Annotated in this window: 110 protein-coding genes (2 of these 110 only partly in view); 61 read left to right on the forward strand and 49 right to left on the reverse strand. The window is 62.3% G+C overall.

The window, feature by feature from the left end; all coding sequences use genetic code 11:
• The 5 genes from MJ639_RS01935 to MJ639_RS01955 all read left to right on the forward strand — a co-directional run.
• Positions 1-667 carry the 3' end of an acetyl/propionyl/methylcrotonyl-CoA carboxylase subunit alpha gene (locus tag MJ639_RS01935; protein ID WP_243368250.1) on the forward strand. The gene continues 1,313 nt to the left of window position 1, outside the view, so the window shows 667 of its 1,980 coding nt (coding positions 1,314-1,980); its start codon lies beyond the left edge, outside the window; its stop codon occupies positions 665-667.
• Positions 668-722: 55 nt separating this feature from the next.
• Positions 723-1,160 (forward strand): DUF1489 family protein, encoded by a 438-nt coding sequence (locus MJ639_RS01940; protein ID WP_243368252.1) that lies wholly within the window; start codon positions 723-725, stop codon positions 1,158-1,160.
• Between the two features lie 20 nt (positions 1,161-1,180).
• Positions 1,181-1,435, forward strand: coding sequence for a hypothetical protein (locus MJ639_RS01945; protein WP_243368254.1), 255 nt, complete (start codon positions 1,181-1,183; stop codon positions 1,433-1,435).
• A gap of 80 nt (positions 1,436-1,515) precedes the next feature.
• Positions 1,516-1,872: a hypothetical protein gene (locus tag MJ639_RS01950; protein ID WP_243368256.1), complete on the forward strand. Its 357-nt coding sequence runs from the start codon at positions 1,516-1,518 to the stop codon at positions 1,870-1,872.
• Positions 1,873-2,000: 128 nt separating this feature from the next.
• Positions 2,001-2,711, forward strand: coding sequence for a DnaJ domain-containing protein (locus MJ639_RS01955; protein ID WP_243368258.1), 711 nt, complete (start codon positions 2,001-2,003; stop codon positions 2,709-2,711).
• Positions 2,712-2,801: 90 nt separating this feature from the next.
• Here the strand turns inward: MJ639_RS01955 and MJ639_RS01960 are convergent, their stop codons facing one another.
• On the reverse strand, positions 2,802-4,433 hold the full coding sequence (locus MJ639_RS01960; RefSeq protein WP_243368260.1) for an SPOR domain-containing protein: 1,632 nt from the start codon (positions 4,431-4,433) through the stop codon (positions 2,802-2,804).
• A gap of 254 nt (positions 4,434-4,687) precedes the next feature.
• Here MJ639_RS01960 and MJ639_RS01965 point away from each other — a divergent pair, with 254 nt between their 5' ends.
• From MJ639_RS01965 to MJ639_RS01985, 5 genes are all read left to right on the forward strand, one after another.
• Entirely contained in the window at positions 4,688-5,023 is a 336-nt protein-coding gene (locus MJ639_RS01965; RefSeq protein ID WP_243368262.1) for a phasin family protein, read from the forward strand.
• 271 nt (positions 5,024-5,294) lie between these two features.
• The gene (gene clpS / locus MJ639_RS01970; protein WP_243369006.1) at positions 5,295-5,687 is read left to right on the forward strand and encodes an ATP-dependent Clp protease adapter ClpS; all 393 of its coding nucleotides are present in this window, start codon (positions 5,295-5,297) and stop codon (positions 5,685-5,687) included.
• Positions 5,688-5,718: 31 nt separating this feature from the next.
• Complete coding sequence (gene clpA / locus MJ639_RS01975; protein ID WP_243368264.1) at positions 5,719-8,178, forward strand: ATP-dependent Clp protease ATP-binding subunit ClpA; 2,460 nt, start codon at positions 5,719-5,721, stop codon at positions 8,176-8,178.
• Positions 8,175-8,471, forward strand: a complete 297-nt coding sequence (locus MJ639_RS01980) for a hypothetical protein (RefSeq protein WP_243368266.1) — start codon at positions 8,175-8,177, stop codon at positions 8,469-8,471. Before clpA ends, MJ639_RS01980 begins: the two co-directional genes overlap by 4 nt.
• Positions 8,472-8,607: 136 nt before the next feature.
• Positions 8,608-9,168, forward strand: a complete 561-nt coding sequence (locus tag MJ639_RS01985; protein ID WP_243368268.1) for an NADPH-dependent FMN reductase — start codon at positions 8,608-8,610, stop codon at positions 9,166-9,168.
• 20 nt (positions 9,169-9,188) lie between these two features.
• Here MJ639_RS01985 and MJ639_RS01990 read toward each other — a convergent pair whose 3' ends face one another.
• From MJ639_RS01990 to MJ639_RS02005, 4 genes are all read right to left on the reverse strand, one after another.
• Complete coding sequence (locus MJ639_RS01990) at positions 9,189-11,474, reverse strand: HWE histidine kinase domain-containing protein (RefSeq protein WP_243368270.1); 2,286 nt, start codon at positions 11,472-11,474, stop codon at positions 9,189-9,191.
• A gap of 206 nt (positions 11,475-11,680) precedes the next feature.
• A complete protein-coding gene (locus MJ639_RS01995) occupies positions 11,681-12,856 on the reverse strand; it encodes a GNAT family N-acetyltransferase (RefSeq protein WP_243368272.1) in 1,176 nt (391 codons plus the stop codon).
• Between the two features lie 62 nt (positions 12,857-12,918).
• Positions 12,919-13,671 (reverse strand): glycerophosphodiester phosphodiesterase family protein, encoded by a 753-nt coding sequence (locus tag MJ639_RS02000; RefSeq protein WP_243368274.1) that lies wholly within the window; start codon positions 13,669-13,671, stop codon positions 12,919-12,921.
• Positions 13,668-14,138: a RidA family protein gene (locus tag MJ639_RS02005; protein ID WP_243368276.1), complete on the reverse strand. Its 471-nt coding sequence runs from the start codon at positions 14,136-14,138 to the stop codon at positions 13,668-13,670. Before MJ639_RS02005 ends, MJ639_RS02000 begins: the two co-directional genes overlap by 4 nt.
• Before the next feature lie 183 nt (positions 14,139-14,321).
• Here MJ639_RS02005 and MJ639_RS02010 point away from each other — a divergent pair, with 183 nt between their 5' ends.
• Positions 14,322-15,155: a cell envelope integrity EipB family protein gene (locus MJ639_RS02010; protein ID WP_243368278.1), complete on the forward strand. Its 834-nt coding sequence runs from the start codon at positions 14,322-14,324 to the stop codon at positions 15,153-15,155.
• Here MJ639_RS02010 and MJ639_RS02015 read toward each other — a convergent pair.
• Together MJ639_RS02015 and MJ639_RS02020 are read right to left on the reverse strand one after the other, a co-directional pair.
• A complete protein-coding gene (locus tag MJ639_RS02015) occupies positions 15,146-16,423 on the reverse strand; it encodes a DNA polymerase IV (protein WP_243368279.1) in 1,278 nt (425 codons plus the stop codon). The genes MJ639_RS02010 and MJ639_RS02015 overlap by 10 nt on opposite strands.
• Before the next feature lie 15 nt (positions 16,424-16,438).
• Positions 16,439-16,729 carry a DUF3572 domain-containing protein gene (locus MJ639_RS02020; protein ID WP_341482612.1) on the reverse strand — a complete coding sequence of 97 codons (291 nt, stop codon included), beginning with the start codon at positions 16,727-16,729 and terminating at the stop codon, positions 16,439-16,441.
• A gap of 99 nt (positions 16,730-16,828) precedes the next feature.
• On the opposite strand from MJ639_RS02020, the gene MJ639_RS02025 reads away from it, so the two are divergent.
• Positions 16,829-17,212 (forward strand): response regulator, encoded by a 384-nt coding sequence (locus MJ639_RS02025; protein ID WP_243368281.1) that lies wholly within the window; start codon positions 16,829-16,831, stop codon positions 17,210-17,212.
• Positions 17,213-17,745: 533 nt separating this feature from the next.
• On the forward strand, positions 17,746-19,587 hold the full coding sequence (locus MJ639_RS02030; RefSeq protein ID WP_243368283.1) for an adenine deaminase: 1,842 nt from the start codon (positions 17,746-17,748) through the stop codon (positions 19,585-19,587).
• Between the two features lie 4 nt (positions 19,588-19,591).
• Here MJ639_RS02030 and MJ639_RS02035 read toward each other — a convergent pair whose 3' ends face one another.
• The 3 genes from MJ639_RS02035 to MJ639_RS02045 all read right to left on the reverse strand — a co-directional run bounded on the left by MJ639_RS02035 (position 19,592) and on the right by MJ639_RS02045 (position 21,389).
• Positions 19,592-20,710 carry an FUSC family protein gene (locus tag MJ639_RS02035; RefSeq protein WP_243368285.1) on the reverse strand — a complete coding sequence of 373 codons (1,119 nt, stop codon included), beginning with the start codon at positions 20,708-20,710 and terminating at the stop codon, positions 19,592-19,594.
• 54 nt (positions 20,711-20,764) lie between these two features.
• Entirely contained in the window at positions 20,765-20,944 is a 180-nt protein-coding gene (locus tag MJ639_RS02040) for a hypothetical protein (RefSeq protein ID WP_243368287.1), read from the reverse strand.
• 70 nt (positions 20,945-21,014) lie between these two features.
• Entirely contained in the window at positions 21,015-21,389 is a 375-nt protein-coding gene (locus tag MJ639_RS02045) for an SPW repeat protein (RefSeq protein WP_243368289.1), read from the reverse strand.
• 83 nt (positions 21,390-21,472) lie between these two features.
• On the opposite strand from MJ639_RS02045, the gene MJ639_RS02050 reads away from it, so the two are divergent.
• The 3 genes from MJ639_RS02050 to MJ639_RS02060 all read left to right on the forward strand — a co-directional run bounded on the left by MJ639_RS02050 (position 21,473) and on the right by MJ639_RS02060 (position 23,405).
• On the forward strand, positions 21,473-21,724 hold the full coding sequence (locus tag MJ639_RS02050; protein WP_243368291.1) for a hypothetical protein: 252 nt from the start codon (positions 21,473-21,475) through the stop codon (positions 21,722-21,724).
• A gap of 217 nt (positions 21,725-21,941) precedes the next feature.
• Entirely contained in the window at positions 21,942-22,577 is a 636-nt protein-coding gene (locus MJ639_RS02055; RefSeq protein WP_243368293.1) for an SGNH/GDSL hydrolase family protein, read from the forward strand.
• 219 nt (positions 22,578-22,796) lie between these two features.
• Positions 22,797-23,405, forward strand: a complete 609-nt coding sequence (locus MJ639_RS02060) for a hypothetical protein (RefSeq protein ID WP_243368295.1) — start codon at positions 22,797-22,799, stop codon at positions 23,403-23,405.
• Between the two features lie 79 nt (positions 23,406-23,484).
• Here the strand turns inward: MJ639_RS02060 and rpmG are convergent, their stop codons facing one another.
• The 5 genes from rpmG to parE all read right to left on the reverse strand — a co-directional run bounded on the left by rpmG (position 23,485) and on the right by parE (position 29,821).
• Positions 23,485-23,652, reverse strand: a complete 168-nt coding sequence (gene rpmG, locus MJ639_RS02065; protein ID WP_243368296.1) for a 50S ribosomal protein L33 — start codon at positions 23,650-23,652, stop codon at positions 23,485-23,487.
• A 185-nt stretch (positions 23,653-23,837) separates the two neighbouring features.
• The gene (locus tag MJ639_RS02070; protein ID WP_243369008.1) at positions 23,838-24,563 is read right to left on the reverse strand and encodes an NUDIX hydrolase; all 726 of its coding nucleotides are present in this window, start codon (positions 24,561-24,563) and stop codon (positions 23,838-23,840) included.
• Positions 24,535-25,020 carry a DUF983 domain-containing protein gene (locus tag MJ639_RS02075; RefSeq protein WP_243368297.1) on the reverse strand — a complete coding sequence of 162 codons (486 nt, stop codon included), beginning with the start codon at positions 25,018-25,020 and terminating at the stop codon, positions 24,535-24,537. Before MJ639_RS02075 ends, MJ639_RS02070 begins: the two co-directional genes overlap by 29 nt.
• 12 nt (positions 25,021-25,032) lie before the next feature.
• Positions 25,033-27,360: a ribonuclease R gene (rnr, locus tag MJ639_RS02080; protein WP_243368298.1), complete on the reverse strand. Its 2,328-nt coding sequence runs from the start codon at positions 27,358-27,360 to the stop codon at positions 25,033-25,035.
• Positions 27,361-27,760: 400 nt separating this feature from the next.
• Positions 27,761-29,821: a DNA topoisomerase IV subunit B gene (gene parE, locus MJ639_RS02085; protein WP_243368299.1), complete on the reverse strand. Its 2,061-nt coding sequence runs from the start codon at positions 29,819-29,821 to the stop codon at positions 27,761-27,763.
• Positions 29,822-30,068: 247 nt separating this feature from the next.
• On the opposite strand from parE, the gene MJ639_RS02090 reads away from it, so the two are divergent.
• On the forward strand, positions 30,069-30,254 hold the full coding sequence (locus tag MJ639_RS02090; protein ID WP_243368301.1) for a hypothetical protein: 186 nt from the start codon (positions 30,069-30,071) through the stop codon (positions 30,252-30,254).
• On the opposite strand, the gene MJ639_RS02095 is transcribed toward MJ639_RS02090, so the two are convergent.
• The 3 genes from MJ639_RS02095 to MJ639_RS02105 form a co-directional block, all read right to left on the reverse strand.
• Positions 30,251-30,739 (reverse strand): MgtC/SapB family protein, encoded by a 489-nt coding sequence (locus tag MJ639_RS02095; RefSeq protein ID WP_243368302.1) that lies wholly within the window; start codon positions 30,737-30,739, stop codon positions 30,251-30,253. The genes MJ639_RS02090 and MJ639_RS02095 overlap by 4 nt on opposite strands.
• A 13-nt stretch (positions 30,740-30,752) precedes the next feature.
• Positions 30,753-33,467 (reverse strand): type I DNA topoisomerase, encoded by a 2,715-nt coding sequence (topA, locus tag MJ639_RS02100; RefSeq protein ID WP_243368304.1) that lies wholly within the window; start codon positions 33,465-33,467, stop codon positions 30,753-30,755.
• A 137-nt stretch (positions 33,468-33,604) separates the two neighbouring features.
• The gene (locus tag MJ639_RS02105) at positions 33,605-35,239 is read right to left on the reverse strand and encodes an acyl-CoA dehydrogenase family protein (RefSeq protein ID WP_243368306.1); all 1,635 of its coding nucleotides are present in this window, start codon (positions 35,237-35,239) and stop codon (positions 33,605-33,607) included.
• A gap of 134 nt (positions 35,240-35,373) precedes the next feature.
• Here MJ639_RS02105 and MJ639_RS02110 point away from each other — a divergent pair, with 134 nt between their 5' ends.
• The 6 genes from MJ639_RS02110 (at position 35,374) to dprA (ending at position 40,494) form a co-directional block, all read left to right on the forward strand.
• Complete coding sequence (locus MJ639_RS02110) at positions 35,374-36,099, forward strand: Crp/Fnr family transcriptional regulator (RefSeq protein WP_243368308.1); 726 nt, start codon at positions 35,374-35,376, stop codon at positions 36,097-36,099.
• Between the two features lie 93 nt (positions 36,100-36,192).
• The gene (locus MJ639_RS02115; RefSeq protein WP_243368310.1) at positions 36,193-37,140 is read left to right on the forward strand and encodes an aspartate carbamoyltransferase catalytic subunit; all 948 of its coding nucleotides are present in this window, start codon (positions 36,193-36,195) and stop codon (positions 37,138-37,140) included.
• A gap of 3 nt (positions 37,141-37,143) precedes the next feature.
• Positions 37,144-37,392 (forward strand): hypothetical protein, encoded by a 249-nt coding sequence (locus MJ639_RS02120; RefSeq protein ID WP_243368312.1) that lies wholly within the window; start codon positions 37,144-37,146, stop codon positions 37,390-37,392.
• 4 nt (positions 37,393-37,396) lie between these two features.
• Positions 37,397-38,686, forward strand: coding sequence for a dihydroorotase (locus MJ639_RS02125; RefSeq protein ID WP_243368314.1), 1,290 nt, complete (start codon positions 37,397-37,399; stop codon positions 38,684-38,686).
• 16 nt (positions 38,687-38,702) lie between these two features.
• Positions 38,703-39,305: a glycerol-3-phosphate 1-O-acyltransferase PlsY gene (gene plsY / locus MJ639_RS02130; RefSeq protein WP_243368316.1), complete on the forward strand. Its 603-nt coding sequence runs from the start codon at positions 38,703-38,705 to the stop codon at positions 39,303-39,305.
• A gap of 4 nt (positions 39,306-39,309) precedes the next feature.
• Positions 39,310-40,494: a DNA-processing protein DprA gene (gene dprA, locus MJ639_RS02135; protein WP_243368318.1), complete on the forward strand. Its 1,185-nt coding sequence runs from the start codon at positions 39,310-39,312 to the stop codon at positions 40,492-40,494.
• A gap of 13 nt (positions 40,495-40,507) precedes the next feature.
• Here the strand turns inward: dprA and MJ639_RS02140 are convergent, their stop codons facing one another.
• Positions 40,508-40,756, reverse strand: coding sequence for a hypothetical protein (locus MJ639_RS02140; protein ID WP_243368320.1), 249 nt, complete (start codon positions 40,754-40,756; stop codon positions 40,508-40,510).
• 106 nt (positions 40,757-40,862) lie between these two features.
• Positions 40,863-41,789 carry an AEC family transporter gene (locus tag MJ639_RS02145; RefSeq protein WP_243368322.1) on the reverse strand — a complete coding sequence of 309 codons (927 nt, stop codon included), beginning with the start codon at positions 41,787-41,789 and terminating at the stop codon, positions 40,863-40,865.
• Between the two features lie 148 nt (positions 41,790-41,937).
• On the opposite strand from MJ639_RS02145, the gene arfB reads away from it, so the two are divergent.
• Positions 41,938-42,360 carry an alternative ribosome rescue aminoacyl-tRNA hydrolase ArfB gene (arfB, locus tag MJ639_RS02150; protein WP_243368324.1) on the forward strand — a complete coding sequence of 141 codons (423 nt, stop codon included), beginning with the start codon at positions 41,938-41,940 and terminating at the stop codon, positions 42,358-42,360.
• A 3-nt stretch (positions 42,361-42,363) separates the two neighbouring features.
• Here the strand turns inward: arfB and MJ639_RS02155 are convergent, their stop codons facing one another.
• Entirely contained in the window at positions 42,364-43,404 is a 1,041-nt protein-coding gene (locus tag MJ639_RS02155; protein WP_279306469.1) for a lysine-2,3-aminomutase-like protein, read from the reverse strand.
• Positions 43,401-44,453 carry an EF-P lysine aminoacylase EpmA gene (gene epmA, locus MJ639_RS02160; protein ID WP_243369010.1) on the reverse strand — a complete coding sequence of 351 codons (1,053 nt, stop codon included), beginning with the start codon at positions 44,451-44,453 and terminating at the stop codon, positions 43,401-43,403. The genes MJ639_RS02155 and epmA overlap by 4 nt, the downstream gene beginning before the upstream one ends.
• Before the next feature lie 152 nt (positions 44,454-44,605).
• On the opposite strand from epmA, the gene efp reads away from it, so the two are divergent.
• From efp to MJ639_RS02185, 5 genes are all read left to right on the forward strand, one after another.
• Complete coding sequence (gene efp / locus MJ639_RS02165) at positions 44,606-45,172, forward strand: elongation factor P (RefSeq protein ID WP_243368326.1); 567 nt, start codon at positions 44,606-44,608, stop codon at positions 45,170-45,172.
• A 120-nt stretch (positions 45,173-45,292) separates the two neighbouring features.
• Entirely contained in the window at positions 45,293-46,477 is a 1,185-nt protein-coding gene (locus MJ639_RS02170; protein ID WP_243368328.1) for an aminotransferase, read from the forward strand.
• Positions 46,478-46,694: 217 nt separating this feature from the next.
• Positions 46,695-47,711, forward strand: a complete 1,017-nt coding sequence (locus MJ639_RS02175; RefSeq protein ID WP_243368330.1) for a Ppx/GppA phosphatase family protein — start codon at positions 46,695-46,697, stop codon at positions 47,709-47,711.
• A complete protein-coding gene (locus MJ639_RS02180; protein ID WP_243368331.1) occupies positions 47,708-48,403 on the forward strand; it encodes an RlmE family RNA methyltransferase in 696 nt (231 codons plus the stop codon). Before MJ639_RS02175 ends, MJ639_RS02180 begins: the two co-directional genes overlap by 4 nt.
• Positions 48,404-48,448: 45 nt before the next feature.
• Positions 48,449-49,417, forward strand: coding sequence for a Gfo/Idh/MocA family protein (locus MJ639_RS02185; RefSeq protein WP_243368333.1), 969 nt, complete (start codon positions 48,449-48,451; stop codon positions 49,415-49,417).
• A gap of 89 nt (positions 49,418-49,506) precedes the next feature.
• Here the strand turns inward: MJ639_RS02185 and MJ639_RS02190 are convergent, their stop codons facing one another.
• The 3 genes from MJ639_RS02190 to MJ639_RS02200 all read right to left on the reverse strand — a co-directional run bounded on the left by MJ639_RS02190 (position 49,507) and on the right by MJ639_RS02200 (position 52,694).
• Positions 49,507-50,364, reverse strand: a complete 858-nt coding sequence (locus tag MJ639_RS02190) for a dienelactone hydrolase family protein (protein ID WP_243368335.1) — start codon at positions 50,362-50,364, stop codon at positions 49,507-49,509.
• Positions 50,365-50,403: 39 nt separating this feature from the next.
• Positions 50,404-51,861, reverse strand: coding sequence for an MDR family MFS transporter (locus MJ639_RS02195; RefSeq protein WP_243368337.1), 1,458 nt, complete (start codon positions 51,859-51,861; stop codon positions 50,404-50,406).
• Between the two features lie 71 nt (positions 51,862-51,932).
• A complete protein-coding gene (locus MJ639_RS02200; RefSeq protein ID WP_243368339.1) occupies positions 51,933-52,694 on the reverse strand; it encodes a tetratricopeptide repeat protein in 762 nt (253 codons plus the stop codon).
• Between the two features lie 359 nt (positions 52,695-53,053).
• Here MJ639_RS02200 and guaB point away from each other — a divergent pair, with 359 nt between their 5' ends.
• Both guaB and MJ639_RS02210 read left to right on the forward strand, forming a co-directional pair.
• The gene (gene guaB / locus MJ639_RS02205) at positions 53,054-54,547 is read left to right on the forward strand and encodes an IMP dehydrogenase (RefSeq protein WP_243368341.1); all 1,494 of its coding nucleotides are present in this window, start codon (positions 53,054-53,056) and stop codon (positions 54,545-54,547) included.
• Between the two features lie 21 nt (positions 54,548-54,568).
• A complete protein-coding gene (locus MJ639_RS02210; RefSeq protein ID WP_243368343.1) occupies positions 54,569-55,000 on the forward strand; it encodes an MAPEG family protein in 432 nt (143 codons plus the stop codon).
• A 39-nt stretch (positions 55,001-55,039) separates the two neighbouring features.
• Here the strand turns inward: MJ639_RS02210 and MJ639_RS02215 are convergent, their stop codons facing one another.
• Positions 55,040-55,183 carry a hypothetical protein gene (locus MJ639_RS02215; RefSeq protein WP_243368345.1) on the reverse strand — a complete coding sequence of 48 codons (144 nt, stop codon included), beginning with the start codon at positions 55,181-55,183 and terminating at the stop codon, positions 55,040-55,042.
• Between the two features lie 121 nt (positions 55,184-55,304).
• On the opposite strand from MJ639_RS02215, the gene MJ639_RS02220 reads away from it, so the two are divergent.
• The 5 genes from MJ639_RS02220 (at position 55,305) to MJ639_RS02240 (ending at position 60,139) form a co-directional block, all read left to right on the forward strand.
• Positions 55,305-56,600 (forward strand): RsmB/NOP family class I SAM-dependent RNA methyltransferase, encoded by a 1,296-nt coding sequence (locus tag MJ639_RS02220; protein ID WP_243368347.1) that lies wholly within the window; start codon positions 55,305-55,307, stop codon positions 56,598-56,600.
• 27 nt (positions 56,601-56,627) lie between these two features.
• Complete coding sequence (locus tag MJ639_RS02225; protein ID WP_243368349.1) at positions 56,628-56,942, forward strand: NIPSNAP family protein; 315 nt, start codon at positions 56,628-56,630, stop codon at positions 56,940-56,942.
• Between the two features lie 492 nt (positions 56,943-57,434).
• A complete protein-coding gene (gene guaA / locus MJ639_RS02230; RefSeq protein WP_243368351.1) occupies positions 57,435-58,991 on the forward strand; it encodes a glutamine-hydrolyzing GMP synthase in 1,557 nt (518 codons plus the stop codon).
• 3 nt (positions 58,992-58,994) lie between these two features.
• Positions 58,995-59,342: an ArsC family reductase gene (locus tag MJ639_RS02235; RefSeq protein WP_243368353.1), complete on the forward strand. Its 348-nt coding sequence runs from the start codon at positions 58,995-58,997 to the stop codon at positions 59,340-59,342.
• 59 nt (positions 59,343-59,401) lie between these two features.
• Entirely contained in the window at positions 59,402-60,139 is a 738-nt protein-coding gene (locus tag MJ639_RS02240) for a hypothetical protein (protein ID WP_243368355.1), read from the forward strand.
• Positions 60,140-60,210: 71 nt separating this feature from the next.
• Here the strand turns inward: MJ639_RS02240 and MJ639_RS02245 are convergent, their stop codons facing one another.
• Both MJ639_RS02245 and MJ639_RS02250 read right to left on the reverse strand, forming a co-directional pair.
• Positions 60,211-62,100 carry a TRAP transporter large permease gene (locus tag MJ639_RS02245; RefSeq protein ID WP_243368357.1) on the reverse strand — a complete coding sequence of 630 codons (1,890 nt, stop codon included), beginning with the start codon at positions 62,098-62,100 and terminating at the stop codon, positions 60,211-60,213.
• A 35-nt stretch (positions 62,101-62,135) separates the two neighbouring features.
• A complete protein-coding gene (locus MJ639_RS02250; protein ID WP_243368359.1) occupies positions 62,136-62,750 on the reverse strand; it encodes a TRAP transporter small permease subunit in 615 nt (204 codons plus the stop codon).
• Between the two features lie 304 nt (positions 62,751-63,054).
• Between MJ639_RS02250 and MJ639_RS02255 the strand changes: the two genes are divergently transcribed.
• The 3 genes from MJ639_RS02255 to der all read left to right on the forward strand — a co-directional run bounded on the left by MJ639_RS02255 (position 63,055) and on the right by der (position 65,802).
• A complete protein-coding gene (locus MJ639_RS02255; RefSeq protein ID WP_243368361.1) occupies positions 63,055-63,645 on the forward strand; it encodes an NnrU family protein in 591 nt (196 codons plus the stop codon).
• Between the two features lie 115 nt (positions 63,646-63,760).
• On the forward strand, positions 63,761-64,438 hold the full coding sequence (locus tag MJ639_RS02260) for a tetratricopeptide repeat protein (RefSeq protein WP_243368363.1): 678 nt from the start codon (positions 63,761-63,763) through the stop codon (positions 64,436-64,438).
• Positions 64,439-64,455: 17 nt separating this feature from the next.
• Entirely contained in the window at positions 64,456-65,802 is a 1,347-nt protein-coding gene (gene der, locus MJ639_RS02265) for a ribosome biogenesis GTPase Der (protein WP_243368365.1), read from the forward strand.
• A 67-nt stretch (positions 65,803-65,869) separates the two neighbouring features.
• Here the strand turns inward: der and MJ639_RS02270 are convergent, their stop codons facing one another.
• From MJ639_RS02270 to MJ639_RS02335, 14 genes are all read right to left on the reverse strand, one after another.
• Complete coding sequence (locus MJ639_RS02270) at positions 65,870-68,509, reverse strand: DEAD/DEAH box helicase (RefSeq protein ID WP_243368367.1); 2,640 nt, start codon at positions 68,507-68,509, stop codon at positions 65,870-65,872.
• Positions 68,510-68,513: 4 nt separating this feature from the next.
• The gene (locus MJ639_RS02275; protein ID WP_243368369.1) at positions 68,514-70,070 is read right to left on the reverse strand and encodes a site-specific DNA-methyltransferase; all 1,557 of its coding nucleotides are present in this window, start codon (positions 70,068-70,070) and stop codon (positions 68,514-68,516) included.
• Between the two features lie 504 nt (positions 70,071-70,574).
• Positions 70,575-71,318, reverse strand: coding sequence for an SDR family NAD(P)-dependent oxidoreductase (locus MJ639_RS02280; protein ID WP_243368371.1), 744 nt, complete (start codon positions 71,316-71,318; stop codon positions 70,575-70,577).
• 9 nt (positions 71,319-71,327) lie between these two features.
• Positions 71,328-72,815: an amidophosphoribosyltransferase gene (gene purF, locus MJ639_RS02285; RefSeq protein WP_243369011.1), complete on the reverse strand. Its 1,488-nt coding sequence runs from the start codon at positions 72,813-72,815 to the stop codon at positions 71,328-71,330.
• A 227-nt stretch (positions 72,816-73,042) separates the two neighbouring features.
• Entirely contained in the window at positions 73,043-73,663 is a 621-nt protein-coding gene (locus MJ639_RS02290; protein WP_243368373.1) for a CvpA family protein, read from the reverse strand.
• Between the two features lie 192 nt (positions 73,664-73,855).
• Positions 73,856-75,034, reverse strand: coding sequence for a hypothetical protein (locus MJ639_RS02295; RefSeq protein WP_243368375.1), 1,179 nt, complete (start codon positions 75,032-75,034; stop codon positions 73,856-73,858).
• 139 nt (positions 75,035-75,173) lie between these two features.
• The gene (gene radA, locus MJ639_RS02300) at positions 75,174-76,574 is read right to left on the reverse strand and encodes a DNA repair protein RadA (RefSeq protein ID WP_243368377.1); all 1,401 of its coding nucleotides are present in this window, start codon (positions 76,572-76,574) and stop codon (positions 75,174-75,176) included.
• Positions 76,574-77,689 carry an alanine racemase gene (gene alr / locus MJ639_RS02305; RefSeq protein WP_243369012.1) on the reverse strand — a complete coding sequence of 372 codons (1,116 nt, stop codon included), beginning with the start codon at positions 77,687-77,689 and terminating at the stop codon, positions 76,574-76,576. Before alr ends, radA begins: the two co-directional genes overlap by 1 nt.
• Positions 77,690-77,733: 44 nt before the next feature.
• Positions 77,734-79,227 carry a replicative DNA helicase gene (locus MJ639_RS02310; RefSeq protein ID WP_243368379.1) on the reverse strand — a complete coding sequence of 498 codons (1,494 nt, stop codon included), beginning with the start codon at positions 79,225-79,227 and terminating at the stop codon, positions 77,734-77,736.
• A 271-nt stretch (positions 79,228-79,498) separates the two neighbouring features.
• Complete coding sequence (gene rplI, locus MJ639_RS02315; protein WP_243368381.1) at positions 79,499-80,062, reverse strand: 50S ribosomal protein L9; 564 nt, start codon at positions 80,060-80,062, stop codon at positions 79,499-79,501.
• Positions 80,063-80,087: 25 nt separating this feature from the next.
• Positions 80,088-81,044 (reverse strand): DUF2232 domain-containing protein, encoded by a 957-nt coding sequence (locus tag MJ639_RS02320; protein ID WP_243368383.1) that lies wholly within the window; start codon positions 81,042-81,044, stop codon positions 80,088-80,090.
• A gap of 124 nt (positions 81,045-81,168) precedes the next feature.
• Positions 81,169-81,429, reverse strand: a complete 261-nt coding sequence (rpsR, locus tag MJ639_RS02325; protein ID WP_239352517.1) for a 30S ribosomal protein S18 — start codon at positions 81,427-81,429, stop codon at positions 81,169-81,171.
• Positions 81,430-81,431: 2 nt separating this feature from the next.
• Complete coding sequence (gene rpsF, locus MJ639_RS02330; protein ID WP_243368385.1) at positions 81,432-81,836, reverse strand: 30S ribosomal protein S6; 405 nt, start codon at positions 81,834-81,836, stop codon at positions 81,432-81,434.
• Between the two features lie 254 nt (positions 81,837-82,090).
• Positions 82,091-82,336 (reverse strand): hypothetical protein, encoded by a 246-nt coding sequence (locus tag MJ639_RS02335; RefSeq protein ID WP_243368387.1) that lies wholly within the window; start codon positions 82,334-82,336, stop codon positions 82,091-82,093.
• Between the two features lie 812 nt (positions 82,337-83,148).
• On the opposite strand from MJ639_RS02335, the gene MJ639_RS02340 reads away from it, so the two are divergent.
• From MJ639_RS02340 to era, 5 genes are all read left to right on the forward strand, one after another.
• Positions 83,149-83,907: a pyridoxine 5'-phosphate synthase gene (locus MJ639_RS02340; RefSeq protein WP_243368389.1), complete on the forward strand. Its 759-nt coding sequence runs from the start codon at positions 83,149-83,151 to the stop codon at positions 83,905-83,907.
• Positions 83,904-84,335: a holo-ACP synthase gene (gene acpS, locus MJ639_RS02345; RefSeq protein ID WP_243368391.1), complete on the forward strand. Its 432-nt coding sequence runs from the start codon at positions 83,904-83,906 to the stop codon at positions 84,333-84,335. The genes MJ639_RS02340 and acpS overlap by 4 nt, the downstream gene beginning before the upstream one ends.
• A 182-nt stretch (positions 84,336-84,517) precedes the next feature.
• Positions 84,518-85,276, forward strand: a complete 759-nt coding sequence (lepB, locus tag MJ639_RS02350) for a signal peptidase I (protein WP_243369013.1) — start codon at positions 84,518-84,520, stop codon at positions 85,274-85,276.
• A 3-nt stretch (positions 85,277-85,279) separates the two neighbouring features.
• The gene (gene rnc, locus MJ639_RS02355) at positions 85,280-85,990 is read left to right on the forward strand and encodes a ribonuclease III (protein WP_423790739.1); all 711 of its coding nucleotides are present in this window, start codon (positions 85,280-85,282) and stop codon (positions 85,988-85,990) included.
• A complete protein-coding gene (gene era / locus MJ639_RS02360; RefSeq protein WP_243368393.1) occupies positions 85,977-86,891 on the forward strand; it encodes a GTPase Era in 915 nt (304 codons plus the stop codon). Before rnc ends, era begins: the two co-directional genes overlap by 14 nt.
• Before the next feature lie 3 nt (positions 86,892-86,894).
• On the opposite strand, the gene MJ639_RS02365 is transcribed toward era, so the two are convergent.
• Both MJ639_RS02365 and MJ639_RS17795 read right to left on the reverse strand, forming a co-directional pair.
• Entirely contained in the window at positions 86,895-88,643 is a 1,749-nt protein-coding gene (locus MJ639_RS02365) for a methyl-accepting chemotaxis protein (RefSeq protein WP_243368395.1), read from the reverse strand.
• Between the two features lie 137 nt (positions 88,644-88,780).
• Complete coding sequence (locus tag MJ639_RS17795) at positions 88,781-90,556, reverse strand: OmpA family protein (protein ID WP_279306471.1); 1,776 nt, start codon at positions 90,554-90,556, stop codon at positions 88,781-88,783.
• Positions 90,557-90,744: 188 nt separating this feature from the next.
• On the opposite strand from MJ639_RS17795, the gene recO reads away from it, so the two are divergent.
• The 5 genes from recO (at position 90,745) to MJ639_RS02395 (ending at position 94,704) form a co-directional block, all read left to right on the forward strand.
• Complete coding sequence (recO, locus tag MJ639_RS02380) at positions 90,745-91,476, forward strand: DNA repair protein RecO (protein WP_243368397.1); 732 nt, start codon at positions 90,745-90,747, stop codon at positions 91,474-91,476.
• Between the two features lie 67 nt (positions 91,477-91,543).
• Positions 91,544-93,790 (forward strand): DNA topoisomerase IV subunit A, encoded by a 2,247-nt coding sequence (gene parC / locus MJ639_RS02385; RefSeq protein WP_243368399.1) that lies wholly within the window; start codon positions 91,544-91,546, stop codon positions 93,788-93,790.
• Complete coding sequence (locus MJ639_RS17920; protein WP_480212883.1) at positions 93,791-93,904, forward strand: thioredoxin domain-containing protein; 114 nt, start codon at positions 93,791-93,793, stop codon at positions 93,902-93,904. It abuts the gene before it with no gap.
• Positions 93,901-94,404, forward strand: coding sequence for a glutathione S-transferase family protein (locus tag MJ639_RS02390; RefSeq protein ID WP_243368401.1), 504 nt, complete (start codon positions 93,901-93,903; stop codon positions 94,402-94,404). The genes MJ639_RS17920 and MJ639_RS02390 overlap by 4 nt, the downstream gene beginning before the upstream one ends.
• Positions 94,405-94,422: 18 nt before the next feature.
• Positions 94,423-94,704, forward strand: a complete 282-nt coding sequence (locus tag MJ639_RS02395; RefSeq protein ID WP_243368403.1) for a hypothetical protein — start codon at positions 94,423-94,425, stop codon at positions 94,702-94,704.
• 5 nt (positions 94,705-94,709) lie between these two features.
• On the opposite strand, the gene MJ639_RS02400 is transcribed toward MJ639_RS02395, so the two are convergent.
• From MJ639_RS02400 to hemB, 5 genes are all read right to left on the reverse strand, one after another.
• Positions 94,710-95,456, reverse strand: a complete 747-nt coding sequence (locus MJ639_RS02400) for an arginyltransferase (RefSeq protein WP_243368405.1) — start codon at positions 95,454-95,456, stop codon at positions 94,710-94,712.
• A gap of 102 nt (positions 95,457-95,558) precedes the next feature.
• A complete protein-coding gene (locus tag MJ639_RS02405; protein ID WP_243368407.1) occupies positions 95,559-96,044 on the reverse strand; it encodes an RDD family protein in 486 nt (161 codons plus the stop codon).
• Between the two features lie 12 nt (positions 96,045-96,056).
• The gene (locus MJ639_RS02410) at positions 96,057-97,301 is read right to left on the reverse strand and encodes a threonine ammonia-lyase (RefSeq protein ID WP_243369016.1); all 1,245 of its coding nucleotides are present in this window, start codon (positions 97,299-97,301) and stop codon (positions 96,057-96,059) included.
• Between the two features lie 27 nt (positions 97,302-97,328).
• A complete protein-coding gene (locus tag MJ639_RS02415; RefSeq protein ID WP_243368409.1) occupies positions 97,329-98,684 on the reverse strand; it encodes a branched-chain amino acid ABC transporter permease in 1,356 nt (451 codons plus the stop codon).
• 21 nt (positions 98,685-98,705) lie between these two features.
• On the reverse strand, positions 98,706-99,746 hold the full coding sequence (hemB, locus tag MJ639_RS02420) for a porphobilinogen synthase (RefSeq protein ID WP_243368411.1): 1,041 nt from the start codon (positions 99,744-99,746) through the stop codon (positions 98,706-98,708).
• A gap of 193 nt (positions 99,747-99,939) precedes the next feature.
• On the opposite strand from hemB, the gene MJ639_RS02425 reads away from it, so the two are divergent.
• The 12 genes from MJ639_RS02425 to MJ639_RS02480 all read left to right on the forward strand — a co-directional run.
• A complete protein-coding gene (locus MJ639_RS02425) occupies positions 99,940-100,992 on the forward strand; it encodes an enoyl-CoA hydratase/isomerase family protein (RefSeq protein ID WP_243368413.1) in 1,053 nt (350 codons plus the stop codon).
• Complete coding sequence (locus tag MJ639_RS02430; protein WP_243368415.1) at positions 100,992-101,450, forward strand: DUF6163 family protein; 459 nt, start codon at positions 100,992-100,994, stop codon at positions 101,448-101,450. The genes MJ639_RS02425 and MJ639_RS02430 overlap by 1 nt, the downstream gene beginning before the upstream one ends.
• 288 nt (positions 101,451-101,738) lie before the next feature.
• On the forward strand, positions 101,739-102,998 hold the full coding sequence (locus MJ639_RS02435) for a L,D-transpeptidase family protein (protein ID WP_423790740.1): 1,260 nt from the start codon (positions 101,739-101,741) through the stop codon (positions 102,996-102,998).
• Between the two features lie 174 nt (positions 102,999-103,172).
• Complete coding sequence (gene glyA / locus MJ639_RS02440) at positions 103,173-104,474, forward strand: serine hydroxymethyltransferase (protein ID WP_243368417.1); 1,302 nt, start codon at positions 103,173-103,175, stop codon at positions 104,472-104,474.
• A 32-nt stretch (positions 104,475-104,506) separates the two neighbouring features.
• Positions 104,507-105,004, forward strand: coding sequence for a transcriptional regulator NrdR (nrdR, locus tag MJ639_RS02445; RefSeq protein WP_243368420.1), 498 nt, complete (start codon positions 104,507-104,509; stop codon positions 105,002-105,004).
• On the forward strand, positions 105,004-106,119 hold the full coding sequence (gene ribD, locus MJ639_RS02450; RefSeq protein WP_243368422.1) for a bifunctional diaminohydroxyphosphoribosylaminopyrimidine deaminase/5-amino-6-(5-phosphoribosylamino)uracil reductase RibD: 1,116 nt from the start codon (positions 105,004-105,006) through the stop codon (positions 106,117-106,119). Before nrdR ends, ribD begins: the two co-directional genes overlap by 1 nt.
• Complete coding sequence (locus tag MJ639_RS02455; protein WP_243368424.1) at positions 106,119-106,754, forward strand: riboflavin synthase; 636 nt, start codon at positions 106,119-106,121, stop codon at positions 106,752-106,754. The genes ribD and MJ639_RS02455 overlap by 1 nt, the downstream gene beginning before the upstream one ends.
• A gap of 170 nt (positions 106,755-106,924) precedes the next feature.
• Positions 106,925-107,413: a 6,7-dimethyl-8-ribityllumazine synthase gene (gene ribH, locus MJ639_RS02460; protein WP_243368426.1), complete on the forward strand. Its 489-nt coding sequence runs from the start codon at positions 106,925-106,927 to the stop codon at positions 107,411-107,413.
• Positions 107,414-107,418: 5 nt separating this feature from the next.
• Complete coding sequence (nusB, locus tag MJ639_RS02465; protein ID WP_243368428.1) at positions 107,419-107,901, forward strand: transcription antitermination factor NusB; 483 nt, start codon at positions 107,419-107,421, stop codon at positions 107,899-107,901.
• Between the two features lie 4 nt (positions 107,902-107,905).
• Complete coding sequence (gene thiL, locus MJ639_RS02470; RefSeq protein ID WP_243368430.1) at positions 107,906-108,895, forward strand: thiamine-phosphate kinase; 990 nt, start codon at positions 107,906-107,908, stop codon at positions 108,893-108,895.
• On the forward strand, positions 108,870-110,075 hold the full coding sequence (locus MJ639_RS02475; RefSeq protein WP_243368432.1) for an MFS transporter: 1,206 nt from the start codon (positions 108,870-108,872) through the stop codon (positions 110,073-110,075). The genes thiL and MJ639_RS02475 overlap by 26 nt, the downstream gene beginning before the upstream one ends.
• Before the next feature lie 156 nt (positions 110,076-110,231).
• On the forward strand, positions 110,232-112,223 hold the 5' portion of the coding sequence (locus tag MJ639_RS02480; RefSeq protein ID WP_243368434.1) for a sodium-translocating pyrophosphatase. 135 nt of this gene lie beyond the right edge of the window; the window shows 1,992 of its 2,127 coding nt (coding positions 1-1,992); the start codon lies at positions 110,232-110,234; its stop codon lies beyond the right edge, outside the window.

The raw sequence follows: 112,223 nt of genomic DNA on the forward strand, positions 1-112,223 counted from the left end.
AGGGCACTTCGATACGGGGTTCATCGATCGCAATATCGAGGCCCTCGGCGTCGGCCCGCAACCGCTTGATGAAGTGTCAGTCTCGTTCGGCGCCGCTGCCTTGATCTCGCGAAAGATCGATCAGCTTCGCATGTCCGAGCATCTGAAGAACGACGAGCCTTCATCGCCCTGGTCTGAGCCGGATGGCTTCCAGCTGCTCGGAACGCGCAGCGTCGGCATGCCGCTTCTCGTGGACGGCGAGCGCGTCGATGCACGCGAGGTCTTTAGCGCCGAGCATCGCGGCGTCAGCACGGTTGCCGTGGGCGAGAGCGATCCTTGGGCCGATGAGCAGATCGACCAGGAAATCGATGCCCCGCATGGTGTCTACATCCTCAGGAATGGACGTCAGACCCTCGTGCAGTCTTTCGATCCCTTCGATGTCGATCTCGAACATATGGACGAAGGCGGCTCGGTGAAGGCACCGATGCACGGCAAGCTCGTGGCCGTGTTCGTGCAGGCGGGCGACAAGGTCGAGAAGGGGCAGCGGCTCGCCATCGTCGAGGCGATGAAGATGGAGCACGTGCTCGTGGCGCCTGCTGATGGTGAGGTAGCGGAGATCGCCGCCGAGCCGGGTGCTCAGGTGGCTGAAGGCGCGCGTCTCATTGTGCTGAAGGCCGAAGAGGAATAGAGGTGCGGCAGAGCGCCGGATTTTCCATCCGGCGCGCCCATGGTTCAAAGCTCACATGGCCCTTCATCTCATCAAGCTCTGCGTCGGCTGCGACTCCATCACCGATCTCGAAGAATGGATCGAGGAGAACCGTGCGCATCATCAGCGACTTGGGCGCGATTATGAGCAGACGCATACCACACGCATGGTGCCCAAGCGCGTGGAAGAGCTTCTCGATGGCGGAGCACTCTATTGGGTGATCAAAGGTCAGGTGGCGGCGCGTCAGAAACTGCTTGATGTGCGCCCGTTCACCGATGCGGACGGAATTGGACGCTGCCGCCTCGTGCTTGAGCCCAAGGTGATCCCCGTGGAGCCTCGTCCCTACAGGCCTTTTCAGGGTTGGCGCTATCTCGCTGCAAAGGACGCGCCCCGCGATATCGACGGCAAGGGCGGCGATCTTGCCAAGATGCCTGAGGACATGCGACGAGAACTGGCTGAACTCGGCTTGCTTTAACTTATGTGAATCGGGAGCGCATGATGAAGCATCTCATCATCCTCGCATCGTCCTTCTTCGTGCTGGCGGGACCAGCCCTTGCGGAAGATTGCCGCATCCCTGATCCCAAGCCGGGCCAAGCGATCAAGGTGCCTGATGCGTGCAAGGAAGCCGTGCGCCCCAAAGAGCGGAATGTGCAGGCTTCCAAGACCAAACCTGGCGAGATTGATCTCGGTCACGGCACGACCCTGAGCATTGGTGGGCGTGTGCGGGGTGAAATGGGCTGGAAGCGTTAGACTTTTTAGCTGGGGATCGTCTTGGAACTCCGCTGCCTGGATTCGCATTGGCCTTGCAGTTCAGTTGAGTGGAGGTTCCGATGCTCCTGTCTGCATCCGAAGGCCGGCACTGGCGCTATGAAGTGTGTGAGCACGAGGACGGTTATCTCGTCCAGATGCGCGATCTGACCACGGGGGACCTGGACGATGAGTTCTCCACGATCTTTCGGACATTGCCCGTTGCGTTCGCTTATGCCGAGATGTCGGCTGCTTACGAACGCTATGCCGCCTGTGAACTCGAGCATGTCCAGGACGAGCAGATTGAGTTCGATGTGGAAGCGACAGAGCGTCATTTCATCGATCTGAGCGACCGCCTCCACGATTCCGGCATCAACGGCGTCGTGATCCAGGCTTGGGAGCGCGAAAGCCAGCGGGGCCAGGCACGGCTTCTCCACTGATCGCCTCAGGCTTCCTATGAGTTTTGCAAGCCGGTTCCTCTCAGGAGGGGCCGGCTTTTTCGCATTCGAGGGCACCATGATTTACAACTGCCTCATCCCGGCCCACATCTTGGGGTGGGGATGAACACATGATGCTGCTTTATGGAATCGCTGCCGCTGCCCTGGTCTGGTGGCTGCTCAAAGTCTTCGCCCGCTCCGACACGAAAGCGGTTGCCAAGGCCGTGAAGATTGTTGCGGGCATTTCGGCGCTCGGCGCGGCTGTTGTGCTCGGCGCCAAGGGACAGATCCTCACGGCTCTTCTGGTCGGCGGCCTCGGCGCCTGGGCGCTCGGCTGGGGCGGCTTGCCGCTTCCGGGCTCCTTGGGAGGCTTTCAGAAGACTGCCGGACGCTATTCGCGGATCCGGTCGGCAATGATCGAGATGGAGATCGACCACGCCACCGGCGTGATCGAGGGCAGCGTTCTTGCGGGCACCTTTGCAGGCCGCCGCCTGTCGAGCCTTGCTCCGGATAACCTGCGCCGCCTCTATGACGAGTGCAGCGCGCTCGATCCGGAGGGTTTGCCCCTTCTAGAGGCTTATCTTGACCGCCGGTTTTCCGGTTGGCGTGAAGACGCTCACGGAGACCGAGACACGCGGACGCGCACTCATGCGCAGTCGGGCGTAATGACGAAAGATGAAGCCTACCAGATCCTGGGGCTTAAGCCGGGCGCGAGCCTCGACGAGATCAGACATGCGCATCGCACGCTGATCAAGAAGCTCCATCCCGACCAGGGAGGGTCTGCGTATCTCGCTACTCGCGTAAACCAGGCGAGAGAAGTCCTGCTGAGCCGACATCGCTGATACTCCACGCGCGATCCGGGTACTAACTGCGACGGAGCGAACACAAAGCACCGTCGCGGATGATGAAAGCAGTCAGAGATTAAAACTTCGTCAGCCGCGAGAAGCGAAGCAGGCGACGCCGCCCTTTTTCAGCTGCTTGCAGGCCTGCTCCGCATCGCCGGATTCCTTGAAGCCGGAGAAGCGGGCGCGGTAGAGCGTGCCGCCATTGGACGCGACCTTCTCGGTATAGGGAGAGGCCTTACCCAGAGCCTTGCCGAAGCGGCTGCGGGCAGCGGCGAGCATGTCCTTCGCCTTGTCCTCATCATCGGTCGCACCGAGCTGGATCACCCAGCCGCTGACGGTTTTCTTGGGCTCGGGAGCTTCGGTCTTGGGAAGCTCGGCCTTCAGCGATGCAACCTTCACCGGCTCGGCCTGAGCGGCGGGAGCAGGCGTCTTGGTCTCGATCTTCGCCTGAAGGGCGGCTTTCTGGTTGTCCGAGATCTGGGCAGGCTGCGCCTGGAGGGCGGCATAGGCCTGCGCATTCAGCGGCAGCGGCTCGGGGCCTTTCTGCCAACGGATGGACGAGGTGGAAGACGGGGTTGTGGTGGAGCTCGCTCCCGCAGCGGAGGCGACGACCGGACGCAGGGTGTTCAGGTCGAGGGGCTTGCGGGGCGCAGGTTGGGCATTCGTGGTCGCGGCAGCCTGCGCTACGGGAACTTCAGGCGTTGCGGAGGCCACCTTCACAGGGGCCTGTGCGACAGGTGCCGTCTCGGCAACCGCTTCGACTGGACGCTTCACGGGAACAGGGGCAGGAGCAGCCTCCGCGACCTGCGTCGTTTGAGCGCCGCGTTCGACGACAGGAGGCGCGACGCGGGCACCGGCATAGGCACGCGGCAGGTGATCCTCGATCAGGCCCGCCATCTTCTGGTCACGGGAGGCGCCGGAGCGTCCGCCGAGAACCACGGCGACGATGCTGCGCGTCTCGGTGTTGACCGAGGTCAGCAGGTTGAAGCCGGACAGGCGGGTATAGCCGGTCTTGATGCCGTCCACGCCATGCACCTTGCCCAGCAGCCGGTTATGACCACGGATGGTGCGCTGTCCGTACTGGAACGAGCGAGTGTCGAAATAGGCAAAGTATTTCGGGAAGCGGTCCTGGATCGCGCGCCCGAGGATCGATAGGTCGCGGGCCGTGGTGATGTTCGGCGGATCGTGAGGCAGGCCGTGCGGATTGTGGAACTCGGAGGAGTTCATGCCCAGTTCCCGGGCCTTGCGCGTCATCATGCGTGCAAAGGCGTCCTCGGAGCCGGCAATGTTCTCGGCTACCACGACGGACACGTCGTTGGCTGAGAGGGTCACCATGGCCTTGATCGCGTCTTCGACATCGATCGTCGAGCCGGGGCGCAAACCAAGCTTGGTCGGCGGCTGACTCGCGGCATATTCGGAGACAGCCAGCTGGGTGTTCAGGTTCATGCGTCCCCGCTCCATCTGCTCGAACAACAGATAGAGGCTCATCACTTTTGTGATGGAGGCGGGGATGCGGGGTTCGTCGATATTGTCGCCCTGCAGGACCTTGCCGGTCTTGGCATCGACGACGATGGAAGCTGTGGGAGGGCTATAGCCGCCGCCCTTGGAGCTGACCTTGCGCCGCGCCGCCTCTGCGGGAGAGGAGAAGGCAATGGCAGCTGAAGTAACAATACCAATGAAAGTCCAAGCAGTTCGGCGTCCAACCCAAACCGAATTCATGCTGAAAAATCCCTGTCGATTTTAGTCTCAAACCTCCGCGACCGGTTCTCCAAAAGGAGATTGTTGCCGGCGCAACACATACCTCGACGGTAAGAGGGTGCGGTTACGGGGGCGTTAACAGGGATGGTTATCGATGCACGGTTGATTGTGCGCTGCACAAAAAGACTTGACATATTTTGTGCGCTGCACATAATTCATTCCGTACTATTTCCCGGCACTTGGTGCCATTAAACGCCTTATTGTCGAGGTTCACAATGATTCAGCCGTTTGCAAACTTGCAAAAGCTTGGCCAGGAAAATCTGAATGCCACCATCAAGGCGGCAGGTGCCTTCTCCAGCAACGCTCAGGCGATCGCCAACGAATCCGCCGAGTTTGCGCGCAAGACGTTCGAGCACAACACGGCCACTGTCGAGAAGCTGATCGGTGCTCAGACCTTCGAAAAGGCAGTCGAGGTCCAGACGGCCTATGCCAAGGGCGCCTACGAGAACCTCGTCGCCCAGTCGAGCAAGATGGGCGCGCTCTACACGGCGCTCGCTACTGAGGCCTTCAAGCCTTTCGAGGGCCTTCTGTCCAAGACCCTCAAGGCCTAAAGCCAGGTCTGACCCGTCTAGACGGTTTTTGAGTGGAACGCCCGGTCGCAAGGCCGGGCGTTTCGCATTTTGCGGGCTCATGAAGCTTGGCGGGGACGACCTCACGGGAGAGTGAGAAGATGTCGCGCTTCTCAGGGCTGATATGCGCCCCCATCTGGTTGATCTAGCGAACCGAATGGAGCGACTATAGATATGACTCATGCGCTGGAGCCGAAGCGGAAAGGCGGGCTACAGGGCAGGGGCCAATAAGAAGGGGGTCGGTCGAAACATCATGCTGCGGTTAGCTCAGGACACTTTGGTCCGGTTGAGGCGGTCTCCACTCTCCGCAGCCGGCGGATCACAGCCCCCTGGTGGCGATGACGACGGCCGCTCGAACACGGCTATCATCACGAAAACCAAGCCGCGGACGAAACGGCCGAACCTTTACCGCGTTCTTCTTTTGAACGACGATTATACCCCGATGGAGTTTGTGGTTCACGTGCTGGAGCGTTTCTTCAATAAGAACCGTGAGGATGCGACCCGGATCATGCTTCATGTGCATCAGAACGGCGTCGGGGAATGTGGAGTTTTTACCTACGAAATTGCGGAGACCAAGGTGACGCAGGTGATGGATTTCGCCCGCAAGCACCAGCACCCTCTGCAATGCGTGATGGAAAAGAATTAGCCGAGAGACCCGTCTCATAAAGGACAAGCCGTTGCCGAGCTTTTCTCGCAGTCTTGAACAAGCCCTTCACCGAGCCCTCGCTCTCGCAGGCGAGCGGCGACACGAATATGCAACCCTCGAACATCTCCTCCTCGCCCTGATCGACGACCAGGATGCGGCCGCCGTCATGCGCGCCTGCAATGTCGATCTGGAAATCCTGCGCCGAAACCTGGTCGATTACGTTGACAGCGAGCTCGCCAACCTTGTCGCGGACGGACGCCAGGACTCGAAGCCCACGGCCGGCTTCCAGCGCGTGATCCAGCGCGCGGTGATCCATGTGCAATCCTCGGGCCGCGACGAAGTGACTGGCGCGAACGTGCTGGTCGCCATCTTCGCCGAGCGTGAGAGCCATGCCGCCTACTTCCTGCAAGAGCAGGATATGACCCGCTACGACGCCGTGAACTATATCAGCCACGGCATCGCCAAGCGTCCGGGCCTCACCGAGAGCCGTTCTCCGCGCGGTGCGGAGGAGGAAGCCCCCAACGAGCGTCCGACCCAGGATGAATCCGATACCCGCGCCAAGAAGAAGGGCGACGCGCTCGAGGCTTACTGCGTCAACCTGAACAAGAAGGCCAAGGAAGGTAAGATCGATCCGCTGATCGGCCGCGAGGCCGAGGTGCAGCGCACGATCCAGGTCCTATGCCGCCGCCAGAAGAACAACCCGCTCCTCGTCGGCGAGCCCGGCGTCGGCAAGACCGCCATCGCGGAAGGCCTTGCCCGCAAGATCGTGCAGGGCGAAGTGCCGGAAATTCTCAAAGGTGCCACCGTCTTCTCCCTCGATATGGGCACGCTGCTCGCCGGCACCCGCTATCGCGGCGACTTCGAAGAGCGCCTGAAACAGGTGATGAAGGAGATCGAGCAGCACCCGAACGCGATTATGTTCATCGACGAGATCCACACGGTGATCGGCGCCGGTGCGACTTCGGGTGGCGCGATGGATGCCTCGAACCTGCTCAAGCCAGCATTGGCTCAGGGCACGCTTCGCTGCATCGGCTCCACGACCTACAAGGAATACCGCCAGTATTTCGAGAAGGATCGTGCTCTCGTCCGTCGCTTCCAGAAGATCGACGTGAACGAGCCGTCGCTGCCGGATGCCATCGAGATCGTGAAGGGCCTGAAGCCTTACTTCGAAGACTTCCACAAGCTCAAATACACCAACGAGGCCATCAAGGCCGCGGTGGAGCTGTCGGCTCGCTATATCAACGACCGCAAGCTGCCGGACAAGGCGATCGACGTGATCGACGAAACCGGCGCGTCGCAGATGCTCCTGCCCGAAGGCCGTCGCAAGAAGACCATCGGCATCAAGGAGATCGAGGCCACCATCGCCACCATGGCCCGCATCCCGCCCAAGACCGTGTCGAAGGATGACGCTGAGGTTCTTGCGAACCTGCGCGAGACCCTGAAGCGCGTGGTCTACGGTCAGGACAAGGCCATCGAGGCGCTGTCCTCTGCCATCAAGCTCGCCCGCGCGGGCCTGCGCGATGCGGAGAAGCCCATCGGCTCCTATCTCTTCGCCGGCCCGACCGGTGTGGGTAAGACGGAAGTCGCCAAGCAGCTCGCGGCCTCGCTCGGTGTCGAGCTTCTGCGCTTCGACATGTCGGAATATATGGAGCGTCACACGGTCAGCCGTTTGATCGGCGCGCCTCCCGGCTATGTGGGCTTCGACCAGGGCGGTCTGCTGACCGACGGCGTCGACCAACACCCGCATTGCGTGCTTCTGCTCGACGAAATCGAGAAGGCGCATCCGGATCTGTTCAACATCCTGCTCCAGGTCATGGATCACGGGAAGCTGACGGATCACAACGGCAAGCAGGTCGATTTCCGCAACGTGATCATCATCATGACCACGAATGCGGGCGCCGCCGACATGGCCCGCCAGGCCTATGGCTTCACCCGCTCCAAGCGTGAGGGTGACGATACGGAGGCGATCAACAAGCTGTTCACGCCGGAGTTCCGCAACCGTCTCGATGCGATCATTTCCTTCGGTCATCTGCCGAAGGAGGTTGTGCAGAAGGTCGTCGACAAGTTCGTTGCGCAGCTCGACATGCAGCTTGCGGAGCGCAACGTGTCCATCGAGCTCACTGACGAGGCCCGCGATTGGCTCGTCGAGCACGGCTACGACGAAGCCATGGGCGCCCGCCCGATGGGCCGTCTGATCCAGTCCACCATCAAGACGCCGCTGGCGGACGAGGTGCTGTTCGGACGCCTGAAGGGCGGCGGCGCGGTCAAGGTGATCGTCAACACGGATGAAATCGGCTTGCAGAGCCTCGGCTTTGAATATGTCGAAGGCCCGGTCAGGCCGAAGGCTGAAAAGGTCGTGACGACGGCCAAGAAGAAGCCCAAGGCGAAGTCGGGCTCCAAGGCGAAAAAGTCCGTGAAACCGAAAGGGTCCGGTGGTAATGGGGGCGGAGGTATCCGCACTGTTCCCAAGGTTCCACTGGTTAGAGCATGACGACTGAGTTGCACGAGGCCCCCCTCCGGGCCGAACGGATCATCGAGCCTCCGCCGAAGCCGGAGCCCAAGGAGCCCAGGCAGAAGCGCGAGCCCGCGCCGAAGCTCTCCTGGCGCGAAAAGCGCGAGCGGCGTCGGCGTCGGCGAGTCTGGTTCGAGGAAATCCTCGGTTGGGTCTTGGTGCCGGCCATCATCTTCGGCTGCTACTGGCTGCTGAATGTGGGCCTCGCTGCAATGGGTTCGTCACCTCAGGCCTTGATCGATGGTTTCAAGACCATCGCCGACGCCCTCTGACGGGAACGAGCCTTCAGTCTTTCGAAAGCCGCATCGGGCGACCGGTGCGGCTTTTGCTTTTGAAAGCGGCTTGGAGGCTGGTCCGCTTTCGCTCAGAATGCTTCGGCTTGAATCGTGAGATGATGGAGAGGCCAGCGTGACCAAGGTGATCGGCATTTCGGGGAGCCTACGCCAAGGCTCGTATAATTCGGCATTGCTTCGCCACGCGGCTGGGCTGATGCCGGAGGGGGCGGAGCTGATCGTCGAGACTATCCGTGGAATTCCGCTTTATGACGGCGACGTGGAAGCTGCCGAGGGAATTCCAGAACGTGTTGCGGTTCTCAAAGAGGCCGTGGCTGCTGCGGATGGTCTGCTGCTTGTCACGCCCGAATACAACAACTCGATTCCCGGTGTGTTCAAGAACGCCATCGACTGGCTCACTCGTCCGGCATCGGATATTCCGCGCGTCTTCGGAGGCAAGCCCGTCGCGGTGATCGGAGCATCGCCCGGCGGCTTCGGCACCATCCTCTCGCAGAATGCATGGCTTCCAGTGCTGCGCACCTTGGGCGCGGATCATTGGTCAGGAGGGCGCTTGATGGTGTCGCGGGCTCAGAGTGTCTTCAATCAGGATGGAACGCTCACAGACCAAAAGATCGAAGGCCTGCTCAAAGACTTCTTGAAAGGCTTCGCCGATTACGTGAGCGCGAAGACGCCGTAACCTGAGCGCCTGAGGATTAGTCAGGCCAGCGGCGCGTCCACGGTACAGGTCACGCCCGACGGTGCGAATTGGATCTCGACCTTGCCGTTGAGATCCTGAGCAAGGCTGCGTTCGATCAGACGAGTGCCAAAGCCTCGATGCGTGGGAGCGGAAACGTGTGGGCCGCCGCTCTCGGTCCAGGACAGATGCATGCGCGGTTCCGAGGTATTGTCGATCACCGACCACGTGATGCCGACCTTGCCGCACGTGTTGGAAAGAGCGCCGTATTTCACGGCGTTGGTCGCCAGTTCCTGCAGCGCCATGGAAAGGGCGAGAGCCATTCGAGGTGAAACGCGAACGTCTGGCCCGGATGTGAAAAGCCGGTTCTCGCGTTCGTGCCGATAGGGCGCGATCGCCTCCGCGATAATCTCGTCGATGCTGGCGCTTTCCCAGTTCTCTCGCGTTAGCACGTCGTGGGTGCGTGAGAGGGCGAAGAGACGTGACTCGATGGCGATGCGGGCGACATCCGTGGTCTCCGCATTGCGGAGCGTCTGCGACGCCACCGATTGAACGGTCGCCAGGGTATTCTTCACCCTATGGTTCAACTCGTTCATGAGGAGCTGCTGATGCTCTTCCCAGCGCTTGCGTTCAGTGATGTCGAGAATGACGCCGCGTGACATGACGAGACGACCGTTCTCATCCCGGATGTACTCGCCACGCCCATTGATCCAGCGGATGCTTTGATCGGGCAGCAAGAGCCGTATGATCCAATCGAAGAAGCGGACGGAGGGATTCTCGCGATCTTTCCGAACCGTGACGACCAACTTTGCGTGGTCATCGGGATGATAGCGTGCGCGCAAATCCTCGAGCGTCAGGACCTGTCCAGGAGGATAGGCGTAGAGTTCATTGAGCCGCGCGGAAGACTTGATCTCTCCTGTGATGAAATCAATAACGAAAGTCGCCAGCGACCCTGCATCGAGGGCGGAACGCAGCTCGGCCTCACGCTCGCGAAGGGCCTGCTCCGCCTTCTTGCGATCCGTGATGTCGAGAAGAACGCCGATGGTGCGCGCGGGAATTCCATCCTCGCCCAACACCATCTCGGCCCGCATCAGGTGCCAGCGGAGCGCACCATCCGTCCTGTAGAAGCGGTACTCGGCCTCGTAGAAGCGATCCCCCTGTGACAGGGCATCGACTGCCGTCTTCACCACATGATCGTAATCGTTCTGGTAGTAGCGGCTGCGTATCTCCTGGAGGTCGAGCGGCGCGTCGGGCGGGTAGCCCAACAATCGGTTGAGTTCCGGACTGGTGCGGAGAGTATCGCTCGCCGTTTCATGCTCCCAGACGGCCATGTGGCTGGCATCGAGCGCGAGCTTCAATTGGCTCTCGCTCTCATGGCGGGCGAATTCCGCGCGCGCCCGCTCGACCGCATCCCATGTGCGTTCGGCGACATCGCGCGCGAGGGTGGCCTCGCTTTCCGTCCAACGCCGCGGCACCGGCTCGTGAAGATAGAAGAGAGCCTTGAGAGCCCCGTTCTTCACGAGAGGAACGACGATCATCGAGCGCGTGCCGATACTCTCCCAGGTGACGTGATGAACCGGCTCGACGCGCGGGTCGGCCTGGCTGTCGGCAACGATGATCGTCGAGCCATGACGAACCTCGGCGGCGAGAGCCGGACCGAAGCCATCCAGGATTCTGGTTTCACCGGCGAGACTCGGCACGGTTCCGTTCGTCCAATCCCGCTTGACGCTCGCAACCTCCTGCGTCTCGTCTACTTCCGCATAACCGGCACGGGCCACGCCAAGGTGCTGACCGAGCATCTCGGCCGCCGTGGTGGAGATTTCGATGGGGTCCGTCAACGGGCGCAACCGGTCTCCCATATCCAGGAGGAAGGCGAGTCTCCGATCGTTGGCGACCTGACGGGTGGTTTCCGTGACGACGGCGAGAAAGCCGCGGATGATGCCCGCATCGTCCATGACAGGCGAGAAGGCAAACGTGAAGGAAGTCTGCTCCGCGTAATCGTTTCGCCCGAGCGTGAGCGGCTTGTTCTCATGATAGGAGGCCTCTCCTGCAAGCGCGCGGTCGACCAGCGGAGAGAGGTCGTCCCACGTCTCCGGCAGGATCTCCTTCAGGGGCTGTCCGAGAGAGGTGGGGTGCCAGGCCCCCATGATCGGAATGCTGGCTTCGTTATAAAGAAGGCACAGTTCAGGGCCCCAGGCGACGAACATGGGGAACGGGGAGGGCAGCACGAGATTGAGCGCCCGGCGTAAGGCTTCCGGCCAGGTTTCGGGATAACCGAGGGGAGAGCGGGACCAGTCATGAGCCTGCATGATGGCGCCCATCGTCCCGCTATGGGGAAACGGATCAGGGGGAATGACCGACGTTCTGGCTTGCGCGAGAGTATTCATGCAGGGACGACGCGGCTTTTTGGCTTCTCGTTATGTAAGGCTATCACATATCTAGAGCGAGAAAGCCCCCTGTCAGCCTAAAAAGCTAAAAAACTTAAGCCAAGAAAGAATTGGGCGTTTTGCCCTGGTCACTCGTCTTGGAGGTGACGGAAAGGAGTGGCTTCCGAGAGCTCGGTGACGGCCTCCTCGACATAGGCGCGCTCCTGTTTGAGGTAAGCCTGTACAGCCTTTCGGAGGGAGGGGTCGGCAATATAATGGGCGGAGGACGTAAGGACGGGCCGGTAGCCCCTTGCGAGCTTGTGCTCGCCCTGTGCGCCAGCCTCCACCCGGTCGAGCCCCCGGGCGATGGCGAAATCGATGGCTTGGTAGTAGCAGACCTCAAAATGCAGGAAGGGGTGATCCTCGATGCACCCCCAGTTGCGCCCATAGAGGCGCTTGTCGCCGATCAGGTTGATGGCTCCCGCGATATAGCGGCCCTCGCGCTTGGCCATGACGAGCAGGACTCGGTCAGCCATACGCTCCCCGATCAGAGAGAAGAATCGGCGGTTGAGATAGGGCCGGCCCCATTTGCGCGAACCGGTATCCATGTAGAATGCAAAGAACGCGTCCCAATGCGCTTCGGTGATCTTTGATCCCGTCACCCATTCAATGGAAATGCCGTTCGCCAGCGCATCCCGCCGTTCGCGCTTGATGGCCTTGCGCTTGCGGGAGGCAAGCGCCTCAAGGAAAGCGTCGAAGCTGCCATAGCCTTCGTTGAACCAATGGAACTGCTGGTCGTCGCGGCGCAGGAAATCATGGCTTGTGAAGGCTTCGAGGTCGTTCTGCTGCAGGAAGGTGGCATGGATCGAAGAGGCGCCGATTTGATCCCGCAAGGCTCTGAGCCCCGCGATCAGATGTGCGCGGATATTGTCCGCTTGTGGCCCGTTTGGGACGAGCAGGCGAGGGCCGGTCACAGGCGTGAAGGGCACGGAGACCTGGAGCTTGGGATAATAATGTCCGCCTGCGCGCTCGTAGGCATCCGCCCAGGAATGGTCGAACACGTACTCGCCCTGGGAATGGGACTTCACGTAGCAGGGCGCAGCTCCAAGCAGCGCTCCACTCTCGTCCTCGACAAGAACATGCACGGGCGCCCAGCCGGCCTTCGCGCCGACGCAACCGGAATCCTCCAGCGCGGAGAGGAAAGCGTGAGAGACAAAGGGATTGTGGGGATCGTCCTCGCCCGAGCCAGCATTGAGGGCGCAGGCATCCCAAGCGGCGGCCGGGACCGCTTTCAAACCTTGGGCGATTTTGACTTCGAATGTCACTGAGTGAAAGGACCCCGCCGCTTGCTCCTAGAGCTAATCCTTCGGCAGGGTCCCTTCAATAGTCAGGGCAGGAAGCCTTCGAACACCATCTGGTCCGCATGCTTCTCGGCCTTGGCGCGATCCTCGGGATTGCGCACGGTCCAGGTCATGACGGGCAGGTTGCCCAGCAGCCTGCTGAGATAAGTCGAGGCGCAGGGCAGGTCCTTTACGCGCCAGGACAGGAAGTGCGGCTGCGTCTCTTCGAAATGCAGCAGGTTCGCCATCCGGTGCTTCTGCTCGGGAGAGAGGAAGCTGTCGGATTTCGAAGCGTATTCCAGCTCGCCGATGAAGCCGCGCGTGATGTTCGGCGCATGCTGGCGCAGATAGGCCACGATATCCGGATCGAACGACTTCACCACGAAGGGGCCGGTGTAATCGGCCAGCACTTCGATCACGCGCTTCGTCAGGCGCATGTCACCGTTGAACTTGCTCTTGATCTCGATCACCAGCGGGGTGCGGCCTGCGATCTTGGCAAGGTAATCCTTCAACGACGGAATCTTGTCCCCGCCCTTGGCGTTGGAGATACCGATGCCGGTGAGCGCGGAGAGGTTGCGCTCGATCACGAGGCCCGTATCGCCGGTGAGACGGTCGAGCTCGAAATCGTGGAACACGATGGCTTCGTTGTCGGCGGTCAACTGAACGTCGAGCTCGATGGGAAAGGCGTGCGCGATGGCGGCTTCCGCGGCCGAGATCGTGTTCTCGATGATGCCGTTTGCTTTGTCATGGAGGCCGCGATGGGCGATAGGCTTCGCGACGAGCCAGCTGGGCGTGCTCATTTGACTTCAAACATTCCTTCGACTTCGACACAGGCGTCGAGCGGCAGCTCGGCGACACCGATGGTGGAACGGGCATGACGGCCCGCATCGCCGAGCGCTTCGACCATCAGGTCCGACCCGCCATTCATGACGGGCGCGAGCGCGGCGAAGGTGGGCACGGCATTGATGAAGCCGCCAAGGCGCACGCAGCGGGTGACGTTGTCGAGATTGCCAACGGCTGCTTTCAGCTGAGCAAGCAGGTTGATGGCGCAGAGGCGCGCGGCCTGTTGACCCAGTTCGGGAGAAACTTCGGCGCCGACCTTGCCCTTGTAGGCATCGGCGAGCTTGCCGTCCAGGCCGAGGCAGAGCTGGCCGGAGATGATGACCAGATTGCCCGTGCGCACGAAGGGCACGTAGTTGGCGACGGGGGCTGCCGGCGTCGGCAGCACGATGCCCAGCTCCTGAAGTTTCTTGTCGACTGCGCTCATGGGGGCCTCTTGGGGTTTCCTTAGCGTGTAATAGTGTGAACGGATTAGTGGCGGATACCCATGAAGGACGCAAGCCGGAACATTGCCCTGTCCTCAAGGCGGTCCTATCTTCGCTAACGCATCGTGAGAGAAAGCGGGCGTCGCTTTCAGAAAACCGATGCTCCAAGCGAAATTGGAGATGTCATGCGTTCCCTCATCGTGGCCACCGGCCTAACCTTCGCCTCGCTCGGCTCCGCCTGGGCGGTGGAGGCCAAGGAGCCGGTTCACCTCGTCCCGCACAGGGCGGTTTATGATTTGTCGCTCGCCCGCTCGGAGGGCTCTAAGGGCGTCGAGTCGGCACGGGGGCGGATCGCCATGGAATTCGGCGGCGATGCCTGCGACGGCTATACGCTGAAATACCGTCAGGTCACCATTCTCCAAGGCGGCGAGACAGGCTCGCGGACCGTCGATACGCAGACAGCCACTTTCGAATCCGGCGACGGCCTGTCCATGCGATTCAAGAGCAGCTCCACAACCCAGGGGCTCGTGCGTGACGGTGTCGACGGCGATGCCCAGCTTCGTCCGGACGGTTCACTGGATGTGCGCTTCAAGCAGCCCCGCAACGACACCTATGCGGCCACGGGCCAGCCGATCTTCCCCACCGAGCACATGAAGCGCTTGATCGAGGCAGGACGGAAGGGTGAGCGTACCTATTCCGCCCGCGTCTATGACGGATCGGATGACGGCAAGAAGGTCTATGAGACCCTGACCGTGATCGGGAACAGGATCGAGCCGGGAGCTGGAAACCTGGAGGAGCCGGCCCGCCAGGACGCTTTGGCGAAGACCCCGCGCTGGCCCATGACCATGAGCTATTACGAAGAGGGCAGTGCCGACCGGGAGCCGGCCTATACGATCTCACTCGAACTGTATGAGAACGGTATCGCCCGTGCGCTTAAGATCGATTACGGCGATTTCGCCCTGAAGGGCGATCTCAAGAGCCTCGAGGTTCCGGCAGCCTCCAGCGCCTGTCAGCGCTGAGGCTTGTTGCGAAGGGCGAGGCCCTTCTGAAGGGCGGCGGCGCCGAACTTCTCGCGGATCTTGTCGATGGCGGATTCCATCTGCACCTGCTTCACCACGCTCTGGTCCGCGAGGTCGCCTTTGTCCGCTTCCGCCGCATCGCAGAGATCCGCCGCGCCGATGCCGATGAGGCGATAGGCCGTGCCATCGCACGCAGCTTTCAACAATTGCCGCGCAGGCTCGAAGAGGCGGGCGGCGAGCTGGGTTGGCGCAAGGCCTGAACGGGTGCGGGTGAGCAGGCGAAAATCCTTGTCCTTGAGCTTCAGCGTCACGCTGCGCCCGGCGAAACCGGAGGCCTTCATGCGGCGTGAGACCTTCTCCGACAGGCGCCAGAGGACCGGCTCCAGATCCTCGAACGATCTGAGGTCCGTGTCGAAGGTCGTTTCCGCCGAGATGCTCTTGGTTTCCCGCTCCGGCGTCACTCGCCGCGTATCCTCGCCCCAGGCAAGGCGCGAGAGGCGTTGCGCATCTCTTCCCAGGGCTTCGAAAAGCGCCTTCAGGGGAATGTCGCGCAGATGCGCGATCTGCGTCACGCCCACCTTCGCGAGCCGCGCCTGAGCCGACGCGCCGATGCCGGGAATGATGCCGACGGGCTTGTCGGCGAGGAAGTCCGGCGCTTCCTCCCGTCCGATGATCGAGAAGCCGCGCGGCTTCTGGAAGTCCGACGCGATCTTGGCGAGGAACTTGTTGTAGGACAGGCCGACCGAGATCGTGATGCCGATCTCCTGCTCCACCTTGTGGGCGAAGCGCGCGAGCGTCAGGGCAGGGCTGCCGTGATGAAGCCGTTCAGTGCCTGTGAGGTCGAGGAAGGCCTCGTCGATGGAGACCGGTTCCACGAGCGGAGTCAGCTCCAGCATCAGTTCGCGGACCTCGTAGCCCGCCTTGCGGTACTTCTCGCCGTTGGGTGGGATCACGACTGCATGGGGGCAGAGTTTCAGGGCCTGGAACATGGGCATGGCCGAGCGTACGCCATAGGTGCGCGCCACGTAGCAGCAGGTAGAGACCACCCCGCGCTTGCCGCCGCCGACGATCACCGGCTTGTCGGCCAGGCTCGGATCGTCCCGTTTCTCCACGGCCGCGAAGAAGGCGTCGCAATCCACGTGGGCGATGGAGAGGCTGTCTCGTTCCTTGTGCCTGAGCAGGCGCGGCGAGCCGCAGGCCTCGCAGCGGCTCGCCAGGGGCGAGGCAGCGAGGGTGAGGCAATCGCGGCAGAAAGGGGCGCTGCTCATCGGGTTACTTGCGGATTATTCGAACTCGGAGGGCGAGAGGGTCCAATGAGCCGACATGATGTGCTCCGGCTTGGTGTTCAGTTCCTTCGCCAGGGCAATCAGAAGCGGTTCATCGGCTGCAACATAGTCAAGGATTCCGGCAAAAAAGCCAGGCTGGGAGGCCGCCGAGCGGATCGTGTCGGGCTGAAGCCCCGAAACCGCCAGAAAGCGGCTCATACGTTCTTCATCGCTCGTAATGAATGCGAAGGCGCTGAGAGCAATGTTCTCCGCTTCCTCCCGGTTCATCCGTTTTAAGGGTGTGTTCATGCTGTTGGTTTGCACTTCATCAATAGGTCGTACCCTACCTATATCATTCTGAGATGAAATGGGCCGGTAAATGCATGATCGGGCCCCAGGATAGCGCCAATGAAGAAGACCGTGCTCATCGTTGAGGACAACGAACTCAACATGAAGCTCTTCAACGATCTCCTCGAGGCCAATGGCTATGCCACGCTGAAGACCAGCCACGGCATCGAAGCCATGGAGCTGGCGCGCGCGCATAAGCCCGACCTGATCCTGATGGATATCCAGCTTCCCGAGGTCTCCGGCCTGGAGGTCACCCGCTGGCTCAAGGCCGACGAGGAATTGAAGTCGATCCCAGTGATCGCCATCACGGCCTTCGCCATGAAAGGCGACGAGGAGCGGATCCGCGAGGGGGGCTGCGAGGCCTATATGTCCAAGCCGATCTCGGTGTCGAAATTCATCGCAACGGTAAAGACTTACCTCGAGGCGGATGGGTCCCCTACCTGATTGATTCACTTATGTTAATCGACAGGAGCCATTTCCCACGTTCTGGGAAGCTAGGCCGTTAACATTTTTGGGAAAATGCCGTTTTTGCGCCACTTCCGCGCTTGCATCGGGGCATGTTTCCAATATGTTCAAAGATATCTTATCCGCCTCGGCGGAAAAAATGCCCTACGGATGCTCAGGTCCGCCGCATCTCCTGGGACTTCGTGGGCTCGGCCAGCCTGGGGACGGATCGTTGCCTCCTCAACACCGTCCCCAGCTGGCCACCTTGTTGGTGTTCGATCTGCCAGCTTCCTTGAGCGCCCATGGGGCGCTTTTTTATTGCCCGGTGTTAGCCCTCCGGCCTGTTGCAAGTCCCGTAAGGCTCTAGCTTCTCTTCAGCTCCATTCGCTGCCGGTCTTATTTCCGATGGCGAATCGAGAATGTTCCCAGGGCTTTAGCTTGCGCATTAAGCTTGGCCCTGGCTATTAATCCAGATGGCCGATGCCGCAGGGGAAGTGCCTCGCGACGCCATCCGCGCAAAAGGGGACCGGATCATGGATCAACGCAAGCCCACGCTTCCTCCGAAAACAGCCCTGACACGGTTTTCCGTGGCGCCTCTCTCCACCATAACCCGGCGACTGGCGGATGTGGCCTCGGGGCGTGCCCCGGCGGATCTCGTGATCACGGGTGCGCGGGTGCTTTCCACCTATAGCGAGCGCATCGCGCCGGAGCGGGAGTTGTGGATCGCAGGCGGGCGCATCGCCGCCGTGAAGCCTGCCGGTGCCTACAGGCAGGTGAATGGCGCGCCGGGGCGCGTCTATGACGCCAAGGGTGGGATCATCGCGCCGGGCCTCGTCGATCCGCATATCCATATCGAGAGCAGCATGGTCACGGCCTGCGCCTATGCGGAGGCGGCCCTTCTCAACGGCACGACCACGATCTTCTGTGACAGCCATGAGATCGGCAATGTGATGGATGCAGCCGGCATCGAGATGATGCTGGAAGATGCGCGCCACGCGCCGCTCTCGATCTTTCTCACCGTGCCGAGCACGGTGCCCGCCACGTCGCCCGATCTCGAAACCGCAGGCGGTGATCTGACGCCCGAGAAGATCGCGGCGATCTTCGACCGCTGGCCGGAAGCGGCAGCGCTCGGCGAGAAGATGGATTTCGTGCCCGTGACGATGGGCGACGAGAGAAGCCACGCGATCCTCGCCGCAGCGCTCGAACGCGGCAAGCCGGTTTCAGGCCACATCTATGGACGCGAGTTCGTGGCGGCCTATGCGGCGAGCGGCGTGACGGATACGCACGAGGCCATCGACCGAGACATCGCCGACGATCTTCTCGATGCGGGCGTGTGGATCTTCCTGCGCGGCGGTCCGCCCACCACGCCGTGGCATTCGCTGCCGGAAGCCATCAAGACGATCACGGAATTGGGTTCGTCGCACAAGCGCATCTGCGTCTGCACGGATGATCGTGATGCGGACGATCTGATGATGTTCGGCATGGATTGGGTGACACGCGAAGCGCGCCGTGCGGGCATGAGCCGCGAGCAGGCCTGGAGCATGGGCTCGCTGCATCCGGCCACGCGCTTTGCCATGGAAGGCGAGATCGGCGGTCTTGGCGGCGGACGCCGCGCCGACGTGGTTCTGCTCGACGATGATCTGAAAGTGCAGAATACCTGGTATGGCGGCGAGCTGGTCGTCGAGAACGCGAAGATCACGCCGGTTCTCGATCAGGCATTATCGAACCGCTATCACTATCCCGATGCAGCCTATCGCACGGTCCATATTCCGAGCATTCCGAAACTCATTCCTGAGCTGCCCAAAGAAACTTGCACCGCCAATGTGATCCGCGTCGCGCTACCCGGCATCGTGCTCTTCCACGACAAGGTGGAGCTGGCGAGAGAAGAGAGCTGGGACGCGCTTCTGAACAAGAACGATCTCACCTTCGTCACCGTCATCGAGCGCCACGGCCGTACAGGTGGCAAGGGCGTGGCACATGGATTGCTGAAGGATTTCGGCCTGAAGAGCGGCGCAGTCGCGAGCAGCGTCGGCCATGACTCTCACAACATCATTGTTGCGGGTACCAATGAAGCTGATATGCGCGTGGCGCTCGAAACTGTCATCCAGTCGCAAGGCGGCGTCTGCGTTGTCGACCAAGGCGAAGTCGTTGCCATGGTACCGCTGCCGATTGCCGGTCTTCTCTCCGACAAGCGCGTGACGGAGGTGGCGGAGGAGACGCGGGCGCTCAAAGCCGCGTGGGAGAAGGCTGGCTGCAAGATTCCGTATATGGGCTTCAACCTGATCCCGCTCTCCGTGATCCCGGAGATTCGCATCACCGACAAGGGCTTGGTTCTCGTGCCCGAGATGGAGCTGGTGCCGCTTTACGAGGAATGAGAATTCATCCCGTCGGAACATGCTTTCGGGTGATGGCCAGCTCCTCCGTGCGCGCCAGCAGATCTTCCAGGTCCTTCCTGAACTGCTCGAAAGCAAAGCCGAGTGCGAAAACCTGTCCGAAGCTGCTATAGGGCAGATCGTGCGAGAGCGCGTGCGAGCGCAAGGCTTCCGTTTCGCTCACGAAGGTGTGCAGCGCCTTCTCGAAAGTCGCTGAATCCGGCGGCAGCCCACGTGTTCTCAAGGCTTTCGCCAAGCTCAGAAGAAGCGCGCGGGTTTCATCCCGGAGTGTTTGCAAGGATGGGCCCAATTGATCGAGTACCGCCTCGGGTAGGGGATTGGCGGCGGCCCGTCCGATCATCACGAAATCATGGCGTACGCGATGAAGCGTGCGGATCAGCGGTTCCGGATCAACTGCGTCGGTCAAATGGCTCTTGCGTTCGCGAGCTGCCTCGTCGGCAGCTGCTTCCGCTTTCTTGAGCGTCGCACGGATTTTCGGATGGAGAATCTGGAGTTCACTCCTGTCCTTCGGTTCTGTGGACGGATCTCCGATCAGGACCGTGATCAGGTCGGCATTCAATGCGACGACCTTGGCGGCAGCTTCCGTCATCAGCGTGTGAGCCCGCGCCGGCAGCACGAAAAGGGACACCATGACGCCGACGAAGTTGCCGAGCATGATCTCCAGGACGCGATCGATGGCGGTGGCGAGCGGGCCGATCGTTTGGCCTGTCGGAGGCAGGAGCATGATGAGCGATGTGACCGGCGCAACGCGAAAGCTCGGATTGATCGCGGCCAGCAGGGCCAGCGGGAACAGCCCCAGGATCATCGCAACGGCAATGCCAAAAGGCGTTTCATGCGCAACGAAAGCGGTGACCGCTCCGCCATAGAACGCGCCCGCGAGCGTCCCCATGAACCTTTCGATGGCCGCCTTGAGTGAGCCACCGACGCTCGCCTGCATGATCACCACGGCTGTGATGGCGGCCCAATAGCCTTGAGGAAGATGCAGGAGCTTCGCGATGATGAGGGCGAGCATCCCGGCGATGGTGACACGCAGGGCGAGTTTCATCTCGGCCTGCCGCGCGCCGAGCCTGCCGGATATCTTTTCGAACCACCCCGATAATGTCATGCAGTTACCGAACGCGGAGCATAAAGGGTGGTTCGCGGGTCAAAGCCATGCGTTTCAGATGTCGAGCACCTGAAGCTCTGAGCCGCAATCAACGCAGGTGCCGAGCTCTGGTGATGCGATCATGTGCATGGTCTTGCATTCCCGGCAGCCTTTCATGGCCATCTTCAGGCTTCCCGCCATATATTGCGCACCTTGGCGATGCGCTTCGCTGACCTGTACGGCTTGTTCGAACATGCTCGCCTCCCTTATGGGAGGGCGATGCTGCGCCTGTTGCAGGGCCCCGGCAAGAGGAATTTCGGGTCGATTATACCGGCTCGCGATGGCCTGTGACCAATGTCACTTCCCGGCGTGTCGTGAGGCTTGCGAGCACGGAGAACAGCCCAAACAGAAGATGCGGCAGATAGATCTGATCCGAGAAGCCGAGGAGGAACGGGGAGGCGGCGAGCAGCGCCCCGGCTGCACCATCGAGCATCAGGTGCAGCGACATGGGGATGATGCGCAGCACACCGAGTTCATAGGCGGTGAAGAGGGAATAGAGGATCGCGCCTATGCCGAATACGATAGCGACCCATTTCGCCTCCGGAACATCGGAAAATCCGAGCACCCATGGCGAGGCAAAGAGCGCCAGGCCCCAGAGATAGTCGATTACGCCGTGAATGCTGGTGGGGATGAAACGCATGCTCAAAAAGCTCCATGCCGACCTCGCGCCAACGTGGTGACGCGACGCCTGTTCCCCTGAAAGAGAGGCGCTAGAACGAAGGGATGAGCAGAATTCAGTGGCGTCAGGACATGGTAGCGGGTGTGCCGCTCAATCGTCATTTAGGCTTCGTAGGCCCCGTCGAGGTGGGCCATGTGGCCTATGACGGCAGCAACAGATTCTGGATCTGGTCGACGCCTCTGCAGGAGGATGCCTGGGGCTATGGCCCCACGGAGGAAGCTGCGAAGATGGCGCTGGAGCATTGGCTCGCAGCGTGGCTTGAGAACTTCAGGAGCTTCTTTCAGGCGGGTGCGTGAGTTCCGGCCTGTTCCGGCAGACGAGGTGATCTGGCGATAACGGGAACAAGGCGACTTGGCTTCAGTTGTCGCGGCGGGTGGAGAGCTGGACGAAGGAGTTGCACCTTTGCATTCCGACAAACCGGCTCTGCATACCTCTTAGGGGCTACTTTATTGCCAAGCTTCGGCTGACATATCATTTTGTTGCACCTCTGCCCCAATAGACAAGGACGGCCCCATGAGCCACGTGGTTCTGCTCGGCGACAGCGTGTTCGACAACGGCGTCTATGTGAGGCCGGGAGACCCTGACGTGTTTGCCCAGGTGCGGGCCAAGCTGCCCGAGGGGTGGCGCGCCACGATGCGAGCCGTGGACGGGGCCGTGACGACGAGCGTTGAACGTCAGCTCGTCAAACTACCGGAGGATGCAAGCCACCTGATCGTCAGTATCGGCGGCAACGATGCCTTGGGCAGCAGCGGCATTCTGCGCGAGGAGGCGCGCTCGGTCGCGGAGGTCATGACCCGTCTGGCCGATGTGCGGGAGTCGTTCGCCCGCAGCTACCGCAAAATGCTCGATCTGGTGACGGGCTATCGCCTGCCGACGGCTTTGTGCACCATATACGATACGAGCTTCCCGAATGCCGATGAGCAGCGCCAAGTCGTTGCGGCTCTTTCGATCTTCAACGACGTGATCACGCGGGAGGCCTTTTCCCGCAAACTCGGCCTGATCGACCTGCGATTAATCTGCAATGAGCCTGACGATTATGCGAATCCCATTGAGCCTTCGGCCAAGGGAGGTGACAAGATCGCAGCTGCGATTGTTCAAGCAGTGACAGGCTTTGCAGCCCTCCCGCACTCTCAGGTCTTCGCAGCCTGAAATCGCCAAATCGGAGCTAAGAATACGTTTCGAAGCGAGGCTGTTATTGCTGTCATGCTGGGTTTTACTTGGCAGTTATGGTGTCACTATGATGCAATATGAACGGCAGATAAACGTATAGCCATTAATTCTAAAGTATTCGCCTGTCGTTGAAACCTTTTCTCATCTTCGCAATTACCTCAGGATGAATGGCCATGTGCCTTTCCGAAGAGGTCGATCATGAAAAAGATTCTCGTTCTTTCGAGCGCTGCTTTGCTGGTCGTCGGCAGCATCGGCTCGGCTCAAGCCCAACGCTATCGCGATGGATGGCACGGCGGCTATTACCATCACCACAATAACGGCTGGAATAACGGCGGCGCCTTGGCGGCCGGCCTGATCGGCGGCGCGTTGATCGGCAGCCTTACCACAGCTGCAGCAACCCCGGCCTATGGCTATCCGTATTATGGCGGTTACCAGTACGGCTCTTATCCGGCGTACCCAGCTGCTACCTACGGATACAGCTATCCCGCCTATGGGTATGGCTATGCCAATAACCCGTATTATTACGGTTACGGTGCCCCCGTTGCCACGCGAGTCGTCTACGCGCCGGCCCCGGTTTATCGCAATCGCGTAGTCTATCGGGCCCCCGTCTACGGCAGTCGTGTCGTCTATCGTGAGCCCGCATACCGGACACGGGTCGTTTATCGTCAGCCGAGCTATCGCACCCGGGTCGTCTCGCGCCGCGATGTTGACCGCGTCCGTGTCGTCCGCCCGGCGCGCCGCGATGTGGTGACCACCGGCTCCGTCACGCAGCGCCGCGTGATCAGGCCCGCGAACCCCTACCGGTAAAAGCTGACTGTCTCCCCAACGAAAAAACCGCCCCGATAAGGAGGCGGTTTTTTCAGTTCTAGGCTTTGTGCCAGGAAGCTTACTTAATCTTGGCTTCCTTGAACTCCACGTGCTTCTTCGCGACCGGGTCGTACTTCTTGAGCGCGAGCTTATCGGTCATGGTGCGGGAGTTCTTCTTGGTGACGTAGAAATAGCCCGTATCGGCGGTGGAGACGAGCTTGATCTTGATCGTAGCGGCTTTGGCCATAGGTCGGGACCTCTAGTTCGGTGTGAACGCGCTCGGTTAGGCCCTATGGCGTGGCCGAAACGCAAAGGCCGGGCGAGCCCGGCCGGAAATTCGTGACGGTTCCCATGCCCGATTATGCCGGTTCCGTCAAGGGTTCCAGCGGGCTGGAGGGCAGGGAAGGTGGAAAACGGGCCTGAACCGGAAGACTAAAGCAGCTCCCGGATGAAATGGCCGCGCTTCTGGTAGAAGAAAGGCACCGGAAGCATGGGGCTGAAACCCGCTGTGATCCTGGCTTCCAGCTCACCAAGAAGGACCCCGGTAATGGGCGGAAGGTCGAGCTTCCTGGCTTCGTCCAAGGTCACCCATGCCAATTCCACGAGTTCGGAATCGGGGCCGACCACGCCTTCGACCTCATGGGCGATGGCCGTGCGGTCCACCGCGAAGAATCGGGTGTCGAAGCGCTTGACCCGTTTCGGAGGGGTGATGGCCCGGCCGATGAAGTGAAGTTCTTCCAAGTCAGGGAAAACGGCGTGCTCGCGAAAGGCCTCCCAGGGAGTGCCGCCGGGTACCGAATCCGGGCTGCCGTAATCCTTCGTGCCCAGCATCAGGCCGGTTTCCTCGAAGGTCTCGCGGATGGCGGCGAGGGCCAGAGCCCGGCTACGCTGGGTGGAGGGGCGGGTGACCCTTGCCATGAGGGCGGCTTCCGCACGCGGGTGCAAGGCGCCCGTCACGGTCATGGAGCGGTCGCCCGCCTCGATCCGGCCACCGGGAAAGACGAACTTACCGGGCATGAATTTGTGCCCCTCATGGCGCTTGCCCATGAGGATCTTCGGCTTCTTGGTCTTGCGGTCGATGATGATGAGGGTCGCGGCGTCGACAGGGCGGAGAGTCGGAACGTTCGCTTTACGCTCCCCGGCGACCAGCGTGTCCATCTTCGCCAGTGTTTGCGCGTCCGTCACCCGTGGTCTCCCTCTCTGCCTTTTTCTTCTCTCGGGCTGCCCCGAAGCCGTGCATTCCTAGCGCGTATTGCAGTCCCACGACAGCGCCTTTGACGGGCTGGAGCAGGGCCAGAGATAGAACGAGAGTGAGAAGCGGCCAGATCGCCATATGCGCCCAGAGCGGCATCTCCATCTTCGTCTCGGTCATGAGAATGCCGTAGCCGACGAGATGGCCGACGATGAAGATCACGATATAGGGCGGCAAGTCATCCGCCCGGTGGTGATGGAATTCCGTGCCGCAGTCTTCGCAGCGCTCCACTACCTTCAGGAAACGGCCGAACAGGCGCCCCCGGTTGCAGGCCGGGCACCGGCACAGAAATCCGCGCCGCATGGCGGACATGACGGTCACATCCTCTACAGGCGTCGAAGCCGGGTGGATCGTCAGGGGCATCATCGTTTCCTGTCAGCCGCGTCCGCGGCGTTTCACCTTCACTCGCGTGGGAGCGCGACGGTCGGAAGATGCAGCCTTTGCCGCTTTCTTCGCACCGCGCGGCGGGCGCTTGGCTCCCTTCTTGCCGCCTCCAACCTTGCCGGTGAAGCGGCCCTTGGTGAGCAACTCGAACCGCAGCGCGCCGGCAACGGGCGCGGCCTCCACCAGCTTCACTTCCACCTTGTCGCCGAGGCGATAGGTTTCGCCGGTATAATCGCCGCGCATGGAATGGGTCTTTTCATCGAAGCGATAATAATCGTCGCCGATGGTCGCCGCCGGAACGAAGCCGTCCGCGCCGGTTTCCGTCAGCTTGATGAAGAGGCCAGCTTTCGTCACTCCCGAAATCTGTCCCTCGAATGTGGCCCCGATCCGGTCCGCGAGGAAGTGCGCGATCAGGCGGTCGATTGTCTCACGCTCCGCCGCCATGGCGCGCCGCTCGGCGGCCGAGATCTTGGCGCTGATCTCGATCAGCTCCGCGCGGGTGGTGTCTTGCGGCAATCCATCCTTACCCAGCTTCAATCCGCTGATGAGTGCGCGATGCACGATGAGATCCGCATAGCGGCGGATGGGGGAGGTGAAATGCGCATAGCGCTTCAAGTTCAGGCCGAAATGGCCGTAATTCTCCGCCGAGTATTCCGCCTGCGACTGCGAGCGCAGCACCACCTCGTTGATGAAGAGCTGATGCTCGGAGCCCTCGACGCCGCGAAGAATGCGGTTGAACAATTCCGGCTTCAGCGCGCCTTGCGTCGGAACCTTCAGGCCGATGGAAGCGAGCACTTCGCTCAAACTCCGCATCTTCTCCAGCGAAGGCTCGTCGTGGACGCGGTAGATGAGATCGGATTGCGCCTGTTCGAGAGCTTCCGCCGCCGCCACGTTGGCGAGGATCATGAATTCCTCGATGAGCTTGTGCGCTTCCAGCCGCTCGGGCACGAATACGCGGTCCACCGTGCCGTCGGGTTTGAGCACGATCTTGCGCTCGGGCAGATCGAGATAGAGCGGCTCGCGAATGTCGCGCGCCTTCTTCACCAGCCCATAACCCGCCCAGAGCGGCTTGAGGATGGTGTCGAGGATCGGCTTCGTCACCTCATCCGGCCTGCCGTCGATGGCGGCCTGCGCCTGCTGATAGGACAGCTTTTCCGCTGAGCGCATCATCACGCGATGGAACGTGTGGCGGATCTTTTTGCCATCGGGGCCGATCACCATGCGAACCGCAAGGGCAGGGCGGTCTTCTCGCGGGCGTAGCGAGCAGAGATTGTTCGAAATCCGCTCCGGCAGCATGGGCACGACGCGATCAGGGAAATAGACCGAATTGCCGCGCTCCTGCGCCTCGCGATCCATGGGTGAGCCGGGTCTCACGTAAGCCGCAACATCCGCGATGGCGACGGTGAGGATGTAGCCGCCCGCGTTCTTGGGATCGCTATCGGGCGTCGCATGCACAGCGTCGTCGTGATCCTTCGCATCGGCAGGGTCGATGGTGATGAGCGGAAGCTCGCGCCAATCCTCCCGGCCTGCGAGGGTTGCGGGCTTGGCAGCCTCGGCCTCGTCGATGACGGCCTTCGGGAATTCGTTCGGGATGTTGTGGGCGAAGATCGCGATCAGGCTCACGGCTTTTTCGGATTTCACGGAGCCCAGACGTTCTTTCACCTTCGCGGTCGGCAGTCCGTAGCGCCCGTGCTTGACGATGGATGCGGCAATAAGATCGCCGTCCTGCGCGCCGTTCTCGTCGCCGGGATTGATCTGGAGTTCCTCTCCACGGCCTTTCTTCTCCACGGAAACCAGGCGACCGCCACCCTCCGGGAGAGAGCGGTAGATGCCGAGCACCTGCGCCTGCTTCTTCGCCAGAACCTTGGTGACGCGGCCTGCGTAACGATGAACGTCCCCGGCTTTCAGCGGATCGACCCGCAGCAGCACCCGGTCGCCCACGCCCGCCACCGGCATACCGGGCTTGTGCTTGCGGGGCGGCATGATGAGGATGGAGGGGATGGAGCCGTGCTCCTCCTCGTCCCATTCGGTGGGCACGGCGATCAACTCGCCATCGCGGTCCCGCTTGATCACATCCGCCATCACCATGGGCGGCAATTGGCCAGACTTGTGGACGCGCTTGCCCCGGCGGTCCACGACGCCCTCGATCTCCAGGTCCTTGAGCATCTGCTTGAGCCAGATGCGGTCGCCACCCTTGATGTTGAAGGCCTGCGCGATCTCGCGCTTGCCCACCTTGCCGGGGGCATTGGCGATGAAGGCGGTAAGATCCTCCCGGGAGGGAAGGGCGGAGGAAGAGTGGATTTTGGAACGTTTGGCCAAGGCAAAAACTCGTTGAGTTCGTCAGGTCTTGTCGCATGCAAGCTTGGCCGGGGCTAGTCCGGGCGGCCCGCCTGTGAATGACGCTTGAGACGCGCCATTGATCCATCAGAGGCTTAGAAGCCGTTTCGGGCAAAAAAAAAGGCTCCATTGCGGAGCCTTTTGAGGGACCGACCCGTGGGGGCAGAATGGGCCGGTGATGCCTATCAACGACTGGGTTCGAGATTGGTTCCAAAGTTTTTTCAAAAAATTTCAGAAAAAATCAGAATCCAGCTAAGTGATTGAGATCATTGGCTGTGAATGGTTGGCTTTTCAGCATCTCTGAAGACGGGGCTGATGGCCTTCAAAGAAAAATGGCGCGGGGCTTATACCGCGCCATGGCTTTTCATTCAGTTTTTGATCGTCAGATATCCAGGTCCGCCTCGTCGGCGAAGACGGCGCGTTCCTGGATGAAGGCGAAGCGGGCTTCAGGCTTGTTGCCCATCAGACGCTCCACGGTGTCGTTGGCTTCAGGCCTGTCGTCGGTCTCCACGACGACCTTCAGAAGCAGGCGCTTCTTCGGGTCCATGGTGGTTTCCTTCAGCTGGCCGGGCAGCATTTCGCCGAGGCCTTTGAAACGGCTGATCTCGACCTTGCCGGAGCCCTTGAACACCGTCTTCAGCAGGCGGTCGCGGTCTGCCTCGTCACGGGCATAGGCCGACTTCGCGCCCTGGGAGAGGCGATAGAGCGGCGGCACGGCGAGGTAGAGGTGGCCGCCATCGATGAGCTTCGGCATCTGACGGTAGAAGAACGTGATCAGCAGGGTCGCGATATGCGCGCCGTCCACGTCCGCGTCGGTCATGATGATGACCTTCTCGTAGCGAAGATCGGCATCGCGGTAAGCCGAGCCTGTGCCACAGCCGAGCGCCTGGACAAGATCGGAGATCTGCTGGTTTTGGTGCAGCTTGTCGCGACCGGCGGAAGCCACGTTCAGGATTTTTCCGCGTAGCGGCAGAATGGCCTGCGAGGCGCGGTCGCGCGCCTGCTTGGCGGAGCCGCCTGCCGAGTCACCCTCGACGAGGAAGAGTTCTGAGCCCTTTGCGCCGGCATTGGAGCAATCCGCCAGCTTGCCGGGCAGGCGCAGCTTGCGGGTCGCAGTCTTGCGGGCGACTTCCTTTTCCTGGCGACGGCGCAGGCGCTCCTCGGCGCGGTCGATCACCCAGTCGAGCAGCTTGTTGGCCTGCTGCGGGGAGGCGGCGAGCCAATGGTCGAAGGTGTCGCGGATGCCGTTCTCGACGATACGGCCCGCTTCCACGGTCGCCAGCTTGTCCTTGGTCTGACCCTGGAATTCCGGCTCGCGGATAAACACCGAGAGCATGGAGGCGCAGGTCGCCATCACGTCGTCGGTGGTCACCGCCGCCATGCGCTTACTTTGGCCGACACGCTCGGCGTGATCGCGCAGACCGCGCAGCAGCGCGATGCGAAGGCCGTTCTCGTGCGTGCCGCCTTCAGGCGTCGGCACCGTGTTACAATACGAGGTGGAGAACCCGTCCTCGTTCGACATCCACGCGACCGCCCATTCCAGCGAGCCGTGGCTGCCGGGCTTGGTGATCTTGCCGGAGAAGATCTGGTCTGTGACCAGGTCCTTCCCCTCGATGTCGTGGACCAGGTAATCCTTCAAGCCGTTCGGGAACTTGAAGACGGCTTCCGGCGCAACATTGTCGACGCCTTCCAGCAACGAGGGAGCGCATTTCCAACGGATCTCGACGCCACCGAAGAGATAGGCCTTTGAGCGCGCCATCTTGAACAGGCGGCGGGGCTGGAAATGCGCTTCCTTGCCGAAGATCTGCCAGTCGGGCTTGAAACGCACCTTGGTGCCGCGCCGGTTGAGCACGCGACCCACCGTCTCGAGCTTGCCCTGCGGGAGGCCACGGGCAAACACCTGGCGATAGAGCTGCTGGCCGCGGGCGACCTCGACTTCGAGAATCTCTGAGAGCGCGTTCACCACCGACACGCCGACGCCGTGCAGGCCGCCCGAGGTCTCATAAACCTTCGAGTCGAACTTACCGCCCGCGTGGAGCGTGGTCATGATGACTTCGAGCGCCGACTTCTTCGGGAATTTCGGGTGCGGATCGACCGGGATGCCGCGCCCGTTATCGGTCACGGACAGCCAGCCGCCTTCCTCCAGCTCCACCTCGATGAAGGTCGCGTGGCCCGCGACAGCCTCGTCCATGGAATTGTCGATCACCTCGGCGAAGAGGTGGTGCAGGGCCTTCTCGTCCGTGCCGCCGATATACATGCCGGGACGGCGGCGGACAGGCTCAAGCCCCTCCAGCACCTCGATGGCGGACGCGTCATAGCCGGCCTCGCCCGGCGTGCCCTGGGGAGCAGGGGCGGGTTTCGAAGCCTTGACGGCAGCCGTTCTGGCCGAAGCAGGTGCCGCGCGCTTGGCAGCAGCGCCCCCGAAGAGATCGTCGTTATCCATAGGGACCTTGGTCCGTTTCAATGATTCGCGTTTGTTTACACTATTTCTCATTCCGTTTTTATACGAGAACAAAACGGAAACGTGAAGGTGGTTTAGGGTCACAAGCCACAAAATTCGATGCTTAAAACCCCTCGTTCAAAGAGTAAGTGGCTGCCTCTAAAGGATGTCTTCAGGGTGTCACAGGAACCGTTTAGCCTTGGTTCACGTTGCTCGTTTAAGCATGACCTTAACGAAAAGCGAGGCAAGGATGCGCACGACGATGGGACCCGCACAGAAACTCCACTTGGACCGCGCTGCGCGCATCGCCGGAGAAGCCTTCGCCTTCGATGAACCCGATACAACCCCGGCTGCCAAGAACAGCACTCTCGGCTCGAGCCTGCTCTGGCTCTCCATGGCCGTGATTGCCGTGATCGGTCTCAGCTACGCCTTCTAGCTGTCCTCATCCACGGTTTTCGCCCGGCCTGAGAACAGGCGAACAAGCCTGTCTTCAAGGGACTTTCCAACAGTTAGGACGACAAGTGTCATCACGGTTCCTGCGAACGTGATGAACCATGCGCCAAGGGCAGCAGTGACGCCGAGAGACGCCGCGATCCACACGGTCGCCGCTGTCGTCAGGCCGTGAACCTCGCTGTTGTCCCGGCCTTTGATGATCGCGCCTGCACCAAGGAAGCCCAAGCCTGTCATGATGCCCTGCACGACGCGGCTGACCGCGTCCTGTCCGAAATGCAGGCCCTCATAAACCGAGCCCGAGAGGATTACGGTCGCGGAGCCCAAAGCCACGAGGCCGAGCGTCCGCATGCCGATGGGCTTGTTGTGGATGTCCCGGTTGAGCCCGACGGCCATGCCGGCAAGAGCCGCGACGATCAGGCGGAGCGCGATTTCCACCTGATCGGCATGGTCGAGAAGGATCCAGGACACCCACTCTCTCATCTCATTCGGCCGCCTTCGCAGACTTCTTGGCAGGAGCCTTCTTCGTGGCAGCCTTCTTGGCAGCAGGCTTCTTTGCCGCCGTCTTCGTTGCAGCTTTCGCCGGGGCCTTCTTCGAAGCAGCAGCCTTCTTGGCAGGAGCTTTCTTTGCAGCTGTCTTGCGGCCGCGCGCCGACTTCTTCGACGGGCCTGCGGCGCGGCGGGCTTTCAGAAGCTCGATGGCTTCCGCCAGCGTCACTGCTTCCGCAGCCATGCTGCGCGGCAGGGTGGCGTTGGTCTCGCCATCGGTCACGTAAGGACCGAAGCGACCGGCCTTCACCACGATGGGCTTGCCCGATTCCGGATCGTCGCCGCCAAGCGGGCGGCCCGGATCGGCAGCACCTCGACGCGCACCGCCGCCACCACTTTCCTTCGTGACAATGAGATCGATGGCACGGTTCGCGCCGATCTCCAGCACGTCGTCGCCTGGGCCGAGATTGGCGTAGGTCTTGCCGTGCTGAACGTAAGGCCCGTAGCGACCGATGCTGGCGAGGATCGGCTCACCGGATTCAGGGTGCGTCGCAACCTGACGCGGAAGCGCGAGGAGCTTGAGCGCTTTTTCGAGATCGACCTGTGAAGGTGTAAGACCCTTCGGCAGCGAGGAGCGCTTGGGCTTTTCACCTTCGCCGAGCTGTACGAACGGACCGAAGCGTCCGTCGCGGAGCGTGACCTGCAATCCGGTATCCGGGTCCTCACCCAGCACCTTCACGCCCGGCTGGCCGCCGTTCTCGGACGAGCCTTCGCCGTCGCCATCGATTCCGGTCGCAGCGAGCTGGCGGGTGTATTTGCACTCGGGATAGTTCGAGCAGCCGATGAAGGAGCCGAACTTGCCGAGCTTGAGCGAAAGCTGACCGGTGCCGCAGGTCGGGCAGGTGCGCGGGTTCGAGCCATCGCCCTTGTCCGGGAAGATGTGCGGGCCGAGGAGCTCGTTCAACGCATCGAGCACCTCCGTCATGCGCAGCTCCTTCGTCTCGCCGATAGCGGCGGAGAAGTCGCGCCAGAACTCGCGCATCACCTGCTTCCAGTCGATCTCGTTGTTCGAGACACGGTCGAGCTGCTCTTCGAGATCGGCCGTGAAATCGTATTCCACGTAGCGGCGGAAGAAGCTTTCCAGGAAGGCCGTGACGATGCGGCCCTTGTCCTCGGGGACAAGGCGTTTCTTGTCGATCTTCACGTATTCGCGGTCGCGCAGCGTCTGCAGCACGGCGGCATAGGTCGAGGGACGGCCGATGCCGAGCTCTTCCATGCGCTTCACGAGGGATGCTTCCGAATAGCGCGGCGGCGGCTCGGTGAAGTGCTGGGTCGCGTTGATGCGGCGGCGTTCCAGGCCGTCGCCCGTCTTCATGGGCGGCAGGCGGCCTTCATCCTCGTCCGCTTCGTCATCCTTGCTCTCGTTGTAGAGCGTGAGGAAGCCGTCGAACTTGACCACCTGACCGGTAGCGCGAAGGTCGAGCTTGCGCGGTCCGACCTGGGCCAGGATGTCGGCAGTGGTACGTTCCAGCTCCGCCGATTCCATCTGGCTCGCCACGGTGCGGGTCCAGATGAGGTTGTAAAGCTTCGCCTGTTCGGGCTCGAGATATTTCGACACGTATTTCGGCAGGCGGCTCATATCCGTCGGGCGGATGGCCTCGTGCGCTTCCTGCGCATTCTTCGCCTTGGTCGTGTACTTGCGCGGCACGGTCGGCACATATTGATCGCCGTATTCCTTGCCGATGACGCGGCGCGCGGCCTGCACGGCCTCGGAGGCCATGTCGACGCCGTCCGTACGCATATAGGTGATGAGACCAACGGTCTCGCCGCCGATATCGACACCTTCATACAAACGCTGCGCGATGCGCATGGTCTGCGCGGGAGCAAGTCCCAGCTTGCGCGAGGCCTCCTGCTGCAGGGTCGAGGTGGTGAAGGGCGGGTAGGGGTGACGCTTGGCGGGCTTCGCCTCGATATTCGCCACCGAGAAGGTCGCGAGTTCCAGGTCCTTCTTGAAGGCTTCCGCGTCCTTGCCGTTGCCGATGTCGAGACGCGTGATCTTCTTGCCGTCAGCACCGACGAGGCGCGCATCGAACACCGCGCCGTCCTTCGTGGCGAGCGTCGCGATCAGCGACCAGTATTCGCGCGGCTTGAAGGTTTCGATCTCGAGTTCGCGGTCGCAGACGAGGCGAAGCGCCACCGACTGCACTCGGCCAGCCGAACGTGCGCCGGGCAACTTGCGCCAGAGAACCGGAGAGAGCGTGAAGCCCACGAGATAGTCGAGGGCGCGGCGGGCGAGATAGGCATCGACCAGCGCCTGATCGATCTCGCGCGGGTTGCGCAGGGCCGTCTGCACCGCATCCTTGGTGATGGCGTTGAAGGTCACGCGCTCGACCGGCAGGTCTTTGAGCACGCGCTTCTCGCGCAGCGCTTCCAGGACGTGCCAGGAGATGGCCTCGCCTTCGCGATCCGGGTCGGTGGCGAGAATGAGCTTCTCCGCCCCCTTAATCGCCTTGGCGATGTCGGTGACGCGCTTCGAGCCCCTGTCCTCGAGCGTCCAGATCATGCGGAAATCGGCTTCCGGGTCGACCGAGCCGTCCTTGGCGGGCAGATCGCGGATATGCCCGAAGGAGGCCAGGACCTCGTAATCCTTGCCGAGATATTTGTTGATCGTCTTGGCCTTCGCGGGCGACTCGACGACGACGACTTTCATGAGCGACTTTCCCGTAGATGGCCGCGAGCGGATGCTCTTAATGTCAAGATAAGAGGCGGTCAGTCCCGCTGACAGCCAAGGCGCGATAAGTGGTTGATCGCGGCGGACAAGTCAAATCGGCTGTTCCGCCTAGATCGTTATATGGTGACGAAAGCTCTATCCAGCAAGGGTTTCAGGGCTTCTCCCAAGTCGTTGGCTCCCGTCATTCGAGCTGGCTGGTGAAGCCGGGTCAGGGCATAGCTTTCCGTGATTTGGGACGGGGCGGACCGCGCCAGGGCCGCTGCGGCCGCCAGGGTGAAAAGCCGCTCGGCGATGAACCGGGCCTTGGCCTCGGCCTCCGGGGATCTGAGCGCGAGAACGATGTCGCGGGCCGCCTCGGAGGCTCCCGGCAGATCGCTCGCATCGATCATGAGGCGCTCCAGAACAGAGGCAGCCAACTCCGGCTCGCGGTTCTCGACACGCAAGAGATCGAGGGCGATTACATTGCCTGAACCCTCCCAGATCGCATTCACGGGAGCCTCCCGATAGAGTCGGGGCAGGGGGCTCTCCTCTACATAACCGTTGCCACCAAGGCTCTCCATTGCTTCGTAAAGCAGCCGGGGCGCGGCCTTGCAGATGCCGAACTTGGCACCGGGCGTGATTAGACGAGCATAGGCCGCCTCATGCTCATCATGCGGGGCGAGGTCGAAGCTGCGGGCAGTGCGAAGCGCCAAAGCCGTCATCGCTTCATTCTCAAGGGCGAGATCGGCCAGCACCATGCGCATGGCGGGTTGGTCGATGAGCTTCTTCTGAAACACGCTGCGGTGATGGGCATGATGCATGGCAAGGCTCAGGCCCATTCGCACGAGCCCCGCCGAAGCCACCGCGCAGTCCAAGCGGGTGAGCTGCACCATATTGATGATAGTGCGAATGCCTGCGCCTTCCTCGCCGATACGCCAGCCGAAGGCTTCCACGAACTCGACCTCGGAGGAGGCGTTGGAGTGGTTCCCCAGCTTGTCCTTCAGTCGCTGCAGGTAAAGGCCGTTGAGAGAGCCGTCGGGCCGGAAGCGGGGCACGAGGAAGCAGGTGAGGCCGCCAGGAGCTTGCGCGAGAACCAGGAAGGCATCGCACATGGGAGCGGACATGAACCATTTATGCCCTGTGAGCGCATATTCGTCGCCCACTATCAGCACCGCGCGGGTGCTGTTGGCGCGCACATCCGTTCCGCCCTGCTTCTCGGTCATTCCCATGCCGAGGGTGACGGAGGTTTTCTCCCAGAACGGCAGGAAGCGGGAATCGTAGTCCCGCCAGCGGATCTTCGGCAGCCATTCCTTCAGCCTGTCAGGCGCAGCTCCGAGTGCCGCGATCGAGGCATGGGTCATAGTGATGGGGCAGACATGCCCGCTCTCGACGCCCGCCACCGTGTAGATCCGGGCCGCGCGGGCGACATGCTCATGCCCGCTCCTGGGTTCGTCCCAGGTCGAGCAATGGAGCCCATCCACCATGCTGGTCCTCATAAGCGCGTGATAGGCCGGGTGGAAATCGACCATGTCGATCCTGTACCCGCGCGCATCGTGGGTGCGCAGTTTCGGCGGGTTCTCGTTGGCGAGCCGCCCTAGGTCGAGCTGCTCCGCGCTGCCCCAGGCCTTCCCGAAGGCGATCAGGCCCTCTGCTTCAGGGTCCACGCCATTGGCTTTGAGAGCATCTAGTAGCACCCGGTCGCCTGCAATCAGGTTCACATCCCCGAAGAGCGGCGTTTGATTGATGATCTCATGAGTCTGTAATGCGGTCATGGCCACCGAGCCTTTCAGCTTCACCCTTATCTAGGGTCTTGGCGCACCCGGCGTAGCGGCCCCGAGCGGGTAGGACGCTTCTGGTTGAGCCCGTCTCCAGCCCTATCTCGATGTAAAAGACTAGGAGAGTGAGCATGTCCCAGCCGTTGATCCGCAGACTTGAACGGCATGGCCCTCTCACCGTTCAAGAGAAGGAAGTGATCCAGGAGATCACGTCGCGGACCACCGTTTTCGGGCCTCGAGAGGAGATCGTGGCTCAGGGAAGCCGCCCCAATTACAGCAGCTTGATCGTGGAAGGTTTGGCTGCGCGAAACAATTACTCGCTTGATGGGAGGCGTCAGATCACGGCGTTTCACGTTCCCGGTGACTTTGCTGACCTGCACAGCTTTCTCCTCCAGCCTATCGATGATGGCGTCGCCGCGCTCACCTCCTGCACGGTGGCGATGGTTGCTCACAGCGACTTAAAGGAAATCACTAAGAGCTACCCGTATCTCACCCGGGCGCTCTGGCATTGCACCTTGATCGACGCCGCCGTTCATCGGGCATGGCTGACCGCTTTAGGACGAATGGAAGCCTTGGAGCGGCTCGCACACTTTTTTTGCGAGTTGCGGGACCGCCTCGATACCATCGGCATGGTACAAGATAACAGTTTCGACCTTCCGATCACTCAGGAAGACCTAGGCGACGCTTTCGGCATCAGCACGGTCCATGTGAACCGGGTGCTCCAAGAGCTCCGGGCGGAGGGGCTGATCACGTCACGTAACAGGACATTGATCATCAATGACTGGGAGCGTCTGCAGAGTGTGGGGCAGTACAATCCCGAATACCTCCACGTGCATCAACCACTCGAGCGGGATTGAGACGCGAGGTCAGCCATCCCTGAAGTCCTTTTCGTCAGGGCTGGAAAGCCGCTTGCTCGCCCTGTCCGGACCGCCTATAGCGATGGCTTTAAGATGACAGACACCCCGCGATCCGTTTTTCCGCACCGGCATCTCCTCGGAATCGAGGGCTTGTCTCCTTTAGACATTCAGGCGCTGCTTGATCTCGCCGACCAACAGGTCGAGGTGAGCCGCCAGATCGAGAAGCGGAAAACGTCCCTTCTCGGACGCACGCAGATCAATCTGTTCTTCGAGCCCTCCACCCGCACGCAATCCTCGTTCGAGATCGCCGGCAAGCGCCTGGGCGCCGACGTGATGAACATGGCGGTGGCGTCATCCTCAGTGAAGAAAGGCGAGACGCTCATCGACACGGCGGCGACGCTCAACGCCATGCGGCCCGACATCATCGTGGTGCGCCATCATGCGGCGGGCGCAGTGCATCTGCTCGCGCAGAAGGTCGATTGCGCCGTGGTGAATGCGGGCGACGGCGCGCACGAGCACCCGACGCAGGCGCTCCTCGATGCGCTCACGATCCGCCGCAACAAGGGGCGGATCGAAGGGCTGATCGTCGCGATCTGCGGCGACATCCTGCATTCGCGCGTGGCGCGCTCCAACATGATCCTTCTCGCGGCGATGGGCGCGCAGGTGCGGCTCGTGGCGCCGACGAACCTGCTGCCGCCCGGCATTGCGCGCCTCGGTTTTCCGACCTTCACGGATATGCGCAAGGGCCTGGAAGACGCGGACATCGTGATGATGCTGCGATTGCAGCGCGAGCGCATGAACGGCTCGTTCGTGCCTTCGGTGAAGGAGTATTTCCGCTTCTACGGCCTCGATCAGGAAAAGCTCTCCTACGCCAAGCCCGATGCGCTCGTGATGCATCCGGGCCCGATGAACCGGGGGGTGGAGATTTCCTCCGACGTGGCTGATGGCGCGCAATCGCTGATCCGCGAACAGGTCGAGATGGGCGTGGCCGTCCGCATGGCGGTTCTCGAGGCTCTCGCGAGCCATCTGCCGAACGGGTGAGGCATGGTGGGCGATATATCCTACAGTACTGGCGAGACGGCTTCTCTCGGCGACGTCGTCGAACTGGATGGAAGGATGGGGCTGGTCGTCGCCTGCATTGAGAGCGGTCAGTACGCCCCCGAGTTTCCTCAGGAACAATGGGCCTATCTTGAGACAGGTGTTCTCTGGGAAGGTGTCGAGATAGGCATTGTCCACATTCCATCTCTATTGGAGCCCGATATTGTTTTCATCCGGCGCAAGCGTGAGGACTGATTAAGTGGCCAAGAGTTATTTTTTCGCCGGCGCTGAACTGATCGATCCCGATACTTTGAAAGCCGGACGCGGTGCGCTGCTCGTCAGAGACGGACTGATTGCTGATATCGTCTGGGGGCAAACCCCTGACAAGCCATCTGATGCCGACATGATCGATTGCGGCGGCCAGGTTCTGAGCCCCGGCCTCATCGACATGCGCGCCTTCATCGGCGAGCCGGGTGGGCCTTATCGTGAGACACTGAAAAGCGCAGGTGAGGCCGCTGCGGCGGGTGGGGTGACCACTGTCGTCTCCATGCCGGATACGAGCCCGGCCCTGGACGATCCGGCGGTTATCGACTTCATCGTGCGCCGTGCGCGCGACACCTCCGTCGTGAACATCCTGCCCGCTGCTGCTCTCACTAAGGGGCTGAAGGGCGAGGAGATGGCGGAGATCGGGCGGCTGAAGGAAGCCGGTGCCATCATGTTCACCGATGGCGCGCGCTCCGTCACCAATGCGCAGGTCATGCGCCGTGCGCTCACCTATGCCCGCGATTTCGATGCGCTGATCGTCCATCACGTGGAAGACCCGAACCTTGTGGGGCAGGGCGTGATGAACGAGGGCGAGTTCGCCTCCCGCCTAGGGCTTCCCGGCATTCCGCGCGAGGCCGAGACGATCCTGCTGGAGCGCGACATGCGCCTCGTGCGCCTCACCGGCGCGCGCTACCACGCGGCCATGATCTCCTGCGCCGATTCGGCCGAGATCGTCCGGGCCGCGAAGGCCAAGGGGCTGCCGGTGACCTGCGGAATCTCCATCAACCACTTGTCCCTCAACGAAAACGACATCGGCGATTACCGCACCTTCCTAAAGCTCTCTCCGCCTCTGCGGCACGAGGACGACCGGCAGGCGATGATCGAGGCACTGGCCGACGGCACCATCGACGTGATCGTCTCGGACCACAATCCACAGGATGTGGAGAACAAAAGGCTGCCCTTCGCGGAGGCCGCAGATGGAGCGGTCGGGCTCGAAACGCTGCTCTCGGCGGCGCTTCGCCTCGTCCATTCGGACCGCATCTCGCTGCCCAAGCTGCTGCGTGCGCTCTCCACGAAACCCGCGGAAATCCTAGGGTTGCCGGCCGGACGCCTGAAGGTCGGCGCTCCCGCTGACCTCATCCTGTTCGATCCCGATGCTCCTTACGTGCTCGACAAGCGCGATCTGAAATCGCTCTCCAAGAACTCGCCTTTCGACGAGGCGCGCCTCGAAGGACAGGTGACGATGACGATGGTTGCGGGCAGGATCGTGTTCGACCGCCGCTGACGATAACGAGAAGCGAATGCCTGCTGAAGTGAACATGCTGTACCTGCTCGGGGCCCTGATCCTCGGCTATCTCCTGGGCTCCATTCCGTTCGGAGTGATCTTCACCCGCATGGCGGGCTTGGGCGACATCCGGAATGTCGGCTCGGGCAATATCGGCGCGACCAATGTGCTGCGCACAGGGCGCAAAGGGCTTGCTGCCGCAACCCTCCTGGGCGATGCCTTGAAGGGAACGGCTGCCGTGCTGATTGCCGCCCAATGGGGCGAGCATGCCGCGACTATTGCCGGGCTCGGCGCGTTTCTGGGCCATCTCTACCCGGTATGGCTCAAGTTCAAGGGCGGCAAGGGCGTCGCCACCTTCATCGGCGTGCTGATCGGGCTCAACTGGATCGCCGCCCTTGTCTTCGCCGTCATCTGGCTCGGCGTTGCCTTCGCCACCCGCTATTCGTCACTTTCTGCCCTGGTCGCCAGCGCCGCAGTTCCAATCGCCCTGTGGCTCCTCGGCCAGCCCGCCATGGCCGCCATGGTGGTGATGCTCGTGGCGCTCCTGTGGTGGAAGCACAGCCCGAATATCAGCCGTCTGCTCGCGGGCACCGAAGGCAAGATCGGGCAGAAGGGCTAAGGAATTGAACCTCACGGACGAGCAACGCCTCGACTGGCTTCGGCTGATCCGCTCGGAGAATGTGGGGCCGCGCACGTTCCGCGCCCTCGTCAACCAGTTCGGCGGTGCCGCCGCCGCTCTCGAGGCCTTGCCGGATCTTGCCCGTCGCGGTGGACGCCTGCTGCTGAAAGTGACGAGCCGCGCCGAGGCCGAAAAGGAGATGGCCGCCGCCACGCGTCTCGGCGTGCGCTTCGTTGCCATGGGCGAGGCCGAGTACCCGAAGACCCTGCAGGCTATCGATACCGCGCCGCCGTTGATCGCCGTGCGCGGCTCGACAGATGTGCTGGCGCGGCCTTCCGTCGGCATCGTCGGCTCCCGCAATGCCTCGGCCTCCGGACTGACCTTCACCGAGCGCCTGTCGCGCCAGCTGGGCGAGGCGGGCTATGTGGTGATTTCAGGTCTAGCGCGCGGCATCGACACGCGGGCGCACAAGGCGACGCTCGAGAGCGGCACCATCGCTGTTCTCGCAGGCGGTCACGACAAGATTTATCCATCCGAGAACGAGCCCTTGCTGCGCGCCATCGTGGAGCAGGGCGGCGCGATCATTTCGGAAATGCCCATGGGCTGGGAGCCGCGCGGGCGCGATTTCCCGCGCCGCAACCGCATCGTCTCAGGCTTGTCCTATGGGGTCGTGGTCGTGGAAGCGGCACGTCGCTCCGGCTCGCTGATCACCGCGCGCTTTGCTCTGGAACAGGGGCGGGAGGTGTTCGCCGTTCCGGGATCGCCGCTCGATCCCAGGGCCGAGGGCACGAACGATCTCATCCGCGAGGGAGCGACGCTCTGCTCGAGCGTGGAGCATGTGACAAGCGTTCTCGAGCCGCTGATCGCCTCCGGTCCGCGCCTCGATACCGGCGCGGAGGAACCAAGGCACGTTCTCGGGACGGAGGAGCTTTGGGACGAGCTTGATCTGCCGGATGTGCCGCGTGCGCCGACTGGCTCGGTTCTACCGTCGGCGGGTATCGATGACGGCCGGGATGGCGCTGTAGACCTGATCCAGCTGCTGGGGCCTTCCCCGATTGCTGTCGACGACCTCGTGCGCCAATCCGGTTTGCCGATCCGCGCTGTTCAGATGACCCTGCTGGAATTGGAGATTGCAGGCCGCCTGGAGCGTCATGGCGGCAATGCGGTCTCGCTGCTCGCCAGCCGCTGAGCCGCTCTCTAGCTCAGCGCTTGCGCTTTTCAGCCTGCAGCTCCCGTTCCGCTTCCAGCTTTGCCATGTCGAGCAGATAGGCCAGCAGGTCGAGTTTATTCTGCCGGGCGAGATAGGACAGCTCCGCCGTAAACTCGGCAATGTATTGCGCCGTCTCGGTCTTGCTCATGCCCATTGCCGCATCCTGGCCGGAGGCCTGATCGTCGATCTCCGTATCATGAGGCGAGGGAGCGGAGAGAGCTCTGGACTGGGCTTTGGTCATGAAGGTGAAGCTATGCCTTTGGGTGAACGAGCACTCAATATCAACACAACTATAAATAATACAAGTATCGATATACTAACCTAAGGTTGAAATTTCTCAACGAGCGTCAACCCAAAAGGGTGATCATGAGCGGCATGGTGCCGAGTGCCAGCAAGGTCTGGAGAGTGAGGATCTCAGCCATTAACCCAGCATTGCCGCCCATCTGGCGGGCCAGCACATAGGCGGCTGCGGCCGATGGGACCGATGCCGCGACGATGGTGACGATGAGGTCATTTCCGCTCACGCCTGCGAAACGTGCGAAGAACACAGCCATCACAGGCATAAGAACAAGCTTGAGCGTGGCGGTCAGAACGTGGGGCAGTCCGGGCTTGGCGAGCCGGCGGATGTCGAGACCAGCACCCACGATCAGCAAGCCAGCAGCCAGAGCCGCCCGTCCCAGGAGATCGACATAAACCATGATCGGCTTCGGCAGCGGAGGGACGACCAGGTTGAGTAGAAGGCCGATTGCGCAGGACCAGATGAAAGGATTGGTCACGAAGGAGCGTAGGATAGCCCAAGGGCTTTCCTTGGGCCGGCCGGCGAACCGGATGAACACATAGAAGGCGAGCAGGTTCAGAAGCGGCACCATGGCGGCGATAGCCACCGCGATCAGAGCGATGCCGCGCTGGCCGAAAAGGCTGCCCGCCACGGCGAGGCCCACGAAGGTGTTCCAGCGGGTGGCGCCCTGGAAGATCGAGGTGAAGCTTGGACCGTCGATGCCCGCATAGCGCTCGAGCAAGGGCCTGAGGGCCAGCATCAGGCTCGCCATAAGTAGGATGGAGCCGACGAGAGCGCCTCCGACGCCGAGAACCGGCACGGATGCGAGATCCGCCCGGGCCAGCGTGTCGATGATCAGGGCCGGAAAGAAGATCACGTAGGTCGCGCGTTCGAGCCCTGCCCATTGCTGCTCGCTCACGAAATTCGTGGTGCGGCACAGCCAGCCGGTCGCGATGATCAGGAAGGTCGGGATGAGGCTGGCGAAGACAGCGGACATGGATGCGCTTGAAAGGCCGGGCAACCGGCAAAAGGAAGGGTACAAGCGGCTTAAGGCTTCTCGCGGAGGTCGACAAGCATGCGCTAAGCTCGCATGGACTAGAAGCGCTCACGCTCCACTTAATCTTTTCCGTTGTGCCCGAGGCCCCATGATCAAGGTGACGAACAGCATCTTCCTCGATGAGGATGAACTCCAGGAGAGCTTCATCCGCGCATCGGGGCCGGGTGGGCAGAACGTCAACAAGGTGGAATCCGCCGTCCAGCTGCGTTTCGATGTGCGCAACTCGCCGTCCTTGCCGGAGGATGTGAAAGAGCGCCTCGAACGCATCGCCGGAAAGAGGCTCACCAACGACGGTGTTCTCATCATCACCGCGCAGCGCTTCCGCATGCAGGAGCGAAACCGCGAGGATGCGGTGGCGCGCCTTGTCGAGTTGATCCGTCAGGCAACGGAAAGACCTAAGCCACGCAGACCGACGAGACCGACCCTTGCCTCGAAGAAGCGCAGGCTCGAAGCCAAGGGGCGGCGTTCCGAGATCAAGAAAGGGCGGACCGGGAAGCCCTCTTTCGATTGAGGCTCAAGCCTCAGGCGGATAAGTGTGATTACCGCCCTGGTAGTCCGAGATCGTAGTGCAGCCGCCTTTCTCGCTCAGCGTGTCGGGCGCAATCACGGCCTTGCCGTAGCCGCCTGGGATGTCGAGCACATAGGTCGGTTGGCAGAGCCCTGATATGCGTCCGCGCAGGCCCGCCACGAGCGCTCGGCCTTCCTCCAGCGAAAGCCGGAAATGGCTCGTGCCGGGGGCAAGGTCAGGGTGGTGCAGGTAATAGGGTTTGATCCGCGTTTCCACGAAGGCGCGCATGAGGGCGGCGAGCGTATCCGGGTTGTCGTTGATGCCCTTCAAGAGCACGGACTGACTCAGCATCACGATGCCCGCATCCACGAGCTTTGCGCACGACTTGCGCGCAACGGGCGTCAGCTCGCGCGGGTGATTGGCGTGAAGCGCCACATAGGTGGTCTTGCCGCTCGCCTTCAGCGCCACAATCAGCGCCTCGTCGATCCGCTCCGGTTCGACCACCGGCACACGCGTATGGAAACGCACGATCTTCACGTGATCGATGGCGGCAAGCCGCTGCATCAGCTCGGACAGGCGGCGTGGTGACAGTACCAGCGGATCACCGCCGGTCAGGATCACCTCCCAGATCTCGGGATGATCCGCGATATAGGCGAAGGCCTTGTCGAGTGCTTCCGGCGAAAGGGTGCCGAGCCCCTGCGGTCCCACCATCTCGCGGCGGAAACAGAAGCGGCAATAGACCGGACACACATGGACGGCCTTCAGCAGCACCCGGTCGGGGTAGCGATGCACGATGCCCTCGACAGGCGAATGGACGAGATCGCCGATGGGGTCAGCGCGCTCCTCACTCGTCGTTGTCAGCTCGGAAGCCTTCGGCACGAATTGCAGAGCAATCGGGTCGTTCGGATCGTTCCGGTCGATGAGTGCTGCCATGGCGGGACTGATCGCGATGGCGTACTGCTCGGCCACGCGCTCGATCTCGGCGAGCTGACCGGGCGTGATGAGCTCGTTGTCCGCCAGATCCTTCGGTGTGCGAAGCGTGCTCAAGCGTCTGTCTCCGGCACCGGGGCCCAGATCACCTGATCGATGCGCGAGGCGCCGGTGGCGAGCATGACGAGACGGTCGAAGCCGAGCGCGATGCCGCTGGCCTCGGGCATGAGGGCGAGAGCCGCCAGGAAATCCTCGTCAACCGGATAGCTTTCTCCGTAAACCCGCATCTTCTCCGTCATCTCTGCCTCGAAGCGGCGGCGCTGTTCCGCCGCGTCGGTCAGTTCACCGAAGGCGTTCGCCAGTTCCACGCCGCAGGCATAAAGCTCGAACCGTTCGGCCACGCGCGGGTCGCGGGCCGTGGGTCGGGCAAGGGCTGCCTCGGCAACCGGGTACTCGTCGAGGATCGTGGCGCGGCCAAGGCCGAGATGGGGCTCGATCCGCTCCACGATGACGCGGCTGAACAGGTCCGACCAGGTGTCGTCATCGGCCACCCGCATTCCAGCTTGGCGCAGAGCGGCAGCGAGATGATCCCGATCCGTCGCGCCGCTCCGGTCGATGGAGGCGAGAAGGTCGATACCGGCAAAGCGGCTGAAGGCCTCGGCCACGCTCAGCCGCTCAGGCTCCTGAAACGGGTTGGTCTCTCTGCCGCGATAGGTGAGACTGCGCGTGCCGGTCGTCTCGGCGGAAAGCGCCAGCAGGGCAGCGCAATCCTGCATCAGGGTCTTGTAGCTCTCACCGGCCCGATACCATTCGAGCATGGTGAATTCCGGATGGTGCAGGGGGCCACGCTCCCGGTTGCGGTAGACATGGGCGAAACAGGAAATCCGCGTCTCGCCCGCCGCCAGCAACTTCTTGCAGGCGAATTCCGGAGAGGTGTGGAGGTAAAGCGGCGTCCGCGAACCGCCGAGCCCGATAGCCTCGGTGGCGAAGGCATGAAGATGCGCCTCGTTGCCGGGCGAGGTCTGAAGCGTGGCGGTATCAACCTCCACGAAATCCTGAGTGGCGAAGAAGCCTCGGAAGGCAGCCTGGATCCGGTTCCGGCCCATCAGGAAGGGGCGCCGGTCGGCATGGACATGCGGCGTCCACCAGGGCGACGGGGCGGGCACGGGGTTTTCCATTCCAAAAGCTTCCTGAGACGTGAGGCTGGCGATTTGCGCCAAGATAGGCTAGTTGCGGCAGCGAAACCGAATTTCAGTGTCGTCGGGGCAGGAATGCCCGGCCCCGCGGCGCGCCCTATCTGTCACAAGGAACGCTTCCCGTGAAGGTCATCGCCTCTACGCTCCGCAAAGGCAATGTCGTCGATATCGACGGCAAGCTCTATGTCGTGCTTACCGCCCAGAACATTCACCCCGGCAAGGGCACCCCGGTCACCCAGCTCGACATGCGCCGCATCTCCGACGGCGTGAAGGTCTCCGAGCGCTACCGCACCACCGAACAGGTCGAGCGCGCCTTCGTGGAAGACCGCGAGCACACCTTCCTCTACGAGGACGGCGAAGGCTTCCATTTCATGAATCCCGAGACCTACGATCAGGTGGTCGTGCCCGAGGACATCATCGGCGACCAGAAGCCCTACCTGCAGGAAAACATGGCCGTGATGCTCTCGACCCATAACGGCGTCGCGATCGCCATCGAGCTGCCCGCCCGCGTGACCCTCGAAATCACCGAGACCGAGCCGGTCGTGAAGGGCCAGACGGCTTCCTCCTCCTACAAGCCCGCCATGCTCTCCAACGGCGTGCGCACCCTGGTGCCCCCGCACATCCAGGCCGGCACCCGCGTCGTGATCATGACGGAAGACGGCTCCTACGTGGAGCGCGCGAAGGACTAAGATCCTTCACCGCAAGTCAGGCCTAAGCAGGCCTGAACCGATAAGCCTTGAAGGGCAGGGAATTTCGGTGAAGGCTCACCGGGTTTCCTGCCTTTTTCATATCAGGAGCGGAATCGTCCTATGACCAGCGCCCCCTTCAACCCAATCAATCCCCATGTCGCCGATGTCGGCTCTCCTCCGATCCCGGAGGCGCAGAGCTGGACCCGGCGCTATGACGGGGCTTACGGGCCGCTGATCAATCTCTCCCAGGCGGTTCCGGGCAATGCGCCTCATGCGAGCTTCCTGGAGCGTCTAGGAGCCATCGCAGGCGAGGCGGCGACCTCGCAATACGGCCCGATCAATGGCGATGCTTCCCTGCGCCAAGCCTATGCGGAGGAAATGTCATGCCTCTACGAGGGCCGGATCGAGGCGGCAGACACGGCGATCACCGCCGGATGCAACATGGCTTTCTTCGTCGCCATGATGTTGCTCGCCCGCCGTGGCGAGGCGGTGCTGCTGCCGACACCCTGGTATTTCAATCACCAGATGAGCCTGGACATGCTCGGCATCGAGCCGCGCCCGCTGCCCTGCAAGCCGGAGAACGGGTTCGTGCCGCGCATCGAGGATGCGGAGGCACTGATCGACGAGAAAGTGCGCGCCATCGTTCTCGTGACGCCCAACAACCCGACCGGAGCCGTCTATCCCGCTCATGTCATCGAGGGCTTCGCGGAGCTGTGCGCCAGACGTGGCATTTATCTCGTGATCGACGAGACTTACCGGGATTTCCTGCCCCAGGGCATGAACCGCGCGCACGGGCTCTTCACGAGCGACAACTGGCGCAAGAACGTGATCCAGCTCTACTCGTTCTCGAAATCCTATGCGATTCCAGGCCACCGCATGGGCGCCATGACCGCCGATGCGCCGCTGATCGAGCAGATCGCCAAGATTCTCGACTGCATCCAGATCTGTGCGCCGCGCACCGCCCAGGCCGTGCTTCCCTGGGCCATCGAGTCGTTGCGCGATTGGCGGGAGGAGAATCGCGCCGAGATCAACCGGCGTGCACAGGTTTTTCAGAACGCGCTCGCGCCGCTGCCTGAATGGCGGATCGAATCGGCCGGCGCCTATTTCGCCTATCTGCGGCATCCCTTCGCAGGGGCGAAGGCTCAAGCCGTTGCGGAAAAGCTGGCGACCGAGCGTGGCGTTTTGTGTTTGCCCGGCAGCTATTTCGGCCCAGGTCAGGAAGGGCACCTGAGGGTCGCTGTAGCCAATGTGGGCGTAGAGATTCTGGCCACGCTGACCGACCGGCTGAATGGCTTGAAACTCTAACGCTTCGATAGGGCTAGTCCGACAATCTGCGTCGCAACCCTTGGCAGAGGTAGGGGGCGGTTGTTACTCTTAACCCAACACCGGCATTCCGCGAGAATGCCCAAGGATTTAAGTTTTGACCGTGAAAGCCGATGCGACGACCGAACCAGGCGATCGACGCGCGGACCCAGTCTCTGGGGCCGAAGGTGGCTCGTGGCTTTCTTCCGATTCTGAAACAATGCTGCGTAAAAATGAGAAGCGTCGCTCCTCGCGTAGCTATGCGGCGCTCGATCTCGGCACGAATAATTGTCGGCTTCTGATTGCGGAGCCTGCTCATTTCGGGTTTCGCGTCACCGATGCCTTCTCACGGATCGTGCGTCTCGGTGAAGGCCTGGGCCTGGGCAATTCCTTGAGCGACGATGCCATCGAGCGCACCATCGAGGCGCTGCGTGTCTGCCGCGACAAGATGATCGCGAAGGATGTGATCCGCGCGCGCCTCGTGGCGACGGAGGCCTGCCGGCTTGCGAAGAACGGCCCGTCCTTCATCGAGCGTGTGCGCGGCGATCTCGATCTCGATCTCGAAATCGTCGACCGCAAGACGGAGGCCTATCTGGCCGTGACGGGCTGTGCGGCGCTCGCCGACCCCAAGGCCCAGTCGGTCATCGTGTTCGATATCGGCGGCGGCTCGACGGAGATCGCGTGGCTCGACGGGCAGGCGCCGCATGCCTTCGCGGATCCCTGCAAGCGCATCCGCGCCTGGGATTCGCTTCCCGTCGGTGTCGTGACCCTGGCCGAGCGCCATGGCGGCATCGATGTGACGCCCAAGAGCTTCGAGCTGATGGTCGAGGAAGTCTCGGAGCTTCTCGCCGATTTCGCGCTGATAGCCGCCGAGGCGGGCAGGGCGAAGAACTTCCACCTCCTCGGCACCTCGGGAACCGTCACCACAGTCGGCGGCATTCATCTGGGGCTTGCGCGCTATGACCGCCGCAAGGTCGATGGGATGTGGATGCGCAACGGCGAGATCTCGACAGTGATCGACCGTCTGCTGCATTCCAATTTTCAACAGCGCGCCGACAATCCGTGCATCGGCAAGGACAGGGCCGATCTGGTTCTGGCCGGCTGCGCCATTCTCGAAGCGATCCGCCGGGCTTTCCCCTCGGATCGCCTGCGCATCGCGGACCGGGGTCTGCGCGAAGGAATTCTGATGAACATGATGAGAGAGGACAGCGTGTGGCGGGAGGGAAGCCAACGGTGACCACCAAGACCGGTTCGGGGACCCGCAATCTCAAGCAGCGCGTGAAGACCGCGCACAAGCGGACCCTCTCTTCTCAGAAATGGCTTGAGCGCCAGCTCAACGATCCCTACGTGGCCCGCGCCAAGCGCGAGGGCTACCGCTCTCGCGCGGCCTTCAAGTTGATCGAGATCGACGAGAAGTATCACATCCTCAAGCCCGGCCAGCGCATCGTGGACCTGGGCGCCGCTCCCGGCGGCTGGTCGCAGATTGCGGCCAAGAAGGTGGGCGCGAAGGGCAAGGTGGTCGGCATCGATCTTCTGCCCATCGATCCCATGGCTGGCGTCGAATTCATCCAGCTCGACTTTTTGGATGACAGCGCTCCGGGCAAGCTCATCGAGATGCTGGGCGGTCCGGCGGATGTGGTCATGTCCGACATGGCGGCCAACACCACCGGCCACAAGAAGACCGACCACCTGCGCATCATCGGCTTGGCCGAAGCCGCGATCTATTTCGCCCGCGAGATCCTGGCGCCCGGTGGGGCTTTCGTCGCCAAGGTGTTCCAGGGCGGCACGGAAAACCAGCTTCTTGCCGACCTCAAGCGCGACTTCGCCGTGGTGCGCCACGTGAAGCCTGCGGCAAGCCGGGCCGATTCAGCGGAACTCTATGTGCTGGCGACCGGTTTTCGGGGTGGAGCAGACCGCACAGAAGACTGACGGCCGCGCATAGGGCGTGGCCTTCCTGATCGAAGGACCACGCCTATGACACCGCACAAAATCGGCATTATCGGCCTCGGCAAGATCGCGCAGGACCAGCACCTGCCGACAATCAAGGCCAATCCGGATTTCGAGCTTCTGGCGGTGTCGAGCACCCGTGGCCTGACCCATGAAGATGCCCAATACACCTTTCAGGATTATCGCGATCTCCTGAAGCTCAAGGATGTGGAAGCGGTGGCGATCTGCACCCCGCCGCAGGTGCGCCATCAGATTGCTCGGGAAGCATTGTTGGCCGGGAAAAGCGTCCTCCTCGAAAAGCCGCCCGCCGCCACCTTGAGCGAGTTGGAAGACCTGAGACTGCTTGGCGAAAAGGTTGGAAAGACCGTCTTCACCACCTGGCACGCCCAGTACAACAAGGGCGTCGACGAGGCGAAGAAGACGCTCGCCGGCTGGTCGATCAAACGGCTTCAGGTGACCTGGAAAGAGGATGTGCGCCACTGGCATCCGGGCCAGCAATGGATTTGGGCTCCGGGCGGCTTCGGCGTGTTCGATCCCGGCATCAACGCGCTCTCTATCGTCACCCGCATCATGCCGGAGCCGGTCTTCATCAAGACGGCGTCGTTGGAGTTTCCCGCTAACAGGGATGCGCCGATCGCGGCCAATCTGCAATTTCAGACCGGGCATACGGACAGTAATCTCCAAGCGGTCTTCGACTGGCGCCAGACCGGTCCGCAAAGCTGGGATATCGAGGTCGAGACGGATGCAGGCTTTACTCTGAAGCTCTCACACGGCGGAAGCTGCCTCGAGATCGACGGGCGTCTCGTGGTGAAGGAGGAGCCCGCCGAATACCAGGGCATCTACCGCCGCTTCGACGCGCTGCTCACCATCGGCACATCGGAGGTCGACGTTGCTCCGTTCCGCCTCGTGGCGGATGCGTTCATGGTCGGCAAGCGCGTGCAGGTGGACGCGTTCGAGGATAATGCAGGACCAGAGGCGTCATCCCGGACGGCATAGCCGATCCGGGATCGCAAGACGAGAATGGCGCCTTATCCTGATAACGATCCCGGATCTTCGCTGCGCTTCGTCCGGGATGACGCTTGTCATCAAGTCAAATTCTTCTTCAGGAACCCAACCGTACGACTCCAGGCTAGATCGGCCGTTTCCTTGTCGTAGCGGGCGGCGTTGGTGTCGTTGTTGAAGGCGTGGTTCGCACCTTCATAGACGTAAATCTCATACGTCTTGCCGGCCTGCTTGAGCGCGGCCTCGTAGGCCGGGATGCCTGCATTGATGCGCTCGTCGAGGCCGCCGTAATGCAGCATGAGGGCCGCGTTGATCTTCGGCACGTCCTCAGCCTTCGGCTGGCCGCCGTAATAGGCGACGCCTGCGCTCAGGTTCGGCTCGTTGACGGCGAGGTTGTTCACCGCGCCGCCGCCCCAGCAGAAGCCCATGGCGCCGACCTTGCCGGTGCCGCCGGGGCGGGCCTTCAGATAGGCCACCGCCGCCTTGCCGTAGGCGATCACGTCCGGCTGCTTCAATTGGCCGATCATCTCGCGGCCCTTGTCCTCGTCGGCGGGCGTGCCGCCCATGGGCGAGAGGTAATCGAGGCCGAGCGCGATGAAGCCCTCCGTCGCCATGCGGCGGGTCACGTCCTTGATGTGCGGGTTGAGACCCCGGTTCTCGTGAATGACGATCACGGTCGGGAGCTTTCCGGTCGCATCCTTCGGCCTCACCAAATAGCCCTTGAGGCCCTGCGCGCCGGGGATGTCGACCATCTCCGCCGTGATGCGCGGGTCGTTCTCCGGCACAGTCTGCGCCTGGGCGTAGTTGTTCTGCAGGATCGGCAGGATGGCTGCGGCGGCAGCCGAGCTGCCGGCGAGCGCCGCAAGCTTATCGAGGAACGAGCGGCGGCTCATGCCGCCATGGGTGAAGTCGTCGTAGAGGTCGATGATTTTCTGATCCATGGAGGCCTCCTGGTCCTGAGAGCCCATGGTAATGCAATCCTATCGGCGTTCTACCTCTTCACTGAGATTTGTAGTGCCGTCGCCCATGCCCGTGGCCGGAGGCTTCTCCTCGACCGCGCGGTGGCCCGACATTTCGGCGCCTGCAGTCGGATGGAGCTTCATGAAGGCGAAGCCCGCCAGGGCGGAGACCACGGCGACCGCCCAGAAGGCGGGGCCAAAATCTTCCGCCGCGATGGCCGTTCGTCCATGCCAGTGGGCTGCGGCCTCAACCATATAGGCTCCGAAGGCCACGCCCATGCTGAGCGCCACCTGCTGCGCCGCGCTCGACAGGCTTGTGGCGTAGCTCATGTCACGCTTCGAGATTTCCGCATAGGCGATGGCGTTGAGGCTCGTGAACTGGAGCGACCGGAAGCAACCGCCCACCAGCAGGACCAGCATGATCAGCCAATGCGGCGTCGAGGGCGTGAAGAACCCGTTGGCCGCGATGAAGACTGCGCCGATGAAGGCGTTAATGATGAGCACCCGGCGGAAGCCGAACCTTTCCAGGATGCGCTTAGCCATGGTCTTCATGAACAGCGCGCCCACCGCCGCGATGAAGGTGAGGGAGCCGGAGGCCACGGGGCTCAGGCCGAAACCGATCTGCAGCATGAGCGGCAGCAGGAACGGGATCGCACCGACGCCGACTCGGAAGAGCGAACCGCCCAGAACGCTGGTGCGGAAGGTCGGCACCTTCAGCAGGTTCAGTTGCAGAACCGGGTGGGGCGTCCGCTTAGCATGCCAGACATAGGCCACGACGCACAGTGTGCCGATGACGACGCAGGCGAGCGAAACCTCTTCCGGAACGAGATGGCGGCCACCCGAAGCGAGACCCAGCATCAGAAGCGCGAGGCCGATGCCGGAAAGCAGGAAGCCGGCGATATCGAGGGGCGGTGTGTCCTCCTCGCGGATATTGGGAATGTAGATCGTCGCCAGAATAATCCCGAGAATGCCGATCGGGATGTTGATGAAGAAGATCCAGCGCCAATGGAAATAGGTGGTGATGAAGCCGCCCAGTGGTGGACCGACAACGGGGCCAATGAGGGCAGGGATGGTGAGCGTGGCGAGCGCCTGCACCACCTCGTTGCGGGACACGCTGCGTAGCAGTACGAGCCGCCCGACCGGCACCATCATGGCGCCGCCCATGCCCTGCACGAAGCGGGCGATCACGAAGCCTTCCAGCGAGTTCGCCGCCGCGCAGGCGAGGGACCCCGCCATGAACACGCCGATGGCGGCGGTGAAGATGGTGCGCGAGCCATACTTGTCCGCGACCCAGCCCGAGATCGGGATGAAGATGGCGAGGCTGATGAGGTAGGAGGTCAATGCCAGCTTGAGCGCGATGGCATCGGCCCCGAGATCCTGCGCGATCATGGGAAGCGAGGTCGAAATGACCGTCGAATCCATGTTCTCCATGAAAAGGGCAGTGGCGATGATCAGGGGGAGAAGGCGAGCCTGGCGCATGACCTGCCGGACTTAGCGCTCTTAAGCTCGAATGCCTAGCCTGAATGTCGCTAATCTTATTTTTCGGTGCGTTAGCGAGGCGTCTTCTCGTAGAGGATCTCAAGATCCTCCTTCGCATCGGCGATGCGAGAGGCATTGCCGCTTTTCTCCGCCAATTCTAAGCGACGCTTCATGAAGGCTTCCGCTTCCTTGAAGCGACCTTCCTCCGATGAAAGAACGCCAAGCTGGAAAAGCGCCGTGTCGACTTTGTCCATGGCTTTGCGCTTCATGGCGATGTCGAGCAGGCGCTCGAGAAACCCACGTGCAGCGCTCATCTCGTTCAGGGCATGGGCATTCTGAGCGAGGTTGGTGAGCACCGTGTAAAGTTTCGAGCTATCGGGGCCGAAGAGCTTTTCTCCGCCTGCGAGAACCTGCTTGTTCAAGGCGAGAGCCTCGGAATAGCTGCGGGCTTCATGCAGGCAGTATGCGAGCCGTTCACGCAATCCGAGCCGCTGATCCTCCGAATATTCCGATGCGGCATCGAACAGGGGCATGGCCTTCTTATAAAACTCGATTGCCATCCTCCAATCGCCGACCGCCTCCGCTTGAAGGGCAATGTTGTAGGTCAGCCTCGTGCGCTCCTGGTCCGACAGGAAGGGGCGGGCCGCATCGATCCGCAATGCCTCCACGCTTGGAGGGAGGGATTCGGCTGCTCTCTCAGCCCGATAGAGGACGAAACCCCGCAGGAAGTTGAGTTCGCCCTGCGCTTCCTGATCGCCTGACGATACCTTCTTTTCCAAGGTATTGAGTTCGGCCAAGGTCTCCCTGATGCTGAAGAACTGATCGGGATCCATGACTTTTCGATGGATTTGCTTCAGGCGTTCCAAGGGAGTTGCCGCTTCAATGGCAATCGCCGGGTTGGCGAGGTTTATGAGCGGCAGCAACACCGTCAGTAACTGCCGTATTACTTTCCCGATCCAGTTTTTCATAAGCCTGCCCACTACGAATCGCCATAATTATAACAATATATCTATCGGGGGATGAGGCTCGGCACGAGGTTGAGGCTGGCCAGAGCCCAGACGTGCAAGCATGGGACCTTGCCCTCAATTGCATGACTTTGCTCCCTTCCCCTGCCGACACAGCCGTGCTACGGACCCGCGTCAACTCGATAAGCGATATCGCTTGCCCACCGCGCACCCCAAGGGAGTTGACCATGGCCTCAATCGTTACGGATAAGATCATCGAGGGACTGACCTTCGATGACGTGTTGCTCCGGCCCGGCCGCTCCGAAGTCATGCCCAGCGACGTGAATGTCGCGACCCGGCTGACCCGCACCATCCACCTCAATATGCCGATCATCGCTTCGGCCATGGATACGGTCACGGAAGCGCGCATGGCGATCGCCATGGCCCAGAACGGGGGCTTGGGCGTGATCCACCGCAATCTCGAGCCGGAGGCTCAGGCCGAGCAGGTGCGCCTCGTGAAGCGGTATGAATCCGGCATGGTGATGAACCCGATCACCAGCTACCCGGACGAGACCCTGGCCGATGCGCTGGCCACCATGAAGCATCACGGCATTTCCGGCATTCCGGTGGTGGAGCGCGGTCCCAACAACACTAAGGGCAAGCTCGTCGGCATTCTCACCAACCGCGACGTGCGCTTCGCCAGCAATCCGGGTCAGCCGGTCTCCGAGCTGATGACCAAGGACCGGCTCATCACCGTCCGCGAGGGCGTGACCCAGGACGAGGCGCGCCGCCTCCTGCACCAATTCCGCATCGAGAAGCTGCTGGTGGTCGACGACCATTACCGCTGCATCGGCCTCATCACCGTGAAGGACATCGAGAAGCAGGTGGCCTATCCGAATGCGGCCAAGGATGCCCAAGGTCGCCTTCTCGTTGCCGCCGCCACCACCACGGGCGAGCAGGGCTTCGAGCGCGCCGAGCGCCTCATCGATGCCGGCTGCGACGTGGTCGTGGTCGATACGGCCCACGGCCATTCCGTGAAGGTTCTGGAGAGCGTCACCCGCGTGAAGAAGCTCTCGAACGCCGTTCAGGTGATCGCCGGCAACGTGGCGACCCGCGAAGGCGCTCAGGCGCTCATCGATGCGGGCGCGGACGCGATCAAGGTCGGCATCGGCCCCGGCTCCATCTGCACCACCCGCATCGTGGCGGGCGTGGGCGTGCCCCAGCTCACTGCGATCATGGAGGCCGTCGAGGCCGGTCATGCCGCCGATGTGCCGGTGATTGCGGACGGCGGCATCAAGTTCTCGGGCGATCTCGCCAAGGCTCTCGCGGCCGGTGCCTCCTGCGCCATGGTGGGCTCGCTGCTTGCGGGCACGGACGAGACACCCGGCGAGGTGTTCCTCTATCAGGGCCGTTCCTACAAGGCCTATCGTGGCATGGGCTCCGTGGGCGCCATGGCCCGCGGCTCGGCGGACCGCTACTTCCAGGCTGAAGTGCGCGACACCCTGAAGCTCGTGCCGGAAGGCATCGAGGGGCAGGTGGCCTATAAGGGGCCTGTCTCGGGCGTGCTCCACCAGCTTACCGGCGGCCTGCGCGCCTCCATGGGCTATGTGGGTGCTGCGACCCTGCCGGAATTCCGCGAGAAGGCCCAATTCATCCGCATCACCAGCGCGGGCCTGCGCGAAAGTCACGTCCATGACGTGACGATCACCCGTGAGAGCCCTAACTATCCGACGCGTAGTTAAGGTTCACACGAGTTCTAGCCCATGAGCATCACCGCCGTTCTCCTGCCCGTCTATGTCCTGATCGGGCTCACCTTCGTTCTGCTTTTCCTGATGGGGAGCACGCGGATTGCGTCTCTCAAGTCCGGAGAGGTGAGAATGGGGGACATCGCTCTGGGCGAGCGCAACTGGCCGAAGCGCGCGCTGCAGTTCCAGAACGCGTTTCATAATCAGTTCGAAGTGCCGGTGCTCTTCTATGTGCTGGTGGTTCTGGCGCTCATCACCCGCAAGGCCGATATGCTCTTCGTGGTGATGTCCTGGATGTTCGTAACGAGCCGTCTGGTTCATGCTGCCATTCACATCACCTCGAACAGGGTGATGTGGCGCTTCCAGGCCTTCTTGCTCGGCGTGCTGATCCTCATCGTCATGTGGATCATCTTCGCCATCCGTGTCGCCGGCGCGGAGGCTGGCCTTTAAAGGCGGGACGGGCGCTCTCGCCCATCCCGCTCTTTTCGATTAGTACTTCTTGCCGCTTTCGAGCTGGGTCTTGGCATCCGTCATCTTGCGCGGGGGCGGGGTGAAGTCGGCAGCCGGAGTCGTGGCGCAGGCAGCAATCGCGAGAGTGAGGCCGAGGGCCACGAGGCGGGAGAGGATCGACATTGTTCTAGGCTCCAAGAGAGAATCGTGCTGAGCGCACGCCCTCTTGAATCCACGTCTGAACGCGTCGGAAAATAGGAAACAATGTGTCGCTTCTGCGGCCTAGGTTAAGTGTGCTTTTTCGATGACACCTGCTGCCCGCATCTCCGCCGCCATCGAGGTCCTTGGAGACATCGACGCCCGCCGCCGTCCGGCGGCTGAGGCCCTCAAGGATTGGGGCCTCTCGCACCGTTTCGCCGGGTCGAAGGATAGGGCGGCCATCGCGAGCCTTGTTTATGATGCGCTGCGCCGCAAGGCTTCCGCCGCCTGGGTCATGGGAGAAGGCACGCCCCGGGCCATCCTGCTCGGCATGCTGCATCTCCAGCGGGGCATGACGGTGGACGCTGTCGCGGCTCTTTGCTCGGGCGAGCGTTTCGCGCCGGAGCCCTTGTCCACCGCCGAGCGCGGGAAGCTGGAAGCGGCAAATCTTGAAGGTGCTCCGGCTCATGTGGCGGGCGATTTTCCGGAATGGATCGAGCCCTCGCTTCAGCACCTTTTCGGCGATGACCTTGTGTCCGAAATGCAGGCGCTGACCACGCGAGCGCCTTTGGACCTGCGCGTGAATACCTTGAAGGTCTCGTCCCGCGAGGAGGCGCACGATGCCCTGCCGCATCTGAGTGCCGTCGAAACGCCTCTATCACCCTTGGGCCTGCGCATCGCGCCGAGCGAGGATGGACGCGGACCGGCGGTTCAATCGGAGCCCGAATTCATCAAGGGCTGGATCGAGATCCAGGACGAAGGTTCACAACTGGCCGCACTTCTCTCCGCCGTGAAGCCCGGCGAGCAGGTGGTCGATCTCTGCGCGGGAGGCGGCGGCAAGACGTTGGCGCTCGCGGCCATGATGGAGAACCACGGACAGATTTACGCCACCGACGGCGATGCGCGCCGGCTTGCCCCCATCCACGACCGCCTGACCCGCGCGGGCGTGCGCAACGTGCAGGTTCGAACGCCGCGCGGCGGAGCCGATGCCGTCACCGATCTCGACGGCAGGATAGATTGCGTGCTGGTCGATGCGCCCTGCACGGGCGTCGGCACGTGGCGGCGCAATCCGGACGCGAAATGGCGTCTGCGCCCCGGCAGCCTGGAGGTGCGCCGCAAGGAGCAGGCGATCGTTCTCGACCGCGCCGCCGCCTTGGTGAAGCCGGGTGGGCGGATCGTCTACATCACCTGCTCGATCCTGCCGGAGGAGAACGACGAGGCAATTGCGGGCCTATTGGAACGGCATGAAGACTTTACGATCCTTCCTCAGGAACAGGTGCTCGCACAAGCCGGTCTCACCAGCCTCAAGAGCCTTACCCGCAAGACGGTTCATGGTCTCCAGATGACGCCTCGCAAAACAGGCACGGATGGCTTCTTTGTAACAATCCTCCAGAGAGGCTAAGCTCTCTCGCGTGGAGGAAAACCGCTCATGGTGACATGTCACGTCCGATACGTTCTCGATCCCTATAAGATCGCCGATTTTGAGGAATATGCCTCGATCTGGGTCGAACTGGTTCGAAAGATGGGCGGTACTCACCACGGCTATTTCCTGCCGGGAGAGGGCGCCAACAATATCGCCATCTGTCTTTTCAGCTTTCCGAGCCTGGCGGATTACGAACGATATCGGCGCGATGTGATGGTCGAGCCGGACTACAAGCGAGCCGACGAGATCGCGCAAAGAAGCCGCTGCATTCAGAGCTATGACCGGACCTTCATGAGGCCGTTGGAACTTTTGAGCGGCTGAAGCATCCTAAAAGCCTGGGCCTGGTGGAGTTGGTGCTGCCCCTTGCGAGTTGGTGGCTGATATCTGCAATTCCGTGACGGCATCCAGGGCTTTGATCGAGGCTGGGTGCTGGGCATAAACTTTGCGCAGGAACGCCTCATCCTCCTCCAGGTCATCGCATCTAAGATGTCGAACAGCCCTTTTGGCCCCTACGGTTTTCAGCTTTGCCGGGGATTGCATGCTTTCCCAATGAGAGCATCCGAGCTTGCGAGTGACGTATTCGCGGACCTGGGGCAGGGCCCCCTGACTGAGAGCCTCGACCTTTTCCAGAGATAGTCCTTGTGCCATGCAAGCGCTTGGAAACAAGAGCGCTAGGGTTGAGAAAAGCGTTATAAACTCGTAACGCAGCATGATCGCTCCATCAAAGTGCATGACACCTCAGCAGGATTAAAGGTAAAGCACCTGATGATGCCCCCAGCCCGAGACGTGTCCTCTCACATGTGATGATATAAAATGGCTCAGATGCACGACAAGATACTCATTGTGGACTTCGGCTCTCAGGTAACCCAACTCATAGCTCGGCGGGTGCGTGAAGAGGGTGTCTATTCGGAGGTAGTCCCTTTTCAAAAGGCCGCCGAGGCCATCCGGACCATGAAGCCGAAGGGCGTCATTCTCTCAGGCGGGCCTGAATCCGTGACGGCGGATTCCTCGCCCCGCGCGCCCCAGGAACTGTTCGATACGGGCCTCCCGGTCTTCGGCATCTGCTATGGCCAGCAGACCATGGCGGCGCAGCTCGGAGGACAGGTCGAGGGCGGACATCATTCGGAATTCGGCCGCGCCGAGATCGAGATCTTCTCGGAAAGCCCGCTCTTCCAGGGCGTGTGGCATGTGGGCAAGAAATATCCCGTGTGGATGAGCCACGGCGACCGCGTGACCAAGCTGCCGGAAGGCTTCGAAGTGCTCGCCGCTTCCGAGAACGCGCCCTTCGCGGTCGTCGCCGACGAGAAGCACAAATTCTACGGTGTCCAGTTCCATCCGGAGGTAGTGCATACGCCCCAGGGAGCGCAGCTCATCCGCAATTTCGTGCGTGATATCGCTGGCTGCAAAGGCGACTGGACCATGAAGGCCTTCCGTGAGGAAGCCATCGAGCGCATTCGCGCCCAGGTCGGCAAGGGCAAGGTGATCTGCGGCCTCTCCGGCGGCGTCGACTCCGCTGTGGCCGCTGTCCTCATCCACGAAGCCATCGGCGATCAGCTCACCTGCGTGTTCGTCGATCACGGCCTGCTGCGTGCTTCCGAAGCCGAGCAGGTGGTGAGCCTGTTCCGCGATCACTACAACATCCCGCTCGTTCACGTTCAGGCGCAGGATCTCTTCATCGGCTCGCTCGAAGGCGTGTCCGATCCGGAAGTGAAGCGCAAGACCATCGGCAAGCTCTTCATCGACGTCTTCGACGAGGAAGCAAAGAAGATCGGCGGCGCGGACTTCCTGGCGCAAGGCACGCTCTATCCCGATGTGATCGAGAGCGTGTCCTTCACCGGCGGCCCATCAGTCACCATCAAGAGCCACCACAATGTGGGCGGCCTGCCCGAGCGCATGAAGATGAAGCTCGTGGAGCCGCTGCGCGAACTGTTCAAGGACGAAGTGCGCGTGCTCGGTCGCGAACTCGGCCTGCCGGAAGCCTTCGTAGGCCGTCATCCGTTCCCCGGTCCAGGCCTCGCCATTCGTGTTCCCGGCACGATCACCCGCGAGAAGCTCGACATCCTGCGCAAGGCTGATGCGATCTATCTCGAAGAGATCCGCAATGCCGGCCTCTACGATGAAATCTGGCAGGCCTTCGCTGTGCTGCTTCCCGTGAAGACCGTGGGCGTCATGGGCGACGGGCGCACCTACGACCATGTCTGTGCGCTGCGCGCCGTGACCTCGGTCGATGGCATGACGGCGGATTTCTATCCCTTCGACATGAATTTCCTCGGCCGCGTCGCCACCCGCATCATCAACGAGGTGAAGGGCATCAACCGCGTGACCTACGACATCACCTCGAAGCCGCCCGGCACCATCGAGTGGGAATAATCGATGGCCGCGACGCTCTACGGCATCAAGAACTGCGACACGATGAAAAAGGCGCGCGCTTGGCTCGATGCCAAGGGCGTGTCTTACGCCTTCCATGATTACAAGGCCGAAGGCATCGACCGCGCTCGGTTGGAAGGTTGGGTGCGCAACGCGGGTTGGGAGACGCTTCTCAACCGTGCCGGCACGACGTTTCGCAAGCTGCCGGATGCGGAGAAGGCGGGCATCGATGAGCGCAAGGCCATCGCGCTGATGCTCGATCAGCCTTCCATGATCAAGCGGCCCGTGCTCGATCTGGGCAATCGCCTCGTCGTCGGTTTTAAGCCCGAGCAATACGAGACAGTGTTTCGCTGATCGGGTATCCTCCGCCGTCACGCCGCTAGGCGCACATGGTCTATGACGGAGGAATAATCATGGTTCGGACGCGTAAGGCTGCTGCCCTCGCGGCTCTTAGCATGCTTTGGGCAGGCCCATCCTTCGCGGAAGGGACGCTTTGCCTGTCATACGGCTATGAAGATCCGGGCCGCACCGTCAACGGTCCCATCGTCCTCGGCAGGATCAACACCGTCTCTCCCAAGGTTCATTTCCTCAAGAATCCGCTCGTCGACCGCAGCTGCCCGAACATGAGTTCTGCCTGCCAGGAGAAGGCTTATCTCGTTCCGGGGGACGAAGTCGTCGTCATCGGCACGAAGGGCGATTACATCTGCGCGAGCTATGCCAGCAAACAAGGCCGCGTCACCAAGAACTGGCTGCCGAGCGCCAACGTCTCCATCGTGCAGGACCCGCCGCCTGTCGAGACGAAGGACTGGGTTGGACAATGGCAAAGCGGCCCGGAGCAGAGCATCGAGATCACGCAAGCCGACAAGGTCGGTACTCTTTCCATCAAAGGCGATGCGAGTTGGGGCGCTGGTGATCCCGAGCGCGTCAAACGCGGCGCGGTCAATGTCGGATCGCTGGAAGGCGAGATGAAGCCGGAAGACGCAATGCTCTCATTCGGAATTGGCGAGAACGGAACGCTGCCTTTCGATCAGGCGGATGAGGCGGATTGCAAGGTGCGGATGCAGCGCCTTGGGCCTTATCTTCTGGTCAAGGACAACAAGTATTGCGGCGGAAACAACGTGTCGTTCACGGGTGTCTACAGACGCCCTTAGCCTGAAGCGATGAGAGTAAAAGAAAAGGCGGGCCGCAAAGCCCGCCTTTGTCGTTTGAGGTGTAATCCGCCTTATGGCTTCGGCGGATCGAAGTTGAGTGCGGGCAATCCGCCATCGCTGCCGGGGCCGCCGAGGCCGGGAGGCATCAGCAGGTTGTCGAGGGTCTTCTGCACAGCAGCCGGATCGGCGACGGGGCCGGCAGCCTTGTAGTGCATGACCATGCTCGGGAAGGCGACGACGAGGGCCACCATGATGAGCTGGATCACCACGAAGGGGATCGCGCCCCAGTAGATCTGGCCGGTGGTCACCGGCTCCATCTTCTTGCCTGTCAGGCGGTCGATATAGGCCTGTTTGGGGGCCACCGAGCGCAGGAAGAACAGGGCGAAGCCGAAGGGCGGGTGCATGAACGAGGTCTGCATGTTCACGCCCAGGATCACGCCGAACCAGATCAGGTCGATGCCCAGCTTCTCGGCCGCGGGGCCGAGCAGCGGCACCACGATGAAGGCCAACTCGAAGAAGTCGAGGAAGAAGGCCAGCAGGAACACGAGGACGTTCACCACGATCAGGAAGCCCACCTGGCCGCCCGGGAGCGAGACCAGCAGGTGCTCCACCCACAGATGTCCGTTCACGCCGTAGAAGGTGAGCGAGAATACACGTGCGCCGATCAGGATGAACAGAACGAAGGCGGAGAGTTTCGCCGTCGCTTCCGTCGCCTGACGGACGATGGTGAAGTTGAAGCGGTTCGGGTTGTTGTCGAGCTTGCGCTTGATGGCGGCGAGGATCACCGAGCCGAGCGCGCCCATGGCGCCGCCTTCCGTCGGCGTGGCAAGGCCGATGAAGATGGTGCCGAGCACGAGGAAGATGAGCAGCAGCGGGGGCACCATGACGAAGGTGACCTGCTGGGCCATGTTCGACATGAGGCGAAGGCCCGTGAAGCGCTCCACGATGCCCACGACGAGGGCATAGATCGCACCCGAGAGAACCATCTCCATGGTGAGCGCGAGACCTTCATGGCCCTGGTTGTGCAGAACCACGTAGAGGCCGAGGAAGACAGCCACGAGAGCCGCCGAGATGGCGATGCGCTTGGCGCCGAGGAACCGGTTCATCACGGCGCAGATGAGCGCCACCACTGTTGCCACGCAGATCGTGAGGATCACGAAATCCGCGCCTGCCTTGGTGTTGGTCTGCGTCAGCACGTAGTAGCCGACGAAGCCGGAGAAGACCACGAGGACGCCAAGCTGCCACACACCGCGCGAGCCGTTGGGCTCACGGTAGCCGATCGCCTCCGGCGGAAGGCCGGGAGCCGATTTCGGGAAGATAATCGTCATCAGCAGCACGTAGCCGGCATAAAGACCGGTGAGCACGAGGCCGGGGACGAAGGCACCTTCGTACATGTCGCCCACCGAGCGGCCGAGCTGGTCGGCCATGACGATGAGAACGAGGGAGGGCGGGATGATCTGGGCGAGCGTGCCGGAGGCTGCGATCACGCCCGAGGCGAGACGGCGGTCATAGCCGTAGCGCAGCATGATCGGCAGGGAGATGAGGCCCATGGAGATCACGGAAGCGGCCACGACGCCGGTGGTGGCGGCAAGCAGCGCGCCCACGAAGATCACCGCATAGGCGAGGCCGCCGCGTACGGGTCCGAAGAGCTGGCCGATGGTGTCGAGCAGGTCTTCCGCCATGCCGGAGCGTTCGAGCACGTATCCCATGAAGGTGAAGAATGGGATCGCCAGCAGCACCTCGTTCGACATGGTGCCGTAGATACGGTCGGGCAGCGCCTGAAGCAGAGGCCAGGAGAGGTTGATGCTCTCAGGCGCGAGCGGCGCGAGCTCCACCGCGATGATGAAGAAGAGCAGGCCGTTCGCCGCCAGCGAGAAGGCGACCGGGTAGCCGAGGAGAAGGAAGATCACCAGCGCCGCGAACATGATCGGGGCGAGGTTCTGGGCAATCAATGCAGCCATGGACGAAAACTCCGAAAATCAGGTCAGGCGGGGGCTTAGCGGATGCCGTCGCCTGGAGGCTCGTCTCCAGTGGCAAGCCCGGAGATCAGGCGCTCGGCTTCGGCCTCTGCCGCGCCGTGCGCGCTCACATGGTCATGCTCGTCGGCGAGCTTGCCCTGCATGATGGCCACACGCTTGATGAGCTCGCTCAGCCACTGGAAGGCCAGCGAGATGAAGCCCAGAAGGATCAAGCCCTTCGCCGGCCAGATCAGAAGGCCGCCGGCATTGGAGGAAACCTCGCCGGATTCGTAGGATTTCGTGAAATAGGGAACCGACAGCCACAGCATCAGCGCCACGAAGGGGAAGAGGAAGAGCAGGTGACCCATCAGGTCGATCCGGTCGCGCCCGCGCTTCGTCAGGCGGCTGGAGATGATGTCGATGCGGATGTGTTCGTTGGCCCGGAGCGTCCAGGCGGCGCAGAGCATGAACACGGCACCGAACAGGTACCATTGCAGCTCGAGCCAGGCATTGGACGAGACGCCGAAGATGCGGCGGATGATAGCGTTGATGGCGGAAACCAGAATGGCCACCACGATGGCCCAGGCCGCGACTTTGCCGATGCGTTCGTTGATCGAGTCGATGACACGAGAAAGCTTGATGAGCGCCGTCACCTGTCTGTCTCCCCCTTGGAACATTTGTTGTTGAATCTATCGGCCTAGTAACGGGTTCGAGGCCCGCTCACCATGCCGTCATTAGTCTATAGCGACGTTTGTTCCGGTGAGTACCCGGGAAATTTTCGGGCTGCAAGATAGCCGATTGTTAAAAGTTTAGGCAGTCCAGAACCTTGCGGACGGATAGAAACTTGCTGTTGAGGGCGTGGCATCTCGCGACGGCTTTTCATACCTCCGGCCGGGCTCCGAGTGGTCAGCCAAAGCAAGCGAGACTATAATTTCCTATTCCCTTAGGAGAGTGATCGTGACGCTGCTTGTTCTTGGCCTGATCCTGTTTCTCGGCACACATTCCTTCAGCATGGCTCGCAAGGGGCGATCTGCGCTCATCGGCCGCGTGGGCGAGGGGCCTTACAAGTGGCTGTACTCGCTCCTGTCGCTCGCCGGAATCGTGCTGATGGTCATCGGCTACGGGCATTACCGGGCGAACGGCTACATCCCGGTCTGGGACCCGCCGGTCTGGACCCGGCATCTGGCGCTCCTGCTCGTGCTCATCGCCTTCATCTGCTTTGTGGCAGCTTATCTTCCTGGGCATATCAAGCACCGCCTCAAGCATCCCATGCTGGCGGGCGTGAAGATCTGGGCTCTGGCGCATCTTCTCGCCAATGGCGATCTCGGCTCCATCCTGCTCTTCGGCTCGTTCCTGGCCTGGGCGGTGGCGGCTCGCATAAGCGTGAAGCGTCGGGACGTGGCGGCACAGCACGGGGGTACGGCGGCCCCTGCGGGCTGGCGCAACGACATTCTCGCGATCGTGATCGGTGTCGTCGTCTATGTGGCCTTCGTTCTCTGGCTCCATCCGCTGCTGATCGGGGTGCCTGTCCTGCCCACAAGAGCGTGAAATCCCCTGGTCAGGGAAGCTCTTGGCCAGGAAACCTCTCGCCTTAGGCAGGGGTGTATGCTAGGCGACCCACTTCGATTGAAGGAGGCGGCCGTTGAGGGCCGCATGAGGGACGATGGCTACGAACCAGAACGACGAGTTCATTCGCGAAGTCGATGAGGAATACCGCCGCGACCAGCTGGCAAAGGTCTGGGCTCGCTATAATGGCCTCATCATTGCCGTTGTCGCTCTCGTCGTCATCGGCGTCGGTGGCTGGCGCTACTGGGAGCATATGCAGGAGACCCGCGCCCAGGCTGCCGCCGCGCGCTATGAAGAGGCCCTGAAGCTCTCCGGCGACAGCAAGGCTCAGGAAGCCGATGCCGCCCTGGAGGCCCTCGCGAAGCAGGGCGACACCGGCTACAGCCTGCTCGCCCGCTTCCGCCTGGCTGCCGAGCGCGGCCAGCAGAATGCTGAAGCCGGTGCTGCCGCCTATGACGCCCTGGCGAACGACACTGGCGTTGCTCCGCTCTGGCGCGACCTCGCCAAACTTCGCGCCGCGTGGCTGCGCGTCGACAGCGCCGATCAGGCCCGGATCCGCCAGACCCTCGAGCCCATGGCCGTGCCGGGCAATGCCTGGCGCCACTCGGCTCGGGAACTCCTCGGCCTTTCCGGCCTTAAGGCAGGCGACATGGATTATGCCGGGCGCTGGTTCGACCAGATGGCGGCCGACCGTGAGACGCCTCCCTCCTTGAGGCAGCGGCTTGCGATCTACACCGCTCTCGTGGCGGGCGGGCCCGTTCAAGTCACTCAATAAGACGGAGCACCAGGGACATGACGCCTACCGTCGCCATTGTCGGGCGGCCGAATGTCGGCAAGTCGACTCTCTTCAACCGTCTCGTGGGCAAGAAGCTCGCGCTCGTGGACGACCGTCCGGGCGTGACCCGCGACCGGCGTGAGGGCGAAGCGCGTCTCGGCGACTTGGACTTCCGCATCATCGACACCGCAGGCCTGGAGGAGGCGACGGAAGAGTCGCTTCTCGGCCGCATGCGCGCACAGACCGAAGCCGCCATAGGGGATGCGGACGTCATCCTCTTCGTGATCGATGCCCGCGTCGGCATCCTGCCCGCCGACCGTCCCTTCGCGGAGATGGTGCGCCGCTCCGGCAAGCCCGTGATCCTCATCGCCAACAAGGCTGAAGGTGCGGGCGGCATGGCCGGTGCTTACGACGCCTTCTCGCTCGGCCTCGGCGATCCAGTTCCGCTCTCCGCCGAGCACGGCGAAGGCATGGCCGATCTCTTCGAGGCCTTGATGCCTTTCTTCCCCGAGCCCGGCGACGAGGAGGAAGAGGACGATCCCAACAAACCGCTGCAGGTGGCCATCGTCGGCCGCCCGAATGCGGGCAAGTCCACGCTGATCAACCGCATGGTCGGCGAGGACCGTCTGCTTACGGGGCCTGAGGCCGGCATCACCCGCGATTCCATCTCGCTCGATTGGGAGTGGCGCGGAAAGAACGTGAAGCTGTTCGACACGGCGGGCCTTCGCAAGCGCGCCCGCGTCGAGGACAAGCTCGAGAAGCTCTCCGTCGCCGATGCGTTGCGCGCCGTGCGCTTTGCCGAAGTGGTGGTGGTGCTGCTCGATGCGACGATCCCGTTCGAGAAGCAGGATCTCTCCATCGTCGATCTCGTCGAGCAGGAAGGCCGCGCCCTCGTGATCGGTCTCAACAAGTGGGACCTCGTCGCCGACCAGCAAGGCTTGCTGACAGAACTCAAGGAGAAGGCTCACCGCCTGCTGCCGCAGGTGAAGGGCGCGCCCGTGGTGCCGCTCTCAGGGCTCGCCGGCAGTGGCATCGATCCGCTCATGAAGGCGGTGTTCCAGGTTTATGAGACCTGGAACCGGCGCATCTCGACCGCGAAGCTCAATCAATGGCTCCAAGATGCGATCGACGCCAATCCGCCGCCCGCCGTTTCGGGCCGCCGCATCAAGATCCGCTACATGACTCAGGTGAAATCGCGCCCGCCGACATTCGCCATCTTCGGCAACCAGCTCGACGCTCTGCCGAAGAGCTACACCCGTTACCTCGTCAACAACATCCGCGAGGCATTCGATCTCCCCGGCGTGCCGATCCGCGTGTCGCTGCGCATGGGAACGAACCCGTACGACAAGGAAAAGCGCGGGTAGGGCGCTTTACGTTTCTGTTTCTCGCATCATGGCCGGGCTCGCCCCGGCCATTCTCTTTTGCATAAGCCTAAACTGCGCCGAGCTTCGCGAGCATCTGGGCGCGCATGTCTTTTCCGTCGACGATCTTTTCGACCATGAGAAACGCGGCCTTTCCGTCGCTGAGCTTTTCCCACAGCCGCCCGACGGTTCGCTTCTCGTTCGTCTCATCGTTGCCCTCGCCAGCTAGATGCGCGCCCTTGTATTCGACCGCGAAGAGGCGGCCATCGTTCAGAAGCGCCACGAAGTCGGGATAGAACTTGCCTGAGGCCAGCGGCAGCCAGAACGCATCATGATGCTTGGCAACGTTGCGCACCCAATACCGGATGCTGGGAAGGCTATCGAGGGCCTGCGCGCACTGAAACTCCTCGCCCTGCTCGGCGCCATCGAAGGCCGGCACATTATCGGGGCCGAGGAAATGCTTTGCCGGCCGCCAATGCCCACGATAACGGCGCTGATCGCCGAACATGCCGTTTCTGAAAAGGAATCTGTACTCCAGCGACACGCTTGCCTTGGCTTCGGGCGCGATCAGGTAGCGTTGGTAGACGGTTTCCTGCTCGGCGCGGCGGATGGCGGCGATCCGCACCTTCAACGCATTTGCCAAAATGAACTTGGCGCGCATGAGCGACGCAATCGGAATCCGGCGCAAGCCCATCAGGTGCGTGATAGCATCGCGCACCCAGCGCAGGAGATCGGAGGGGTGAATGTCCGGCTGGCGCAATTGTCGTTCGAGCCAGATGGAGAGGTTTTCAGGCGTCCAGCTTTCGATGTCGATATCCAAGGCGAGCTGCCGCTCTTCCTGCGCGAAGCTATAGACGACGCGCCTGCCGTCCACGTCGATCTCGAAGGTCTGCGCATTGTCGCGGATCGAGAAGGCGGCTTCATCGAGCCTCGCGGGACGGTCCAGAAGCGACCATTCGTGAAACTCCATCAGCGTCTCGGATTCCGCGAAGACGAGCTCTCCCTGGATTTCGCTGACAAGGCCCGGCACTGTGAAGATCTCGCCCTTCTCAGCGGGCGAGAGCATCGGGAGGATTTCGGCTTCATATGCCTGCGCCGCTTCTGCGAACCCCTTGCGCTCGGTCTCGGCCACCGCTTGCGTCAGAATGGCCTTTAGCTCCGGCGCAATCGGCCCCGTCACGACGATCTCGGCCTTGCCCTCGGCGGTCTTGTTCACCGCCACGCCCTGAATCGCGGCGTCGCGGACGGCGGCGTAAAGGGCGGGAGACGGCGTGACAGGGTAGCGGAAACTCGGCTTGGGCTTCTCGCGGGGGGCGAACAACCCCGTCTCGTCGAGATGCCCCTGGGCTGCCTCGATCATCTCTGGCGCTTCATCCTCGAAGCCCATGGCGACGAGCTTGTCCACCAGCGCGTTGGCGGCGGCGCTGAAGGTCGGCTCGGAGATATGCGCGTAAGCCTTGTTAAGGTCCGGGTTCTTGCGGCGCTTCGCATAGGGCATGCGCAGCACGCGGCCCAAAAGCTGCTCGACCGCCGTGGCGCTCTGGATACGCGACACGGAGCAGAACACATAAGCGAAGGAGCAATCCCAACCCTCCTTCAGCGCCTCGACGGTGATCACGTATTCGATCTTGCTTTTGGCATCGAACAGGTCGATCCCGTCGAGTTCGCGCTGGTCGCCGGTGGCGACCGCGATGCGCTCTTCGGGAATCTGCTCCACGTCGATCAGGTGCTGCTTCAGCTTCTCGACCGTGACCTCCTGGTCCTTCGGCTGCGCCTGGAACAGGACAATGGGGCGGATGTAATCCGCCTCGTCCTTCGCGGCCTCTGCCAGTTTCGCGCGGGTCGCAATCGCGCTGTTCACCGCGCCTTGCCAATCCTGGTGCTCCGCCAGCACGATCGGCAGCTTGATCATCTCCTCGTCCTTCAGCTCCTGCGCCGTGACGCTGTGCAGGATGTTGGAGTTGAAGCGCGGCGTAGCGGTGAACTCGATGATCGCGGAAGGGTTCACCCGCGCCTGCATCTCGCGCGACAAGCCGGTGACGGCATTGTGCGCCTCGTCCACGATCATGAGCGGGCGGTGGATGTGCAGCAGGTTCGCGAAGGAAAACTTGATGCCGCCGCCCTCAAGCTGCTCCAGCTCCGGCGCATGTTGCGAGACACCGGAAAAATGCGGCTCTATGTCCTCGTGATGGGAATAGACCTTGCGGCCTTCCGTATTGCCCACGCGCAGCGTCTGGATCGTGCTCACGACCACGCAGAGATTGTCGCGGATGTCGTGCGGGCGGATTTGCGTGAAATCGGCAATGTCGAACACGCGCACGCGCCCTTCGAAAACCTCGTCGAGCGCCTGGCGATAGGGGTGGCGCGGGTTCTTCAGCGCCTCCGCCGTCTGCAGGCGGATGGTGTTGGAGGGCACGAGCCAAAGAACGAGAGGGTAATCCTTCTCGATCCAGGTGTCGCGCGCCACGCCGATGGCATGCGCGCCGAGCACAGTCTTGCCGCCGCCGGTGGGCAGGCGCAGGCACACATAAGGCGCGTCGGGCAGCGCCTCCAGCGCCTTGTACTCGCCCCTATAGCGCCCGAGACGCTTCGTCTGCTCCGGTTCGCTCGTGATCGCCTCATAGGCATTGCGCGGGCCCGCCACGCGCGCCTCTTCGAGAAAACGGCGCAAGGTGGCGAGGGTCTCGGCTTGATATTTCTTGAGTTTCATGATCTCACCGCCGCGCCTTCACGTCGTAGGGCGTCTGCTTGAAGGTGATGCCTTCGCGCTCCAGGCCTGCGGAGCCGAGGCGCGACTGCTCGCCGTAGATCGTGAGCGGCCCGTCGAAGGCAGGATGCTTCTTGGCGATGGCCTCGCGGATCAATTGCAGCGTCCCGCGCGTGAGCACGTTGCCGCCATCGGGGCGCTTGTCGCCGAGAATGCCGTTGTAGAGCAGAGCATAGGCCCGGCCCCCGTGAACGCCCAGGCAGGGCGACTTGCCCTTGCCGCTCCAGGGCGTGTTCGTTTCGCTGAACCACACATGCGCGGCGAGCGTCGGAAAACGGATGTCGCCCCGGATATGCCCGTTCTCGTCGAAGACCGGCGGCCCGAGACGGTAGAAGCGAAAGCCGCCGCCGCCCTGCCAGTTCAAGCTCTGCGAAATGCCGCCCTGCTCGCCCTCGATCACCTTGTTCAGGCGCGGCGCGCAATGGGTGACCGCATGGTCGCCCATCTCGATGCCGATATAGCGCCGCCCCATCTTGTGCGCGACGGCAGCGGTTGTGCCGGAACCGAGGAAGGAATCGAGCACGAGGTCGCCGGGATTGGTCGTGATGTGAAGAATGCGTTCGAGGAGACGTTCTGGTTTGGGGGTGCCGAAGGGATCTTCGGGAGTGAGCTGAAGTTGCTCCTTTCGACCGTCCTGAGTGTGCCCCACTTCATTCCAGGTCCAAATGGTTTGAGGGACGGCTCCCTCTTCGACTACTTCTGATAAAAAGCGTTTGAAGGCAGGAACAGTATTTTCCCCGTTCTTGCCCCACCATATAAGATTATCTCTAACATTCTTTTCGTGCGCCGCTGGATTGAATCTCCATACAGCAGTTCGCTTCGGCCATACCTGTGCTCCGGTAAAGGGGTTTGTTATCGGATAATAAAGATTGGGGCGCTCATCTGCATTCTTGTTGCAGGTATAATCTCCAGATTTCCAGAGGCCTCGCGGATCACTATCGAGATTCTTATATGCTTTGTTAGCGGATTCAGCCCTTGCTAGTTTCTGTGGTCTCCATCCGTTTTTGTTCTTTGCAAATATAAGAATGTGATCGTGATTGTCGCTTAGCCAGACAGCATCATTCGCGGGCGAATACTTCTTCTGCCACACCACATTCGCGATAAAATTCTTCCGCCCGAACACCTCATCCATGATGACCTTGAGGTAATGCGCCTCATTGTCATCAATCGACACCCAAATTGAGCCGTCCTCCGCCAGCAGGTCGCGCAGCAATTCGAGGCGCGGCCACATCATGGCGAGCCATTGGGTGTGCTCGAGATTGTCGTCGTAATGCTCGAAGGCGGAGCGGGTGTTGTAGGGCGGGTCGATATAGATGCACTTCACCTGGCCCGCATAGAACGGCAGCAGGGCTTTCAGCGCCTCCAGGTTGTCGCCCTGGAGCAGCATGTTGCCGGTTTCAGGCTCGCCATGGCTCAAGGAGGCGTCTTCTTCCAGCAGCCGGTAAGGCACGTCTTGCGCGCCGCGAATGTCGTTGTCGCGCGTGAGCCAGTGAAGGATCGGCATGGATGAGGAGCCCGTCTCGATTCGAATCGGCGTCGTTGGATTGCGCCTTGAGCCGGACCATGCCCGACAGTCGAGGGGAAGCCAAGCCGGGTGCTAGATCGCAGAATGTTCCTATTTTGTTCTTGATTTTGGTCCTAACCTTGGCTATAGGTGTTGATGTCCTGGCTCGATGAGGGGCGCGCTCGCGAGGCGTCGCATGTGTCGGAGCCGGGAGCGGTCCTGGTTCGGTCTCGCAAGCCGGTCCAGGAGGCCCGCCGCTGAAAGACGCGGTGTCCGCCTAAAAGAACCGTGCGCGAGGGGCCGTCAGGTTCTTCTCCACTCTCACAGCGAACCGGACGGCCTCTCGCGCCTCCCTCACCCCAAACCTCGGGCCACACAAGCCGCGAGGACATTCCCGCTCGCTCTTTCTCATCTCGGGGCCGATGCTTTGAGAGGCCGTGTCGTGCAGATACAGAAAAGGCGGCCCAAGGCCGCCTCCAGTAGATCGAAAAGATTAGCAGATGCCTAAGCCGGCCCTTGCGGCTCGATCACTTTTCCGTCCTGTGTGAAATCGTAGATCTTGCCGGTCTGATCCCATGAGGGCAGGGCGAGCTTCACGATGTGAGGGGCGAGATCTTCCGGCGTCTTCAGCGTCAACGGATCCTCGCCAGGCATCGCCGCCTTGCGCATGGAGGTGCGCAGCGGGCCGGGATTGATCAGCATGGTGCGAATGGGCGTCGTCACCGTCTCGGCGGCATAGGTGCGCACGAGCGCTTCGAGGGCGGCCTTCGAGACGGAATAGACACCCCAATAGGCCTTGTGCTTGTGAGCAGCGCCCGACGTCACGAAGATGGCGCGGCCGGCATCCGAGGCGCGCAGCAACGGATCGAAGGAGCGCAGCAGGCGGTAATTCGCCGTGACGTTCACGGTCATCACCTCATCCCAGACCGGCTGGTCGATATGGGCGATGGGCGCGAGTTCGCCGAGCTGTCCCGCATTGCCGAGGAGGATGTCGAGCTTGCCCCAGCGCTCGTAGATCGCGGCGCCCAGGCGGTCGATGGCGTCGAGGTCCTTCAGGTTCACCGGCACGAGGGTGGCGGACGAGCCCCTGGCGCGGATTTCGTCGTCGAGGCTCTCAAGCGCTCCTTGCGTGCGGGCGAGCGCGATGATGTGCGCGCCGGCTTCCGCCAATGCGAGCGCTGCCGCGCGGCCGATGCCGCGCGATGCGCCGGTGACGACCGCGACGCGGTTTGCGAGAGGCTTTTCCATGGATCGTCCTTAGTCGGCTTCGGCCAGCAGCGCGAGGCGGCGCGGCGTGGCGACGGTGAGGTCCGTCAGCGCCGTCGGGTAATCGCCCGTGAAGCAATGGTCGGTGAATTGCGGCTGAGCCGGATTGCGGCCCTTCTCGCCCATGGCGCGATAGATGCCCTCGATGGACAGGAAGGCGAGCGAATCCGCACCGATATACTCGCGCATCTGCTCGAGATTGTGCGTGGCGGCGAGCAGCTTCTCCTTTTCCGGCGTGTCGATGCCGTAGAAGTCGGGATGCGTGATCGGCGGGCTGGCGATGCGGAAATGCACTTCCTTCGCACCAGCCTCGCGCATCATGCGCACGATCTTCACCGAGGTGGTGCCGCGCACGAGGCTGTCGTCCACGAGCACGATGCGCTTGCCCTCGATGGCCGAGCGGTTCGCGGAATGCTTCATGCGCACGCCCAGCTCACGCACGGATTGTGTCGGCTGAATGAAGGTGCGGCCAACATAATGGTTGCGGATGATGCCGAGTTCGTAAGGCAAGCCGCAGCTCTGGGCGAAACCAAGCGCCGCCGGCACGCCGGAATCCGGCACCGGGATCACCACGTCCGCATTGGCGGGCGCTTCCGTTGCAAGCTCGCGGCCCATGCCTTTGCGCACTTCATAGACGCTGCGGCCGTTCACGATGGAATCGGGGCGGGCGAAATAGATGTATTCGAAGATGCAGGGGCGGGGCGCCACCTTCTCGGCGAAGCGGAAGGATTCGACGCCCTTGTCCGAAATCACCACGCACTCGCCGTTCTCCACGTCGCGGATGAAACGCGCGCCGATGATGTCGAGAGCACAGGTCTCCGAGGTGAGGATATAGCGGCCGTCGAGTTCGCCCAGCACCAGCGGGCGGATGCCCATGGGATCGCGGGCGCCGATCAATTTCTTGTTGGTGAGCGCCACGAGTGCATAGGCGCCCTCGATCTTCTGGATCGCCTCGACGAAGCGGTCGACCACCTTGTCCTTGCGGCTGCGGGCGACGAGGTGGACGATCACCTCCGTGTCCGTCGTGGACTGGCAGATCGCGCCGTCACGGATGAGGTTGCGGCGAAGGGTCAGGCCGTTGGTCAGGTTGCCGTTATGGGCCACCGCGAAACCGCCGCCGTCGAGTTCGGCGAAGAGGGGCTGCACGTTGCGCAGCACGGTCTCGCCGGTGGTCGAGTAGCGCACATGGCCGATGGCGGAGAGGCCCTCCAGGCGCTCGATGATCGCCCGGTCGGAGAAGCTGTCGCCCACGAGGCCGAGCTTGCGCTCGGAGTGGAACACGTCGCCGTTGAAGGAAACGATGCCCGCCGCCTCCTGGCCGCGGTGCTGGAGGGCATGGAGCCCCAGGGCGGTGATGGCAGCGGCATCCGGATGACCGTAGATACCGAAGACACCGCATTCTTCACGCAGGGTATCGCCGTCGAGGTCGAGGTCCACCTTTTTGGGGGTGACCTGCCACGTCTCAGACCTGGAAGACATCATGATTTCCTTGGGACCCGCGCCCCCACCGGCGCGAGCCTTATGTAATCGCCCGAGGGCCAAACGCCAATGGGTTTTCCTGTCGCTCTTAGAGCATCGTGCGGAAAAGTGGTGCCGGTTTTCCGTAAAAACGATGCTCTTATCCAAGAAGAAAGCATCGGATTGGTCCCAAAAGTGCAAAAACCACTTTTGGGTCCGATGCTTAGAAGTGTGAACAGGAGGAGCGGTCAGCTCCGGCGCTGGGGCGCCTGCGGGGCCGCGGGGGCAGCAGGAGCCGGAGCGGGCGCAGTGCCGCCGCGCTGCGGATCGGGCTCGGCGGGCTCGCCGGGTTCGCCATCCTGGGGCTTCCGGAGCTTCTGAATCAGGGCTTCCGCATTCTCGGGCAGCATGGCGATGATGCTGTCACGGGCGTTTTCCATGGCCGGGCGGGTGCGGGAGGCGGTGGCCCATTCGGGCTCCTTGCCCTGAAGCAGCCAGCTCAGGAAAGCCCAGCCGATGACGCAGATCAGGAAGCCGCGGGCCGCGCCGAAGACGAGGCCGAGCGTCCGGTCGAGGGCTCCGATTCGGGAATCGAGGATCAGATCCGAGATCTGGACCGTGATGATCGATACGATGATCAGGGTAATGACGAAGATGCCGCCAATGGCCGCCACCAGGGCAACGGTGTTGCTGCTGATATATTGCTGGGCGATGGGCAGTGCCGCCGGATGGAGGTACCAAGCCGCAGCCGCGGCCACGACCCAGGCCACGATGGCCAGGACCTCGCGGGTGAAGCCGCGCACGGCCGCCAAGAGAGCCGAGATCAGGACAATTCCGATGACAACGAGGTCCAGAACAGAAAAGGGCATGAGCCGAGCCTACGCAGAAACAGGGAGAGGGGCCGCATTCGCGGATTAAGGCCAGGCTGTATAGCCTTAAGAGAGGCATTCGTCACCCCTAGGCCGGAAAAGGTGCACATGGGCCGCAAGTCACCTAACAAGCGCCCACAAAAAAAACCCGGCGCAGAGCGCCGGGCTAGGGAGAGAAGTGATGTTCCCAGATCAGACGAAGATGAAATCGTCGGCCTGGACATAGGTGCCGGGCTTCAGCTTGGCGATGGCGAAGCCCTTCCCGCCGCCCGAACCGTCGAGGTCCAGGTAAACGAAGCCGTTCTTCTTGTCGTAGGTGACGAAGTCGTAGGTGTCCTTTGCCTTGCCGACGGTGAAGAAGTGTTTTTCGAGCTTGCCCTTGTCGAACACCTTATCCAGGCTGAAGAAGCCCTTCTTATTGCCGGCCTTGGTGCCTGCGAGCGACTCGTAGACCTCTTTCTTGGCGACCTTGACCTTGAAGGCCTTCAGAGCAGCAAGGTTGATCTGAATGGTGTCGTCAGCAGATTTGAAGTCCACGATGTGGTCGAAATGGCCCTTCTTGATGGCGTTGTCGAAGACGAAGGTGTCCTTGCCCGTGCCGCCGATAAGGATGTCCTTGCCCGTGCCGCCGGCGAGCACGTCGTCGCCGCCCAGGCCGTAGATCTTGTCGTTGCCGCCATAGCCCTTGATCATGTCCGCACCGGCCCCGCCGATAAGACGGTTGTTCTTCGCCGTGCCATTCACGAAGTCGAAGGCATCGCCGACATTGACGGTCAGGGTCTTCTCGAAGGTATTGCCGTCGACGTCCGTCACTTTGACAGTGATGTCGTGTGTTTTCGTCGTCAGGAAGTCCAGCTTCGAACCATCCTCCACCACGAGCTGACCATCGACGATGTCGAAGCGGCCCTCGGCATCGCCGAGCAACTCAAAGGTGAACTCTTCGTTCGCATCGAGATCGGCGGCAAGCAGATCGCCAACCACAGTGCCATTCGCGACATGCTCAAGGACGGTGTAGCTCGATAGGGAGATGTCCGTCGGAGCGACGTTATCGATCACGCTCAGCGTAAGAGCGGCGGGATCGACGTCGGTCGCGCTTCCGCCGGATGAATCGCTAGTAGCAGTGATGTCAATGTTGAACGTGAGGTTGCCCGCTTCGTAGTCGTAAAGAGCGCTGTCGGCGTTCTTGACGACGAGCTCATACAGACCCGTGGTCGTGTTGAGACGGATTTCGAAACGACCTTCGGCATCGCCCGTGAGCTCATACGAGAAAGTCTCGTTGCTCTTGCCGCCTTCGACGCGCAGGGTGCCAATAACTGTGCCGACTTCAGGATGTTCGCTGACAGTCAGGTTCGAAAGAATGATGCTTGCCATATGATCCTCTATGGGCTCGAGGGCTACTCGTTGCTACTGACGAGGTAACCCGTCGAAGCTCAGGCTGAGTGATACAGTCTTGCTCATAGGGATCAATTAGACCGGACGGTCTATGGAATCTGGCTGGTCAAGACCTCCTTTAGGAGGCCCTGCGTTTGCGCGCCGCGATTCCCGCAACGAGATCAGTGATATGGCCGATGGAGGACGCTGCCAGCGGTAGGCGCTCCTGCTTGCCCTTTTCCACACGCGGAGCCGGTGCGACGGCACTGGAAAAACCCAGTTTCGCGGCTTCCTTCAGGCGTGCCTGTTCCTGGGCCACGGGACGGATCGCGCCGGAGAGGCCCATCTCGCCGAAATAGACCGTATCGGGCGGCAGGGGATTGCCGGATAGGGACGAGACGAGCGCTGCGGCTGCTGCGAGGTCCGCAGCGGGCTCGGTGATGCGCAAGCCACCGGCGACGTTCAAATAAACGTCGTGCATGCCGAGCTTCAGGCCACCATGAGCTTCCAGCACCGCAAGCACCATCGACAGGCGAGCCTGATCCCAGCCGACGACGGCGCGGCGCGGCGTGCCGAGAGACGAGGGCGCGACGAGCGCCTGAATTTCCACGAGGAGCGGACGCGTGCCTTCCATGCCCGCGAACACCGCCGTGCCTGCTGTCGCCATGTCGCGACCGGCGAGGAAGAGCTCGGAGGGATTGGGCACTTCGCGCAGACCCTGGTCCGACATCTCGAACACGCCGATCTCGTCGGTGGGTCCGAAGCGGTTCTTCACCGCGCGCAGGATTCGGAAGTGATGGCCGGTATCGCCTTCGAACGACACCACCGCATCGACCATATGCTCGACGACGCGGGGACCCGCGATCTGACCGTCCTTCGTGACGTGGCCGACGAGGATGACGGCAGTGCCTGTCGTTTTCGCGAAACGGATGAGTGCCTGTGCCGAGCCGCGCACCTGAGTGACGGTGCCGGGCGCGGATTCCACCGTCTCGGTCCACATGGTCTGGATCGAGTCGATGATCGCGAGTGCTGGCGGGCGGCCTTGGCTCAAGGTCGCGATAATGTCTTCCACATTGGTCTCGGAAGCGAGTTCTACAGGCGCTTGGCCGAGGCCGAGACGTTCCGCGCGCAGACGCACCTGCGCTACGGCTTCTTCGCCCGAGATATAGGCCACGCGTTCGCCGCGCATGGCTAGAGCGGCAGAGGCCTGCATGAGCAGCGTCGATTTGCCGATGCCGGGATCGCCGCCGAGGAGGATGATCGAACCGTGCACGAAACCGCCGCCGGTGACGCGGTCGAGCTCAGCGATGCCTGATGGCGTGCGCGGTGCTTCCTTGGTTTCGCCGGAGAGACCTTCGAGCGGGAAGATGCGGCCCTTCGCACGTGACGGACGCGTCGCAACAGGTCCGGACATCGGGCTCGCGGATCCAGTTTCCTCGGCGATGGTGTTCCATCCGCCGCAGGCCTCGCACTTGCCTTTCCAACGGTTATAGACGGCGCCGCATTCCTGGCACACGAAAGACGGGTGACGCTTTGCCATCAGCCTTGCGTCCCGGTGTAGCTCCGCGCGTAACGGCGGCCGAGGCTGGTGAGTATTTCGTAGCCGATGGTGCCTGCGCGGCGGCCGACTTCATCGATCGTCAGCGCGCCTCCGATCATTGTGACGGTATCGCCGCGCTTGATCTCGTTATCGGGAATGTCGGTGACATCGACGGTGATCAGATCCATCGACACATTGCCTGCGAACGGGCAGGGGCGTCCGGCCACGAGAACCTGTCCTGCGAGCAATTCCTCTCCGCTCTTGCCGCGTGCGCTCGCGGAACGCGGATAGCCGTCCGCATAACCGATGGAGAGGGTCGCGATGCGGCGTCGGCCCAGCGCGAGCCAGCGCGCGTTGTAGCCGACGGTATCGTCTTCCTCGACCCAGCGCAGTTGCACGATGCGCGCCTCGAGCTGTGCGACGGCGCTCATGGGATTGTCGCGATCCGGCGTTGGGTTACCGCCGTAAAGCGCATAACCCGGGCGCACGAGATCGAAATGCGGCTTCTCCTTCAGGAAGATACCGGAAGAATTGGCAAGCGATGCGCGCACGCCGGGAAGCGTTTCGCGAACAGCGTTGAAGGCATCGATCTGACGGATGTTGAGCGGATTGTCGCTTTCTTCCGCGCTCACGAAATGGCTCATCAGGAGCGCTGTCTCGAAATCCTTCAGATCATTGCGGCCCTTCAGCGTAAGGCCTTGTTCGACCGTGAGGCCGAGACGGTTCATGCCGGTATCCACATGGATCGCAGCTTCACGCTTCTGGCCTTGCGAGCGGCAGAACGAAGCCCATTCCTCGATCTCCTCGAAGGAGCCGAGAACGGGGCGCAGGTTGTGCTCGACATAGGTAGCACAGGTGCCGGGAAACAGACCATTGAGCACATAGATGGTCGCATCCGGCGCAACAGTGCGCACGCGGATCGCCTCGCTCACATGCGCCACGAAGAAAGTGCGGCATCCAGCCCGATGCAGAGCGGGCACGGCCTGCTCGATGCCGGTGCCGTAGGCATCCGCCTTGACCACAGCGGAGGCTTCCGCGCCGCCCGCGTTGTCGCGAAGCGTACGCCAGTTGGACGCCAGCGCCGCGAGGTCGATGTGAAGGAGGCCGCCGGCCATGTCCGCAGTGATGCGGCTGGCGGTGCTGGTCTGTTCGGTCTTGTTCAATCGCCGATCCGTTCGGGTAGCTTGTCTTCGTCTGCGAGGTTGGTGAAGCGGGTGATGTCGGCCTGGAACGCGAGCTGCACGGTGCCGGTGGGACCGTGACGCTGCTTGCCGATGATCACCTCGGCCTTGCCATGAACCTGGTCCATCTCCGCCTGCCACTTGAAGTATTCTTCGGTGCCGGGCTTCGGCTCCTTGTTCTTGAGGTAATACTCTTCGCGGTAGACGAACATCACCACGTCGGCGTCCTGCTCGATCGAGCCCGATTCACGAAGGTCGGAAAGCTGCGGCCGTTTGTCGTCGCGCGATTCCACCTGACGGGAGAGCTGGGAGAGCGCGATCAGCGGCACAGACAATTCCTTGGCGAGCGCCTTCAGGCCCGTGGTGATCTCGGTCAGTTCTTGCACGCGGTTGTCGCCCTTCTTGCCGGAGCCTGAGAGCAGCTGGAGGTAGTCCACGATGAGCACATCGAGACCACGCTGGCGCTTGAGACGCCGGGCGCGGGCCGTGAGCTGCGCAATCGAGATGCCGCCGGTTTGGTCGATATAGAAAGGGATCGACTGCATTTCACGGGCGGCTTCCGTGATCTTGTAGAAATCGTCCTCGCGCATATCGCCGCGGCGGATCTTGTAGGACGGAACGCCCGATTGCTCCGCGATGATACGGGTGGCGAGCTGTTCCGCCGACATTTCGAGCGAGAAGAAGCCGACGATGCCGCCATTGACGGTTTTCATCGTGCCGTCCTGCTGCTTCTCGGCCTTGTAAGCCTTGGCGATGTTGAACGCGATGTTCGTCACAAGTGAGGTCTTACCCATCGCCGGGCGGCCGGCGAGGATGACAAGGTCGGAAGGCTGAAGGCCGCCGAGAGACTTGTCGAGGTCGATCAGCCCCGTCGAAACGCCGGACAGGGCGCCTTCGCGCTTATAGGCGGCGGCCGCCATGTCGATGGCGGCGGTGAGCGCATCGGAGAAGCGCTGGAAGCCGCCATCGGTGCGGCCCGTCTCCGCGATGGAGTACAGGCGGCGCTCCGCTTCCTCGATCTGGTCGCGGGGCGAGCTGTCGACAGGCGCGTCGAAGGCGTTGTTGACGACGTCCTCGCCGATATTGATCAGGCTGCGGCGGATCGCGAGGTCGTAGATCGTGCGGCCGTAATCCTCGGCGTTGATGACGGTGGTCGCTTCCGCGGCGAGGCGGGCGAGATATTGCGAAACGGTGATGCCGCCGAGATCCTGGTCGCCGAGGAAGGTCTTCATCGTGATCGGAGTCGCGACCTTGCCGGCCTTGATGAGGCCGGTGGCGACTTCATAGATGCGACGGTGCAGATCCTCGATGAAATGCTCCGCTTCGAGGAAGTCCGAGACGCGGTAATAGGCGTCGTTGTTGACCAGCATCGCGCCCAGCAGAGCCTGTTCGGCTTCGATGTTGCTCGGAGGCGTGCGGAACTGCGGCTCTGCGGTCTCTAAGCGGGCGATCAGGGCATTGGCGGTGGCCATCTGGCGCTCCGGGAACGGGGTTTGAGGTTTAGAAGCTCATAGACCGCAATTGGTGTCCGAACCGTTGCCGATCAGGGACAGCGCGAGACTCCGGGCAGGCTGTCCTCGCTGTCCTCGATTCTCACAAGCACGCGTCTTTTCGTCAGGCGTCTGCCTTGACTCTGAAAGAGGCCGCAACCCCAACGAAAAAGCGCTCCCCACCGAATCGATGGAGAGCGCTTATTTTGGAACAAAGCGCGAACTTGAGCAAGGCTCAGGTTCGCGTCAGGTCTTAGAGCTCGACGTCGCCGGCTTCTGCGAGAGCAGCACCGACCTCGAGGCCAAGGTCGTCGAGGTTGGTCTCTTCGCGGGTGGTGACGGCTTCACCGCGAGCCTGACGCTCGGCTTCTTCAGGGCTGCGGGCGATGTTCGCCGTCACAGTCACCTCGACCTCCGGGTGGAGGGAGACCGGCACATTGTGCAGGCCGAGGGTCTTGATCGGGGCGTTGAGGACGATCTGGTTGCGGTCGACCGTGAAGCCGCCTTCCGTCATCACCTCGGCGAGGTCGCGGGTCGAGACCGAACCGTAGAGCACGCCCGTCTCGCCGGACTGGCGGAGCAGGATGAAGCTCTGGCCGTTCAGCTTCTCGGCAACAGCCTCGGCTTCCTTGCGGCGCTCGAGGTTGCGGGCTTCGAGCTGGGCACGCTGTGCTTCGAAGTGCTTCTTGTTGGCCTCGTTGGCGCGCAGAGCCTTGCCGCGCGGCAGGAGGAAGTTGCGGGCGTAGCCCGAGCGAACCTTAACGGTTTCGCCCATCTGGCCGAGCTTTGCGACGCGCTCGAGAAGGATCACTTCCATTGGTTTTCTCCTTTGATGTTCGTGATCAGGTTGAAAGGGTTGAGGGTGGGTTCGGCCGGTCGCCGATGCGGCGGCGCGAGCCGAAGATCGTGTCGGCGAGGCCGAACAGAGAGAGGGCCGCGATCATGATCCCTTGGGTCAGGAACAGCAGCAGGTAGAGGCCCGCCAGGATGAAGCCGCGTCCCGGCTTGCCGCGGGTACGCTCGTGAATGGCGGCGAGACCCTGAAGGGTGAAGGCCAGAAGGAAGGCTCCGAACAAGGCGTAGCCGAGTGCGCCGACGAAGCCCTCGAATTGCGTGAGGACGAAGGCCATAACCGGCGCGAGCAGAACGCTGCGGGGCATGGCCAGCTCCGGCATCGGCGGCCAGGGACGCGGCAGACGGCCCGAGGCAGCAACCACCTTGGCTGCAAGCCAGAGGCAGAGGCTCAGGAAAAAGCTGAAGCCGAACGCGGAGATCGATGGGATGATGGTCGCCAGGGTCTCGACGAGAGCCGCACGCGCATCCTCCGCACCCTGCTGGGCGGGTTGGAAGAGCATGGTGACGAGGCCTTCCGAAATCTGCCGGACCTTGCCTTCGTAAGCGCCGAAATCGCCATCCGACGAGATCATGACGGTGATCATCGTGGCAAACGCGGCGATCACGGCCACCCAGGCCAGAATGCGCCCGATCGGATACCACTCCATCGTGCCTGCGGATGTTGGGCGACCAAGAAGGGCGAGATAGGCGAAGAACCAGCTCGGCAGCCCTGTCTTGAGAGCGAAGCCCAATCCGTCGAGAGGCGAGAAGAAGGCCCCGATGGCAATGGTGCCGACAGCGGTGGCGACAAGCCCCGAGCGGTGATTCCAGCCGAGCGCGACGATGAGGATGGGAAGAGGAGCAAGCATCGCAAGCATGGCAGCGCTCATGGTCTCCTTGAGGAAGACCACGGCCAGAAGAGCCGATACGAGGCCCGCGCCAATGCCTGTTGCGATAAAGTTCATGGTTCTCGCTGTCCCGCTGCTCTTAGGCAGGGTTAGGGGTTTCTGCCCCAACTGACCCGGCGGGTTTTCACCGCTGGGCGAAAAGTGGAAAGGCGGGCCGCGTAAAACGGCCCGCCCGATAGTCTTAGCGGATCACGTAGGGCAGCAGGCCCATGAAGCGGGCGCGCTTGATCGCCTGGGCGAGCTCACGCTGCTTCTTGGCCGACACGGCCGTGATGCGCGAAGGAACGATCTTGCCACGCTCGGAGATGTAGCGGGACAGGAGCTTCGTGTCCTTGTAGTCGATCTTCGGCGCGTTCGGGCCGGAGAACGGGCAGGTCTTGCGACGACGGAAGAACGGACGGCGACCGCCGCCGGCTGCGCCACCAGTAGCACCAAATGCCATGATTAAGCCTCCTCGCCTTCAGCTTCGACGCCGTCAAAGCCGCCGTCGCGCTCACGGCGCTCGCGGTCCTTGCGCTCATCGCGGTCACGCTTCTGCATCATGACGGACGGCTCGGTCTCGAGCTCTTCCACCTTGATGGTCATGAAGCGCAGGATGTCTTCGTTGATGCGCATCTGACGCTCCATCTCGGCCACCGCGTTGGCGGGGGCGTCGACGTTGAACAGCGTGAAATGAGCCTTGCGGTTCTTCTTGATACGGTAGGCGAGGGACTTCACGCCCCACATCTCGGTCTTCTCGACCTTGCCGCCGTTCTGCTCGATAACGCCCTTGTACTGGTCGACCATTGCTTCGACCTGCTGGGGCGTCACGTCCTGGCGAGCCAGGAAGATATGCTCATAGAGAGGCATAGTGGGCCTTTCAAGTTTGAGTGTCTGGCCCAAAGCACCGCTTTTGGAGGTGATCAGGCCGGTTTCGCGCGTCCGATCGGCGCCAAGCCCTTCGAGCCTGCAAGGCCCGAGCGGTTGTCGAAGGCGGAGACACGGGACGACGGGGCTTAAAACCCCTATGCGGCAAACCGCACCGTCCGTTCAGCCCCCGGCCGGAGCGAACGCGAAGCGGGGGCTATAGGCGATTTGGGAAGGGAAGGCAAGGGAGGGGGCTTTCACAGCACCAGATAGGCGGGGCAAAGCAGCGCGAGGGCTAAGGCAAGCCAAAGCCATTTTCTCTTCAGAGCGAGGATGAGGGCTGGCAGTGCAAAGACAATAAAGACCGTGATCGGAATCGCAGCAATCACGACCGTCCAGCCCATATCCGTGGAATCGGGTCGGTTAAGGAAGAGAATGGTCAGAAACCAGATCCAGGCCGCTGTCTGAAGGGCGAGTATGATCAAGATGATGTTGCGAAGCATGGGCCTGGAAGCGGAAAGCGATACTAGATAACGCTTGTATGGATTCAGGGCTTCTGCTGCAAATTCTTTATGGTTGACGAGAGGCGTAAACGGTCGTCGTTGCGAAGAACCCGGCCATGGCGGGAGACAATTGGCGTCCTCCCGGGGCTGCGGAGCAGAACCCGGGATCGCGTGACGCGTATGGCACGGGATCATCACCTCTCCCTCAGGGAGAGGTCGGACCGTCAGGTCCGGGTGAGGGGTTACAGCCTTCTCCGGATTACGCGCATCCCTCACCCGCCGCACTGACGCGCGTCGACCTCTCCCGCCCGGGAGAGGTGAGCCAGCGCCTTATCCGGCTCGCGATCCCGGCTCGGCTTTCGCCGCCCGGGAGGACGCCGGGTGGATCATGTTCCGCATTTGTTCTTGACTTTGGTCCTAAGCTCGGCCATATTGAGCTTGTCCCGGCTCACCGAGGGGCGCGCTCGCGAGGCGTCGTGATTGTGGAGCCGGGAGCGGTCCTGCGGATGCGGCTTCACGCAAGCCCGCCGGCAGGAGGCCGCCCGCAGGTCGCAAGAGCCATCCTTGGGACGGCTGCGGTGTCCGCCTAAAAAAGCCGTGCGCGAGGAGCCGTCGGGTTCTTCTCTCACTCCACACCGAGCCGGACGCTTCCTCGCGCCCCCTCGATCCCAAAACCTCGGAGCAACACGCTCGCGAGGACACTTCTACATGCCTTTGCCCGCTCGCTCTTCGATAGGCCTTGAGCCTGAAGAGGCTTAACCTGACATCATGAGGGCCTAGGAAATGAGCCGCCCTCTGCTACAAACGGTTTCATGAAAGCTCTTCCTCTTCGCCTCGGCGTCAATATCGATCACGTTGCAACCGTCCGGAACGCGCGGGGCGGACACAATCCCGATCCCATTCGTGCGGCCAACATGGCGGTTCTCGCCGGGGCCGACGGCATCACCGCCCATCTGCGCGAGGATCGCCGGCATATTCGCGATGAGGATATGGAGCGGTTGAAGCGCAACCTGTTCGTGCCGCTCAATTTCGAGATGGCAGCGACCCCCGAGATGGTCGAGATCGCCCGGCGCATCCATCCTCATGCCTGCTGCCTCGTGCCGGAAAAGCGGGAGGAGCGAACCACGGAGGGCGGGCTCGACATCATCGGCGGCGCTTCCCATCTGCGTCCGGTGATTCAAGAACTCAAAGGCGAGGGCATCCGCGTGTCTCTCTTCGTAGAGCCCGAAATCGACGTCATGGCAGCGGCAGCCGAACTCGGCGCGCCCGTGGTCGAGCTTCATACCGGCACTTATTGCGAGGCTTTCGTCGCGGGCGACGAGGCCAAGGTGGCCCATGAGCTGGAGCGCCTGCGCAGGGCCGCCGCCCATGGGGCCGGGCTCGGTCTCGAGATCCATGCGGGTCACGGACTGGACCTCAACTCGGTCCGCCCGGTCGCCGCGATCTCGCAGATCGTGGAACTGAATATCGGCCATTCGCTGATCGGCGAGGCGATCTTCATGGGTCTCGACGAGGCCGTGCGCGCCATGCGCGCCGCCATGGACGAGGGCCGGGCACAGGTGGCCGCATGATTCTCGGAATCGGGTCGGACCTCTGCGACATCCGCCGGATCGAGCGTTCCATCGAGCGCTTCGGGGACCGGTTCACCCACCGCATCTTTACGGAGGGCGAACGGGCCCGCAGCGATCGGCGCGCCGCCCGGGCTCCATCCTACGCCCGGCGCTTCGCCGCCAAGGAAGCCTGCTCCAAGGCTCTCGGCACGGGCTTGAGCCAAGGCGTGTTCTGGAAGGACATGGAGGTAATCAACCTCCCGAGCGGCAAGCCGACCATGCGCTTGTCAGGCGGCGCGTTGGAGCGTCTCCGGGAGATGACCCCCGAAGGGCATGAGCCTTTCATCCATATTTCCCTGACGGATGATCCGCCGCTTGCTCAGGCCTTTGTGATCATCGAAGCGCGCCCCATAAATGAGATGGCTGCGTTGCGGCAGGCCTCGCCATAGGCTAGACCATGGCCCGAGCGGAGAGCAGACGGCGACATCCGGCGTCTGGCGGCTCCACATTATCGAGAGCGGTTTGCACTTGGGCAATGAAGTGCAAACCGCTCTCGACCAACGCGACGCCAAGTCGCTTCAGTTCCTCAAGGATTAGGTCGATCGACGTGAGCGACAACATCAAGCAAACCATGGGTAGCACCGTGAAGAAGAAGGAAGAAGAAGGCCTTTGGGAAACCATCAAGGTCATCGTCCAGGCCCTTTTGATCGCGGTGGTTGTCCGCACCGTCCTGTTCCAGCCCTTCAACATTCCTTCGGGCTCTCTCATCCCGACCCTGCTGATCGGCGATTACCTCTTCGTATCGAAATACGCCTACGGCTATTCGAAGCACTCGATCCCCTTCAGTCCGCCCGTGTTCTCGGGCCGGATCTTCGGCTCCGAGCCGAAGCGCGGCGACGTGGTGGTGTTCAAGCTGCCGAAGGACAACTCGACGGATTACATCAAGCGCGTTATCGGCCTGCCCGGCGACCGCATTCAGATGATCAACGGCATCCTCAACATCAACGGCAAGCCGGTCCAGCGCGAGCTCGTCGGCCAGTACGATGTCAAGGACGATTGGGGCAGGGCGACCCTTAAGGTGCCCATGTATAAGGAAACCCTTCCCGAGGGGACGCAGCATTACATCATCGAAAGCAAGGGCGACCGAGGCTTTGCCGACAACACCGACGTGTTCGTCGTGCAGCCGGGCCATTATTTCATGATGGGCGATAACCGCGACAACTCGCAGGATTCCCGTTTCGAGAACGAAGTCGGTCAGGTGCCCGCCGAGAATCTCGTCGGCCGCGCTGAGATCATCTTCTTCTCCATCGACGAGGGCGCATCCCTCCTGCGCTTCTGGGAATGGCCGCAGCGCATCCGCTGGGATCGCATGTTCGAGCGGATCAAGTAAGCCGTGGCCCGACGCAAGATTAATCATGACGAGTTGTTGAAGAAGCTGGAATACCAGTTTCAGAAGCCCGAACTTCTCGACGAAGCGCTCACCCATGTGAGCGCTCCCAGGTCGAGCGGAAAAAGCTATCAGCGTCTCGAGTTTCTTGGCGACCGTGTGCTCGGCCTCGCCATCTCCGAGATCCTCTACGCGACGTTTCCGAAGGCGCCCGAAGGTGAACTCTCCCGTCGCCTCGCGGAGCTGGTGCGCCGCGAGAGCTGCGCCGAGGTCGCCATTGCCTGGGATGTGGGACCTTTCCTGAGACTCGGCGCTGGCGAGGCGCATTCCGGCGAGCGGCGTAACCAGACCATCCTGGCGGATGTGTGCGAGGCGATCATCGGCGCCGTGTTCCTCGACAGTGGCTATGAGGCCGCGAGGGACCTCGTGGAGCGTGCGTTCAAGGCGATGATCGAGGCGCCGCGCCGCCCCTTGCGCGACCCCAAGAGCGTCTTGCAGGAATGGGCGCAAGGGCGCGGCCTGCCGCCGCCGGTCTATACGATAGCCGAGCAGACCGGGCCCGACCATGCGCCGAAGTTCCGCGTGATGGTCAAGGTAAAGGGCAAGGAGACCGAGTTCGGCCTCGGCGCATCGAAGCGCGTTGCGGAACAGGCAGCTGCGCGCAGTCTTCTCATCAGAGAGAGGATCTGGAGGGAGGAAGAGCATGGAACAGTCTGAGCCGACCAACACCAAAGCGGGCTTCGTCGCGCTGATCGGCGCGCCCAACGCGGGCAAATCGACCCTGCTCAACGCGCTGGTGGGCTCGAAGGTCTCCATCGTCTCACGCAAGGTGCAGACGACGCGTGCCCTCGTGCGCGGCATCGCCATGGAAGGCGACACGCAGATCATCTTCGTGGACACGCCCGGCATCTTCAAGCCGAAGCGCCGTCTCGACCGCGCCATGGTCACATCGGCCTGGGGCGGAGCAGGGGATGCGGATGTGATCGCGCTCCTGCTCGACGTGCGCAAGGGCGTTGACGAGGAGGCGGAGGCCATCCTCGACAAGCTGCCCGAACTGAAGCAGCCGAAGGTGCTGATCCTCAACAAGATCGACCTGATCGAGCGTTCGAAGCTCCTGGAACTCGCCTCAAAGCTCAACGAGAAGGTGTCCTTCGCGTATACCTTCATGGTATCGGCGCTCAAAGGCGACGGCACCAAGACCATGCTGAGCCAGCTTGCAGCCATGATGCCGGCAAGTCCCTGGCTCTATCCCGAAGATCAGGTTTCCGACGCGCCCCTGCGCATGCTCGCTGCCGAGATCACCCGCGAGAAGATCTACGAGCGCCTGCACGAGGAACTGCCGTATCAGTCCACCGTCGAAACAGACCAGTGGCAGCAGCGCCCGGACGGTTCCGTGCGCATCGAGCAAACGGTCTTCGTGGAGCGCGACAGTCAGCGCAAGATCGTGCTCGGCAAAGGCGGACAGACCATCAAGGCCATCGGCCAAGCGGCGCGCAAGGAAATCTCCGAGATCGCCGAGGCACCCGTGCACCTCTTCATCTTCGTGAAAGTGCGCGAGAACTGGAGCGACGATCCCGAACGCTACCGCGAGATGGGACTGGAGTTCCCGAAAGGCTGATGCTTAAGCGCGATAAGCCGTTCGCAGGCCGCCCCAGTGCCGTCCGAGAATGCGGATCGGCGCATCCACTTCCTGCATCATCACGATCTTTCCGCCGCCCATATCGCGGGCATAGGCCTGCACGATAAAGGGGCGTGTCGAACGGGCGGCCGTGATGCCGGCCCGGTCGTCGAAGATCCGCTTGTTGCGCGCGTTCGCCGCATTCCACACCGGATCGTCCGGACGCTGCGGCTGCGAATAGATGCGGTTGTGAACGGGAATATAGCCATTGCGGTCGATGGCGAGGCAGAAGGCCATCGTGGAATCCGAGGCCAGCACCTTCTCCAGGATCGGCGGCAGAATCGTTTCGAAGACGGTCAGATATGCCGTGCCATACTGCGCTGGATTGGTGCCCGACAGCAGGCGGTAATCCGTATCGAAAACGGCATCGCGTGACAGCCGCCCGTCCTTAATAGCCTGCTCGATGAGTGTCTCGACCTGACGGGCCGTGTCCTGCGCAAGAAGAATACGCGGCCTATAGCTCGTCTCGACCTCGGCGACGAAGGCATTGATGCGCGAGCGTGCTTCTGTATTGAGATGATCGAAGGAGCAGTGCAGACCCATGGCGCTCGTGGCGACGATGCGGACAGCGATGTTCCCCATCTCCCGGGTAGCGATCTCCATGCGCTGCCCAGAAGTCACATGCATCGTTTCCGGTGCGGTGAGCAGGGCGCCGCCTGAGCTGATGTCGATCAGGCGTGAGACCGCGCTGCCCGTGCCATTGCGGATGGTGGCGGAGCGCTCGACGGGAAAACGGTCCGATTGCCGCCGGTCGCCGAGCTCGCTCTGACGGATGACGGTGACGAAACGCTGTCCGAGTGCCTTCGCAAGGCCATCGGCCTTCTTCGTCGCCTGATCGGCTTGGTTTGCACGCTGGCTGGCATCGAGGGAAATCGTGTCCACATCGCCCGCACGCTCGCTCACCCTGCCGACGCTACCCGAGGTGACGCTCGCGAGGCGGGAGACCTCTTCGATGGCCGCGTTCTGCTCGCTGACACTCTGGCGGACAGTGTCGAAGACGGGGCGCACATTCTCGACTACTTCGACGACCGAGGTGACCGCGCTCGTGGAGGCCTGTGCAGTCTCGCGTAGATGGTCGATACGCTGGCGAATGTTGGCGGCGGCCTTGGCCGTTTCGGTCGAGAGATTTTTCACCTCCGAAGCGACAACCGCGAAGCCCTTACCGGCATCGCCTGCGCGAGCAGCTTCGATGGTGGCGTTGAGCGCAAGCAGGTTGGTCTGGCGCGCCACGGCGGAAATCGTATCGACGATGCCGACGATCTCGGCGGTAGCGGCGGAAAGCTGGGTGATGAGGGCGCTGGCCCGTTGTGCGGCTTGCACCGCGCTGTCGATCTGCTCGCTGGCATGATCCATCGCACGGCCGATCTCGGAGGCGGTCGCTGCGAGTTCTTCCGTCGAGGAGGCAAGTGAAAGCGTCTCGCTCGAGGCCTTGCCGCCGGAGGAGGCGAGTTCGTCCGCATGGATGCGGATTTCAGCAAGATCCTTCTCGACGGCGGCCACATCGGCAGCGGCTACGGCGATTGCTTGGGTCACTCCGCCGATAGCCTTCAGCACATCGGCTTCGAGCGCGTTCACCACGTCTACATCGAGGCTTCTGTCGCGGGCGGATGGTGACGGGGTCGGTTCCGGTATGACCGGGATGGCATCTTCAGATTGGGCGTGAGGCGTTTGGCGTCGCAGCAGGCCGAGCATGATCCAGGTCTTGATGGTTGTTGATTCCCAGACGTCATTGTGAGGGCTGAAGCCTGCGCGAAGCTGGTGCCGGAATAAAGAAAGCCCGGCAATGATGGTTTCATCGCCGGGCGATTTTTGTTACAACTCCTAGGGTTTTACTGCTGGTTCTGTCCCTGCAGGAGCGGCGTGATGCGGCGCATGGTAACGCGGCGGTTTTCCGCCTCGGGCCCTTGCGAGTTCACCTTCAGATACTGCTCGCCATAGCCCTGCGTAGTCAGGTTCTCGGCAGGGATCTGGAATTGCTGCGTCAGGATCGTCGCAACCGTTTCCGCGCGGCGGTCGGAGAGGGTGAGGTTGTCCTCGTCGGAGCCGACGGCGTCGGTGTGGCCTTCGACCAGGAAGATCTCGTTCGGGTTGCGGGAGATTGCCTGGCGCAGACCGTCCGCAATCACGCGAAGCTTGTCGACCTGATCCGGAGGAAGCTCCCACGATCCGAATTCGAAAGTGATCGTGTCCAGGTCTACGCGGCGCATGCGCTCACGCAGCGGCTGGCTGCGGCGGATCTCGTCGAGGGTATAGGCGCGAGCGACGCGTTCCACCGGCGGAGCGGTGAAGGCCTCAACGATATCTGCCTCGGACGCACGCTCCGTCTCGACGATGTATTCCTCGCGCGGGATGCTCACCACCGGCGGAGGCAGGCGCAGAACCTCTTCCTCCACATAGCCGTAGCCGGGGCGCACGCCGATACCGCTGCGGCGGTTCTCGATCAGCACGACCTCACGGCCTGCCGGTTCGCGACGGACGCGGCGGATAAGGTTGCCGTACTCGTCCCGCACCGAAATGATCTCCGATCCATCCGGACGGCGGACGATGGTGACCTCCTCGTTGCCGCCACGACGCTCCACGCGAACGTCGTTCGTACCGTAGATGCGGCGGAAGCGGTCTGACTCATCGTGGCGGATGATGATGTCGTTGCCTTCGCGGATGATCGTGCGATTGCCGGGCTCCTCGATGATGACGCGGCTGCCCTCCCTGCGTTCGCGACGCTGGCTGCGCAGATCGTCGATGCGCACGCGCGCCGGATCGAGCGGAGCGGTATTGCTCGGCGTAGGCGCGGCTTGCGGTGCAACCGGGGCCGAAGGGGCCGACGGCTGGGTGCGGGGGACAGCAGGAGCTGTGGGTGCAGGGGCCGGTGCCGGTTGCGGGCGTGGAGCGGGAGCCGCTGCAGGCGGCGGCGCGGATGGCGCAGGCGTGCTTGGCTGTGTGTCGGGCACAGGCGTAGGTGTGCGCTGCTGCTGGGCAGGACGCGGTGCATCAGCGGGGCGAGGTGCATCGGGGGCCGGCCTAGGCTGCACTGCCGGCGGCGTAGCGGGCCGGGCCGGAGTATCGGGAGCCTGCGGGCGGGGCCGTTCGGTCGGGCGCTGATCGCGCTGCTCCTGCGCCGGACGTGGGGGCTGGGCTCGCTCGGCAGGAGCTTGGCTGGGGCGCGCGGGCGTCGCCGGTTCAGCGCCGGAAGGTGGGGTCGGACGTTCGGGGCGCTGAGGACGTTCCTCCCGACGTTCTGCCGGTTGACGCTGCTCACGGCCGGGACGTTGAGTTGGGCGCGTCTCCTCATCCGGGCTGGTGGCGCGGGGAGCTGCGCGCGGAGCCGGTGCTTCAGGAGCGGCATCCTGGCCGCCACGCTGCGGCCGTGGCCTGCCGCCCTCGTCGTCCGCGCCGGGGCGTTGCTGGCGGCGCTGCTGACCGGGAGGGCCTCCTTCATCCTGTCCCTGCCGTGGACGCACTCTGGGCGGAAGCTGTCCCGGCTCATCAGGCTGGGCCTGGGCGAGAGTGATAGGAGCGGGATTCTGTGGCTGGGGCGCAGACGCGTTGGCCGACAGCATCATCAGTGGCAGAGCGGTACTCGCGAGAAACAGGTTGGTGAGCTTCATGATCCTCATTCACATGCTGGAACTAAAGATGTTCGTGAATGCCAAGCTGCTCTATTAGTTCCATTTTTTAGGCATGTTCGGGCTGGGGGGATATCTTAACATTTTAGCCCGATGCTCTTGGAAAATATGGCAAAAAGCCCTCCCGATGCTTACATCAGGGCTACTGCCCATCAAGAGCACCGCACCCGATGCAATGGACCGATGAAGGCGTCGTTCTCGGCGTCCGCAAACATGGCGAGACGAGCGTCATCCTTGAGCTGATGACGCGCGAGCACGGCCGCCATTCGGGCCTCGTCCATGGTGGGCGCTCCAAAACATTGCAGGCAGTGCTCCAGCCGGGCAATACGGTGCAGGCGACTTGGCGCGCGCGGCTCGACGAGCATCTCGGGAATTTCCAGGTCGAGGGCCTGAACCTGCGGGCCTCGCGGCTCATGGACTCGTCCATGGCGCTCTATGGCCTGGCTGCTTTGGCGAACCTCCTTCGCTTCGTTCCGGAGCGCGACCCGCATTTCGCCCTCTACGAAACCTTGACCGTTCTGGTGGACCATCTGGACGATCCGGACCTCGCGCCCGCGCTCTTCGTGCGCTTTGAACTCGCCATGCTGGCGGAACTTGGCTTCGGGCTCGATTTGACTTCCTGCGCCGCCACCGGCGCCGAACGGGACCTGATCTATGTTTCGCCCAAGAGCGGGCGGGCGGTAAGTGCGGAGGCGGGGGAACCCTACAAGGAAAGGCTCCTGAAGCTCCCTGGTTTCCTGATCGGCCAGACCCGGGCTAACCGCCCGAGCGAGAGCGAGATCAGGGCGGGATTTGCACTCACAGACTTCTTCCTGCATCAGAACGTCTTCGATCCACAGGGGCAGAAGGCTCCAGCGGAGCGGGCGCGTTTCGTCGCACTGGCGACAGCTGGGGACGAATGAGGTTTGTTTCTGTTATGTTCTCATTTCAAGTGATAAAGAAGCGATTCGGTATTGAGGAATTCAGGTAATGGGTAAGCCGGTCAATCCACCGTCTGGCGGCGAGATCGAGAACATCAATCTCAAGGACGCCTTGGAAGAGCGCTATCTCGCATATGCGCTCTCCACGATCATGCACCGTGCGCTGCCGGATGCGCGAGACGGGTTGAAGCCCGTCCACCGCCGCATCCTGCATGCCATGCGTCTGTTGAAGCTCGACCCGAAGTCGGCTCCGAAGAAATGCGCCCGCATCGTCGGTGACGTGATGGGTCAGTATCACCCGCACGGCGACCAATCGATTTATGACGCACTCGTGCGCATGGCGCAGGATTTCGCGCAGCGCTATCCGCTGGCGGACGGGCAGGGCAATTTCGGCAATATCGATGGCGATGGCGCCGCTGCGATGCGTTACACCGAGGCGAAGCTGACGGAAGTCGCGCGCCTGCTGCTCGAAGGCATCGACGAGGACTCCGTCGATTTTCGCGAGACCTACGATCAGGCGAACGAGGAGCCGGTGGTTCTGCCCGCCGCATTCCCGAATCTGCTCGCCAACGGCTCACAGGGCATTGCGGTCGGCATGGCGACATCCATCCCGCCGCATAACGCCGCCGAGTTGTGCGATGCGGCGCTGCACCTGATCTCGAAGCCGAACGCCTCGACCGAGCAGCTGATGCAGTTCGTACAGGGACCCGATCTTCCGACCGGCGGCATCATTGTCGATACGCCTGCTTCCATGGCCGAGACCTACAGCACAGGTCGCGGTTCGTTCCGCGTGCGCGCGCGCTGGAACAAGGAAGATCTGGGACGCGGCAACTGGCAGATCGTCGTTACCGAAATTCCGTATTCCGTGCCGAAGTCCCGCTTGATCGAGAAGATCGCGGAACTTCTGCAGGACAAGAAGCTGCCGCTGCTTGCGGATGTGCGCGATGAGTCGGCGGAGGACATCCGCGTGGTTCTGGAGCCGCGCGCGAAGACGGTCGATCCGATCATCCTCATGGAATCCCTCTTCAAGCTGACCGAGCTTGAAAGCCGCATTCCCATGAACGTGAATGTGCTCGCTGGCGGCAAGGTGCCGAAGGTGCTGAGCCTTGCCGAGTGCCTGCGCGAATGGCTCGACCATCGCCGGGAAGTGCTGATCCGCCGCTCCAAGTTCCGCCTGTCGGCCATCGACAAGCGTTTGGAGATCTTGGGCGGCCTGCTCATCGTCTATCTCGATCTCGACCGGGTGATCAAAATCATCCGCGAAGAGGACGAGCCGAAGCAGGAGCTGATGCGCGTCTTCAAGCTCACCGAGGTTCAGGCCAACGCCATTCTCGACACGCGCCTGCGTTCGCTTCGCAAGCTCGAAGAGATGGAGCTGAAGCGCGAGCAGAAGAATCTGCAGGATGAGAAGGCGAAGATCGAAGAGCTGCTCGATTCCGAGAAGATCCAATGGAAGACGGTCGCTGCCGAGATCAAGGAGGTCCGCAAGACCTTCGGTCCAGACACGGCAATCGGCAAGCGTCGCACCACCTTCGATCAGGCGCCCGACACCTCCGATATCGACTTCGCGGAGGCCATGATCGAGCGCGAGCCGATCACGGTCATCGTCTCCGAGAAGGGCTGGGTCCGCGCCATGAAGGGGCATCAGGAGGATCTTTCCTCCCTGCAGTTCCGTGGTGACGACAAGCTCAAGACGGCCTTCTTCGCCGAGACCACGTCCAAGATCATCGTGGCGGCGACGAACGGACGCTTCTTCACGCTCGATGCGTCGAAGCTCCCCGGCGGTCGCGGATTCGGTGATCCGATCCGACTCATGGTCGATCTAGAGGAGGGCGCGGACTTCATCGCGGCCTTCCCGTTCAAGGCTGGGACGAAGCTCCTTGTGGTTTCGGCGGACGGACGCGGCTTCATCGTGCCGACCGACGAGATCGTCGCGAATACCCGCAAGGGCAAGCAGATCCTCAACCTCGATGCGCCGGCCACCATGGTCGTCAGCACCGATGCGGCGGGTGATCACGTCGCGATCATCGGCGAGAACCGCAAGCTTCTGATCTTCCCCGTGAAGCAGGTGCCGGAAATGACCCGCGGCAAGGGCGTGCGCCTCCAGCGCTACAAGGACGGCGGCGTCTCCGACGCCAAGGTCTTCACGCTGAAGGAAGGCCTGACTTGGAAGGACACGGCAGGCCGCACCTGGACGGTGGCGAAGGAAGACCTGCGCGACTGGATGGGTGACCGCACGGAAGCCGGCCGCCTGCCGCCGAAGGGATTCCCGAAATCGAATAAATTCGGAGAATAAATGATGTCAAGTCTCGTGCTCTACGGGAACAGGGAGTCGGGCCATTCCTACAAGGTCAGACTGGCTCTCACGCTTCTCGGCCTGGAGCACGAGTACGTCCCATCGATCTCATGATCGAGCGCAACAACCGGCCTCCCGATTTTCGGGAAGTCAGCCGGTTCGGCGAGGTGCCGGTCCTCGTCACGAATGGCGAAGCGCTCGTTCAGTCGAACGCGATCCTCATGCACCTCGCACGAACCACTGGCCAATTGCGCGGCGAGTGCGATCCTGACCACACGATGGAATGGATGTTCTGGGAAGCGAACCGGATCACCTTCTCCATCTCCAATCTCCGCTTCGCGCGGCGCTTCACGAAGGATACGCCGCCCGATGTGATCGCGTGGCTCGAAGCCCGCGCGCGGACAGATCTCGATCGGCTCGACGAGGAGTTTCGAGGCAAGGACGAGTTCCTGCTCGGCTCGACAATTTCCATCGCGGACATCGCCTGCTGCAGCTATCTGTTCTGGCCCGAACAGACAGGCCTCGATTATGGCGCATGGAAGCATGTGAGCGCATGGCTCGACCGCATTCGCGCTGTGCCAGGCTGGGCGCATCCTTATTCGCTGATGAGCTAGAGGCTGATATCTGTGCAGATGGTGTTCAACCTCATGCTCGCGCTCGCCGCCGGCGGATGGGTCGTCACTTTGATAGGAGCTGTCCTGTCGGTCATGGCCTTCGATGCGCCGAGCGCTCAGGGACAATGGCAGGCCTGGGGCTTTGTCGGTGGAATGTGCGTGCTCTGTCTGGCGACACTGGCCGCGATTATTGCTGCTAAGTGGCTGTTCGAGAGCGAGCGCGCTGCTCCGGCACTCGCATTGCTGGTCGTACCGGCTGGGGTTGGAGCCTTCGCCCTAGCCAGGAAAATTTTGGGATAGAACTTTTAGCCCACCCGCACCCAGCCATGGCTGCCGAGGCGCTCCTGAGGTGTGAAGCGCGCCTTGTAGCCCATCTTCTTCGAGCCCTCGACCCAGTAGCCGAGATAGAGATAAGGCAGGCCCATCGCCTTTGCCCGGCGGATATGATCGAGGATCATGAAGGTGCCGAGGCTCCTGTCCTGATACTCGGGATCGTAGAAGGAATAGACCATCGACAGGCCGTCGCTCATCACATCTGTCAGACAGACGGCGATGAGGTCGCCTTCGCCCCGTCCGGTGATGCCGCTGTCGATGCCCCGGCGGCGATACTCGATCAGCAGCGTGTCCACGTGGCTGTCCTCGACCATCATGGAATAGTCGAGCACGGACATATCGGCCATGCCGCCATCCGCATGGCGCGCATCCACGTAGCGGCGGAACAATGCGTATTGTTCAGAGGATGGGCGGTTGGGCAATTCGTTGCCGATCAGGTCGGCATTGGTCTTCAAAACACGTTTCAGGTTTCCCGACGCCTCGAACTCGCCTGCGAGAACGCGAACGGAGATACAGGCGCGGCATGTGTCGCAGGCAGGTCTGTAGGCGATGGTCTGCGAGCGGCGGAAGCCACCTTGGGTGAGGATCTCGTTCAGCTCACGTCCGCGCCGGCCGACAATATGCGTGAAGACCTTCCGCTCTTCCTTGCCCGGCAGATAGGGGCACGCGGAAGGCGAGGTGAGATAGAATTGCGGTGCGTCGCGGGAGTGACTCGTCAAGCCGGGAAGCCTTGTGGAGAAACCTTGGGCGCTAAATCAACGCCCAAGGATAACATTGGTGCCGCTCCCGTCCAGTAAAAGAGCGGCGATGTCGCAGCCTTGTTATGAGGCCCGGACGATCATCATTCCCGTGAGCAGGTCGCGGATGAAGCGCCCGTCATTGCGCAGGAAGCCGACGAGCACGTCGCAGGCCCAGAGCAGGAAGGTCGAGATCGCGACATAGAAGAACAGCGCGTGCACCGCGGCGGCCAGCATGGAGGTGCCCCGACCCGTCGACGGATCGATGACGCGAAGGCCCATGGTGCGCATGCCCACCGTCGCCTGGTTCTGCCCGCCGATGGTGACTGCGTTGTAGACGATGAAGATCAGTGCCGTGAGCGGCAGGGCGAAGAACAGGCCCCAGCCGAGGCCGAGCGTGATGATTCCGAGGAAGAAGATGCCGATGGAGATCAGGATGACCCAAAGCGCGATCACGGCCAGGTCGATCAGATAGGCCCAGAACCGGCGGGCGATGACACCCTCCGTCAGGCGGGCATCGACCTGATAGGTGTTGTACTCGATGGTCGGCGGGTAGGGCCGATTGACCATTGTCTTCATTCCTCAATAGGCGGTCTCGGACAGGCAGCGGGAATCGAGCCGCCGCGGATCGAGGCCCTCCGCCTTCAGGGACTCGAACACCTCCAATGTATGTGCTCTGTCGCGAGTTTCGATAGTGATGTCGATGGAAACGCCCTTGGCCGGTACGTCGAGGTAAAGACGTCCGTGGGAAACCTCCAGGATATTGGCCCCGAGCTGCCCGAGCAGGCTCGCCACGCGGCCGAGCAGGCCTGGGCGGTCGTTGGAGGTGATGCGGAAGGAGGCGATGCGGTCGTCGCGCTCCAATTCGCGCACCATCACGGAGGCGAGGATGCGCGCGTCGATATTGCCGCCGCAAAGCACAAGGCCGACGCGCTTGCCCTCGAAGCGCTCGGGCTGGGCCAGCATGGCGGCAAGACCCGCCGCGCCTGCGCCTTCCGCCATGGTCCGCTGAAGGGTGGCATAGGCGTTGACGGCGCGCTCGATGAGCGGCTCTTCGACGGAAATGATGTCGGAGACGAGATCGCGCACGATGGGCAGGGGCAACTGGCCCACAGTCTTCACCGCGATGCCTTCGGCCAGGGTTTGGCCGCCGATGGGCTGGTTCTCGCCGCGAATGGCATTGAGGAAAGACGGGTAGAGAGCCGCTTCCACGCCGATGATCTCGATGGAGGGCTTGATCGCCTTCGCGGCGATGGTGATGCCGGAGATCAGGCCGCCGCCGCCGATGGGCACGATGATCTGGTCGAGGTCCGGCGCATCGGCCAGCATCTCCATGGCGATGGTGCCCTGGCCCGCCATGACCTTCGGATCGTCATAAGGGTGGACGAGGACGAGGCCTTCAGCCTCGATGATCTCGCGGACCCGGTGGGCGGATTCATAGAGGGTTTCGCCGTAGAGGATCACGCGCGCGCCATAGGCGCGGGTGTTCTCGGCCTTCACCAGAGGCGCGCTTTCCGGCATCACGATGGTCGCCGGAATGCCGAGGCGGCGGGCATGATAGGCGACCGCCTGGGCATGGTTGCCTGCCGACATGGCGATGACGCCGCGCTTGCGCTCTTCGGGTGTGAGGCTTTCCAGCTTGTTGACCGCGCCGCGCTCCTTGAAGGAGCCGGTGGGCTGCATGTTCTCGTGCTTCACGCAGACGGTGGCGCCGGTCATCTGGGACAGGCGCGGTGCGGGCACGAGCGGCGTGCGCAGAACCTGCCCCTGAATGGTGCTGGCGGCGCGCTCCACGTCCTGCAGGGTGATCGCGTAATCGGCCAAGATTTCCTCCGGTATTCTTTATTATAGCCCTTAAACGGGTCTTGGTGTTGGTTCTTGAAAGCCCAGCAGGCCGCCGGGCCGGTAGATCAGGAATATGGCGAGCGCGGCATAGAGTGCCACGTCCCGCGCTTCGATGGGTAGATAAGCCGACCAGACGGTTTCGAACAATCCTATAATGAAACCACCTAACAGGGCTCCCGGCACAGAGCCGATGCCGCCGATGATCGCTCCGATCAGGGCCTTGAGCCCGTATTGGAAGCCGCCCGCGAAACCCAGCCCTCCATATTGCACGACGATCAGCATGCCCGAGAGGCCCGCCATGGCGCCGGCGAGCGCCAGCGTCTTCGTCAGAAGGCGAGGACCGTCGACGCCCATCAAGGCAGCCGCCTTGGCATCGTCCGCATAGGCTCGCCAGGAGCGTCCAAAGCCGGTGGCTTTCATCAGCCATAGAAGTCCGAGGGCCGCCGCTAGTCCCAAGCCGGTGGTGACGAGGCTGATCGGCGTGAGGCTGACCAGAAAATCTTTCGAGCGCGCGAAGGGCAGTGCCTCCGACCAGATCGGCGGCAGCCAGACTGTGACGGGGCTCTGCACGAGGCGTAAGTATTCCATCAGCGCCAGAGACAGGCCGACAGTGGCTATGAGGCTCGGTTGCGAACTCGCCGTGGTGATGCGGGCGATGGTGAAGTATCCACCGACGGCGCTGTGCATCGCACCCGCGAATAATGCTCCGGCAAGACCGGCGAGGATGCCGAGCAATGGCACATTGATGCCCGAGACGAGCACCAGCGAAGTTCCCACGACCGTTGCCGCTGCTCCAACAGCGGCAAGCTCTCCGAATGCGAGGTTGATGCGTCCGCTCAGGCCGAAGACGAGAGAGAAGGCAACCGAGAGCAGCGCATAGATCGCCATGCGCGGCAGGCTCACCAGGAACTGTTGCAGCCCATAGGCGAGGGTGGAGGGAAGTTCGATCACGTCGGCAGCCGCCGGGCTGCCGGGATCGGCTGCGATTCCTTCAGGAGTTTGCAGATAATATTGCTTGAGCAGGTAGAGGCTCGCACCCGAGATTGGTCCTTCTTCCGTGGCAAGGCCGATCAGATCCGCCTTGTTGAGGGCAAGGCCCGCCGCCGCAAAAGTGCAGATCGCATCGCGGTCGAGGGGCGGACGATCTGGGTATTGTGCCGTGTAATGGACGTGCAGGCTCTGCGCCGACGGTCCTTTTTGAATCCGCTGAACGCTAATCACGGCGCCCGGATTGAGAGCAGGCAGGGTGGAGCGGCACACACGCGCCTGATCCGCATCGATGGTCCAGGAGCATGCTGCGAGCAGGCAGAATCCCGCAAGGCAGGCGATCACTCGCCATGCCCTGAAGATGCCTGCCTCGCTCATGTGCGGCCTTTTAGAAGAGGATCAGGCCTGCGCTTTCAGCTTTTCCGCCACACGCGGTGCGAAATAGGTGAGGATACCGTCGGCGCCCGCGCGCTTGAAGGCAAGCAGGCTTTCCATCATGGCACGCTCGCCGTCGATCCAGCCGTTCTGCGCAGCGGCCTGGATCATCGCGTATTCACCCGACACCTGATAGGCGAAGGTCGGCACCGCGAAGGCTTCCTTCACGCGCTGCACGATGTCGAGATAGGGCATGCCGGGCTTGACCATGATCATGTCCGCGCCTTCCTCGAGATCGAGCGCCACCTCGCGCAGAGCCTCGTCCGTATTGGCCGGGTCCATCTGGTAGGTGCGCTTGTCGCCGACGAGCGTGGCATTGGTGCCGATGGCGTCGCGGAACGGGCCGTAGAAGGCGGAAGCGTATTTCGCCGCGTAAGCCATAATCTGTACATCGAGGAAGCCTGCCGCATCGAGTGCCTCACGGATCGCGCCGACGCGCCCATCCATCATGTCGGAAGGCGCGATGATATCGGAACCGGCCTCGGCCTGGAGCACGGCCTGCTTGGCGAGGAGCGCCACTGTCTCGTCGTTGAGAATCCGGTCGCCGTCCATCACGCCGTCATGGCCGTGGCTGGTATAGGGATCGAGAGCGATGTCGGTGATGATGCCGATCTGCGGCACCGCGCGCTTGATCTCGCGCACTGCGCGGTTGACCAGGTTACGCGGGTTGAGGGCCTCGGAGCCTGTCGGGTCGCGCAGGGCAGGGTCCGTATAAGGGAAAAGTGCAATGGCCGGGATATCGAGGCTCGCTGCACGTTCGGCTTCCTTCACCACCTCGGGGATGGTCAAGCGCTCGACGCCCGGCATGGAGCCCACCGGCTGGCGGCCGCTGGCGCCCTCGACCACGAAGACGGGCCAGATCAGGTCGTTCGCTGTCAGCACGTTCTCGCACACCAGCCGCCGCGACCACTCGGCCTTGCGATTGCGTCGCGGGCGATGGCTCAAGTTCAGGGAAGAAACGGCTTCCTGGGCAGAGGGGCGGGGAAACGGCGATAATTTCGACATGATCCTCATCCGGTCGGCTTCGCTGCGCCGACGAGTGCGTGAGAGGGGTAGCACATTTAAAACGCTCTAAAAAAGGGTTCGGCGTCGCATCCGGGACAATCCGGAGGAAAACCGGCTCAAGGCAGCCATGCATTGACGGTAACCTTGCGCCCTGTTTAATCCGGAATGGGCTCAGACAAGGGGAAGACACATCATGGACGAGAGCGCGGAAGTCATCTGCGAAAAGCAAGGCCAGGCTGGTGTCATCACCCTCAACCGTCCGCGTGCGCTCAACGCCCTGACTCTCACCATGGTCCGCGAGATGCGCAAGGCGCTCGATGCCTGGGCGGATGACCCTGAGGTCACGTGCGTCATCGTGCAGGGCGCGGGCGAAAAGGCCTTCTGCGCCGGCGGCGACATTCGGCGCCTGACGGATTGCCTGCAGGCGGGGGAGCGCGACGAGGCATTGGAATTCTGGCGCGAGGAATATCAGCTCAATATCCGGATCAAACGCTATCCGAAGCCGTATATCTCCTTCATCGACGGCATCGTCATGGGCGGAGGTGTCGGCGTGTCCCTGCATGGCTCCCACCGGGTCGCGGGTGAGCGCTATCTCTTCGCCATGCCCGAGGTCGGCATCGGCTTCTTCCCTGACGTGGGTGCAACCTATGCCCTGCCGCGCCTGCCGGGAGAGACCGGCATGTATCTCGCCCTGACGGGCGAGCGGGTGAAGCGGGCCGATGCGATCATGCTGGGCTTGGCGACCCATTCCGTGGCGAGCGAGGGGATCGAGGCTCTGCGACAGGAGCTTATCGAGGGCAAACCCGTCGAGGCGGTTCTGGCGCGGGCTGCGGTCGATCCGGGACCTGCGCCTCTTGCAGAGCACCGCTCCATCATCGATACCTGCTTCTCCGCCGACAGCGTTGCCGCCGTGCTCCAGCGCCTCGATGAGGCTGCAAGCAAGGGCTCGGAATTCGCGGCCAAGACAGCGGCAGGCATGCGTACGAAATCGCCCACGAGCATGAGCATCGCCTTCGAGCAGGTGCGCCGCGGCGCATCCCTCGACTTCGAGGAAGCCATGAAGACCGAGTTCCGCATCGTCTCGCGCATCGGCGACGGCAAGGACTTCTTCGAAGGGGTCCGAGCAGTCCTCATCGACAAGGACAACCAACCCCGCTGGGAGCCCGCCACCCTCGAAGGTGTGAAGCGGGAGAATGTCGAGCATCACTTCGCGAGCCTTGGGCCGCAGGAACTGGAGATCGCCTGATGGCGCGCAATAGCAATCATGGCGCTCCGCACGATGCGGCGCGGGACTACCTCTCCGACCGGATCGAGGAGCGCCCACCCGCGCCGAGCTCGATGCGCTGGAGCTTCATCCTCACCTGGTTCATGCGGGTTCTGGCGATCCTCTGGATCATGAAGGGCCTCAGTTCCTGGGCCGTGATCCTCGGCATATGGACGCCCATCGGCCAGTTCGAGGCACGGTCCACCGGCTATCAGGCCACCATCATTTACTTCGCCCTGATCGACCTCATCGCCGCCGTCGGTCTCTGGATGGCGAGCACGTGGGGTGGAATCATGTGGTTGCTGGCTGTGATGAGTCACCTGATTCTGGCGGCCTTCTTCCCGGCTATCGTTGCGAGCAGCTGGGTCACGATCGTTTTCTTCCTGACCTTGATTGCCGTCTACATCGCGGTCTCCTGGCTAGCAGCCCAGGAAGAGTAGAGAAAGCTTTTTGGGAATAAGGTCTTATGGGTCGAAACGGAGGAAATGGGTGAGCATGCAACTCAGCCATGCACTCACGGCCAAGCTGTTCACGCAGACGTGTATCATCAGGACAACACTTCGGCGGTACGTAGTGGATCAGGCCGGTTTTGGAGGCTGAAGGTGCAATTCAGGAACATTTTGCCACAAAACGGCCCTGATGTTCCGTGTTTTCGATACCATTCGTTAATCCAATCCCGGCAATTTCCGAAGCCGACCCACAACTAACCTGAAGAAGAGCCTGCGCTCATGCTGTCTCGTCGTACACTCCTGACTGGATCCCTTGCCCTTATCCTGACTCCCGCCTCAATGGCGATGGCTCAGGGCCAGGCCGAGTGGTCGCAGAATTACGAGGCTGTGTCCCGCACCCGCGTGCAGCGGACCTCGACCCCTATGCTCTCGGCCGACTCCCTGGCCGCCACGGAGCAGATGATCGAGTATTACCGCAATATCGCCGCTCGCGGCGGATGGCAGCCGGTTCAGGGCGTTCAGGGCTTGCGCGTCGGCTCCAAGAGCCCGGCCGTCATGGCTCTGCGTCAGCGCCTGATCATCACGGGCGATCTCGACCAGAACGCCGGCGAGTCGCCGATTTATGATTCCTACGTCGAGGCGGCCGTCCGCCGCTTCCAGGCCCGTCACGGTATCAGCTCTACCGGTACGGTAACCGCTCCGACGGTTGCGGCCATGAACGTGCCGGTCGATATCCGCATCCGCCAGCTTGAGATCAATGTGGGCCGCTTGCGCAGCCTCGTTTCCGGTGGGCTGCCTAACCGCTATGCGGTCGCCAACATTCCGGCCGCTCTCGTGGAGACGGTGGAAGGCGGCATGGTCCATACCCGCCACGCCGCTGGCGTCGGCAAAATCGACCGTCAGTCTCCACTCCTGAATTCGAAGGTGGTCGAGGTCAACTTCAACCCGTTCTGGACGGCTCCCGCCTCCGTGGTGAAGAAGGATCTCATCCCCAAGATGCAAAAGGAGCCGAACTACCTGACCGAGAACCGCATCCGCATCTTCAACTCGGCCGGTCAGGAAGTGCCTTCCAGCCAGATCAACTGGTTCTCGGACGAGGCGACCCGTTACCGCTTCCGCCAGGATCCGGGCGGCGACCTCAACTCGATGGGGTTTGTCCGCATCAACATTCCGAACCAGCACGGCGTTTACATGCACGATACGCCCTCCAAGGGCATTTTCGGCGACGATTTCCGCTTCGTCTCCTCGGGCTGCATCCGCATCCAGAACGTGCGCGACTACATCGAGTGGCTGCTGAAGGATACGCCCGGCTGGAGCCGCGAGCAGATCGACGCCACCTTCAAGTCCGGTGAGCGCATCGACGCCCGTATTGCTCAGCCGGTTGCGATCCATTGGATCTACGTGACGGCCTGGGCTACTCCTGATGGCCTCGTACAGTTCCGCGATGACATCTATAACAAGGACGGTCTCGGCGCCTCCATCCCGGTCGCCAGCCGCACCCCGACCGAGCCGGACGAGGAAATGTTCCTCCAGAATTAAGGCCTCAGGCCAGAACCATGACAGCCCGCCCATCCGGCGGGCTGTTGCATTTCAAAAGCCCGGCCTACAAGTCACTTGAGCGGGTTGGCGGGTTCCATCGGCCCATGATAAAGGCCATGGCCATCCGGAACTGAGCGCCAGTCAGGTGGGGCTCACAGCAAGGCGAGAACGACCATGAGCGCGAGCGAAGCAAGAAACCACCTCTCCAACAGCTTTTTCTCGGCCAATCTCGCCGACAGCGATCCCGAGATCGCCCGCGCCATCGGGCTCGAGCTCGGCCGCCAGCGCGACGAGATCGAGCTGATCGCCTCCGAGAACATCGTTTCCCGCGCTGTCCTGGAAGCCCAGGGCTCGGTGATGACTAACAAGTACGCGGAAGGCTATCCGGGCCGCCGCTATTATGGCGGCTGCCAGTTCGTGGATATCGCCGAGGAGCTTGCCATCGACCGCGCCAAGCGCCTGTTCGACTGCAAGTTCGCGAACGTCCAGCCCAATTCCGGTTCCCAGGCTAACCAGGCCGTGTTCATGGCCCTCATGAAGCCGGGCGATACCTTCATGGGCCTCGATCTCGCCTGCGGCGGCCACCTGACCCATGGCTCCCCGGTCAACATGTCCGGCAAGTGGTTCAACGTAGTGAGCTACAAGGTTCGCGAGAGCGACCAGATCATCGACATGGACGAGGTGGCGGAACTCGCCCGCACCCACAAGCCGAAGGTGATCGTGGCCGGCGGCTCGGCCTATTCCCGCTTCTGGGACTTCGCCCGCTTCCGCGAGATCGCGGATGAGGTCGGCGCCTTCTTCATGGTCGATATCGCTCACTTCGCCGGCCTCGTGGCGGGTGGTGCGCATCCGTCGCCGTTCCCCCATGCTCATGTGGTCACCACGACCACGCACAAGACCCTGCGCGGCCCGCGCGGCGGTATGATCCTCACCAATGACGAGGACATCGCCAAGAAGGTCAATTCCGCGATCTTCCCCGGCCTGCAGGGCGGTCCGCTCATGCACGTGATCGCCGCCAAGGCCGTGGCCTTCGGCGAGGCCCTGCGCCCCGAGTTCAAGCTCTATGCCCGTTCCGTGGTCGAGAACGCCAAGGTGCTGGCCGATACGATGCTTGCGAACGGCTATGCCATCGTCGCCGGCGGCACGGACAATCACCTGATGCTGGTGGACCTGCGTCCGAAGAAGCTCACCGGCAAGGCCGCCGAGGCTGCACTTGGTCGTGCTCACATCACCTGCAACAAGAACGGCGTGCCCTTCGATCCCGAGAAGCCGATGGTCACCTCCGGTGTCCGTCTCGGCACTCCCGCCGCCACCTCGCGCGGTTTCGGTGTGGCCGAGTTCAAGAAGGTCGGCGAGCTGATCGTCGAAACCCTCGACGGACTGGCGAAGAACGGTGAAGAAGCCAACGCCTCGGTCGAGGAGTCGGTGAAGACCCGCGTTCACGAGCTGACCCGTCGCTTCCCGATCTACGCTTAAACACTTCTACGCTTAAACACTCGGAAAAATCGATGCGCTGTCCCTATTGCGGGAGTCTCGACACCCAGGTGAAGGACTCCCGTCCCACGGACGATTCCTCCTCCATCCGCCGCCGCCGCATCTGTCCGGATTGCGGCGGTCGTTTCACGACCTTCGAGCGCGTGCAGTTGCGCGAGCTCACGGTGGTGAAGCGTTCGGGAAGGCGCGTGCCGTTCGACCGTGACAAGCTCCAGCAATCGGTGGACGTGGCTCTGCGCAAACGCTCGGTCGATCCTGAGCGCGTGGAGCGCATGATCAACGGCATCGTGCGCCAGCTCGAAAGCATGGGCGAGGGCGATGTGCCCAGCGAAACCGTAGGCGAGCTCGTCATGGAGGGGCTGAAGGGCCTCGACGACGTGGCCTATGTGCGCTTCGCGTCCGTCTACAAGAATTTCCGCGAGGCCAAGGACTTCGAGGAAATCCTTGAGAAGCTTGCGGAAGAGCCGGAAGAAGCTCCGCGCCTGAAGAAGAAACCCGTGCAGTCCGAGTGATGAGCGACGACCGAATACAGCGGGACGAACGCTTCATGCGCCTTGCCATTGCTCTCGGCGAGCGCAATCTCGGGCTAACCTGGCCAAACCCTTCCGTCGGTTCCGTCATTGTCGACGAGAGCGGGGATGCTCCCGCCATCATCGCGCAAGGGGCTACGCAGCCCGGTGGTCGCCCGCACTCCGAGCGCATCGCGCTGGCCGCGGCGGGAGAGCGCGCGAAGGGTGCAACTCTCTATGTCTCTCTCGAGCCGTGCTCGCATCATGGCAAGACATCGCCCTGCGCTGACGCAGTGGTGGAAGCAGGTATCGCGCGCGTCGTTTCCGCTATCGAAGATCCGGACAAGCGTGTTGCCGGTCTTGGCCATGAGCGCCTGCGCTCTGCGGGCATCGAAGTTGTTGCGGGATGCCTACAGCCTCTCGCTCGTCGCGCTCATCGCGGACACATCACCCGCGTTACGAAGGGGCGTCCTGCTGTGACGGTCAAACTTGCCCGCACCACGGAAGGGTTGGCCGGTTCCCGCCAGGGTCCGCGCCTGATGATTACGGGCGAGATCGCCAATGCCAAAGTGCATCTGATGCGCGCTCATGCGGATGCGATCATGGTCGGTGTCGGCACAGTGTTGGCGGACGATCCGTTGTTGAACGTGCGCCTGCCGGGACTGGAGAACCGTTCGCCGATCCGCATCGTCATCGACACGCATCTGCGTACACCGTTGACCTCGCGCATTGTGACTGGCGCACGTGAGATCCCGACCTGGATCGTCACGAGCGTCGGTGCGTCCGTCGAAGCAGAACATGCGCTCGTCGCGCAGGGTGTCGAAGTTTTGCGCGTTTCTGCAGATGCGGCGGGCCGCGTTTCTTTGGTCGAGGCGCTTCAGCTTCTCGGCACGCGCGGCCTGACGCGCATCTTCTGCGAAGGCGGTCCCGGTCTGGCGGACGCGCTTGCGCAGGCCGATCTTATCGACGAGCTGATCCTCGTGACTGGCCGTTCCGCGCGCGGCCAGGGGGATGTTCCGGCTCTCGGTCTCGCCCTGCAGGATCGCATGGACGAACTCGCTCTTTACGCCGACGAACAGGTCGGCTCCGATCTTTTCATGTTCTGGGAGAAACCCTGATGTTCACGGGTATTGTTACCGATGTCGGCGAGGTCGTCGCTGCGGAGGGCGCACAGGGGACCCTGAAGCGCCTGCGCATCAGTGCATCCTACGATCCCGCGACGATTGCGCTCGGCGCATCCATCGCCTGCGGCGGAGCCTGCCTCACGGTGGTGGCTCTCGGGCCGCGCGAGGGCGGCTGCTGGTTCGATGTGGATGCGGCGGCCGAAACATTGGAACGCACCACGGTCGGTGACTGGAAGGCGGGCACGAAGATCAACCTGGAACGCTCGCTCAAGATCGGCGACGAACTCGGCGGTCATATCGTCACCGGTCATGTGGATGGTTTGGCGACCATCGTGAAGGTGGAGGCGATTACGGCGGGTGACAATCCATGGGGTCCCACCGCGCGCTTCACCATCAAGGCTCCGTCCAATCTGGCGGGCTTCATTGCGGAAAAGGGCTCCGTCTGCCTCGACGGCACGTCGCTGACCGTGAACACGGTGGATGGCGACCTTTTCACCGTGCTCATCATTCCTCACACCCTTGCCGTCACCACCTGGGGCGAACGCAAGGAGGGCGACAAGCTGAATATCGAGGTCGATCTCATGGCCCGCTACGCCGCGCGCCTTGCGGATGCCCGCCGGGCGGGGTAGGGGAACGGCCAACATTTCCGGATCCACTACGCAGCCCTCATCCTGAGGAGGCCGTTAGGCCGTCTCGAAGGACGAGGGCGTTTCCAGAGTTCTCTGGACCCTCCTTCGAGACGCCGCTACGCGGCTCCTCAGGATGAGGGGTGACGCTGACAAAGGTTTTGAGAAGCTCCATGGTCTCCCATTCCGCCAAGCCGCAAGGTTCCCGCCCGCCCGTCCCCGGTGCCCGCATCCTCGTCGTCGAGGCGCGGTTCTACGACGATATCGCCGACGAGTTGCTGCGCGGCACGCAAGGCGCGGTCGAGGCCGCCCAGGCCACCATGGACGTCCTGACTCTCGACGGCGCCCTCGAAATCCCGGCGACCGTGGCGATTGCCCTCGATGCCGCCGCCAAGGCCGGCAAGCCTTATGACGCCGTCGTGGCGCTGGGCTGCGTGATCCGCGGCGAGACGGGGCATTACGACATCGTGGCCGGCGAGAGCGCCCGTGCCCTCATGGACCTGTCAGTCGCCCGCAAGATCCCGCTCGCCAACGGTATCCTGACCGTGGAGAATGAGCAGCAGGCCTGGACCCGGGCGAACGTGAGTGAATTGAATAAGGGCGGGGGTGCGGTGGAAGCGGCGCTCGCCGTTCTTCGCATCAAGAACAAGCTGGAGGCCTGATCGTCATGGCAAAGCCTGCAGAGCGTTCCGCCGCTCGTCTCGCCGCCGTCCAGGCCCTTTATCAGATGGATGTGTCCGGCAAGAGCGTCGTCGATGCCCTGGCCGAGTTCGAGGCCTTCTGGATCGGCCGCGAGGTCGAGGGCATCGAGTTCAAGCCGTCCGACATCGAGTTCTTCCGCAATGTGATCTCCGGGGTGGTGCAGAACCAGCGCGCCATCGACGTGAAGATCGACAAGGCACTTTCCGAAGGCTGGCCCCTGCGCCGCGTCGAGGCGGTGCTGCGCGCCATTCTCCGCGCTGGCGGCTATGAGCTGATGTTCCGCAAGGACGTGCCGGCTCGTGTCGCCATCACCGAATATGTCGACGTGACCCATGGCTTCTATGGCGAGGACGAACCCGGTCTCGTGAACGCCGTTCTCGACACGCTCGCCCGCGACGTTCGCCCCGGTGAGCTGGAGAAGAAGGCGGCCGGGCAGGCGAAGCAATAAGCCCATGACATCCCGGGCGCGACCCAATGAAGACGGGCTCATCGCCCGTTTCTTCGCGCCTATCGCGGGCGAGGGCGCTCTTGGTCTGAAGGACGACGCCGCCTGCTTTGCCCCCAAGCAGGGGCATGATCTCGTGCTCACCACGGATGCACTGGTCGAGACGGTTCATTTCCTACCCGAGGATTCACCTGCTTCCATCGCCCGCAAGGCGCTCGGCGTGAATGTGTCGGATCTTGCCGCCAAAGGCGCTGATCCGTCCGGTTTCCTATTGAGCCTCGCGCTTCCTGAAACATGGACCGAGGAATGGCTTGCCGAGTTCGCTGCCGGTCTAGGCGAAGCCGCACGCGATTTTTCCTGCCCGCTGCTTGGTGGTGATACCGTGAAGGCAAGGGGAGCACTCACTCTCTCGGTCACTGCTATCGGTGAAGTGCCTACGGGGCGCATGGTTCGACGTACAAGCGCGCAAGAGGGCGACATCATCTGCGTCACCGGCACCATCGGCGATGCCGCCTTGGGCTTGAGGCTCCGTAAAGCTCCTGCTTGGGCCGACCATCTTTCAACGGATGAGAGAGCTCATCTTGCTGACCGCTACCTGCATCCGCAGCCCCGTCATCGCTTGGCGCGCGTTCTGCGAGACCATGCCAATGCCGCCATGGATGTTTCCGATGGCCTTGCAGGCGATCTCGCTAAGATGATGCGGGTGAGTGGCGTATCGGCGTTGATCGACGGCGAGGCAATCCCTTTCTCCGCAGCCTTGCGAAAAGCCATCTCGGTAGGGCCGGCGCTCTACGATCTCGCCGTGACCGGCGGGGACGATTACGAAATTCTCTGCACTGTGGCACAGAAGAGCCTCGACAGCTTCATGAAAGAGGCAGATAGCGTCGGCATTGCGGTGTCCGCCATAGGCCAGGTCGTTCAAGGGCATGAGAGCCCGGTCTTTCGGATGCAGAATTCTGAAAGACGTTACGATGCAGGTTCATTCTCCCACTTCTGATGCTCTCGCCAAGCGCAATGCGCTCGTGCTCGCTTGCGCCCAGGCGCTTGGCGGATCGAGCCCGGCCATCGTGGTTTCCCTCGGTGGCCTCGTGGGGCAGAGCCTCGCGGAGAATAAGGAGCTCGCGACGCTTCCCGTCAGCTTGCTCAATCTCGGTCTGGCGCTCGGCACCATTCCTGCCGCGATGCTCATGCGAAAGGCAGGACGGCGCGTCGGCTACATCGTCGGTGCCGGAATTGGTCTTGGGGGCGGCTGCCTTGCTGCATTCGGCATCGCCTCTTTCAGCTTCGTGCTGTTCTGCATCGGCACCCTCATCATCGGCATGTATGGCTCATTCAACCAGAGCTACCGGTTCGCCGCGACCGATGCCGCGTCCGAGAGCTTCAAGCCGCGCGCGATTGCCTGGGTGATGACCGGCGGTCTCGTTGCGGGTGTCATCGGGCCGCAAACGGTGATCTGGCTGCGGGACGCGGTGCAGGCCGCGCCGTTCTCGGGCGCCTTCCTGGGACAGGCAACACTTGCTCTCCTGTCGATGGTGGTTGTCTCTTTCCTCCGGCCCGTTCCGGTCAGTGCCACTGCTTCCGGTAAGACCGGCGGCAGGCCTTTGAGCGAGATCGTGCGCCAGCCCAAGTTCATTGTCGCTGTCGTGGCTGGTCTCGTTTCCTATGCTCTCATGAGCTTCCTCATGACCGCAGCTCCCATCGCGATGGTAGGCTGCGGACTGCCCATCGAAACCGCGGCGCTCGGCATCCAATGGCATATCCTGGCCATGTTCGGCCCTAGTTTCTTCACGGGACGCCTGATCGGCCGCTTTGGCAAGGAACGGGTTACGGCCACAGGACTACTGCTGATTGCCATCTCGGCGGCCATCGGCTTGTCCGGGATCCAAGTCGCTCATTTCTGGGCCGGACTTATCCTTCTCGGCATCGGCTGGAACTTCGGTTTCATCGGCGCGACCGCCATGGTCACCGACTGCTATCGTCCCGAGGAACGCACGAAAGTCCAGGCTGCCAATGACTTCCTGGTCTTCGGCTCGGTCGCGGCAGCGTCCTTCTCGTCGGGCAAGCTTTTGAACGCCGGCGGGTGGGATACGGTGAATTGGATGGTCTTCCCGCCGGTCGTTGTCGCTCTAATTCTGCTGCTCTGGCAGCATAGGGCACGCGCAACGATACCAGCATAAAGTCTAAAGAGGCTCCTGTGAGTTGGGAGCCAAGTATTGTTGCGGAGTGCCTCCTTTTTTGCCACCAAATATAAACTTCTCTGGGGGTGGAGGCCGTTCAAGGCCAAAATTCAGGCTTTGAGCATCGGCTTTCTGCTTTCCCATAACAAGGATGGCATGATGGCACTCACCCTCATTATCTTGGGCGGGCTTCTCTCGATTGCGTATGGCCTCTGGGCCGTCAGCGATGTGATGAAGCGGGACGCCGGTTCTCAGCGCATGCAGGAAATTGCAGGCGCGGTCGCTGAAGGCGCGAAAGCCTATCTCCGCAGGCAATATACGACGATCGGCATCGTGGGCGTGGTCCTCTTTGTCATCATTGCCTATCTGCTCGGCATTCGCGTGGCCATCGGCTTTGCCATCGGCGCGATCCTTTCGGGCGCTGCCGGCTTCATCGGCATGAACGTGTCCGTCCGCGCCAATGTCCGCACGGCCCAAGCAGCCACGCAGTCTCTCGGCGGCGGTCTCGATGTGGCTTTCAAGGCAGGCGCCGTCACCGGCATGCTGGTGGCAGGCCTCGCGCTTCTGGGTGTGGCTCTCTATTACGGCTATCTCACCCGCATCGGCGGCCTCAATCCGGCCGACCGCGTGGTGATCGACAGCCTCGTGGCTCTCGGCTTCGGCGCTTCGCTGATCTCGATCTTCGCCCGTCTCGGCGGCGGCATCTTCACTAAGGGTGCAGACGTCGGCGGCGATCTCGTGGGCAAGGTGGAAGCCGGTATTCCCGAGGACGATCCGCGCAATCCCGCGACCATCGCAGACAACGTGGGCGATAACGTGGGCGACTGCGCCGGCATGGCGGCTGACCTGTTCGAGACCTATGCGGTGACCGTGGTCGCCACAATGGTTCTCGCGGCGATCTTCTTCGCAGGGCAGGGCATCCTCGACTCGATGCTCATGTATCCGCTCGCTATCGGCGCGGCCTGCATCGTCACTTCGATCATCGGCACCTTCTTCGTGAAGCTCGGTCAGAACGAATCCATCATGGGCGCGCTCTACAAGGGCCTGATCGTAACCGGCATCCTCTCCGCCGTCGCAATCGGTCTCGTGACCTGGCAGATGATCGGCTTCGGTCCAATCGCAGGGGCCGAGTTCACAGGGCAGGATCTGTTCTGGTGCTCGATCATCGGTCTTGCCGTCACGGCGTTCATCGTCGTGATCACCGAATACTACACCGGTGTCGGCTTCCGCCCCGTTCGCTCCATTGCCCAATCGTCGGTGACGGGACATGGCACTAACGTGATCCAGGGTCTCGCGGTCTCGCTGGAATCAACGGCGCTGCCGACCATCGTGATCATCGCAGGCATCATCGTCGCCTACACGCTCGCAGGTCTCTTCGGCATTGCGATTGCGGTGACGGCGATGCTGGCTCTTGCGGGCATGATCGTGGCGCTCGATGCGTTCGGTCCGGTAACCGACAACGCGGGCGGTATCGCCGAAATGGCGGGCCTGCCGAAAGAAGTGCGCAAGTCCACGGACGCTCTCGATGCGGTGGGCAACACCACAAAGGCGGTCACGAAGGGCTATGCCATCGGCTCCGCAGGTCTCGGTGCGCTTGTGCTCTTCGCGGCCTATACGTCGGATCTCAACTACTTCACGAAGAACGCAGCGCAGTACCCGTACTTCCAGGGCGTGGCGCCGGACTTCTCGCTCACCAATCCTTACGTGGTGGTCGGTCTGCTGTTCGGCGGTCTCATTCCGTTCCTGTTCGGCGGCATCGCCATGACAGCGGTGGGCCGCGCGGCAGGCGCTGTGGTGGAGGAAGTACGTCGTCAGTTCCGCGAGAAGCCGGGCATCATGCAGGGAACCGAGCGTCCCGATTACGGCCGTGCGGTGGACATGCTCACCCGTGCCGCGATCAAGGAGATGGTCATCCCCTCGCTTCTGCCGGTGCTGGCTCCGATCGTGACCTACTTCGTGATCCTGTGGGTTGCGGGCAAGTCGCAGGCCTTCTCTGCCGTAGGTGCGATGCTGCTCGGCGTGATCGTGACGGGCCTCTTCGTCGCCATCTCCATGACCTCCGGTGGCGGCGCCTGGGACAACGCGAAGAAGTCCTTCGAGGATGGCTTCACGGATTCTTCCGGCACCACCCATCACAAGGGTTCGGAT

It is taken from the genome of Microvirga solisilvae (assembly GCF_022808595.1).
GTDB classification, from domain to species: Bacteria; Pseudomonadota; Alphaproteobacteria; order Rhizobiales; family Beijerinckiaceae; genus Microvirga; species Microvirga solisilvae.

Excerpts from the sequence above, each read along its gene's own strand:
- MJ639_RS01940 (WP_243368252.1), top strand. The coding sequence starts at position 723 with ATGGCCCTTCATCTCATCAAGCTCTGCGTCGGCTGCGACTCCATCACC.
- MJ639_RS01945 (WP_243368254.1), top strand. The coding sequence starts at position 1,181 with ATGATGAAGCATCTCATCATCCTCGCATCGTCCTTCTTCGTGCTGGCG.
- MJ639_RS01950 (WP_243368256.1), top strand. The coding sequence starts at position 1,516 with ATGCTCCTGTCTGCATCCGAAGGCCGGCACTGGCGCTATGAAGTGTGT.
- MJ639_RS01955 (WP_243368258.1), top strand. The coding sequence starts at position 2,001 with ATGATGCTGCTTTATGGAATCGCTGCCGCTGCCCTGGTCTGGTGGCTG.
- MJ639_RS01960 (WP_243368260.1), bottom strand. The coding sequence starts at position 4,433 with ATGAATTCGGTTTGGGTTGGACGCCGAACTGCTTGGACTTTCATTGGT.
- MJ639_RS01965 (WP_243368262.1), top strand. The coding sequence starts at position 4,688 with ATGATTCAGCCGTTTGCAAACTTGCAAAAGCTTGGCCAGGAAAATCTG.
- clpS (WP_243369006.1), top strand. The coding sequence starts at position 5,295 with ATGCTGCGGTTAGCTCAGGACACTTTGGTCCGGTTGAGGCGGTCTCCA.
- MJ639_RS01980 (WP_243368266.1), top strand. The coding sequence starts at position 8,175 with ATGACGACTGAGTTGCACGAGGCCCCCCTCCGGGCCGAACGGATCATC.
- MJ639_RS01990 (WP_243368270.1), bottom strand. The coding sequence starts at position 11,474 with ATGCAGGCTCATGACTGGTCCCGCTCTCCCCTCGGTTATCCCGAAACC.
- MJ639_RS02000 (WP_243368274.1), bottom strand. The coding sequence starts at position 13,671 with ATGAGCACGCCCAGCTGGCTCGTCGCGAAGCCTATCGCCCATCGCGGC.
- MJ639_RS02005 (WP_243368276.1), bottom strand. The coding sequence starts at position 14,138 with ATGAGCGCAGTCGACAAGAAACTTCAGGAGCTGGGCATCGTGCTGCCG.
- MJ639_RS02010 (WP_243368278.1), top strand. The coding sequence starts at position 14,322 with ATGCGTTCCCTCATCGTGGCCACCGGCCTAACCTTCGCCTCGCTCGGC.
- MJ639_RS02015 (WP_243368279.1), bottom strand. The coding sequence starts at position 16,423 with ATGAGCAGCGCCCCTTTCTGCCGCGATTGCCTCACCCTCGCTGCCTCG.
- MJ639_RS02020 (WP_341482612.1), bottom strand. The coding sequence starts at position 16,729 with ATGAACACACCCTTAAAACGGATGAACCGGGAGGAAGCGGAGAACATT.
- MJ639_RS02025 (WP_243368281.1), top strand. The coding sequence starts at position 16,829 with ATGAAGAAGACCGTGCTCATCGTTGAGGACAACGAACTCAACATGAAG.
- MJ639_RS02030 (WP_243368283.1), top strand. The coding sequence starts at position 17,746 with ATGGATCAACGCAAGCCCACGCTTCCTCCGAAAACAGCCCTGACACGG.
- MJ639_RS02035 (WP_243368285.1), bottom strand. The coding sequence starts at position 20,710 with ATGACATTATCGGGGTGGTTCGAAAAGATATCCGGCAGGCTCGGCGCG.
- MJ639_RS02040 (WP_243368287.1), bottom strand. The coding sequence starts at position 20,944 with ATGTTCGAACAAGCCGTACAGGTCAGCGAAGCGCATCGCCAAGGTGCG.
- MJ639_RS02045 (WP_243368289.1), bottom strand. The coding sequence starts at position 21,389 with ATGCGTTTCATCCCCACCAGCATTCACGGCGTAATCGACTATCTCTGG.
- MJ639_RS02050 (WP_243368291.1), top strand. The coding sequence starts at position 21,473 with ATGAGCAGAATTCAGTGGCGTCAGGACATGGTAGCGGGTGTGCCGCTC.
- MJ639_RS02055 (WP_243368293.1), top strand. The coding sequence starts at position 21,942 with ATGAGCCACGTGGTTCTGCTCGGCGACAGCGTGTTCGACAACGGCGTC.
- MJ639_RS02060 (WP_243368295.1), top strand. The coding sequence starts at position 22,797 with ATGAAAAAGATTCTCGTTCTTTCGAGCGCTGCTTTGCTGGTCGTCGGC.
- rpmG (WP_243368296.1), bottom strand. The coding sequence starts at position 23,652 with ATGGCCAAAGCCGCTACGATCAAGATCAAGCTCGTCTCCACCGCCGAT.
- MJ639_RS02070 (WP_243369008.1), bottom strand. The coding sequence starts at position 24,563 with ATGGACACGCTGGTCGCCGGGGAGCGTAAAGCGAACGTTCCGACTCTC.
- MJ639_RS02075 (WP_243368297.1), bottom strand. The coding sequence starts at position 25,020 with ATGCCCCTGACGATCCACCCGGCTTCGACGCCTGTAGAGGATGTGACC.
- parE (WP_243368299.1), bottom strand. The coding sequence starts at position 29,821 with ATGGATAACGACGATCTCTTCGGGGGCGCTGCTGCCAAGCGCGCGGCA.
- MJ639_RS02090 (WP_243368301.1), top strand. The coding sequence starts at position 30,069 with ATGCGCACGACGATGGGACCCGCACAGAAACTCCACTTGGACCGCGCT.
- topA (WP_243368304.1), bottom strand. The coding sequence starts at position 33,467 with ATGAAAGTCGTCGTCGTCGAGTCGCCCGCGAAGGCCAAGACGATCAAC.
- MJ639_RS02105 (WP_243368306.1), bottom strand. The coding sequence starts at position 35,239 with ATGACCGCATTACAGACTCATGAGATCATCAATCAAACGCCGCTCTTC.
- MJ639_RS02110 (WP_243368308.1), top strand. The coding sequence starts at position 35,374 with ATGTCCCAGCCGTTGATCCGCAGACTTGAACGGCATGGCCCTCTCACC.
- MJ639_RS02115 (WP_243368310.1), top strand. The coding sequence starts at position 36,193 with ATGACAGACACCCCGCGATCCGTTTTTCCGCACCGGCATCTCCTCGGA.
- MJ639_RS02120 (WP_243368312.1), top strand. The coding sequence starts at position 37,144 with ATGGTGGGCGATATATCCTACAGTACTGGCGAGACGGCTTCTCTCGGC.
- plsY (WP_243368316.1), top strand. The coding sequence starts at position 38,703 with ATGCCTGCTGAAGTGAACATGCTGTACCTGCTCGGGGCCCTGATCCTC.
- MJ639_RS02140 (WP_243368320.1), bottom strand. The coding sequence starts at position 40,756 with ATGACCAAAGCCCAGTCCAGAGCTCTCTCCGCTCCCTCGCCTCATGAT.
- MJ639_RS02145 (WP_243368322.1), bottom strand. The coding sequence starts at position 41,789 with ATGTCCGCTGTCTTCGCCAGCCTCATCCCGACCTTCCTGATCATCGCG.
- arfB (WP_243368324.1), top strand. The coding sequence starts at position 41,938 with ATGATCAAGGTGACGAACAGCATCTTCCTCGATGAGGATGAACTCCAG.
- MJ639_RS02170 (WP_243368328.1), top strand. The coding sequence starts at position 45,293 with ATGACCAGCGCCCCCTTCAACCCAATCAATCCCCATGTCGCCGATGTC.
- MJ639_RS02175 (WP_243368330.1), top strand. The coding sequence starts at position 46,695 with ATGCTGCGTAAAAATGAGAAGCGTCGCTCCTCGCGTAGCTATGCGGCG.
- MJ639_RS02185 (WP_243368333.1), top strand. The coding sequence starts at position 48,449 with ATGACACCGCACAAAATCGGCATTATCGGCCTCGGCAAGATCGCGCAG.
- MJ639_RS02190 (WP_243368335.1), bottom strand. The coding sequence starts at position 50,364 with ATGGATCAGAAAATCATCGACCTCTACGACGACTTCACCCATGGCGGC.
- MJ639_RS02195 (WP_243368337.1), bottom strand. The coding sequence starts at position 51,861 with ATGCGCCAGGCTCGCCTTCTCCCCCTGATCATCGCCACTGCCCTTTTC.
- MJ639_RS02200 (WP_243368339.1), bottom strand. The coding sequence starts at position 52,694 with ATGGATCCCGATCAGTTCTTCAGCATCAGGGAGACCTTGGCCGAACTC.
- guaB (WP_243368341.1), top strand. The coding sequence starts at position 53,054 with ATGGCCTCAATCGTTACGGATAAGATCATCGAGGGACTGACCTTCGAT.
- MJ639_RS02210 (WP_243368343.1), top strand. The coding sequence starts at position 54,569 with ATGAGCATCACCGCCGTTCTCCTGCCCGTCTATGTCCTGATCGGGCTC.
- MJ639_RS02215 (WP_243368345.1), bottom strand. The coding sequence starts at position 55,183 with ATGTCGATCCTCTCCCGCCTCGTGGCCCTCGGCCTCACTCTCGCGATT.
- MJ639_RS02220 (WP_243368347.1), top strand. The coding sequence starts at position 55,305 with ATGACACCTGCTGCCCGCATCTCCGCCGCCATCGAGGTCCTTGGAGAC.
- MJ639_RS02225 (WP_243368349.1), top strand. The coding sequence starts at position 56,628 with ATGGTGACATGTCACGTCCGATACGTTCTCGATCCCTATAAGATCGCC.
- guaA (WP_243368351.1), top strand. The coding sequence starts at position 57,435 with ATGGCTCAGATGCACGACAAGATACTCATTGTGGACTTCGGCTCTCAG.
- MJ639_RS02235 (WP_243368353.1), top strand. The coding sequence starts at position 58,995 with ATGGCCGCGACGCTCTACGGCATCAAGAACTGCGACACGATGAAAAAG.
- MJ639_RS02240 (WP_243368355.1), top strand. The coding sequence starts at position 59,402 with ATGGTTCGGACGCGTAAGGCTGCTGCCCTCGCGGCTCTTAGCATGCTT.
- MJ639_RS02245 (WP_243368357.1), bottom strand. The coding sequence starts at position 62,100 with ATGGCTGCATTGATTGCCCAGAACCTCGCCCCGATCATGTTCGCGGCG.
- MJ639_RS02260 (WP_243368363.1), top strand. The coding sequence starts at position 63,761 with ATGGCTACGAACCAGAACGACGAGTTCATTCGCGAAGTCGATGAGGAA.
- der (WP_243368365.1), top strand. The coding sequence starts at position 64,456 with ATGACGCCTACCGTCGCCATTGTCGGGCGGCCGAATGTCGGCAAGTCG.
- MJ639_RS02270 (WP_243368367.1), bottom strand. The coding sequence starts at position 68,509 with ATGAAACTCAAGAAATATCAAGCCGAGACCCTCGCCACCTTGCGCCGT.
- MJ639_RS02275 (WP_243368369.1), bottom strand. The coding sequence starts at position 70,070 with ATGCCGATCCTTCACTGGCTCACGCGCGACAACGACATTCGCGGCGCG.
- MJ639_RS02280 (WP_243368371.1), bottom strand. The coding sequence starts at position 71,318 with ATGGAAAAGCCTCTCGCAAACCGCGTCGCGGTCGTCACCGGCGCATCG.
- purF (WP_243369011.1), bottom strand. The coding sequence starts at position 72,815 with ATGTCTTCCAGGTCTGAGACGTGGCAGGTCACCCCCAAAAAGGTGGAC.
- MJ639_RS02290 (WP_243368373.1), bottom strand. The coding sequence starts at position 73,663 with ATGCCCTTTTCTGTTCTGGACCTCGTTGTCATCGGAATTGTCCTGATC.
- MJ639_RS02295 (WP_243368375.1), bottom strand. The coding sequence starts at position 75,034 with ATGGCAAGCATCATTCTTTCGAACCTGACTGTCAGCGAACATCCTGAA.
- radA (WP_243368377.1), bottom strand. The coding sequence starts at position 76,574 with ATGGCAAAGCGTCACCCGTCTTTCGTGTGCCAGGAATGCGGCGCCGTC.
- alr (WP_243369012.1), bottom strand. The coding sequence starts at position 77,689 with ATGGCCGGCGGCCTCCTTCACATCGACCTCGCGGCGCTGGCGTCCAAC.
- MJ639_RS02310 (WP_243368379.1), bottom strand. The coding sequence starts at position 79,227 with ATGGCCACCGCCAATGCCCTGATCGCCCGCTTAGAGACCGCAGAGCCG.
- rplI (WP_243368381.1), bottom strand. The coding sequence starts at position 80,062 with ATGGAAGTGATCCTTCTCGAGCGCGTCGCAAAGCTCGGCCAGATGGGC.
- MJ639_RS02320 (WP_243368383.1), bottom strand. The coding sequence starts at position 81,044 with ATGAACTTTATCGCAACAGGCATTGGCGCGGGCCTCGTATCGGCTCTT.
- rpsR (WP_239352517.1), bottom strand. The coding sequence starts at position 81,429 with ATGGCATTTGGTGCTACTGGTGGCGCAGCCGGCGGCGGTCGCCGTCCG.
- rpsF (WP_243368385.1), bottom strand. The coding sequence starts at position 81,836 with ATGCCTCTCTATGAGCATATCTTCCTGGCTCGCCAGGACGTGACGCCC.
- MJ639_RS02335 (WP_243368387.1), bottom strand. The coding sequence starts at position 82,336 with ATGCTTCGCAACATCATCTTGATCATACTCGCCCTTCAGACAGCGGCC.
- MJ639_RS02340 (WP_243368389.1), top strand. The coding sequence starts at position 83,149 with ATGAAAGCTCTTCCTCTTCGCCTCGGCGTCAATATCGATCACGTTGCA.
- acpS (WP_243368391.1), top strand. The coding sequence starts at position 83,904 with ATGATTCTCGGAATCGGGTCGGACCTCTGCGACATCCGCCGGATCGAG.
- lepB (WP_243369013.1), top strand. The coding sequence starts at position 84,518 with ATGGGTAGCACCGTGAAGAAGAAGGAAGAAGAAGGCCTTTGGGAAACC.
- era (WP_243368393.1), top strand. The coding sequence starts at position 85,977 with ATGGAACAGTCTGAGCCGACCAACACCAAAGCGGGCTTCGTCGCGCTG.
- MJ639_RS02365 (WP_243368395.1), bottom strand. The coding sequence starts at position 88,643 with ATGCTCGGCCTGCTGCGACGCCAAACGCCTCACGCCCAATCTGAAGAT.
- MJ639_RS17795 (WP_279306471.1), bottom strand. The coding sequence starts at position 90,556 with ATGAAGCTCACCAACCTGTTTCTCGCGAGTACCGCTCTGCCACTGATG.
- recO (WP_243368397.1), top strand. The coding sequence starts at position 90,745 with ATGCAATGGACCGATGAAGGCGTCGTTCTCGGCGTCCGCAAACATGGC.
- parC (WP_243368399.1), top strand. The coding sequence starts at position 91,544 with ATGGGTAAGCCGGTCAATCCACCGTCTGGCGGCGAGATCGAGAACATC.
- MJ639_RS17920 (WP_480212883.1), top strand. The coding sequence starts at position 93,791 with ATGATGTCAAGTCTCGTGCTCTACGGGAACAGGGAGTCGGGCCATTCC.
- MJ639_RS02390 (WP_243368401.1), top strand. The coding sequence starts at position 93,901 with ATGATCGAGCGCAACAACCGGCCTCCCGATTTTCGGGAAGTCAGCCGG.
- MJ639_RS02395 (WP_243368403.1), top strand. The coding sequence starts at position 94,423 with ATGGTGTTCAACCTCATGCTCGCGCTCGCCGCCGGCGGATGGGTCGTC.
- MJ639_RS02405 (WP_243368407.1), bottom strand. The coding sequence starts at position 96,044 with ATGGTCAATCGGCCCTACCCGCCGACCATCGAGTACAACACCTATCAG.
- MJ639_RS02415 (WP_243368409.1), bottom strand. The coding sequence starts at position 98,684 with ATGAGCGAGGCAGGCATCTTCAGGGCATGGCGAGTGATCGCCTGCCTT.
- hemB (WP_243368411.1), bottom strand. The coding sequence starts at position 99,746 with ATGTCGAAATTATCGCCGTTTCCCCGCCCCTCTGCCCAGGAAGCCGTT.
- MJ639_RS02425 (WP_243368413.1), top strand. The coding sequence starts at position 99,940 with ATGGACGAGAGCGCGGAAGTCATCTGCGAAAAGCAAGGCCAGGCTGGT.
- MJ639_RS02430 (WP_243368415.1), top strand. The coding sequence starts at position 100,992 with ATGGCGCGCAATAGCAATCATGGCGCTCCGCACGATGCGGCGCGGGAC.
- MJ639_RS02435 (WP_423790740.1), top strand. The coding sequence starts at position 101,739 with ATGCTGTCTCGTCGTACACTCCTGACTGGATCCCTTGCCCTTATCCTG.
- glyA (WP_243368417.1), top strand. The coding sequence starts at position 103,173 with ATGAGCGCGAGCGAAGCAAGAAACCACCTCTCCAACAGCTTTTTCTCG.
- nrdR (WP_243368420.1), top strand. The coding sequence starts at position 104,507 with ATGCGCTGTCCCTATTGCGGGAGTCTCGACACCCAGGTGAAGGACTCC.
- ribD (WP_243368422.1), top strand. The coding sequence starts at position 105,004 with ATGAGCGACGACCGAATACAGCGGGACGAACGCTTCATGCGCCTTGCC.
- MJ639_RS02455 (WP_243368424.1), top strand. The coding sequence starts at position 106,119 with ATGTTCACGGGTATTGTTACCGATGTCGGCGAGGTCGTCGCTGCGGAG.
- ribH (WP_243368426.1), top strand. The coding sequence starts at position 106,925 with ATGGTCTCCCATTCCGCCAAGCCGCAAGGTTCCCGCCCGCCCGTCCCC.
- nusB (WP_243368428.1), top strand. The coding sequence starts at position 107,419 with ATGGCAAAGCCTGCAGAGCGTTCCGCCGCTCGTCTCGCCGCCGTCCAG.
- thiL (WP_243368430.1), top strand. The coding sequence starts at position 107,906 with ATGACATCCCGGGCGCGACCCAATGAAGACGGGCTCATCGCCCGTTTC.
- MJ639_RS02475 (WP_243368432.1), top strand. The coding sequence starts at position 108,870 with ATGCAGGTTCATTCTCCCACTTCTGATGCTCTCGCCAAGCGCAATGCG.